Genomic DNA, 113,487 nt, shown 5'->3' on the forward strand with positions numbered 1-113,487 from the left:
TCTTGCGCAGCTCCGCGGCTTTACCGAGCGCGGCATCGGCATAGGCGTTCTCCGCATCGAGATGGGCGCGGATGTCCGGCGCCAGGGCCGCGGGGCTCTTCAGGACCTCGCGCCAATTCCCGGCCTTGAGCCAGGCGAAGGGATCCTCGATGCGCCGGCCGTGGCGTTCGAAGGCGTGCGGGCGCGCCTCGGCCGCGGGGGCCTCGGGCGGCGGGGCGAAGGGGGGTGGCTCGAAGGTCATCGCCGGGCTCCGGTGCGAACGCATGGACGGGCAGGCGGTGTGCCGCGCCGCGGCGCGGGCCGCAAGACGGCCGCGTGACCGGACAGGGCGATCGCTTGAAGCGTTCGCCCTGATTTTTTGCCGGCCTCAATCGCCGGCGCCCGCCTCCGCGGGCTCAGGCTCTCGCTCCGCGCGGCGCTCTTCGCGCCGCGAAGCCACTGACGCGGCTTCGAGCGATGGCCCTGGTGACCGGACCGCCCGGCTGCCCGGGAAAGCCTGCACGGGCGACTCGCGCAGACCCGTCGAGGACGGATGTCGAGCATTCACGAGAAAATGAGCACATCCCCAACGGGCTCGATCCGTTCAGTTGTGCATACCCGCCCCGTCTTGCGGGTCTAATCTCGATGTTCTAGGCGGTTCCCGTGACTGTGGGGGCGTCACGCCAAACCGAAAACAAGTGGGTCGATTGCACAAGCCGGTCCGTTCCCGGCCGCTTCCGTCGTCGCGTCGGGAGATCGCCTGGGCAGATCGTGCGCAACGCACCGCGAAGGGACATCATTCCATCATGAACGAAACCGAGACGCCGGTCGATTACGTCGCTCTCACGGCCGACATCGTCGCCGCCTACGTGAGCAACAACCCGGTGCCGGCTGCCGAGCTCGCGGGTCTGATCGGCAGCATCCACGGTGCCCTGATCCGGGTCGGCACCGGCCAAGCGGCACCTCAGGCCGCCGCGCCGGAGCCGATCCAGCCGGCCGTGCCGATCAAGAAGTCGATCCAGCCCGACTACCTCGTCTGCCTGGAGGACGGCCGGACCTTCAAGTCGCTCAAGCGGCACCTGCGGGCCAAGTACAACCTCTCCCCCGAGCAGTACCGCGCCAAGTGGGGCCTCGCGGCCGACTACCCGATGGTGGCCCCGAACTACGCCAAGGCCCGGTCCGACCTGGCCAAGGCGATCGGCCTCGGCCAGCCGCGTCCGGGCTACGACGCCGCCGCGTAAGCGGCCCCCGGCCCCGCTCCGCGCCCTCATTCAGCGAAAGCGGGGCCGAATCGGCTTATCAACAGCAAAGATGCGGAACGACGCGCGGTTTCCTGCATTCACCCGTCATGAGCGAAGACAGCCCTTCCGAACGACTGTCCGAGACCAATGAACGGCTTGCGGAATGGGCGGCCCGCTCCGCCTGCGACAGCGACCGCCTGATCGCGCGCTTCGAGGAGATGGGCTACGAGGTGCGCGGCAAGTCCGAGGACGAGATCGCCGCGATCCTCAAGAAGCCGCCGACGAGGCCGGCCCGGGTCTGAATCGACCGGGAGCGCCAGCGTCACGGTGCAACCTGCGGCGGCACCTCGCTCTGTCAAGACTTGTATTAGGACGATTTTCCCTTAGCCTCCGATCGCTGTTCCGGTTCGGGTGGTGTCATGGGAAAAGAACAAAACACGAACATATTCGACGATCTCGGGCGTGAGGCCGAACGCCTGCTCGCCGCTCTGGCGCCTGACGGCGCCTATGCCTTCCCGGACCCGTGCGCGCCGGAAACCCTGATCGTGCGCGGCGGCGGGCGCGGCGTGTCGTTGGGTGCCGGGCGGTTTCCGGCACGGGCCGGCGAGGCGTTGGTGGCGGCCGATCTCGCGGCGCGGGACGACGGGCGGCGCAACCGGCTGGTGATCGGTGCGGCCGGGCGCGCGCGGCTTCGGCGGGCGGAGGCCTGCGGACCCGACAGCTTCCGGATGCAGCACCTCGCCGTGGTGCGGGAGGGGATGGGCGAGGCGGAGCGGCTGCGGGACGCGGCCGAGAGTCCGCTCGCCTGGATGGCGCGGCGGCGCGGACGCGACGGCGAGCCGATGATCGACGCCGCCGCCTTCGCGGCGGGCGAGCGCCTGCGCCACGACCTCGCCGCGGCGCAGATGCTGCCGCAGCTCTCGACCGACTGGACCGCCCCGAGGGTCGATGGCGGCGGACCGCGCGATCCGGCTTCCGCCTCCGACCGGACGATCGCCGCGCGCCAGGGCGTGGAACGCGCCCTCGCGGCGGTCGGCTCCGATCTCTCCGGGCTGCTGATCGACCTGTGCGGCTTCCTCAAGGGGCTGGAGCGGATCGAAGCGGAGCGGCGCTGGCCGGCCCGCTCGGCGAAAGTGGTCGCCCGCATCGCCCTCGGGCGGCTCGCCGAGCATTACGGGATCGAGCGGGCGGCGACTGGGCCGGAGCGGGCGCGCACCCGGTCGTGGCGCTCTCCGCGGATCGGCTGACGGGACCGCCTTGGCCCGTCGGAAGGCGTGCCCTGCCGGAGCGCACCTTCCGACGGGCGATCAGGACACCCTGCCGGCGTCGCGCTGGATCTTCTCGACCATGGCACGGACGCCGTTCGAGCGCTTCGAGGTGACGTGCGCACCGAAATCGAGCTGCTTCAGGAGATCGAGCCCGTCGAGTTTCGCGGCCTGCTCCGGGCTCTTGCCGGAATACAGGGCGACCATCAGGGCGACGAAGCCCTTCACCAGATGCGAGTCGCTGTCGCCCACGATCGTCAGTCGCCCGCCGTCTTCCTCGGCCGAGACGACGAGCCAGACCTGGCTCTCGCAGCCGCGGACGAGGTTCCGATCGGATTTCCACGCCTCCGGCATGGGCGGCAGCAGGCGGCCGAGCTCCATGACGTACACGAGCTGCTCGTGCGGATCGTCGATGAGCTCGAAGTTCTCGATGATGGTGTCGAGGTCGGGCAGCATGGCACTCGAATTCGAAAGGATCGGGAAACCGGCCCCGGATATAGCGAGCGCGGGCCCCGGCCGCGAGGCGCTCTCAGCGCAGGGCGGGCGGAAGCGAGGGCGGGACGTAGGCCCGCGCTTCGGGCAGTTGCAGCAGGAGCGGGTCGGCCGCCGTCGCCATGCCGCTCACCGCGATCTCGGCCTGGGCGGCGTAGGCGGCGATCAGGCGCGGGCCCAGCTTCGGCACGCCCTCCCGCCCCTCGGCGGCGGCTTCACCGGCCTCCGAGACGATCGAGAGCCGCACCGGCGCACCGATGCCGGCATCGATGCGGATGGCGATGCAGCAGATCTCGGTCGTGGTATCGAGGCATTCGGCGACGATCTCGGCCACGATCATGCCCAGCGCGTTGGCGGTGCGGGGCTCGACGAGGCTCGTGCCGTCGCCCTCGACGGAGACCCCGATCCGCCCTGCCCGGCGCAGTTGCCCGAGGCCCGAGGCGAGCCGGCGGAGATAGTCGCGCAGATCGATCGAGGCGATGTGGGGCGCCTCGTGCAGGTGCTGCTGCACCAGGGCGATCGCCCGCACCCGCTGCCCCAGGGCATCGAAGCTGCCGCGGCATGGTTCCGGCGCGGCGCGGCCGTAGAGGCCGATCAGGCTGACCATCACCTGGAGGTTGTTGCGCACCCGGTGATAGATTTCCGCCAGTAGCGTCTCCTTCTCGATCAGGGCGCGCTCGGCATGCTCCTCGGCGTTCTTGCGGTCGGTGATGTCGAAGCAGGAACCGAGATAGCCCTGGAAGACGCCCTTCTCCTCCAGCGGCCGGCCGGTATCGAGCAGCCAGCGATAGGCCCCGTCGTGGCGGCGCAGGCGGTATTCCACGGTGAAGGGCAGGCGCGATTCGAGGGCCCGGGCCACGATCTCGGCGTGGCGCTCGAAATCGTCCGGGTGCAGGCCCCTGCGCCAGCCGTCGCCGATCTCGTCGGCGAGGGGACGGCCGGTGAACTGGAGCCAGCACTCGTTGTGGTAGGTGGAGCAACCGGAATCGTCCGTGCGCCACATCATCAGCGGCACATGGTCGGCGAAGCGGCGAAAACCGTCGCCCAAGTCGAACGGAGCCTCCCCGCCCGTCCTCGAAAAGCCGCCCGCTGGCGTGTCAGCACCCATTCCGCTCGTCTGTTCGCTCGCTGTGCCGCCTGAAAACGATCGTGTCTCGCGGCCGGTCAACGTCCGCGGTGTTGGGCCGTTCCGGGCTGTCCACAAGTCGACAAATCCGTCAGGACGGACAAGCCTCCGCCGCGGCCTGCGGTCAAGCTCCGATTCACGAATGCTCGACCACCTCCCGGATGCGCGTCGCCAGAAGCGCGACCGGGAAGGGTTTCGTGATCATCCCCGGGCCGGGGTCGAGTGGGCCGCCGAACGTTTGACTCGAATTCCTCGTGCCGGCTTTCTCGGGCCGGCGGCTCGAATCACCGCGGGTCTCGACCGGCATTCGCCCGCTCCGGCCTCGGTTGCACACGAAGCGGCGGCCAGCCCACTCAGCCGAAAGGCACAAAACCCGAAAAAGCGGTATTCGCCGCTCCGCCGACCCGGGAAATCGCGTCATGTCGCACGAGATCTGGTCTTGTTTTGCACTGCAATAGGTTCAATCGGCCTCTCGTCACCGGTGCCGCCGGCAAAATGCCATCGAGCTCTTGCCTCGCCGGGCAAGACATGCATTGTACTTGTCGTCCGCCGCAGATCCAGCGGGAGAGCCCAGTTCGGCCATTGCCGCCGTTCATGGCGTCGAGGAGCGACCGCCCCCGGAAGCTTCGAGGCACAATCCCGCAAGGATTGGACGATCTGGAGGGTGGCGCCCCGGCGCCGCGCCGAAGGACCCAGCCCGGCCGAAGCGCCGGAGGGTCCCCAGGAACCCATGACAGAGGGGGGCACGAAATGCTGGGCGCGGGCATTTCGAAGGCCCGCATGTCGTGGGGAGCACGATGGACACGGATGATTTCGCCTACGATTTCGACGCACCGGACTCGGACTGGAATCACGAGCCGTCGCGGGCCGATCTGTTCCGGCAGATCGACGCGCCGCTCTATACCACCGATTCCGACGGCTGGCTGACCTACTACAACGAGGCTGCCGCGGAGCTGTGGGGCTTCCGTCCCGTCCTCGGAAAAGCCCGCTGGTGCGGATCCTGGCGGCTATTCGAGACGGATGGGACGCCTCTGCCGCACGACCGCTCGCCCATGGCGCTGGCGCTCGCGGGCGAGCGCGCCGTGCGTGGCGTCCAGATCGGCCTCGAACGACCCGACGGGACGCGGATGGGCTTCATGCCCTACCCGACCCTGCTGCGCGATCGCACCGGCGCCGTCACCGGCGGCTCCAACATCCTGCTCAAGGTCGAGCGCCCGAGCCTGCGCGTCCCCTTTCGCGGCACGCTCCGCGGCCGGCCGACCCTCCGCGCTGCCCGAGTCGCGGGCATGCACAGATGTTCGGCGTGACGTTGCCGGAGGCGTCCGCGGAACCCACCTCGTTCGGGCGGGGCGGTCCCGAAAGCTTCTTCCCGGGTCGTCCCACGGCTTGAGAGAAGGAGGACATCATGGCGACCGACACCAACTGGAGCCTCGACGCCGTGCAGAGCCTGCGCAGCATGGCCCGTGAGGGCGTGCCGGTCTCCGTCATCAGCCTGCGGCTGAAGCGGCCGGTCGATGCGGTGAGCGCCAAGCTCGCCGAACTCGGCATCACCCCCAAGCTCGAACGTTGACCGGATACGGCCGGGCCCCGCCGTCACGGCGCGGGGTGCCCGGCTGGCCGCCTCACCAGCTTCCGGTATTCTCCATGGAAGCCCAGGGCTCCTGCGGCGGCTTCGAGCCGCCCTTCTGCAGGATCTCGATGGAGATGCCGTCGGGCGAGCGCACGAAGGCCATGTGCCCGTCGCGCGGCGGGCGGTTGATGGTGACGCCCGCATCCCTCAGCCGCTGGCAGAAGGCGTAGATGTCGTCGACCTGATAGGCGAGATGCCCGAAATTGCGCCCGCCGGAATACGCCTCCGGATCCCAGTTGTAGGTCAACTCGATCAGGGGCGACTTGCTCGATTCGGCGCGCGCCGCGTCCCCGGGCGCCGCGAGGAAGACGAGGGTGAAGCGGCCCTTCTCGTTCTCGACCCGCCGGACCTCCTTGAGACCGAAGGTGTCGACGTAGAAGGCGAGCGCGCGGTCGAGATCCGCCACGCGGACCATCGTGTGCAGGTATTCCATGATTAGCGGTTTCCTTCCGACCGCCGCCTATCTGGGCGAGGCGCGGGGCGCGTCAATCGCAGCGTCCTCCCGCCTCAGGGCAATGGCACGTTGCCTCCCGTGTTCACGCGCCGCACAAGGACGCGGGACCGCCGGTCCGAAACACCGCCCGGCCGCACGGGGAACGCTGGCATGCGCACCGAGACGCCTCCGACCGTCCACCTCGAGGATTACCGCCCGAGCGACCACCTGATCGATCGGGTCGAACTCGACGTGCGCCTCGATCCGCACGACACCCGCGTGACCGCGACGCTGGCGCTCCGCCCGAACCCGGCGGGGCGCGCGGGCGCGCCCCTCGTCCTCGACGGCGACGACCTGACGCTGCTGGCGCTCGACCTCGACGGGCAGGCGCCCGCGCCGGACGCCTACCGGGCCGATCCGTCGGGCTTGACGCTGCACGCGCCGCCGCGGCGGCCGTTCACGCTGCGGATCGAGACGCGGCTCGACCCCACGGCCAACACGAAGCTGATGGGCCTCTACCGCTCCGGCGGCGTCTACTGCACCCAGTGCGAGGCCGACGGCTTCCGGCGCATCACCTATTTCCTCGACCGGCCGGACGTGCTCTCGGTCTACACCACCCGGATCGAGGCGGAGCGAGAGGCCGCCCCCGTCCTGCTCGGCAACGGGAATCCGGTCGAGGCGGGCGCGATCGCCGGCACGGGCCGGCACTACGCGGTCTGGCACGATCCGCACGCGAAGCCCGCCTACCTGTTCGCCCTGGTCGGCGGATGCCTCGACCGGGTGGCCAGGCGCTTCACCACGATGGAGGGGCGCGCGGTCGAGATCGCGGTCTATGTCGAGCCGGGCAAGGGCGACCGGGCCGCCTACGCGCTCGACGCGGTCGAGCGCTCCATGGCCTGGGACGAGACCGCCTTCGGCCGCGCCTACGACCTCGACGTGTTCAACGTCGTCGCCGTCTCCGACTTCAACATGGGGGCGATGGAGAACAAGGGCCTCAACATCTTCAACGACAAGTACGTGCTCGCGTCGCCTGAGACCGCGACCGACGCGGACTACGCGGCGATCGAGGCGATCATCGCCCACGAGTACTTCCACAACTGGTCGGGCAACCGCGTCACCTGCCGCGACTGGTTCCAGCTCTGCCTGAAGGAGGGTCTCACCGTCTTCCGCGACCAGGAATTCTCCTCGGACATGCGCTCGCGCGCCGTCCACCGGATCGCCGAGGTACGGACCCTGCGCGCCCGCCAGTTCCCGGAGGATGCGGGCCCGCTCGCCCACCCGGTGCGGCCGAAGCGATATGCCGAGATCAACAACTTCTACACGGCCACCGTCTACGAGAAGGGCGCCGAGATCGTGCGGATGCTGCGCACCCTGATCGGCGAGGCGGCGTTCCGCCAAGGCATGGACCGCTACTTCGCCGACAACGACGGCACCGCCGCCACCGTCGAGGACTTCTTGCGGGCGTTCGAGGCGGTCACCGGCCGCGATCTGGCGCGCTTCGCCGAATGGTACGAGCGGCCGGGCACCCCGCGGGTGGCCGTCGCCGGCCACTACGACGCCCGCGCGCGGACCTATCGCCTGGAATTCCGCCAGACCCGGCCGGGCGCCGGAGCGGACGCACCGCCGCTCGTCATCCCCGTCGGCCTCGGCCTCGTCGGCGCCGACGGCCCGCTCGCGGCGGCGAGCGAGCGGGTCGTGGACGGCGTGTTCGTCCTCGACACGGCCGAGGACACGCTGACCTTCGAGAACGTGGCGGCCGTGCCGGTGCCCTCGCTGTTCCGCGACTTCTCGGCGCCGGTGCGCGTGGAGCGCGCGCTCGACGACGCCGCGCGCCTGACCCTGCTTCGCCACGACCCGGATCCGTTCAACCGCTGGGAGGCGGCCCAGCGGGTCGCCCTGGGCCTGATGACCACGCAGGTGCGCGGCGGCGACGCGAGCGCGGCGACGGACCTCTTCGCCGCCGCGCTCGACGCCTTCCTCGACGCGGAGGCCCTGCGCGACCCGGCTTTCGCCGCCCAGATCCTGGCCCTGCCGAGCGAGGGCGACGTCGCCGACGAGATCGGCACGGAGATCGATCCCGACGCCATCTTCCGCGCCCGCCGCGACCTGCGCCGCCGCCTCGGCGCCGGTCTGCGCCGGCGTCTGACGAGCCTGCGCGAGACCCTGGCGGAGCCGGCCGGAGCGCCGTTCTCGCCGGATGCGGCCTCCGCCGGCCGGCGGGCGCTGCGCAACGCCGCCCTCGACGGGATCGCCGCGGCCGACGCCGAGGTCGGCACCGCCCTGGCGCAGGCGCAGATCGCGCGCGCCACCAACATGACCGACCGTCTCGCGGGGCTCGCCACCCTCGCGCTGCTGCCGGGCGAGGCCCGCGAGGCGGCGTTGGCCGCCTTCGCCGAGCGTGACGCGGGCGAGCCCCTGGTGCTCGACAAGTGGTTCGCGATCCAGGCCACCATCCCCGAAGAAGGAACCGTCGCGCGCATCCGCCGCCTGCAGGGCCACCCGGCCTTCGCCATGACGAATCCGAACCGCGTGCGCTCCCTCGTCGGCAGCTTCAGCCTCGCCAACCCGACACAGTTCAACCGCCCCGACGGGGCCGGCTACGACCTCGTGGCCGAGACCGTGCTGGCCCTCGACGGCACCAATCCGCAGGTCGCCGCGCGCCTGATGACCGCCTTCGGCTCCTGGCGCCGCCTCGAACCGGTGCGTCGGGCGGCAGCCGAGTCGGCCCTGCGTCGCATCGTTGCCACGCCCGGGCTTTCTCGTGACGCGGCCGATATCGGGACACGAAGCTTGGCCGGCTAGCTAACGTTCTGTCGAGGAACGCGTTTCCACGACTCGCGGGCCGCGCCGCGGCCATGAAGAGCCGCGGCGAGTCAATCCAGCGCTCCAAAAACGGCGTGGACAAACGCCCGCCCCCGATGTCCAATGTGAATACGATTCGGAACAGCCGGTGCGGCCCCGGCCGAAGCGCCGTTCTCAGCCAGTGCAGAGGTGTCGATATGCCGGGGGCGGTCTCCGCGTCCCTGTCCGCACGTGCGCGCGCGGACACGATCCTCGGGATCCAGCGTACGACCGGCACCGCTCAGGCCCGTCTCATCCGGGCCGAGACGTGGCTGCGCTACGCGCTCCCCGCCCTGCTGACCGTGTTCATGCTCACGCTGCTCGGCGTGGCGGTGATCCAGTTGCGCGGGCGCCACGAGGAGGCGATGCGCGTCGCCAGCCGCGAGGCCGAAGCCTTCGCCCGCCTCGCCGCCCTGGCACTCTCGACGGCCCCGGCCGCCGGCGAGACCCGTCTCGACCGGGTTCTGCCGGTCCACCTGCTGCCGGCCGGCTGCGAGGTTCTGGCGATCGGGCCGAACGGTCGGATCCGCGCCGCCTTTCCCCATCCCGTCGTCGCCGCCACCTTCACCGACTATCTCGCCGAGGGCGAGCCGATCGCGATCCTGGGCGAGAGCGCCGGTGCCATGATCGTGGGTCTCCAGGGCGGCGGACAGGCCGTCGTCGCGGCCCGCCGCCTGTCCGACGGATCGGGACAGGTCGCCGTCGTCCAGAGGTTCGAGCCGATCACCGCCGAGTGGTGGCGGAGGCTCTGGCACCACGCCGTCACGCTCTCGGCGATCGGCCTCGTGCTGGCGGGGATGGCCGTCGCCTACATTCTCCAGACCCGGCGGGCGCAGGCGGCGGACGAGGTCTGCGAACTCGTCAAGCAGCGCCTCGACACGGCGCTCGGCCGCGGGCGCTGCGGCCTGTGGGACTGGGACATCGCCCGAGGCACCATCTTCTGGTCCGATTCGATGTATGCCCTGCTGGGCTACACCCCGGAGAAGGTTCTCCTGTCCTTCGGCGACGTGAACGCCCTGCTGCACGCGGAGGACGGCGACCTCTACGGCCTCGCCCGCCACCTCGCGGCGAGCCACGCCACGGTCGACCACGAGTTCCGCATCCGCGACGCCGCCGGCGCGTGGATCTGGCTGCGCACCCGCGCCGAGATCGTCGAGGACGCGGTCGACGGCAGCCGCCACCTCGTCGGCATCGCCATGGACGTCACCGAGCAGCGCCGCCTCGCCGAGTTCACCGCCACCGCCGACATGCGCCTGCGCGACGCGGTCGAGGCGATCTCCGAGGCCTTCGTGCTGTGGGACGCCGGCAACCGGCTGGTGCTGTGCAACTCGAAGTTCCGCGCCCTGCACGCGCTCTCGAACGAGGACGCGGTGCCGGGCCGGCGCTACGACGAGATCATGGGCCGCGGCGCCCTCCCCCCCGTGCGCCGGGGCATACCGGGGGCCGAGCGCGGCCATGCCCGCACCTTCGAGGTGGAATTGGCGGACGGCCGCTGGCTCCAGGTCAGCGAGCGGCGCACCAAGGACGGCGGCTACGTCTCGGTCGGCACCGACATCACCAGCCTGAAGCGACATCAGGAGCAGCTCGTCGCCTCGGAGCGCGAGCTGATCGAGACGGTCAAGGATCTCAAGCGCTCCCGCCGCACCCTGGAGCACCAGACGCAGCAGCTCGCCGACCTGGCCGAGCGCCATCTCGACCAGAAGGCCCGGGCCGAGATCGCCAACCAGGCCAAGTCCGAATTCCTGGCCAACATGAGCCACGAATTGCGCACGCCGCTCAACGCCATCATGGGCTTCGCCGAGCTGATGGAGAGCGAGGTCTACGGCGCGCTGGGCTCCCCCCGCTACGCCGACTATTGCCGCGACATCCAGCAGAGCGGCACCTACCTGCTCTCGGTCATCGACGACATCCTGCACATGTCGCGCATCGAGGCGAAGCGGGTGAAGCTGGTTCGCCGCGACCTCGCCCTCGACAACGCGATCTCCGCCGCGGTGCTGCTGGTCGCCAAGGAGGCCGCCACCAAGTCCGTCGCCATCGACATCGAGCTCGCCGGCCAGCTCCAGGTGCTGGCGGACGAGCGGGCGCTGCAGCAGATCCTGCTCAACATCGTCCAGAACGCGGTGAAGTTCACGCCGGAGGGCGGGCGGATCGCCCTGCGCGGGCGGCCCTGCAACGGCTTCGTCCACCTGTTCATCGGCGATACCGGCATCGGCATCCCCAAATCGGCGATCTCCAAGCTCGGGCGGCCGTTCGAGCAGGTCGAGACCAACCTCACCCGCAGCTACAAGGGATCGGGCCTCGGCCTCGCCATCGCCCGCTCCACCGCCGAACTGCACGGCGGCTCCCTGCGCATCCGCTCGGAGGAGGGCGTCGGCACCATGGTGCTGGTGCGCCTGCCGATGCCGACCCCCGCCCGCCTCGCCGAGATCGCCCGCGAGGCCGAGCGGGACACGCTCACCGCCATCGGCGAACTGGCGGGCGCGAGCCGGGCCAGGAGGGCAGCGCTCCCGGCACTGTGAAGGTCGGGCCTCGCGCATCGCCCCGGAAACCGGCTCCAGCCGGACCCGCGTCTGGCCGGCCGATTGCATCTTCGGCGGCGATGCGCCTTCCGGTCTGAAGCCCGGCCGGGCGTGCCATCGGCCGCTTCCGGCTCGCTGCCCTTCGTTCTTGCTGGAAAATTACCTCATGCACCCGTCGCAAGCCATCGAGGTGATCGGCGCACCGATCGAGATCGGGACGAGCGAGCCCGGCGCCGTGATGGGCCCCGCCTCCCTGCGCACCGCCGGACTTGTGCGGGTGCTGCAGGATCTCGGCGTCTCGGTCGCCGACCGGGGCGACCTCGACCCGGATTGCGTGCCGGGTCAGCGCGATCTTCCGGCGATCCGCGCCTGGATGACCGGGATCTCGCGAGCGGTCGAAGCCTCTCTCGGCCGCGGGAGCCTGCCGCTGGTCGCCGGTGGCGATCACAGCCTTTCCCTCGGCTCGATCGACGGCGCCCTTCGTCATTGCAGCCGCAGCGGCCGGCCGCTCTTCGTTCTCTGGCTCGATGCGCACGCGGACTTCAACACCCTCGAAACATCGCTGTCGGGCAACGTGCACGGCATGCCGCTCGCCGCGCTCTGCGGCGAGCCCGGCTTCGAGGCCCTGTTCGAGGAAGGCGAGCGCCCGTCGCTCGATCCGCGCCACGTCCACCTGTTCGGCCTGCGCTCCATCGATGCGGGCGAGCGGGCGCTCGTGGCACAGCGGCAGGTGCACGTCGTCGACATGCGCAGCATCGACGAGTTCGGCGTGGTGGCGCCCCTGCGGCGCATCCTCGACCGGGTGGCGGCGGTCGACGGCCACCTGCACGCGAGCTTCGACGTCGACTTCCTCGATCCCACCGTCGCGCCCGGCGTCGGCACGACGGTGCCGGGCGGGGCGACCTTCCGCGAGGCGCATCTCATCATGGAGATGCTGTGCGACTCGGGACTCGTCGGCTCCCTCGACGTGGTTGAGCTGAACCCTTTCCTGGACGAGCGCGGGCGCAGTGCCCGGGTGCTCGTCGAGCTGGTGGCGAGCCTGTTCGGCCGCCGTATCATCGACCGGCCGACCGAGGGGGCGCCGCCGGAGGCATGACCGGCGTCATCTGATTTCCTCATGCCAAGGAGGCGTCATACCGTTTCCGATCGATCGCTTCGGGTTTGGCCCCCCTCTGTCATCGCGAGAGGCCGAGATCATCAACCGGATGTCGTATCAGCCGATCTCCTCGTGCCACGTGCGGCCGTCGCGCTCGATCAGGGCGATCGAGGCGGTCGGGCCCCAGCTTCCGGCGGCGTAGGGGCGCGGCGGCTCGGGGCGGTCGGCCCAGGCCTTGAGCAGCGTGTCGGCCCAGGCCCACGCCACCTCGACCTCGTCGCGGCGCATGAACAGGGTGGCGTTGCCGCGCACCACGTCCATCAGGAGCCGCTCGTAGGCGTCGGGGTAGCGCTGCTTGAAGGTCTCCTCGAAGGAGATGTCGAGGTTGGTCGGGCGCAGGCGCATGCCGCCGGGGCCCGGATCCTTGGTCATCACCTCGAGCTTCATGCCTTCCTCCGGCTGGAGGCGGATGACGAGGCGGTTCGGCTCCCGCCCGAACGCGTCCGCCGGGAAGATCGAGAACGGCGAGGCGCGGAACTGCACCACGATCTCGGACAGCTTCTTCGGCAGGCGCTTGCCGGTGCGGATGTAGAACGGCACGCCCGCCCAGCGCCCGCTCTGCACTTCGAGCTTGAGGGCGACGAAGGTCTCGGTCCGGCTCGGGCTGTCGTCGCCGAGATCGGCTTGGTAGCCCTCGACCGGCCGGCCGTTCACTGCGCCCGCCGCATACTGGCCGCGCACCGTCACGCTCTGCACGTCGGCGGCGCCGATGGGCTTGAGCGCGCGCAGCACCTTCAGCTTCTCGTCGCGCACGGAATTGGCGTCGAGGGAGATCGGGCTCTCCATCGCCGTGAGGCAGAGGAGCTGGAGGATGTGGTTCTGCACCATGTCGCGCAGGGCGCCGGAGGTGTCGTAGTAGCCGCCGCGGCCCTCGACGCCGACGGTCTCGCCCACCGTGATCTGCACGTGGTCGATGACGTCGGAATTCCACAGCCGCTCGAAGATCGTGTTGGCGAAGCGCAGCGCGAGCAGGTTCTGCACCGTCTCCTTGCCGAGATAGTGGTCGATCCGGAAGATCTGGTTCTCCGGAAACACCGCGCCGACCGCGTCGTTGATGGCGCGGGCCGATTTCAGATCCTTGCCGATCGGCTTCTCCAGCACGACCCGGCTCTTCTCGCCGATCAGCCCGTAGCGGTCGAGGTTCCGGCAGATCGCGCCGTAGAGGTCCGGCGAGGTGGCGAGATAGTAGGGCCGGATTCTATCGGGCCGCTCGTCGAGCAGGCTCTTCAGGGCGTCCCAGCCGTCGTCCCCGAGCGCATCGACGGCGACGTAGAACAGGTGGTCGAGGAAGCCGTCGAGCTTGGCCTCGTCGATCTCGCCCGCCGGCACGAAGCTTTTCAGGGCGTCGCGGGCGCGCTCGCGGAACTCTTCCGCGGACATGTGACTGCGCGAGGCGCCGATGATGCGGCTCGTCTCCGGGATCTGCGCGTCGCGGTAGCGCTGGTAGAGCGCCGGCAGGAGCTTGCGCTGGGTCAGGTCGCCGGTGGCGCCGAACACGACGTAGTCGAAGGGCGAGACGGGGATGATGGTGGCCAAGGACGGCTCCCATGATTCGCGCGGGGGTCGAGGCGCCGGTTCGCGGTCGAGGGCGCGTCCCGCGGGCAGTCCGCCGAACGCACGCCGCAGCACGGTGGGTTACCGGTTCACGACGAGGCCTTGCAAGGGTGTTGCCGAACAAACGATCGGGAACGAGGGACACGCCGCCCATCGCCTCACCGGGGAAGCGGGCGGCTCCCTTGCCGCATCGTGGACATCCGGCCCCACCCGATGCCGCGCGGCCGGGTCATACGGTTTCCGGTTGATCGGCTCGGTTCTTCACCCGTCATCGCGAGCGAATGCGAAGCGATCCAGGCCGCCGCCCTATCCGGAGGTGTCGCGCCCTGGATTGCCACGGCTTCGCCTCGCAATGACACACGAGAGGCCGAGGTCATCAACCGGATGTCGTATCAGTCCGAGGATCGGCTGCGGCGCGTCCCGATGGAATGGTAATCCGGCACCTGTTCGACGGGTGCCGCCTTCTTCTCCTCCGCGACCGGCAATTTGGCGATGCGCTCGATTCGCACGCCCGCGTAATTGCCGCGCCGCCACGCGAGGTTCACCCGCAGCACGAAGTCCCGGCCGAGGATTCGCAGCATGAAGGTCGCGGGCAGTTCATAGGCGGCCGGAACGCCGAGCTTCGCCCCGGACTTCGAGATATCCTTGACGTTGCACGGGATTTCGGTGCCGTCGAACAGCCGGATCAGCGCGATCCAGTTGGTGGACGCCCGCTCCTCGCGCCGGGCGACGAGAGCCGCCTCGACATGCGTCGCGACGTCGCCCGGTCCCGTTTCGGTCGAGTGATCGGCGGGCGGAAGGGGGAAATCCGGCATCGGGGACTACCGCAATAGGCGACGTCGGCGTCACGATAATGGAAAAGTGTTGATGCAAGATTTGCACTGCCGATGTCCGATCGACCGCGGGCGCGTACCGCCTTGGCTTAAGACTCGGGAAGAACGCTCGATCCTTTGCCGCGACCGTCGATGCCGCACCGCAAAATGCACGTTCGCTTCTTGCACTGCACAGGAAAATCGTTCGTGCGTCCGGTCACGAAACGGCTTGCAAGATGTGAACGGCAGATTAACGTACTCTTCCGTGGTAACGCGTTCGATGTTTGACCCCTGGCAGGGAGTGGTCCCATGTCCGAGCTCATTCGCGTGAAACCGACCCAGGACGGCACCTACACCGTCTATCGCGGGTCATTGGCCCTGGTCTCGGGCCTGACGCGGCTTCAGGCCGAGCGGTACGAGGCCAGCATCGCCCGTCAGCAGCGCGTGATGTCACCCCTCGTGGGTATCTGAGTCTCTCGACCGACGGTTCCAGGGCGCGGGTCCGGCAACGGGTCCGCGCCCTTTTCCATGCCGACCGCACCGGTCCGCCGGGCGGGAGACGGCGCTCAGCCGAGGCCGGTCTCCGTCCGGATCCAGGCGGCGGTGTCCGGATCGGCGCCCGAGACCGGCAGGTGCAGGATGATCGGGGTCTCGTAGGGATGCCGCTCCCTGAGGGCGGCCCCGAGGGCGTCGGCCAGCCCCTCCCGGCTCTTGAGGATCGCCACGACCTCCTCGCCGTGCTCCACCGCGCCTTTCCAGGCGTAGACCGACAGCATCCCCGGAATCACGTTCACGCAGGCCGCGAGGCGTTCGCGCACCAGGGCCTCCCCGACGGCGAGGGCCGTCGGTGCGTCGGGAAAGGTCGTGTAGACGAGGAGCGGGCGCTCCATGCTATGGCTCTCCTCGGCAGGCCGGTGTCACTGCGGGCCTCGACGCTGCCCCGAGTGAGACCGGCTCGGCCTCTTCCCGTCAACAGGGCTGACAGCACGGATGCCGCGGCGCTTTTCTCGGATCGCCTTCGTGGCGAGCCCCACGGCGGATGCGCGGGAGGCGGCGGACGCCCTGATGCGCCGCTACGACCACGTCCCGCCGGAGGAAGCCGACGTGGTGGTGGCGCTCGGCGGCGACGGCCTGATGCTGCAGGTGCTGCACCGTTTCATGAATGCGCCCAAGCCGATCTACGGCATGAACCGCGGCACGGTCGGCTTCCTGATGAACGAGTTCCGGGAGGACGGCCTGCTCGACCGCCTCGAGGCGACCAAGCGCTCGACCGTCCACCCGATGACCATGATCGCCACCGATACCGAGGGGCGCAGCCACACCGCGCGGGCGATCAACGAGGTCTACATGCTGCGCCAGACCCACCAGACCGCCAAGCTGCGGGTCTCGGTGGACGACCACGTGCGCCTGCCCGAACTGATCGCCGACGGCATCCTCGCCGCGACGCCGGCCGGCTCGACCGCCTACAACCTCTCGGTCGGCGGGCCGATCCTGCCGCTCAACGCGCATCTCCTGGCGCTCACGCCGATCTCGGCCTTCCGGCCCCGGCGCTGGCGCGGCGCGCTGCTGCCGAACTACGGGCGCATCCGCATCGACGTGATCGACGCCGAGCACCGGCCCGTCGCGGCGGTGGCCGACCACACCGAATTCCGGCGGGTCTGCACCGTGGAGACGTGGCTGGACCACGCCACCAACCTCGTCCTGCTGCACGATCCCGGCCACAGCCTGGAAGAACGCATCCTGCGCGAACAGTTCGGCTGATTCTTTCGTGGTTTTGCCGAGGGACGAACGATCGCGCGCGTCCGGCCAACGGCACGGTTCCGGATGGCTTCGGCTTCACCTCGCCACGACGGAGAAAGAGCGCTCCCCGTCAGACGAAGCCATACAGGAACGCGGTTCGCCCAAGAATCTCGCTGAACGCCCCTACGGGTTGCGCAGCACCGGCACCGTCTTCGGCGAGCCGAGATCGTAGGTTCTGTTGCGCAGGGGATCGAGCTTCGTGCCCTCGGAGGCATCGAAGGCCTTCGGGCGCTGGCCGCCGGGCGTGCCGTCGGTGGCGGCGCCATCGAGGGCGAAGGCCGCGTTCGAGCCCGGTGCGTAGGCGGAAGCGCGGCCGGGGGCCTGCGGGGCGTTGGGCTCGGCGGCGTTGGGGTCGACCTTGTCGACGGCGCCCGAATCGGGCTGCTGCGACTGCTGGCGGGCGCGCTCGACCTGTCGCCAGCGGGTGACGTTGCGCTGATGGCCCTCCAGCGAATCGGCGAAGGCATGTCCGCCGGTGCCGTCGGCCACGAAGTAGAGATCCTTCGTGCGGGACGGGTTGGCGACCGCTTCCAGGGCGGCGCGGCCCGGATTGGCGATCGGGCCCGGCGGCAGGCCCTCGATCACGTAGGTGTTGTAGGGGGTCGCGCGCTCGATCTCCGAGCGCAGGATGCCGCGCCCGAGGGTGCCCCGGCCGCCGACGAGACCGTAGACGATGGTCGGATCGGATTGCAGCTTCATCCGCTTCTGGAGCCGGTTGACGAACACGCCCGCCACCCGCGGCCGCTCGTCGGCCCGGCCGGTCTCCTTCTCGACGATGGAGGCCAGCGTCACCATCTCGGCCGGCGTCTTCACCGGCACCTCGGCGCTGCGCCGCTGCCAGATCTGGTTCAGAACCTCGCGCTGCTTGGCCCGCATCAGGTTGAGGATCTGCTGGCGGGTGGCGCCGCGCTCGAACTTGTAGGTGTCGGGCAGGAGCGAGCCCTCGGGCGGGGTCTCGGCGATCTCGCCGGACAGGATGTCGTTGTCGCCGAGCCTCGCCACGATCTGCTCGGAGGTCAGGCCCTCGGGGAAGGTGATGGCGTGCTGGACCTGCCGGCCGTTGCTCAGGGTCTCGATCGAGTCCTTCACGCTGGCATGGGCCTTGAACATGTACTCGCCGTGCTTCAGCGGCCCCTTGCCGCCGAAGCGGGCGGTCATCTCGAACAGGGTCGGATGATCGATCACGCCCTCGCGGGCGAGGATCGCGGCGATCTCGGAGGTTCCGCTGCGGTTCGGGATCACCACGACCTTGTCGGCGGGGAGCGGGCCCGGCTCGGAGGCTTGGCGATTGACGAGGGTGAGCCCGACGAGGGCGCCCAGTGCCAGTACCACGGCGAGGGTGAGGAAGCCGCTGATGGTGGCGAGCAGGCCGCCGCGGCGGCGCTCCGGCTGTTCGGGCGGCGGCGGGGCGACGGTCGGCTTGATGGCCTCGCCCGGGCTGCGCGGCGACGGCCGGTTCGGCAGCGACGGTTCCTCGGAAGCGGGCGGCGGAGACGGCAGCTCTTGGCGTCTGCGGAACATCGGGATCCTGCTGTGGCCTCGCGGGGCCTTCGAAAGGCCCGCCCGGGGGGCGTGCTCGCCGCACGGCTTCACGCCGAGCGCTCGACGCCGCGGCGCATCGATCCTTGAGCAGTTTTGTGGCGAAATGGCGTTGGGTCGCGGCGAAGCCGCCGCGCCCGGCGTCAGGCCGGCGCGCGGATCATGCCACGCGGCGCATCAGCAGCGAGGCGTTGGTGCCGCCGAAGCCGAAGGAGTTCGACAGCACGGTGTCGATCCGCTTGCGCTTGGCCTCGTGCGGGATCAGGTCGATCGGCGTCTCGACGGACGGGTTGTCGAGGTTGAGCGTCGGCGGCATCACGCCGTCGCGAATCGCGAGCACGGAGAAGATCGCTTCCACCGCGCCGGCCGCGCCGAGCAGGTGACCGATGGCCGACTTGGTCGACGACATCGAGGCCTTGGCCGCCGACGCCCCGAGCAGCCGCTCCACCGCCTTCAGCTCCAGTTCGTCGCCGAGCGGCGTCGAGGTGCCGTGGGCGTTGATGTAGTCGATCTCGGACGGGTCGATCCCGGCCCGCTTCACCGCGGCTTTCATGCAGCGGAAGCCGCCGTCGCCGTCGGGCGCCGGCGAGGTGATGTGGTAGGCATCGCCCGACAGGCCGTAGCCGATCACCTCGGCGTAGATCCGGGCGCCGCGCGACTTGGCGTGCTCGTACGCCTCCAGCACGACGATGCCGGCGCCCTCGCCCATGACGAAGCCGTCGCGGTCGCGGTCGTAGGGGCGCGAAGCCTTGGTCGGCCGGTCGTTGAAGCCGGTGGAGAGCGCGCGGCAGGCGGCGAAGCCCGCGAGCGAAAGACGGTTGACCGGGGCCTCCGTGCCGCCGGCCACCATCACGTCGGCGTCACCCAGCGCGATCAGCCGGGAGGCGTCGCCGATGGCGTGCGCGCCGGTCGAGCAGGCGGTGACGACCGCGTGGTTCGGACCTTTCAGCCCGTGCTGGATCGAGACCTGCCCCGAGGCGAGGTTGATGATGCGGCCGGGGATGAAGAACGGCGAGATGCGCCGCGGTCCCTTCTCGTGAAGCGTCACCGAGGCATCGTAGATGGTGCCGATGCCGCCGATGCCGGAGCCGATCAGGACGCCGGTCGCCTCCTGGTCCGCGTCGGTCTTCGGGTGCCAGTCGGCGTCGTCGAGCGCCTGGCCGGCGGCGGCCATGGCATAGACGATGAAGGGATCGACCTTGCGCTGCTCCTTCACCTCCATCCACGCATCGGGATTGAAGGTGCCCTCGGAACCGTCGCCGAAGGGGAGCGTGCAGGCGATCCGGCAAGCGAGGTCGTCGGTCTGGAAGGCGGTGACGGCGGAGGCCCCGCTGTCGCCGGCGACGAGACGGCTCCAGGTGTGCTCGACGCTGCCACCCAGCGGCGTGACCATCCCCAGACCCGTGATCACCACCCGACGCATTGTTCGATCCCAACCGATCCGTTCGGCCCCGCAGGGCCCTGTCCGAGACATGTAAGCGGCGCGCGGGGCCTGTCGACCCCGCCCGCACGGGACACCGCCTCAGGCGGAGTTCTTCTCCAGGAACTTGATCGCGTCGCCGACCGTCTGGATGGTCTCGGCCGCGTCGTCCGGGATCTCGACGTTGAACTCCTCCTCGAACGCCATCACCAGCTCGACGGTGTCGAGGCTGTCGGCGCCGAGATCGTCGATGAAGTTGGAGGCCTCGGTGACCTTCTCAGGCTCGACGCCCAGGTGCTCGACGACGATCTTCTTCACGCGCTCGGCGATATCGCTCATCGTTGTTGGTCCTCGTCTTCTCGATCGTGGTGGTGTGTGCTTCTGACGAAAGCGCCGTGGCCGCCTGCCCGCTTCGGGGGTTTCTTGGACGGCCGGTGTTCGATCGCGCGTGGTTTGGAAAAGCCGCAACCCGCTGAACCGTCAACTCCCCTGCACGGCTGAGCCGGGTGTTAACACAGGGTTTCCGCTCTGGCGAGGGGCGGTTCAGAAAGCGTTCATCGGCGTGGTTTTCCGGTCGGAACGTCCCTTTGTGGACATTCTCAGTACATCGCCATGCCGCCATTGACGTGCAGCGTCTGCCCCGTCACGTAACCCGCTTCCTCCGAGGCCAGATAGACCGCCGCCGCGCCGATCTCGGCGCCGGTGCCGAGCCGCCCCGCGGGCACGCGGGTCAGGATCGTCTCGCGCTGCTTCTCGTTCAGGGCGTCGGTCATGGCCGAGGCGATGAAGCCCGGCGCGATGCAGTTGACGGTGATCCCGCGGGTGGCGACTTCCGCCGCCAGCGCCTTGGTCATGCCGACGAGCCCCGCCTTGGCGGCGGCGTAGTTGCCCTGACCCGGGTTGCCGGTGGCGCCGACCACCGAACCGATGCCGATGATGCGGCCGTAGCGGCGCTTCATCATGCCCCGGAGCGCGGCGCGCGAGAGCCGGAAGGCGGCGGTGAGGTTGACGTCGAGCACCGCCTCCCACTCGTCGTCCTTCATCCGCATGAAGAGGTTGTCGCGGGTGATGCCGGCGTTGTTCACGAGGATGTCGAGGCCGCCCAGCGCCGATTCGGCCGCCGGCAGCAGCGCCTCGACCGCGCCCTTGTCGGCGAGGTTGGCCTCGACCACGGCGACGCGGCCGCCGCCGAGTTCCGCCGCCCGTTCGTCCAGCACGGCGCGGCGGGTGCCGGAAAGGGCGACGTGCGCCCCTCGCGCGTGCAGCGCCCGGGCGATCGCCCCGCCGAGGCCGCCGGTCGCGCCGGTGACGAGGGCCTTGCGGCCGGTGAGGTCGAACATGGTCTCGGCTCTTCCGATCGAAACGGGAATCAGTCGTAGGCGGCGACGTCGTCGGGCGTGCCGACCGCGCCCGCGGAAGCATTCGGCGCGATCCGCTTGACGAGGCCGGTCAGCACCTTGCCGGCGCCGAGTTCGTGGAAGCGGTCGACGCCGGCCCCGGCCATCGCGGCGACGCTCTCGGCCCAGCGCACGGTGCCGGTGACCTGGGCCACCAGCGCCGCGCGGATCGCATCGGGGTCGGCGAGCGGGCCGGCGGTGACGTTGGCGTAGACCGGCACCACCGGCGCCGTCATCGTCACCTCGGCCAGCGCCCGGCGCATCGCCTCGGCGGCGGGCGCCATCAGGGCGCAGTGGAAGGGCGCGGAGACGTTGAGCAGCACCGCCCGGCGCACGCCGCGGCTCTGCGCCAGCGCCATCGCCCGCTCGACCGCCTCCTTATGCCCGGACAGGACGACCTGCCCCGCGCCGTTGTCGTTGGCGACGCCGCAGACCATGCCCTGCGCCGCCTCCCCGGCGATGTCCCGGGCGGTGGCGAGGTCGGGCCCGAGCAGGGCGGCCATGGCGCCGATGCCCGGTGCGACCGCCCGCTGCATCGCCTCGCCGCGGATGCGCAGAAGGCGGGCGGCGTCGGAGATCGAGACGGTGCCGGCGGCGGCGAGCGCCGAGTATTCGCCCAGCGAATGGCCGGCGACGAAGGCGGCGTCGCGCTTCAGATCGAGGCCGCGCTCGGCCTCCAGCGTGCGCAGCACGGCCAGGCTCGCCGCCATCAGCGCCGGCTGGGCGTTGGCGGTCAGGGTCAATTCCTCGGACGGACCCTCGAACATCAGGCGCGAGAGGTTCTGGCCGAGCGCCGCGTCGACCTCCTCGAAGACCTGCCGGGCGGCCGGGGACGCCTCGCTCAGCGCCTTGCCCATGCCAACCGCTTGGCTGCCCTGCCCCGGAAAGATGAAGGCTCGCGTCATGACGTCCCGTCGCCGTCGCCCCGCTCGTCAGCCCCGCCGCACGCCGCACGGACGGCGGGCCGACGATCGGGTCTGTCGCGCGGCGTTGTCTCAAGGAGCGGCGCACTCGCATCACGTGCCGCGGGTGTCAACAATGCGCTGCACAAGTTCAGGCGGCGCGAAAAGCCACGCTCGACACGGCCGAGCTCGCTTCGAACCCGTCGGGACCTGCTGCTCGTCGAACGCGAAACCGGGCGCGCGCCGGCGCATTGTCCCAGAAGACGCCAGCGAGATTCCTGCCATGTTCCGAACGAGGTTCCCCCAGGAAGCCGTCGGGCGCGCGCATGCCCTGATCGGCGCTTACGAGACCGCCCATGCCGGGCTCGCGCGGATCTCGCACGAGTTCCGCCGCGATCTGCGCGTCACCCTCGACCGGCTCGGGCCCGGTGCGGCCCCCTATCTTCGCGCCGTGCGCAGCGATCTCGAAGATCGCACCGTGGAGGCGCGTGCGACGTGGCCGCTCTGGATCGACCGGCTCACCGATCCGATGATCGACCGGCGCCTGATCGCCTCGCGCGCGCTGCTCGAAACCGTGGATCGCGAGGCCGACGCGCGCGGCATGGTCCTGTAGCGCGGACTAGCGAGTGCCTCACGAAACTCCCGGTCACCGACCGCCCTCGCTCTGGCGGCGACGGCGCGGCGGGAGTTTTTGTGAGAGACGCTACGCCGCGGCCCGCAACTTCGGTCCGCGCGGCGCGGCGGCGATGTCGCTGCGCGCCCGTTCCAGCGCTTCGGCGATGCAGGCGGCGGCGCGGGCGATTTCCGCATCGGAATGTCCGGCGGTCACGTGCAGCCGCAGGCGGCCGGCCTCCGAAGTCGCGGCGAGATCGGCGAGCAGGCCGCATTCGGCCAGGCGGCGGCCGACGAGGCGGGCGAGATCGGCCGAGCCGGTCTGTACCGAGACGGTCGCGCAGGGCTCTCCGCTGACCTCAACCCCCTGCTCGCGCAGGGCCGCGCGCAGGTTCAGGACGCTGCGCATCAGCCGGGCGCGGCGCTCCTGCCCCTCGGCGTCGTCGATGACCGCGAAGGCGCTGAGGATCACCGCCGTCTGGATCGGCGAGAGCGCGCTCGCGGCGGCACCGTCGTTCGCGCGCAGGCAGGCGGTGATCGAACGGGTGCGGGCGGCGACGAAGCCGCCGTTCGAGGCGAAGCTCTTCGAGAAGCTGCCCGTCACCAGATCGACCTTGCCGAGCATGTCCTGTAGGCCGAGATGGCCGCGCCCGTCCTCGCCGAGGCAACCCAGATCCTCGGCGACGTCCACGAGCAGCGTCGCGCCGTACTCGTCGCAGAGCGCCCGCAGGGCGGCGAGGTCGGGCGTGCCGGAATCGGCCGGGGACAGGCTCTCGGTCACGACGAGGATGCCGTTCTCCACGTCGCGGGCGCGAATCGCCCGGAGACGGGCGCGGCAATGCCCGGCATCGAGATGGCGGAACGGGAAGAGGTTGCGTGTCGCGGCCTCGGCCGCCTCGCGCAGGCCGCCCCGGACCGAGGCGTCGATCACCACGTGGTCGGCCGGGCGCACGAGTCCGCGGATCACGGTGAGCGCGGCGGCGCGGCCGGTCGGGCAGAGCATCGCCTCCTCCATCTGGAGGAAGTCGGCGATCCGGCGCTCCAGCGCCAGCGACAGGCCGGGATCGCCGGCCTCGGCCGCGGCGCAGACGCTGCGGACGCCGAACCGGCGCAGGGTCTCGGCGGCCGCCTCCACGATCTCGGGGTGGGTCGAGAGACCGAGGCAATCCTGCGAGGCGAAGTCGAGGCCGCGGATGAAGGGCGCCTCGCCAGGCGCCTGCGACAGGAGGCGGACGCCGTCCGCCCGGACCCGGGCCGTCGCGTCGGTCCGTTCACGATGTCTCATGCCATCCCGTCCGATGCCGCGTTGTTCTCGGCTCGACTGTCGGCGGCGGCGGCTTGCCATCGTGTTAAGCGGGCTCGAGCGAGCGAAAATGCATCGGCGCGTATTTAACGAAACGCTATTGCCGAACCGTCGGACCCATTCGCTCATTCTTTACCAGACGATACCATGGTCCGAATGCGTTCCTGTTGAATGAACCGGAAAGGATATCCTCTTCTGAGGACATCTTTCGCAGATGCCCCTCTCGACGATCGAAAACGCCCTCGACGAAGCGCGTCGGGGGCGCTCCCCCGCCGGAGGCGCCCCCGAAACCTGCCCCCCTCGGACCGACCGGATCAGATCGCCGGAACCCCGCCGATCGCCGCGCCGACCCCGTACAGCCTCCCGTAGAGCACGCCGTGGGCGAGATAGTAGACGCCCAGGAACATCATCAGGGCACTGGCATAGTAGACCGGAGCGAGCACCACGTCCCGACGGGTGGCGGCGACGCGGGCGTCGTCGGCGGCGACGGCGATCAGCACCGCGACGATGCTCGAGTGACCGACGGCGTCGATCTTGCCGAACTCGAAGATGGCGGAGATGAAGATCGCGGCCAGGATGATCGCCGAGGCACGGCGCACCAGGGGGGTCCAGATCAGGGCGAAGGCGAGGGTGAACTCGATCACGCCGGCGGCCTGCATGAACAGCTCGGGCGTGGCGCCCATGGTCATGCCGGGCTTGGCGGCGATCAGCGGATCGGTCCATTGCGGGTAGGCCCACTTCTCGACCGAGGCCCACATCAGGGTGATCGCGGCGGCGATGCGCACGATGTCGATGGGACGCCGGCCGAACAGGGTCCGGTCGAAGGCGATCAGGGCGAGGAAGGCGGCCACGCCCAGGAACACCGGATAGTCGGCGAGATGGAAGGCGCCGTAGTTCCACACGGCGAAGGCGAACAGGAACGCGATGCCGGCGGCGGTCAGCGGCAGGGTGCGCTTCCACAGGAGCCCGGCGGCCATGGCGAGCTGAAGCCAGGAAATCCAGGCCGCGTCGGTCTTCAGTTCCGGCGTCAGGATGATCCCGCCGAGATTCCACAGAGAGACGAGGAAGAAGCCGACCACGGCCCGCACGATCAGGGCGCTGTTGTCGCGGATCCGCACCGTCACGCGGTCGAGGGCGTTGAGGAGCGCGGTGCCGAGCGGCGTCCCCTCGGCGAGGCAACCGAACATCAGGCAGACGAGAGCGAGCCCGGTCAGCCATTCGAAATCGGCGCACAGCACCTGTTCGAGCCCGCGCGGCCGACCGGCCACGTCGAAGGCGCAGAACCATTTGACGTGGGCGCTGGCCGCCCCGGTCCCGACCAGGAGAAGGCTTGTTGCGCCTGCAAGCACGACGGGAGAGCGCACCCAGAAGCTGGACACGTGAGGCATGGGGCTGCCGAAACGGGAGGGACGTTCGTGGTTCGATAAAAACTTAACCGAAGTCGACCGGACCCGCTAAGGGTTTGTTTACGCAATTTAGCGATTGGTTAACGGGCTTTTTGCAGGAAATGACAAGCAGATGCCCGGAGATGCGGCAGCTCGGTGACGGAGAGACTTCGCACCGAGCTTCGTGGCGGGCCTGTGGGCAGCGGTGGCCATGGGGATGCCCGTCTGCGCGACGCGCGCGTTAACGCCTTCGAAGCCCTTGTGGGGAAGGTTTGGACGGCGCTCGGACGCGGCGCCTTGATCGGGAGGATGGATGATCGCCCTCGTCAGTCTCGTCACACTGTCCGGCGGCGTCGTTCTCGCGGGACAAGCCCCGCGCTATCCGGCCTGGACCGCGCGAATGGAGACGGCCGGCGGCCTCGCCCTGGTCACGGGCCTCGCCATGGTCGGTGCCGGCCTGAAGGCCTATTGCTGCTGAGGGCGTGGCCCGCGACGCGGGAAACCGGGATCACAGGATCACGCGCCGACACGGGCGCGTTCAGTCACGCCGCCGCAGGACACTCGCGAAGAAGCCGTCGAGACCGCCTGCCCGGCCGATGCCGCCGCCGAGATGGCTCGGCAGGGTACGCAGATCGCCCGAGGCATCGATCAGCTCCGCGTGGCCGGCGAGCGGGTCCGGCGTGATCGCAATCCGTTCGAAGCCGGGATGGCGGGACAGGAAGGCCGCGATCTGCGTAGGCCCCTCCTCCGGCTCCAGGGAGCAGGTGCAGTAGACCAGCCGTCCGCCGGGACGGGTCAGCCGGGCCGCCTTGTCGAGCAGGCGGCTCTGGAGCCCGGCCAAGCGGATCAGGTCCGCCTCGCTCTTGGTCCATGCGGCGTCGGGATGGCGGCGGATCGTGCCGGTCGCCGAGCAGGGTGCGTCGAGCAGCACCGCGTCGAAGGGCGCGTCCTCCGGCAGGTCGAGGGCGTCGGCGGTCACCACCTCGGCGGACAGGCCGAGGCGCGCGAGATTGCGCCCGAGGCGCTCCAGCCTCGCCGCGGACCGGTCGACCGCCGTCACCGATGCGCCCGCGGCGGCGATCTGTGCGGTCTTGCCGCCCGGCGCCGCGCAGAGATCGGCGACGCGCTCGCCAGCCACCGGCGCGAGCAGCCGCACCGGCAGGGCGGCGGCGGCGTCCTGCACCCACCACGCGCCTTCGGCGTAGCCGGGCAGGTCGGCCACCGCCTCGCGCACGTCGGCGAGCCGGACCGAGCCGAGATCGAGCCGGGTGCCGCCGAGGCGCTCGGCCCAGGATTCGACATCGCGGGGGATCGTGAGATCGACCGCCGCGCCTTCGAGATGGGCGGCGGCGATCGTCCGGGCCGCCGCCTCCCCGTAAGCGGCACGCCAGCGGCGGGCGAGCCAATCCGGCGTGTTGCGATCGAGCGGATCGCCCGCTTCCGCCCGGATCGCCTCGCGTTCGCGGGCGATCCGGCGCAGCACGGCGTTGACCAGGGGCGCGAGGTGCTGCGTCTGCGGGTCCGCCTTGGCGAGGCGCACGGAGAGATCGACGGCGGCGTGATCGGCCACCGCGAGGTCGAGAATCTGCGCCGCTCCGGTCACCAGCAGGGCGAGAAGATGCGGCCGGTCCTCGGGAAGGCCGTCCCGCAGGCGGGCGGCGAGCGCCGCCCGGATGAAGCCCAGGCGGCGGAAACTCGCCGTGGCGATGGCCCGGGCGAGCGCCGCGTCGCCTGCCTCGAATCCCGCGCCGCGGCCGGCCTCAGCCAGCGCGTCTTCGAGCACGAGCCCGCGGACGGGACCGAGCAGGGTCGCGACCGCCTCCCGCGCGACGTGGCGCGCGGCAAGCCCCGGCACGGACGGGTCGAAGAGGGGCGGCGTGCGGCGGTTGGGTTTCGATGCCACGCTTGACGTGCCGTTCTCAGCGAAAAGGAATGAAAGGGGGCTCGCCCCGGAGCCGAGGCAGTCACATCTGTCGGCCAGGGATGCAAGGGCAAGGGCTTTAAGCGGATGGAGACCGGCATGACGGAGGCGGATGCCAAGACACCGGTCGAGACGCCCCGCGCGCTCGCCCCGGCGGCGCAGCGGGCGCTGGCGGAAGCGGCCGAGCGGCGCGCGGCGATCGATGCCCGCGCCGCCAGGATCGCCGAGCGGCCCGAGCGGCTGGGCCGGGGCGGCCTCGAACCCGTGCGCTACGAGGATTGGGAGGTGAAGGGCCTCGCCAGCGATTTCTGAGCGGGCCTCGCTCCCATGTCTCCCGCGGTGGTCGGCGGCATCGCATCGTCAGGCGGCCCGCCAAAGGAACGCATGGGCCGCCCGGATCAGGACCGGCGGAGGCGCGATGCGGGTCAGGGCCGCGCCTGGCCTTGCTGGCGAACAGGTATCGGATGACGCGCGTGCCTCATCCGGCCTGCGTCGCGGTGCTGGATTGCTACGGAGGGGGAAACTCACACCACCATTGCGAACCGTCAGGCGAAGCAATCCAGTACCGCGGCGGCGCTGGACGAGGCATCCCGGCGGTCCGGCACCACTCGCCGGCAGGATCGCGAAGGCGGCACCCCACGATGGCCGCATCGCGAAAGCGCGTATCCCGATGGACACAAACCACAAAATTTTCCATAAAATTTCTTTTATATTAGTATGTTAGCGGGCGCATAGCGCGCTCTCGGCCGGCTCCTGCTCCTCGATCCGGCTGGGAACGACTCGGCCGAGTGGCGCCATCCTCCTCGCGCCTGCCTGCGGCTGTGGGCGTCTCGATGCGCTTCACCATAACTCTCGTCGTAGGCCGGGATCGACGCTCGGAACTCGGCCTTCGTCTGCCGGGGTTGCCCACCCGTCTGCAGGAACTTCGAAGCCGGCGGCCCACCGCTCCAGCACCGCCCGATGTGCTCTGTCTGCGCCTCTACACCTCGCACCCTCCCGCGCCGTCACGGATGGCGCGCACCATGCGGGGCGACCACGACCAGAGCAAGACGACCTGATGGCTACAGGCGCTCGGTCAGGTCGGCTATTCCCTCGGCGATCTTGTCCAAGGCGTCGATCTTCGTCCCGTCGTCGCCGGCCGCCTCAGCCTGAGCGCGCAGGGTCGCGAGCGCGCGTTCGATCTTGGCGCTCGGGATGCCTTCCGCGAAGATCTTGAGGAAGCTCTGCCAGTAGCGCGCCGGGATGCCCGACAGCGCCTCCTGCATCAGCGCCACGATGAACTCGTCCATGATGCGCGACCGTGCGACCCGGCCGAAGTTGCCACCGCTATCGCTGACCGCCACGTCGTTGAAGCTGTCGCTCTTCACCGGGTAGGGGGCCTGATGCGTAGCTGGCGTCACCTTGGCGTCCGGGCCCGTGGTCGGGCGCAGGTTCTCCCAGTAGTAGTTCCGCTGCTCGGCAGCATGGCGGGCTTCCTCCACGAACGGGCGAAGGAGCTTTGGCGCCCCGGACAGGATCTCGTCCAAGGTCCAGGGATAAACCACCAGGAGGTCCTGCGGGGCGCACGCCATTGGCGACGCTGTGTACCGGAAGGACGGCTCGCCTTCTTTGGCAAGGATGAACCAGCCCTTGAGCTCGATGCCCATCAGCACCCGGTCGGCTTCCGGAACGCCGGGGGCGCCGGTTTGTAGCCGAACGTCGGGGAATACCTGAGCCTGCCTGACGAACGAGTATTGCTGGTACTGCCGTTGGGGGTCCCAAAGCTCACGCATGTCGTTGAGGGATTCGACAACGCTTTGCTCGATGGCGGCGCCCAGCGGGGTGTTCAGGGTGAACAAGTCGGTCGCAGATATGCCCGCGATGCGTAGGCTGGTTCGGAACCGAGACGGCAGGGCATAGAGGGTATTGCGTACCCGGTCGTACAGGTCGCGATGCGGCCACGTTTTCGGATCGGGACCACCCATGCGAACTGGGCCGGCCGGCAAGGCAGGCGCTGCCGACGGGACCCCCGGAGGTTTGCGCGCTGGGGGGCTCATGCCGATCTCGTGAGGGGCAGGGTCTCGATCTCGCGGCGGACGCGCAGCGTGGCCGCCTCGAAGAACTCGGGGTTGAGCTCGGCCGCGTGCGCCCGGCGACCGTGCCTGACGGCTGCTACGGTCGCAGAGCAAAGGCCCCCGAAGGGCTCCCAAACCACGTCGCCCGGGTCGGTTGCAGCGAGGACCTGCCGCTCCATCAAGGCGAGCGGCTTCTGGTTGGCGTGCAGGTAGCCGGTCCCGTGGAGGGCCTTCACGCGCTCGCTCCCGTGTACGGGAGACTCACGCCAAACGTTCGTCAGGGCGTGGACATGGGTCCACTTGGCTCGCATCCGGTCCCACGCCGCGGCGGTCGGAGCCGTCTTGCCGTCCAGCGAGAAGTAGGGACGCGTTGTCGGACGGCCGCGTTTCGTGCACCACTGCGCCATCGCGACGAGGGCGGAGCCGGGCGGGAAATACCAGACGTGATCTTGGGTCAGGTACTTCCGCGTGGCCGCGTTCGCGACGTCGCAGGCTTGGTTCGACTGGTTCATGGGCAGGCCGGACCGGAGCCATTCGGCACGGACCCATTCCTTGAGTGAAAGCTCCTGGCCGCCCTCGGTTTGGAGCGTCGCCTTGCGCGTGTAGCGGACGGCAAGCTCGGTCACGACCGGCAGGCCGCGAATCGTCCGGGAGTTCACATTGCCGGCGATGTGGGCAATGCCTTTGTCCCAGATGACGGTTTCCTCGTACTGCCAGCCATGAAGCTCTAGCGCCGAGTGGCTCTTGGCCCAACCGATCTCGCTGTTCCAGAACCACAGCGTGGTGAACGGCTCGGCGTGCCGGGCCCAAGCCGCGGCGTGCGGTGCGTAGAACTCGGCGAGACCATCCGGCGTGTACGGCTCACCGGGATACTTCCCTAAGCCGTACGGGCCATCGCTGATGATGCAGGCGGGAGGCAGCCACTCGTTGCAGGCCTTCAGGCTGTCACCATGCGTGATGGAAGCCGATCCCAGCCTCATGGTGGCATCGCCACCCTTAACCAAATCCAGACGTCCCTTGCCGCGCATCACGCCACTCTGCCCCGGTCCAGAACGACGCTGCCACCCAAAACTTGACAATTAGGTCAATGCCTCACCGGACCCAAAGCCTCCGTCGTCCACGGGACGTTGGCCATCGTCATACCCCGCTGGCGGTCGCGCGTAACCAAAAAGCCGGGGCGCACGCTACTACGCCCGAATCGAGGCTTCAGGTGGCTCCGGAGGGGTTCGGTGGTATCAACGTCTCGGCGCCCCCGGGCCGTGGTATCAAGGGGGCACCCAAGTGGCTGTCTGCGAAGGGGAAATGAGTGGAGCGGGTGAAGGGAATCGAACCCTCGTATTCAGCTTGGAAGGCTGCTGCTCTACCATTGAGCTACACCCGCCGACGGCTTCCCACGCCGGCCTCCGGTCTTCCGGAAACCCCTCCATAAGGAGCAGGGCGTGTCGAACGGCACGTGTTGGGGGATAGCACGCCTTGGCGGCTTTGAGAAGGTCAGGCGGTGCTTTCTGCCGACGCGGATGGCGTGCTGGCAGCGACCGCTGCGGCTCATCTCCGAACTGGCCGCCTCGGCACCGTCTGCCTCTGCGGGGTCTCGCCCGGAGGCTGCCCTCGCCCGACGGCGAAACGGCCTGCGGCACCGGTTGGGACGGTGCCGCGGGCCGCGCTTTCGATCATGAAGACTGGCCCGAGGCCCGTCACGCTCTCGAAGTCGCTCGAACGGAGGGCGGTTCCACGATCAGCCTGCGCGGACGGGAAAGCCGCCCTTACATACCGCCCAGCAGCACGTTCATCGAGCCGACGACGGTCATCACGAGACCGCAGGCGAAGACGGCGATCATGGCGTAGGAAATGGGTTTAAGCTGCATGGTCAGTCGGCTCCTTGATCGATGGCTCCTGTCCGCCGCGCCGGCCCCGCATCGTCGCGAGGCGATCGAGCGTCCGGCCCGTCGAAAGACAGGCAGAAACCGGGCCAGTCGGGCCCGGTCGTTTCGTTGAAGAGATAGGAGAAGTGCGTCGAGACAATGAAGTTCGTCTCGGATCGCGAGAGTTTGAGACCGCGAAACTCAGTTTTACCGTTAAATTTCAGATCAGAATCGAAATCTGCACGATATTACCGAGACGATCCGTCCGACCCTTCTCGACGCCGGGTCAGCAGCGCGGACCACCCGAGGTCTGGCCGTACTGCTTCACCGGAAAGTTCTGCTGGTTGGCGTTGCCCTCGCTCGCGGAGCTGGCCGGGCAGGTCGTGTAGAGGGGGCCGTCGTGAACACCGAGCGAACCCGTGACCGCCACGTCGGACGGTGCGGCGCGACGGGTTTCGAGGTCGAACGCCATCGCGGACGAGACCGGAGCGGCAACGCCCAGGATCAAGGCGGCAACGGCAGCGGCGACGCACGTCTTCATCTGGTGTTCACCCTCCAATTTAATCCCTCGCTCCGAGAGATAATTTTCAATTCGCTTGGCGCTTATTGGTATAGGCGATCGAGCTCAGGCGTGGCGTGCCGGTACGCACCTGCCACCAGGGATTAATTTAGAGCGTTCGATTGAGCGGTCCCGGCTTCGAAGCCGGCGCGGCGGTCCAAGACCGGCGTGAAAGCGTTCGATCCGCATCGGACGTCGCCGGAGCCGAATCCTGGTCACGGCTACGGCGCAGGTCAGGCCGAGGGCGTTCGACGCCGCAGGGTCAGCGACGCGCATCCGTCCCAAAAGCGACGGTGCGATCGCGCCGTCGCCGCCCTTCCCGGCGTGCCGGGCGAGCGTAGAGGCGAAGTATTCGGGCCCCGGCTCGGGCCGCGAGCGGCCGAGCGATGGCGTTCCGCCGAAGAGCGCGGAAATGCCCCCGTCAGGGCCGGTGCGGCAGCCGGGCCTGCGGTCCGGCCGGGCCGGCGAGCGCCTTCCGTTCGAGGCCCTTGTGCAGATGGACCATCAGCGCCACGCCGAACAGCGGGGTGATGAGATTGACGACCGGCACGATCGTCAGCCCGGCGAGCACGCAGCCGGCGGCGATCACCGTGAACCCATAATGCTCGCGCATCGCCCGTGCCTCCGGCAACGGCCGGAACCGGCCGGCAGCCAGCTCGAAATATTCGCGCCCGAGCAGGTAGGCGTTGGCCCCGAAGAAGGCGAAGAGGTTCACCCCCGGCACGAAGACGAGGATCAGCGCCACGAGGTTGACCAGCAGCGCCAGTCCCGCGAAGCGGACCGCCGAGCCGAGCGCCTGCCCCCACGGCAGGGCGCGCCCCGGCGGGTCGGCCGGAAAGTCGCTGCGCTCGACCACCTCGGCCACGTCGTCGAGGAAGAAGCCCGCCACGAGGATCGACACCGCGGGCATGATGTAGGCGAGCGCCACGAACAGCCCGGCACCGGCCAGGAAGAAGGCGAGCGTGTCGAGGAAGGGGTAGTCGGCCGAGATGTGATGGCTCGCCTGGAACGCCTGGATCAGCCGCGTCAGCGCGAACCACAAGACCACCAGCAGCCCGACCGTGAGCGCCAGCGACTTGAACAGGATGCCGCGCAGGGCGGGCGAGAAAACCTGCCGCAGGGCTGCGGCGGCGGCCTTGATGAGCATCGCGCTCCCGATTCTCCGATGATCCGCGCCCGCCCGGGGCCGGGTTGTCGCCGCTCCGCCGGGACGGCGCAAGCCCCACGTCCGGGCAACGCCTGACGAAACCGGGCTCGTGCGGGCGATTGACGCGTTGCCTCGGCAAGCCGTCGCCGGAGACCCGCGCATGACCCGCTTCGCCCCCGCTTCCCTCGTCCTGCTCGGCCCGCTTCTGGCCGCCGCGCCCGCATTCGCTCACGAGGTCGGCGCAGGCGCCGGTACAGGTGCCGGTACTTGGGCGGGTGCCGGTTCCGCTCCGGCCGAGCGCTCCGAGGTGGCGGTCGCAGCCCTCGACGGCAAGGCCTACGTCGTCGGCGACTACAACGGCGCGACCGAGCTGCTGATCTACGATCTCGCCGCCGATACCTGGAGCGAGGGCGCGCCGTTCCCCTATCCGGTCCACCACACCATGGCCGCCGAGCGAGGCGGGCGGATCTACGTGTTCGGCGGCTACGTCGACGGCTGGGAGGCCACCGACAAGGTCTGGGCCTACGATCCGGGCAGGGACGCCTGGGAGCCGCGCGCCGCCATGCCGACGCCCCGCGCGGCGGGCGGAGCCGCCGTGCTCGGCGAGAAGATCCACCTCGTCGGCGGCAGCGGCTCGGGGCGCGGCAACCTGTGCTCGCACGAGGTCTACGATCCCGCCCGCGACGCCTGGACCGGGGCCGCCGACCTGCCCACCTCCCGCGACCACCTCGCCGTGCAGACGGTCGAGGGCCGCATCGTCGCCAGCGGCGGCCGGATCGACGGCGATTCGGGCAGGAACCTGTCGGCCAATCAGGTCTACGATCCGGCGCGCGACGCCTGGAGCGAGGCGGCCCCGCTGCCGACCGCGCGCAGCGGCGCCGCCTCCGCCGTGCTCGGGCGCGAGGTCTTCGTCATCGGCGGCGAGTCGAGCCGCAAGACCTACGACGCGGTCGAGGCCTTCGACCTGCCGGCCAATCTCTGGCGCGCGCTGGCCCGGCTGCCCACCGCCCGCCACGGGTTCGGCGCGGTCACCCACAAGGGCCGCATCTACACGCTCACCGGCAGCCCGCGGCCGGGCGGTGACAAATCGGGCACCGTCGAGGTGCTCGACCCGGACGGGGCCGCGCCGGCGCGCTGATCGACACGGGTGCTCGATCGGGCGCTTGCCGCGGCGGGCCTCGCGGCCGACATGAGGCGTCCCGGATCCAGAGACGCCCCGCCTCCATGCGCCCCACCCCCGAGCACGCCCGCTTCCGCCCGACCGTCGCACCGCGCGTCTCGCCCCTGCCCACCGCCCCCGACGTGGTGGTGATCGGCGCCGGCGCGGCCGGCATCGCGGCGGCGCGACGGCTGATCGAGTGCGGCCTCTCGGTCGCGGTGGTGGAGGCGCGGGAACGCGTCGGCGGCCGCGCCGTGACGACGAGCCTGCGCGGCCACGCCATCGATCTCGGCGCGCACTGGCTGCATGCCGGGCCGATCAATCCGCTCGTCGCCCTGGGGCAGACCCGCGGCGAGCCGCTGCGGCGGGCGGCGCAGGATCAGCATCTCCGGATCGGGCGCCGCCCGGGACGAGCGGCCGAGGAGGCCGCCTTCTCCCGTGCCTTCGACATCGCCGACCGGGCGATCACCCGCGCCGCCTCCCGCACCCAGGACGGGCCGGCCTCCCGCGCCCTGCCCCGCCATCTCGGGCCCTGGGGCGAGCGCATCGCCATCGTCCATGCCCTGGTCTCGGGCCGGCCCCTCGACGAGGTGTCGCTGCACGACTGGCCCAGCATGGAATACGGCGACAACTTCTTCATCCGTGGCGGCTACGGCGCCTATCTCGCGCGGCTGGCGCTCGGGCTGCCGATCCGGCTCTCCTGCCCCGTGATCGCCCTCGACTGGTCGGGCCCGGGCGTGCGGGTGCATCTCGCCGACGGCGGACGGATCGCGGCGCGCGCGGCGATCGTCACCGTGCCGGTGCCCGTGCTCCGGACGGCCTTTCGCTTCGATCCGCCCCTGCCCGAGCGCAGCCGCGCGGCGATCGACGGCTTCCTCGCGGGCATCTACGAGCACGTCGTGCTGCACTGGCCCTCGGCACCGTTCCATGGTCGCGACCGGCTCGCCAGCGTGGTCGGCGGACGCCACAAGCCGCCGGGCATGCTGACCCGGATCGACGGCACGCCGTTCCACTACTTCGAACTCGACGCCGCCTCCACCCGCGCGCTCGACGCGGCGCAGGCCGGCCCGGACGGGGCACGCCGCCTCGCCCGCGCGGTGCTGGCCGAGCATTTCGGCCGCGGCGCTCTCTCCGACCTCGCGATTCCCGCGGTCACCGCGTGGCGGCACGATCCCTGGTCGCGCGGCTCCTGGGCGGTCGTGCCGCCCGGGCACGCGCCCGCGCGGGAGGCGCTTCGGGAGCCGGTGGGCGAGCGGATCTGGTTCGCGGGCGAGGCCAATTCCCGCGCGCAGTGGGGCACGGCGGGCGGTGCCTTCGAGGAGGGCGTTCGGGCGGCGGATGCGGCCGCCGACCGTCTCGCACCGTCGGATCTGCGCGCGAGCGCCTGAGCGCTGCCGCACCCGCATCCCCCTTGCATCCCCCGCCCGGATGGGCGAACCGCCGCCCCGGCAAGGGCGCACGGGCGCCCGACGGAGCGAAGGCCGGCGAGAAGCGGGGGGTTGGCGATGAACTGGGTCGAGGCGATCGGCTATCTCGGGACGGCGCTCACCGTCGCCTCCTCGGCGATGGGCACGATGATCCCGCTGCGCGTCGTCGCCCTGTGCGCGAGTTGCGCCGTCATCACCTACGGCTTCCTGATCGGCAGCGTGCCGGTGATGCTGACCGAGGCGATCCAGATCCCGTTCAATGCGTGGCGGCTCTACGAGATGGTGCGCCTCGTGCGCGAGACCGAACGGGCGGCCTCCGGCGATCTTTCCCTCGACGGGCTGAAGGCCTTCGGCACGTCCCGGCGCTTCCGGGCCGGCGAAGTGCTGTTCCTGAAGGACGATCCCGCCCGGGAGATGTACCTGATCGAGAGCGGGCGCTTCCGCATCGCCGAGCACGGCCTCGACGTGCGACCGGGCCAGATCGTCGGCGAACTCGGCATGCTCTCGCCGGAAAACCGCCGCACCGGCTCGCTCGCCTGCGTCGAGGCGGGCAGCGCACGCTGCCTGTCCTATTCCGAGGTCAGGCAGCTCTACTACCAGAACCCGGAATTCGGCTTCTACTTCCTGAAGCTGACGAGCGAGCGCCTGTTCCAGGGCGCCGCCGACACGGTGCGGATGCAGGCCGCCGCGCCGGCCCGAAGCGAGGTGCCGTGAGCCTCAATCCGTCTGCCGCATGAAGGTCTCGGGCGTGCCCGTGCCGGCCTCCACGAACTGGATGTCGCGCGGTCCGCGCCGCGGCGTGTCGATGGAGAGAAACACCATCGGCTCTTCCAGGATCTCCGGCACGGAATGCACCACGCCGCGCTTGAAAACCACGAGCCGGCCCGGCCCGACCTCGACCGGCGGCTCGTCGCCGAACCGCATCAGGCAGCGGCCCGACAGCGCGTAGAGGTACTCGTCGCAGGTGGTGTGAGAGTGGGGCGGCGTCGGCTTGTAGACCCGGAAGACGCGGGCGCTCGCCGTCTCGTCCTCGGTGAAGCGGTGGTCCGCCACCAGGGTCGCCGACGTCTCGGGCAGGGCACGTACGCTCTCGGCCACGTCGAACACCGCGTGGCCGGCCGAAAGCTGCTCGCTCATGCTCCGATGCTCCCGCGACGCTCGGGCAAGACTGTGCCCGCCCGGCGAGGCGATGCACAGGGGCCGATCGCGTCGCGTTTCATCAACGGGCCGGGAATGTTAGTAGGATAAGGGGGTGCCGCACGGTCCGCGGCCCGGACAGCGATGACCCGGACATGATGCGGGGATATGAGGGAAACGCGCAGGTCATGGCGGATGTCGCCGCCGTGATCGAGCAGGCACGGCGCGAGGGCCGCGATCTCGCCACGGCCCTGCGCATCGCCCGGGTGACGCTCGCCTATGTCAGCGGTCCCGAGCCCGAGCCGGCTCAGACCCGCGCCCTGGAGGCGATCGACCGGCAGCTTCGCGAACTGTCGGAATGAACGGCAGTCGCCTCGGCCCGGTTCAACCGCCCTGCGTGATCAGCGTCACCGCCCCGAACGCCAGCACGGCGAGCACCGCCACGGCCATCAGGATCAGGGCCGCCCGCGACTCGCGTAGGTCATGGTCGTCCATGGCCCGACCTTAAGGGACGGTGCGGCGGAACGGGAGGTGCGAGTCACGCTTTCCCGGACGATGCGGGGCGGATGTCTCAGAGCCTGTCTGACTGCAGTGATCCCATCTCGCCCCTCATCCTGAGGTGCCGGAGCGCAGCGGAGGCCTCGAAGGATACTCCAGGGATCGCGCGGGATCTGGAACACCCTTCGAGGCCGCTTCGCGGCGCCTCAGGATGAGGGTGGGGATGGGAGTAGGACCTTCCTCTCGCCTTGCCGTTGCCTGACGAAGACATGGCGGCCGGTCGAACAGGCTCTCAGCATCCCCGCGACGGACGTTGCCGCACAACGACGACGATGTCGTCCGGGCAGACGCCGCCGCTCTCGCCTGGGCGTTGCGCCAGGACGCCGTGCAGGGGCTGCACCGCCCAGCGCCCGTACCAGTCGCCGGCCGGAGAGAAACGGGGCCGACCCGGCAGGCCGCGGGACGGTGGCGCCTCCGCCCCGCCGACGAGGGCGAAGCGCGCATCGCCGGAGCCGTCGGCAAACAGTCCGAACAGGATCGGCCGGGCATCGCCGCTCGATGCGGCGTCGGCGAGGTCGGGCAGCGACATTTCGAAATGCTTTCCTGAGTGCGAAACCGAACCGTCCGATTTCGGGACGGACGGCCCCATCTCTGCAAATCCGAAGCCCTCCCTTCCCGTCCCTCGGCGAAACGAACCGCTGGAGCGACGACCCGGCTGCAACCCTGGTTCGGGGATTGCTCCGGTCAGGCCGACGCCACCCGACGGCCGGCCGAACGTTCCGCGACGGGACGCAATTCGAACCGACGCGGCACCGGGAGGCGTCCTTTTCGAGACCGATCCACCCGCGAGAAGAGAAGACGTCCCTCGATGAAGATCGCGCTCGACACGCTTCAGACCCAAGTCCGGCGCCGCTTTGCCGCCCTCGGCCTCGTCGGCGCCCTCGCCGTCACGGTGACGTGGTGGTTCGTCGTCGCCCGCGGCGTCTGGCTCGCCATCGAATGGGCCTCGATCTGAAGCCTTGATCCCCCGCCTCTGCAAAAACGTTCTTTCTATAGAACGCAAGACATAGAGATTAGCCTTCCAAATCCTGGTTATCCGAGAGAACATCGTTCTTCCGGCCTTTGCATGGCCTCTTCCGATCGCTTCCACCCCTTGCCGCACCCCTCTCTCGCGGCTTGCCACGCTTGCGGCTTGGCTTGACATCGTTCGTTAAAACGAACACTCCCTGCGTCATGGGCCGGCATCGGCCCCCGTTGTGGAGGCGAGACGACGTGTTCGACGGCAATCCGATCAAGCTTGGTGCGGCAACGAACCGGCGTGCGGCTTTCCTGGGCCTCGCCATGGCGGCTTGCCTTGCGGCTGCCGGGAGTGCGCGGGCCCAGACCGAAATCCTCAACGTCTCCTACGACCCGACCCGCGAACTCTACCGGGACGTCAACGCCGCGTTTGCCGAGGAGTGGAAGGCCAAGACAGGCGAGACCGTCACCGTGCGCGCCGCCCACGGCGGATCGGGTGCGCAGGCCCGCACGGTCATCGACGGCATTCCCGCCGACGTGGTGACGCTCGGCATCCCGTCCGACATCGACGCCATCGTCAAGCTGTCGAGGAAAATCGCGCCGGACTGGCGCACCAAGCTCCCCAACGAGGGCCTGCCCTACACCTCGACCGTCGTGTTCCTCGTCCGCAAGGGCAATCCGAAGGGTGTGAAGGACTGGTCGGACCTCGCCAATCCGGACGTGAAGGTCATCACCCCGAACCCCAAGACTTCGGCGGGCGGGCGCTGGAACTTCCTCGCCGCCTGGGGCTACGCCTACGAGAAGGAGGGCAAGGACAAGGAGAAGGCCAACGCCTTCGTCGGCTCGCTCTACAAGAACGTGCCGGTGCTCGATACCGGCGCCCGCGGCTCGACCGTGACCTTCGCCCAGCGGGGGCTCGGCGACGTCCTCCCGACCTGGGAGAACGAGGCGTTCCTGGTCCTGGAGGAGTTCGGCAAGGACAGGTTCGACATCGTGGTGCCGCCGACCTCGATCTACGCCGAGCCGCCGGTGGCGATCGTCGACGCCAACGTCGACAGACGAGGCACGCGCAGGCAGGCCGAGGCCTACCTGCAGTTCCTCTACGGCGACAAGGCGCAGGCGATCTTCGCCAAGCACCACTATCGTCCGATCAGGCGCGAGGCGGCCAAGCCCGAGGATCTGGCGCTGCTGCCGGAGATCAGGCTGTTCAAGATCGAGGACCTTCAGGGCTCCTGGGACGACATCCAGAAGACCAATTTCGACAATGGCGGCGTGTTCGACCAGTTGAGCAGGGCCGGACGCTGATCGTATGGGCGAGCCTGCGAAACCCCGGCGGCGCTTCCGCCAGAAGAGCGTGATCCCCGGTTTCGGGATCACGCTCGGCTACACGCTGACCTGCCTCGGGCTGATCGTGCTGCTGCCGCTCGCCACCCTCGTGGTGCAGGCCTCGGGGCTCGGCCTGTCCGGCATCTGGGCGGTGGCCTCCGACCCGCGGGTCTTCAGTGCGCTGCGGGTCAGCTTCGGCGTGTCGCTGCTCGCGGCGCTCACGGCCTCGGTGTTCGGCGGCATCGTCGCCTGGGTGCTGACCCGCTACGACTTCCCCGGACGCAAGCTCGCCGACGCGGTGGTCGACCTCCCCTTCGCCCTGCCGACGGCGGTGGCGGGCATTGCGCTCGCCTCGCTCTACGCGCCGAACGGCCTGGTCGGCGCGCAACTCGCCAAGGTCGGCATCGAGGCGGCCTACACGCCGCTCGGCATCTTCATCGCCATGGTCTTCATCGGCCTGCCCTTCGCGGTCCGCACGGTGCAGCCGCTGATCGCCGAGATCGACAAGGAAGTCGAGGAAGCCTCCGCCATCCTCGGCGCGTCGCGGATCGCGACCCTGACCAAGGTGGTGCTGCCGCCGCTGATCCCGGCGGTGCTGACCGGCTTCGCCCTCGCCTTCGCCCGGGGCGTCGGCGAGTACGGCTCGATCATCTTCATCGCCGGAAACCTGCCCTACGTCTCCGAGATCGCGCCGCTGCTCATCGTCATCAAGCTCTCGGAATTCGACTACGCGGGCGCGAGCGCCATCGCCGTGATCATGCTGGCGATTTCCTTTCTGACCCTGCTCGCGATCAACCTGATCCAGGCGTGGAGCCGGAGGAGGTTCGGCTATGTCTGAGGCGCTGGCTCCAAGCCCCCTCGCCCCGCCGCAGGACGAGGCCCTGCGACCGCCCGGCAGCGTCGTCACCGAGCGACCGCTCGTGCGCCGGCTGCTGATCGCGATCGCGCTGATCTTCCTCGGCCTGTTCCTCGTCCTGCCGCTTCTGACGGTGTTCGCCCAGGCACTCGCCAAGGGCTGGGGCGCCTACCTCGCCGCCTTCTCCGAGCCCGATGCCCAAGCGGCGATCCGGCTCACCCTCACGGTCGCGGCGATCGCCGTGCCGTTCAACCTCGTCTTCGGCGTCGCCGCGGCCTGGGCCATCGCCAAGTTCGAGTTCCGGGCCAAGAACCTGCTGGTCACGCTGATCGATCTGCCGTTCTCGGTCTCGCCGGTGGTCTCGGGCCTGATCTACGTGCTCGTGTTCGGTTCGCGCGGCCTGTTCGGGCCGTTCCTCATGGAGCACGACATCCAGATCATCTTCGCGATTCCCGGCATCGTGCTCGCCACGGTCTTCGTGACCTTCCCCTTCGTCGCCCGTCAGTTGATCCCGCTGATGCAGGAACAGGGGACGGCCGAGGAAGAGGCGGCGCTGACGCTCGGCGCCTCCGGCTGGCACGCCTTCCGGACGGTGACGTTGCCCAACATCCGCTGGGGCCTGCTCTACAGCGTCCTGCTCTGCAATGCCCGCGCGATGGGCGAGTTCGGTGCGGTCTCCGTGGTCTCCGGCCACATCCGGGGCCTCACCAACACGCTGCCGCTGCACGTGGAGATCCTCTACAATGAGTACAACTTCGTTGCCTCGTTCGCCGTCGCCTCCCTCCTTGCCGGCCTCGCTCTTGTCACCCTCGCCATCAAATCCCTCCTCGAATGGCGCTACGCCGACGACATCGCGGCGGGCGCACGGCGTCACTGATCCGCTCGGCAGGGCGGCCGCGATCCGCATCGAGGATCTGTCGAAGACCTTCGACACGGCCGCCGTGCTGCACGACTTCACCCTCGACGTGCGGGCCGGCGAATTGCTGGCGCTGCTCGGCCCCTCGGGCTCGGGCAAGACGACGCTCTTGCGCATCGTCGCCGGGCTCGACTTTCCCGACCGCGGCCGGATCATCTTCGGCGGCGACGACGCCACGCGGGTGCCGGTGCAGCGGCGCGCCGTCGGCTTCGTGTTCCAGCATTACGCCCTGTTCAAGCACATGACGGTGGCGGACAACATCGCCTACGGCCTGAACGCGCGGAAGCGCTCGGAGCGGCCGGAAAAGGCGGAGATCAGGCGCCGCGTCGGCAACCTGCTCGACCTCATCAAGCTGTCGGGCTTCGCCGACCGCTATCCGAGCCAGCTCTCCGGCGGCCAGCGCCAGCGCATCGCGCTCGCCCGGGCCCTCGCCGTCGAGCCGCGCGTGCTGTTGCTCGACGAGCCCTTCGGCGCTCTCGACGCCCAGGTCCGGAAGGATCTGCGCCGCTGGCTGCGCGAGATCCACGACCGCACCGGCCAGACCACGATCTTCGTCACCCACGATCAGGACGAGGCGCTCGAACTCTCCGACCGGGTCGCGGTGCTCGATCGCGGCCGCCTGGAACAGGTCGGCACGCCGGACGAGGTGCAGGAACGCCCGGTCTCGCCGACGGTCCTGAAGTTTTTGGGCGACACGATCGAGGTCGAGGCGATCGCGCGGAACGGGCAGGTGCTGGTCAACGGCCGGCCGACGCCGCTGAGCGCGCCGGAGGGCGTGGTCGGCCCGGTCAAGCTCTACGCCCGGCCCTGGCAGATTCAGTTCGCCGAAGCCGACGCGGCCCATCTCACGGGGACGGTGCGCTCCTCGTACCGGACCCAAGGGCGCCAGCGCATCGAAGTCGATCGCCCGGACGCGAAGGTCGTGGTGGTGGAAGCGTCCGACACCACCCGTCTTGCCGCCGGCCGCGAGGTAGGGCTTCGGATCGTGGGCGGTTACGTGTTCGCGTGAACCCGCCTCCGGGACGTTCCTCGTCCCGGGTGATTCGAACTCCGGCTTCTGCACCACGCCGCGGGACACGCCCAGGGCCATCGCTTGAAGCGATGGCCCTGGGTTTTTTGCAAGCCTCAGACGCCGGCGCCCGCGTCCGCGGGCTCAGGCTTTCGCTCCGCGCCGCGAAGCCGCTCATGCGGCTTCGAGCGATGGCCCTGGGGACACGCCCCCCCCGCTCGATTGCGATCGTTACCGGAACGGCGGCTCGTCGAAGCTCCTGAGCTTGCGCGAGTGCAGGCCCGCCCGGTCGGTGCGCAGCGCGTCGAGGGTGGCGAGCCCGATCCGGAGATGCTCGGCCACCGCCCGCTCGTAAAAGGCGTTGGCCGCGCCCGGCAGCTTGATCTCGCCGTGCAGCGGCTTGTCGGAGACGCAGAGCAGCGTGCCGTAGGGCACCCGCAGGCGAAACCCCTGCGCGGCGATGGTGCCGCTCTCCATGTCGACGGCGATCGCCCGCGAGAGGTTGATGCGCCGCCGCTCCTGGCTGAAGCGAAGCTCCCAGTTGCGATCGTCGTAGGTCACCACGGTGCCGGTGCGCAGGCGGCGCTTGAGCGCGTCCGCCCGCTCGCCGGTGACTGCGGCGGCGGCCGATTGCAGGGCGATCTGCACCTCGGCGAGCGCCGGCACCGGGATCTCCGGCGGCACGAGGTCGTCGAGGATGCGGTCGCGGCGGAGATATCCGTGGGCGAGCACGTAATCGCCGATGGTCTGCGACTGGCGCAGGCCGCCGCAATGGCCGACCATCAGCCAGCAATGCGGACGCAGCACCGCGAGATGGTCGGTGACCGTCTTGGCGTTCGAGGGGCCGACGCCGATGTTGACCAGCGTCGTACCCTGGGGCGCCCCGTCGGGCCCGTGGCCGACGAGGTGGTAGGCCGGCATCTGGTACTTGTGCCAGGGCGAGGCGGCGATCAGCGCCGCCGGGTCGGCCGAGGCCGCATCGGCCCGCGCGACGACGAGGCCGCCGGGCAGGACCAGCCGCTCCCCCTCCCCCGCCGCGAGCCGCTCCAACCCGTGGCGGACGAAGCCGTCGACGTAGCGGTGGTAGTTGGTGAGCAGGATCCAGGGCTGGATCTCGCGCCAGTCCGAGCCGGTGTAATGCACCAGCCGCCGCAGGGAGTAGTCGGTGCGCACGCCGTCGAACAGGGCGAGCGGGCGCGGCTCGCCCGGCGCCTCCAGCCACAGCCCGTCGGCCACCTCGTCGCCGACCACCGAGAGGAGCGGGGTGGGAAACAGCGTGGCGAGGTCGCTGGTGCTGACCCCGCTGCCGCCGAGATCGGTGCCGGGCTCGACGACGTAGGGGTAGGGGATTTCCTGCCCCGAGAGCCCGACCTCGATGCTCGCGCCGTAATCGCCGACGAGCGGCCGCAACTGCTCCAGCAGGTAGGCGCGGAAATAGCCGGGCTGGGTCACCGTGGTGGCGTAGAGCCCCGGCGCCTGGAACTTGGCGGTCGCCCGGTTGAGACGCGGCAGCGGCCCCGTCGGCCGGTAGGTCAGGCGCAGTTCGGGATAGCGGAACTGGAGCCGCTCGGCCGCGTCCGGCGGGATACGGCGTTCGAGGTAGCGGTTCAACGCCGTCCGGAGTGCCCGGATCGCACCCGCGTGCAGGGCCTCCAGCCGGTCGACCGCGCTCTCCGCGTCGGCGACGGCCTCCATCGGCCGCAACTCGTCGATGACCATGCGCTCTCCCCGATCCCTCGCGCCGGTCTATACCGACCTGGACCACAAGACGAGCAAGTCGCCCGCCGGACCGCCTTGCGGCGGGCGTGGCCCGCGGCGACAAGACGGTGGGCTTTGCGATGCGACGGAGTGCGGCGGATGAATGAGGATGTCGAGCGGCGCCCCGGCGAGGAGACGGTTTCCCTGCCCGCCGCATACGACGCCGGCCTCTACTTCATCGGCCGGGTACGCACGCCCTGGAAGAACCGGTCGGAATGCCCGAAGAACGGCACGCAGACCGACGCGGTCTGCACCCTGGAGGTCGAGGCCCGCTACCGCCCCGCGCTCCGGAACGTGGAGGGCGCCACCCACCTGATCGTGCTCTACTGGATGGACCGGGCCGCCCGCGACCTCGTGCGCCAGCGCCCGCGCCACGCCGAGGGCAGCCGCGGCACCTTTTCGCTGCGCTCGCCGGCCCGGCCGAACCCGGTGGCGCTGGCGGTGGTGGAGCGGCTCGCGATCGAGGACGGCACGGTGAGCGTGCGCGGGCTCGACTGCATCGACGGCACGCCGCTGATCGACATCAAGCCCTACCACGCCTCGACCGACAGCCGCCCGGAGGCCCGGGTCGACCGGGCCGGAACCGCGTCGCGAGCCTGAGGCGGCCCTGTCGGCGATCGGTCCAAATACAAATTCGCTATCTGAGCGAGCATAGCGTCATGTGTGTGCCTGCCCTGGTTTCATTCGCCAGGGTTCCGCGCAGCCGGCGGCAACTCATACCGTTTCCGATCGATCGCTTCGGGTTTCGCCCCACGCCGTCCTCGCGAGCGGCCGCGAAGCGATCCAGGGCGCGACCTGTCCGGAAAGGGCGCGCCCTGGATGGCCACGGCTTCGCCTCGCAAGGACGCAGGACAGGCCGAAGTCATCATCCGGCCCACGGCGCCCGGAATGTTGCGCCCGAGCCCAGCCTCGCCGGCCTCGCTCCCTTCGACCACGACAGCGGGCAGCATGAAGGCGAACGCCACATCGGCGGCGGACGCGCCTGATCGACCGCGGCAAGACCCACAAGAAGGCGCTGATCGCCTTCGCCCGCAAGCTCCTCACCTACGCCAACGCCGCCCTCGCCAGAGGCACCCCATGGCAAGCCCACACGCCGGCCGCATAACGGTTGCTCAGGATGAGGATCGGGGTGGGATTTTCCCGGTCAACGGGCTCTCAGTTCCGGATCACCCGCGCTCCAGCGCCTCCAGGGTCATCGGATCGGGCCGGCCCTCGAAGAACGTGTTCAGCGCCCGCACGAAATCCGGCTCGTCGGGATCGGCCCGCCCGAACAGCGTCATGCAAGAGCGGAACTTCATGTCGTCGGGCGTGCCGAACAGGGCGCGGGCCGAGCGGTCCTTCCAGGCATTCGCGGCCCCTGTGCAGGCGCGCAGGCGCTCGCCGAGCAACGGGTGGGCGAGATAGGCCCGCGCCTCCGCGAGCGAGCGGATTGCGTAGCGGCGGGCCATGGCGCTGGAGCCGAGCCCGGCGATCTGCGGAAGCACGAACCACATCCAATGGCTCGCCTTGCGCCCGGCCCGAAGCTCGGCAAGCGCCTGCCCGTAGACATCGGCCTGAGCCTCCACGAAGCGGTTGAGGTCGAAGGGATCGTCCACGATAGACTCCTTGACGGCGGATTGCAGGCTCTCGGCGACCGGCCGGTATCGTCTCTCCCCATGAGGTCTCGCGCGAGAGGCAGGGCAAACCGGCACGGCGCGCAACCGTTCCTCAGAACCCGTTTGAGCGGCTGTTCTGGCGTCCCGGACGGTCCACATGCTGAAGTGCTGCGCCAGTCGACCCGAAATACGCCGCGACGCCTTCCCCGGAAGACCGCTGCCCTGGGATCGATCGTCCGGGATGCTTCGAGGCCGAGCTTTCGCTCGGCACCTCGGCATGAGGAACGATGGGCTTGCCAGAACAACTGATACGAACAGGTTCTCAGAGCCTGTTTGACCGGCTGCCGTGTCTTCGTCAGGCAACGGCAAGGCGAGAGGAAGATCCTACTCCCATCCCCACCCTCATCCTGAGGTGCCGGAGCGGAGGCCTCGAAGGGTGCTCCAGGAATCACGCGGGATCTGGAGCACCCTTCGAGGCCGCTCACGCGGCACCTCAGGATGAGGGTCGAGATGGGATCACTACAGTCAAACAGGTTCTCAGGCGAGTGCCGCCATCGCCGCGAATACGAGGGCGTGACGCGCGGCGAGCGCCTCGACGTCGCCGCCGTAGCCGCCGCCGATCACCGCGCAGAGCGGGATGTTGTCCGCCCGCGCGAGGCCGACGACGTAGCGGTCGCGGGCGGACAGGCCGTCGTCGGTGAGGCAGAGGCGGCCGAGCCGGTCGTCGCGATGGGGATCGACGCCGGCATTGTAGAAGATCAGGTCGGGCGAAAAATCCCGCACGAGCGCGGGCAGGCGCGCCTCCAGCACCGCACGATACGCCGCGTCGCCGAGCCCGTCGGGCAGGCCGATATCGAGATCGCCCGGCACCTTGTCGTAGGGGTAGTTGCGCTCGCAATGGATCGAGAGCGTGAACAGGTCGGGCTCGCGGGCGAGGCAGTCGGCGGTGCCATCGCCCTGATGCACGTCGAGGTCGATGATCAGCGCCCGGGTGATCGCGCCCTCCCGCCGCAGTGCCAGGGCGGCGACCGCCACGTCGTTGAACACGCAGAAGCCCGCGCCGCCCGCCCGCCGCGCATGGTGGCTGCCGCCCGCCGTGCTGCCGGCAAGCCCGTGGGCCAGTGCGAGCCGCGCCGCGCAGAGGGTGCCGCCGGCGGATGCCCGGGCGCGGGCGGCGACCCCCTCCGTCACCGGCAGGCCGATCGCCCGCTCGACGGCGCGCGGCACCCGCGCGGCGAGCACCACCTCGACATAGGCCGGATCGTGCGCGCCCGCGAGCAGGGCCGCGTCGGCGGGCTCCGGGGTGACGAAACCGTGGGGCGCGAGGCCGCTGGCGCGCAGGATCTCGGCCAGCCGGCCGTACTTGCGCATCGGGAAGCGGTGGCCCTCCGGCAGGGCGGCCTCGTAGGCCGGATGGAACACGATCGGCGGCAAAGGGGCGGCCTCGCGGGGCATCGAGTGTCACACGCCTGATACGGCGGCGCTGCTAGGCCCGTGATGGGGCGCGCCGTCGCGCCCGGTGACAAGCACCGACGGGAGACGCCGCGCATGATCGCCACGCCGGAGAGCGGCGCGTCCGCCGCCCTCGCGCTCTGCGCGGTGCTCGTCCTCGTCAACCTCGCGAGCCTCGCGGTGGCGGCCCTGCGCATCGGCCGCCGGGGCAAGCCCTCGGCCTTCCTCGCCGGCCCGCCGGTCTCGGTGGTGCGCCCCTTGCGCGGCCTGGAAGCGTTCAGCGAGGAGACGCTGCTGGCGAGCTTCCGGCTCGACTATCCTGCCTACGAGCTGATCTTCTGCGTGGCGGATGCGGGCGATCCGATCCTGCCGCTGCTGGAACGGATGCGGGCGGCCCACCCGCACATCCCCTCGCGGCTGATCCTCGGCGACGAGCGCATCGGCGGCAACCCGAAGCTCAACAACTGCGTGCGCGGCTGGGACGGCGCCCGGCACGACTGGGTGATCCTGGCCGATTCGAACGTGCTGATGCCCGCCGACTACATCCAGCAGATGCAGGCGGCGTGGCGCGCCGATACCGGCCTCGTCTGCTCGACGCCGATCGGCGCACGACCCGAAAACTTCTTCGCCGAGGTGGAGTGCGCCTTCCTCAACACCCTGCAGGCGCGCTGGCAATATGCCGGCGAGGCGCTCGGCCTCGGTTTCGCGCAGGGCAAGAGCATGCTCTGGCACAAGCCCTTCCTGGACGCGCAGGGCGGCATCCGCGCGCTCAACGCCGAGATCGCCGAGGACGCCGCCGCGACCAAGCTCGTGCGCGCGGCGGGCCGACGGGTGCATCTCGTCGCCGCGCCCTTCCGCCAGCCGCTCGGGCGGCGCGACTTCTCCGAGGTGTGGTCGCGGCAGGTGCGCTGGGCGCGGCTGCGGCGGGTCACCTTCCCGCTGTTCTTCGCCCCCGAGATCGGCATCGGCGCGTTCCTGCCGCTGGCGCTGGCCGGCCTCGTCGCCGGCACGACGGAGGCGGCCCTCTGGCTCGTCGCGACCGGCGCTCTCTGGTACGGGGCGGAGTTCGCGCTGGCCTTCCGTGCCGGCTGGCACCGCGCGCCGCGCCTGCTGCTGGCCTTCCTCGTGCGCGACGCCCTGCTGCCGGCGATCTGGGCGAGCGCCTGGGCGCGCACCGCCATCGTCTGGCGCGGCAACCCGATGGACATCCGCACCCGCGACGCCGCCCCGCTGGAGACGGGGCCGAGCGCGGCTTGACCGAAGACACGGCAACGCTCTTGCTTGGCCGGTCACGCTGTGGCCCCCTGACGGGCCGGGATGCGGGGACGCCACGATGCCGACGCCTTCGACCGCGCTCGACAGGAGCCTGAACGCCTTCCATCTCTGGGGCATCGCCGTCGGGCTCGTGATCTCGGGCGAGTATTTCGGGTGGAGCTACGGCTGGGCGCAAGCCGGCACCCTCGGCTTCCTCGTCACCACGCTGTGCGTGGCGGCGATGTACGTGGCCTTCATCTTCAGCTTCACCGAACTCACCACCGCGATCCCGCAGGCGGGCGGCCCCTTCGCCTACTCGCTGCGGGCCTTCGGGCCGACGGGGGCGGCGGTCGCCGGTTACGCGACGCTGATCGAGTTCGTGTTCGCACCGCCCGCGATCTCGCTCGCCATCGGCGCCTATCTCAACGTCCAGTTCCCCGGCCTCGATCCGAAGCACGCGGCGCTCGGCGCCTACCTGCTGTTCATGGGGCTCAACATCGTCGGCGTGCGCATCGCCGCCACCTTCGAGCTGTTCGTCACCGTGCTGGCGGTCGCCGAGCTTCTGGTCTTCATGGGGGTCGTCGCCCCGGCCTTCAGCCTCGCGAACTTCACCGCCGGCGGCTGGGCCGGGCAGGACGGCTTCGGCCCGGCGGCGGTCGGCGGCATCTTCGCGGCGATCCCCTTCGCGATCTGGTTCTTCCTCGCCATCGAGGGCGTCGCCATGGCGGCCGAAGAGGCCAAGGACCCGAAACGCACCATTCCCATCGCCTACATCACCGGGGTGCTGACGCTGACCGCGCTGGCCTTCGGGGTGATGCTGTTCGCGGGTGCGGCCGGTGACTGGCAATCGCTCTCCGACCTCAACGATCCGCTGCCCCAGGCGATGAAGCGGGTCGTCGGCGAGTCGAGCGGCTGGCTGCACATGCTGGTCTGGCTCGGCCTGTTCGGGCTCGTCGCCTCCTTCCACGGCATCATCATGGGCTATGCCCGCCAGATCTTCGCGCTGGCCCGCGCCGGCTTCCTGCCCGCCGTGTTCGCGCGGGTGCATCCGCGCTTCCAGACGCCGCACGTGGCGACCCTGGCCGGCGGCCTCGTCGGCATCGCCGCGATCTACAGCGACAACCTCGTCAGCGTGGCGGGCCAATCGCTCACCGCCAGCATCGTGACCATGGCGGTGTTCGGCGCGCTCACCATGTACGTGATGAGCATGGCCGCGCTGTTCCGCCTGCGTCGCAGCGAGCCGGATCTCGCCCGGCCCTACCGGGCGCCGCTGTATCCCCTCGCGCCGGCCTTCGCGCTGGCATTTGCCGTGATCTGCCTGATCGCGCTCATCGTCTACAATCCGCTGATCTTCGCGATCTTCTTCGCCGTGATGGCGGCTGCGGTGCTGCTCGTGCGGCTCGTGGCGAAGCCGACGGCACCGGCGACGGCTTCCGCTTTCGACCCGGCGATCTAGATCGAGCCCCATGAGAATCGCCATCCTCGAGACCGGCCATCCGCCCGAGCGGCTCGGCGGGCGCTTTGCCTCCTACGGCGCGATGGTCGCGGCGCTGATCGGCCAAGACGCTCTTTCGGGCCACACCTTCGAGCGCTTCGACGTGACCGCGGGCCACTGGCCCGGAGCGCCGGAGACCTTCGACGCCTTCGTCGTCACCGGCTCGCCGGCCTCGGTCTACGATCCGATCCCGTGGGTCGCGGATCTTCTCGCCTTCCTGCGCGACCTCGATCCCTCGAAGAAGCTCGTCGGTCTCTGCTTCGGGCATCAGGCCCTGGCGCAGGCCTTCGGCGGGCGGGTGGAGCGCTCCGAACGCGGCTGGGGCCTGGGGCTGCACGTCTACGGCGTGGTCGAGCGTGCGCCGTTCATGGACGAGGCGGACAAAATCGCCATCCCCGTGAGCCATCAGGATCAGGTCGTCGCCCTGCCGCCCGGCGCACGGGTGCTGGCGGGCAGCGCCTTCACGCCCTACGGCGTGCTGGCCTGGACCGACCGCCCCGCCCTCTCCTTCCAGTGCCATCCGGAATTCGCGCCCGATTACGCCCGGGCGCTCACCGACGGCCACCGCGCCGGCGCGACGCAGCCCGACCTCGTCGCCGCGGCGCTGGCCTCGCTGGATGCGCCGCACGACAGCGCCCGGGTGGCGGGCTGGATCCGCCGCTTCCTGAACGCGTAGGTCATCCGGTTCATCGCTTCGGGTTCTGCCACACGCCGTCATTGCGAGGCTCGGCGCAAGCAATCCAGGGCGCTCCCATGTCCGGAAAGGTCGCGCCGCCGGATCGCTTCGCTGACGCTCGCGATGACGGCGCGCGGCAGAGATCCGAAGCCATCAAGCGGATGTCCCCCGGTAGGCGCCCTGCCGCTCCAGCATCCAGCCGGGATATTCCGGCGGCAGCCGCGTGGCCGCATCGAGCGCGGCGAGGTCGTCGGCGTCGAGCCGCACCCGCGTGGCGGCGATGTTGTGCTGAAGCTGCTCGATGCGCTTGGCGCCGACGATCACGCTGGTGACCGCCTCCCGTTGCAGGAGCCACGCCAGCGCCACCTGCGCCACGCTGCAGCCCTGCGCCCCGGCGACCGCGCGCATCGCGTCGAGCGTCGCGGCCCCGCGGGTGCGGTCGACCGGCGGGAAATCGAAGGTGGTGCGCCGCCCGTCCGCGGCCTTCCCTTCACCGTCGTACTTGCCGGAGAGGTAGCCGCCGGCGAGCGGGCTCCAGACCATCAGGCCGATCCGCTCGGCCGTCAGCATCGGCGCGATCTCGCGCTCCAAGTCGCGCCCGACCAGGGTGTAGTAGGCCTGGAGCGAGACGATCGGACCGAGGTGGCGCATCTCGGTGAGGCCGACCGCCTTCATCACCTGCCACGCCGCCCAGTTCGACAGGCCGAGATACCGGACATGGCCGTGACGCACGAGGGTGTCGAGCGCCTCCAGCGTCTCGACGATCGGCGTCGCCGGGTCGAAGCCGTGGATCTGGTAGAGGTCGATATGATCGAGGCCGAGCCGGGCGAGGCTCGCCTTGCACTGGCTGAGGATATGCCCGCGCGAGGCGCCGCGGGCGTTCGGCCCCTCGCCCATCGGGCCCAGCACCTTGGTGGCGACCACCACGTCGTCGCGGGCGATGCCGAGATTCCTGAGCGACTGGCCGAGGATGCGCTCGCTCATCCCGCCCGCATAGACGTTGGCGGTGTCGATGAAGTTGATGCCGGCATCGAGCGCGGTCTTCACGAGGGCGTCGGCCTCGTCCTGGCCGAGGCGGCCGATCTGGCCCCACAGCCCCTCGCTGCCGCCGAAGGTCATGGTGCCGAGGCAGAGTTCGGAGACGAACAGGCCGCTCTGGCCGAGGGAGCGCATGCGCATGGACGGGTTTCTCCGGTACGATGAGAGGCCGGACTGTTACGCCTGCCGGGGCCGGCGGCGCGCCGCCGATCCTCTCAGGCTCTTGCCCGATCCTCTCAAAGCCCCGCGCCGCGGATGCGCGGACGACGTATCGGCGCTAGGCTGAGCCCATGACGACGGATCGTGCGACGACGGATCCGGCCGGCCTCGCGGGGCTGGTCGAGCGGCAATGGCACCGGTTCGGCCGGGAAACGCCGCTGGACGGGCTGCTCCTCAACCGCGCCGAGGGGCCGAGCGGTCCGATCCGCTCGGTCTACCGGCCCTCCTTCTGCGTCGTGGTGCAGGGCGCCAAGACGACTCTGCTCGGCGACACCGCGTTTCGCTACGCCGCCGGACAGGCGCTGCTCGCCTCCCTCGACCTCGCGGTCACCGCCCGGATCACCGAGGCGAGCCCGGCGCGGCCCTATCTCGCCTTCAGCCTCGCCATCGACGGGCGGACCCTGGCCGAACTGCTCGGCGGGCAGGCCGAGGCGCTCGCCGAGCCGCAGCCGCACGCGTCCGTCTTCGCGCCGCTGCGCACCGTCGCGCTCGACCCCGCCCTGTGCGATCCTCTCACGCGTCTGCTCGCCCTGCTCGACCAGCCCCGCGACCGGCCGGTGCTGGCGCCGCTGATCGGCCGGGAAATCCTGTGGCGGCTGCTCAACGGGCCGCTCGGGTCGGCGCTGCGGCAGATCGGCCTGCCGGACGGCCACGCTGCGCGGATCGGCCGGGCGACCGCACGGATCCGCGCACACTACGCCGAGCCCTTGCGCGTCGCGGATCTGGCGGCGCTCGCCGGCATGAGCCCGGCGAGCTTCCAGGGGAGCCGACATAGAACGGGCACCAAACCACGTTAAGCGGACAGATCAAGAACATCTGGGTTCAGGGCTGTCAGGGTCCGATTGAGCGCCCGGAACCCGTCGGCTTCGATCCGCGGCTCGTCGGACCAGATATAGTCGCCGGTGAGGTTGATGTGCTGCCAGCCGAGGGGCGCCAGATGCGGCAGCCATTCGGCCGGAACGTCCTCGCCGCGGTCGTCGCGCAGGTGGCGTAGGACGCGGTTCATGTAGACGGTGTTCCAGAGGATGATGACGGCGACCACGAGGTTGAGGCCGCTGGCGCGATGTTGCCGGCTCTCGGCGGTGCGGTCGCGTAGTCGTCCGAGGCGGTGGAAGCAGATGGCCCGGGCGAGGGCATTGCGGGACTCGCCCTTGTTCAGCTCGGCGCTGGCCTGCCGGCGAAGCGAGGGATCGTCCAGCCAGTCCAGCGTGAAGAGAGTGCGTTCGATGCGTCCCACCTCGCGAAGGGCCAGGGCCAGCGCGTTCTGGCGCGGATAGGATCCGAGCCTTCGCAGGAGGAGCGAGGCGGGCACGACGCCCATGCGCACCGACGTCCCCGCGCGCAGCATGTCGTCCCAATGCCTCGTGATCAGCGGCTCGTCGATCCGGTTCCCGAGGAAGGGTTCGAGCGTCGGCCACCGGCTGGACGGGCCGAAGGCGTGCAGCTTTCGGTGGGAGAGGTTCGGAATGCGCGGGGCGAAGCGGAACCCGAGCAGATGGCAGAGCGCGAACACATGGTCGGAGACGCCGCCGCCGTCGGTGTGGTGGACGGCGATCTCGACCTCGCCCCCCAGAAGGCCGTCGAGGACGTGGGCGGCTTCACACTCGGTCGCCGAGATGACCTTGGTGTGGAAGGGCGCGTAGCGTCCGGAGACGAAGGTGTAGAAGGAGACGGCGGGGTTCGATCCCTTGTGCGGGTTGACCGTACCGGCGACCTCGCCCCGCCCGCCGAGCGGGAAGTTCTGGCCGTCCGAACTCGACACGGCGGCGGACCCGAAGGCGGCCGACAGCGGCTGGTCGTGCTGGGCGGCGACGATCCTGGCGAGGGCTCGACCGTAGTTCTCCTCGCTCAGGTGCCAGCCTGCGGTCCAGGCGAGCTGACGGTAGCTGGTGTGGGCGCAGGCCTCGGCCATGCGTGTCAGCCCGAGATTGGTGGCGTCCGCCAGCACCGCGGTCAGCACGACGCGGGGATCGGCTGCCGGCAGCGCCGTGCGCGCGTGGGTGAAGTCGTCGCACAGGTTCGTCCAGCGCGCGACTTCGGTCATCAGGTTCGTGATGCGCACGCGGGGCATCAGGGTCTGGATCCGCTCGGCGAGCCGTTCGGCCGCCGCGGGTGTGACCGCCTGCGGCGGCGTGATCCGCAAGGCGGTGCCGGTCACGCGGACAGCGGCCAGAAGATCGCGACCGGCGCGTCGTTCGATCTCGTCCAGCCGCTCAGTGAGAAGCGCCCTGCGCTCCTCGAGCCAGAGCCGGGGATCGTCCGGAACGGCGAGCGGCAAGGGACCGGCCTGCCTCATCGCCCTGAACAGGGGCGTGGGGATCATCTGGTCCTCGACGGCGCGGTACTGTCGGCTGCCGACGACCCAGACATCGCCCGCGCGCAGCCTGTCGCGCAGTTCGGCGAACAGGCAGAGTTCGAAGGCTGCGCTGTTGATCCTTCCCTCGCGATGGACGGCGTTGCGCCAGCTCTTGCGCACGAAGCCGGTCGGGAGATCGGCGGGGAAACTGCGGCGCGATCCCTGGTAGAAGGTCCGCATGGTCTCGACGCCGCGCAGGAGGCTGGCGCAGCTTGCGATCCCCGCGAACGCGAACCCGTTAAGGAACGCGGGGCCGATCCGTCGCAGGAGCGCGTGGCTGGCGCTCGCCAGCGCGGCATAGTTGTTTGATCCCAGGGTTTGATGGTGCACTCTTCACGTTGGAGTGGAGGGACGCGCTATGGGCCAAGTTCTTCACGGCAGCGCCACCACGACGGAGGCAGTCCGTCGAGCGATCCAGCATAGTCAAGCGAGCCTGAGGGCGCTCTCGAAGCGCTACGGGATCAACCGGAAGACGGTCGCCAAGTGGCGGCAGCGGACCTCGGTCGCCGATCAGCGCACGGGTCCGAAGGATCCCCGCTCGACGGTGCTGTCACAGGAGGACGAGGCGGTCGGCCACGATCCACGGCCAGACGGTCGACCTCCCCTGGCGCGACATTCTCCAGATACTGTCGGCGAATCAGGCGGCCTGTGCCAAGGCTGCGAAGCGTGTCGTGCGCGTCCTGGCTCGCGGCACTGCCGCCAACCAGTGTACGACCCGCGCGGCGTTCATCGCTGCGGCCACGCACACCTGCTGCAGTCCGGTCCTGGCTTGGCCGATGTATCGGCTCCTGCGTAGTCCGAAGGCCCGCACGCCCTGCGAGAGCGTGCCTTCGATCCCGGCGCGGATGCGATACCGCTGCTTCCAGGCTGGATCCTGCATCCGGTCTCGAGCGGCGTTCAGCGCCTCGTATTCCGGGCGCGGCAGGAAGTAGACGGAGCGGCGCGCCTCCTTCGACGCGGTGCAAAGCGCTCGCGTCGCGCAGGCGCCGCAATCGGTCCGGCTGAACACCGCCTGGAAGCGCGGGGCACCGACCTCGTCGCGGGTAGCGCGCCACGTCACTGACGTCTTGCCCTGGGGACAGGTGACCCGCTCGCCTTCCCAGTCGATTGCGAAGTGGCGCTGTTCATAGGTCTGCTCAGCCTGCGTCGCCCGCCTCGGCATGGCGCGGACCGGCCCTTCCAACGCGACGTCATGGTCGCGTCGGCTACCGACCAGCAGTCCCGCATCGACGTAGCCGGCATCCACGAAGTGCTCGGCCGGCAGAAGGTTCTTTGCCGCCAGCTGCTCGTGGATCGCGGCCGTGCTCGCCATGTCCGGCTGCATCGCCGGACAGGTCATCACGTTTGTGATCAGATGGGCCGCGTCCGCATCGCAGACTTCGGTGACGTGTACCTTGTAACCCGACCATTCCATCTGCCGCTTGGTGCTGTAGTGGACCTCCGGGTCGTAGGGAGACTGCAGTCGCTCGCCGACCGGCGGCAACTCGGCGCCGCTGCGCCACCGTGGCGGCCCGCTTCCCTCGCGGGCATAATGCACTCGCCATACATCGCGCAGCGTTCCCACCATCGGCACGGCCCGCACCTCAGGCGGTGCCGCCGGCGCGTCCAGCGCTTCGAGTAGGGCAAACCCGTCCGTACCGATCGCAAGAGCGAGTGCCTCGCGTTCCGTCCGAGCCCTGGGCAGGCGATAGTCCTCCACCCGGCGTCCATAGCGCTCGAACCAGACCGGTCGAGCGATGCCGCGCAGCCAGTCCGGAGCGACGGCAGCGAGATCGTCGAGCGCAGCGCGCAGGGTCTCGGCGACCAGTTCAAGGAGGTGCAGATCGTGAACGGCAGCCAGCACGTGCGTGCTGTCGGTGCGCTGCTTGCCGCGCGCTTTGACCAGCCCCCGAGCCTTGAAGCGGGCGAGCATCCGGTCCAGCAGCAACTGCTCGCCGCCGCCGGCAATGAGACGGGCACGGAACTCGGTCAGCACGCTGAAGTGGAAGCCCGGATCGGTCAATTCGAGACCGAGCGCGTACTTCCAGTCGATGCGTGCACGTACGGCGTCGGCCGCTTGACGGTCGCTCAGGTGCTCGGAGAACTGGAGGACCGTGACCAGGGCCAGCCGCCAGGGCGCAAGACCGGGCTGGCCGCGGGTCGGATAGAGATCGCGGAAGTCCTCGTCCTGGTAGAGGGCGCTGAACTCATCGCGCAACCGCGTCGCGACCGTCCCTTTGGGGAAAGCCGCGCGCGCCACGCGCGCCGTCTCGACGGGGATCGCGCCGATCGGTTCCGGTCGCAGGCTCATCGCGCACCTCCGTGCCAACACCCCCGACCATCTGATTCGCCGACAGTATCTTCTCCATGTTCACGCCCCGAGCATCGATGGCGTGACCGGCGCCTCCCCGATCCATCTCGGCCGTGAGGCCATCGGCCTCGCCATCACCCTCGAAAGCCACGCGGCGCTCCTGTTCGGCAACGGCGCTCGCCCCGGTGGCATCATCAGTGTCCCCGGCGACCTTGGCGACACGGGCGCTCCGAAGCTCGCGCGATCCTGGCAGATGGCTTTTGGCGGCGGCGGCGCAGGCAAAACGGCCGTGCTTGAGGGTGGCGCCACGTTCAATCAGGTCGCGCTCACGTCGGTCGACGCCGAGTTCATGGCGCAGCGCCAGCATCAGGTGCGCGAGATCGCCAACCTGTTCGGCGTGCCGGCCATCATGCTCGGCGACCTGTCGAGCGCCACGTTCTCCAACGCCGAGGCCCTCGGCCAGGCGTTCCGCGACGAGGCCATTCTCCCGCTCGTCATGTCCTGGGAGGCCGCTCTCGAGCGGTGCCTCCTCGAGGAGGACGAGCTCCCGGCCTATCGCATCGCCATCGATACCGACGCGCTCGACCGCGCCGACCTGGCCGCGAAGTCCGACGCTCTGGCGAAGCGCCGCGCCGCAGGCGTGGTGACAGCCAACGAGGAGCGCCGCGCCCTCAACCTCCCGTCTCACCCGCAGGGCAACGAGCTCGGCAGTCCCTACACCACGCCCGGCACCGCCAAGCCGGAAGCCAAGCCCGCCGCCGAGGAGGGCGCGGACGCATGAGCAAGACCTCTCACGCCGCGTTCTTCGGCGACGCCGAGCACGTGTTCGACCTGGCCCCGTCGCACATCGTGCGCGAGCTTGAGGCTGCAACCGGCGCCGGGATCGGCGCCCTTGTCCGTCGCGTGATCGAGGAGCGCACGTTCCATCACGCGGACGTGGAGCACACGATCCGCCTCGGCCTCATCGGTGGCGGCATGTCCCCGAAGGAAGCCGCCCGCCTCGTCGCCGCCTACCTCCCGGCCGCGCCGCTCGAGGAGGGAATGCTTCTCGCCATGAGCGTGCTCGGCAGCTTGTTCTTTGGCACCAGCCGCGAGGAGCTCCCGGTCGAGGAGGCACCCGCACCGGTGGAGGAGCTCCCGGCTCCCGAGGCTCCGGCCGTCGACATCTGGAACGCCCCGCCGCGGCGCCGCGCGCCCCTCACCGAGGAGGCCGGCGCGTGACCCGCGAGGAGGAGATCGAACTCGCCTATGCCGAGCGTGACCGCCAGAACCTACAGGCGTTCATGGAGGATCAAGACGATGAAAGGTCGGCCGTCAACGAGGCCGAGAACGACAAGCACTTTGCGCGGCTTGTCGACATATTCGACAATCAAGGCGCCGCGTGGGTGAGCGAGAATTACGATTACGTCAAATCTCGCTTTCCGTCCAAGTTCGTCCACGATCACATTCGCGTCGACAACTACGGGACCAAGTTTCAGCGCGTCCGCCTCCGTTGCGACATTCGGGAAGCCCGGCCGTGACCGACTTCCTCGAGCGCAAGGCCGCGATCACCGCGACCGACGAGGGCGAGATCACCGCCCTCGCGTGGTCCTTCGCCTCGGCCGACCGATACGGCGACATCATCACCAAGGGCGCCTTCACCCCGCTCCCGGCCTCGCTTCCCATGCTGTTCGCGCACGATCCCGGCCAGGTGGTCGGCGTGTGGGATCGGTTCACCGAGACGGCCGAGGGCCTCGAGGTGAAGGGCCGCCTGTTCGTCGGCCAGGCCCGCGCCGACGAGGTGCGGACCATGATCCAGGCCGGCGCGATCACCGGCATCAGCATCGGCTTCGACAAGAAGTCCTGGGCGCCCCGTGCGGATCACCGCACCGGCCGCACCATCCGCTCGCTCGAGCTCGCCGAGGTGAGCCTCGTGAGCGTCCCCGCCCATCCCCGTGCGCGCATCCGCACGGCGAAGAACGGCGCCGCGGCCGTCGCAATCGCCGCCTCCCTCAACCGCTTCCTCGCGAAGCTCTGACTCAAGGAAACACAGCACACATGTTCATGCATCACGCCAACCTCGAGGGCTCGCTCCTCGAGCTCAAGGACGCGGACGGCGACACCGATCTGGCCGCGGACATCACCAAGACCCTCGAGGCCATCGAGGCCAAGCTCGGCGAGCGCCTCGGCGCGATCGAGACCAAGTCGGCCGCCCTCGGCAACGCCATCGCCGAGACCATCGTCAACGCGATGAATGCCGTCGTCGCGACCGTCCAGGCCGCGGTCAACCGCGTGGTCGGCGCCGTCAATTCGATCACCTCGGCCGTCAACTCGGCGGGCGGCAAGGTTGGGATCGACGTGGGTCTCGGCAAGATCCCTGATGTGAACCTCGGCCAGGTGGCGAACCGCTACGCGGGCGCCGGCAAGGTGGCGGGCGACGCCTACGGCAAGGCGTTCGAGGCCCTGTCGGTCGACTATGTGGGATCGGCCCTCGATGCCGGCGCCAAGGGCCTCGAGGCCCTCCGCAACAAGGCGAACCTCGCCGCCGCGAACCGCATCATGAATTCGCCGACGAACGGTGGCCTGGATAACGGCTCGCTCGACGCCAAGATCAAGCCGCCCAAGAAGGACGCGGACAAGAAGGGCGGCGGCGCCGACAAGGAGGACGCTTTCCAAAAGGAGGTGGCCGCTATCGAGAAGCGCACCCGCGCCTTCGACAACGAGCGCGCCGCGGTCGGCCGGAGCGCGCAGGAGGTAGCCAAGGCCGAGGCCGCGTTCCGGCTCCTCGAGGCGGCCAAGAAGGCGAATTTGCCGATCACGGATCAGCTCAAAGCCAAGGTCGACACGCTCGCGACCGCCTACGCCAGCGCCAAGGTCAAGCTCGACGAGGCCGAGGCCGCGCAGCGCCGCATGCAGGAGACGCAACGGTATCTCGGCGATGCCATGACCGACGCCCTCGGCGATCTCCTCGTCGAAGGACGCAGTGTGGCCGACGTGTTCGACAGCCTCGCCAAGAGCATCGCCAAGGCCGCCCTTCAAGCCGCCCTGATGGGCTCCGGCCCCCTCGCCGGCTTGTTCGGCGGCGCCGCGCCGGCCGGTGGTGGTGTCGGCGGCATCCTCGGCAAGCTGATGGGTTTCAGCGAGGGCGGTTGGACGGGACCAGGCGGGAAGCACAAGCCGGCCGGCATCGTTCATGCCGGCGAGGTGGTTTGGAGCCAGGCCGATATTCGGCGCGCGGGTGGCGTCGGCGTGGTCGAGGCCATGCGCCTCGGCCGGCGCGGCTACGCGGATGGCGGGATCGTCGCCGGCCGCGCTCCTGCGATCCCGAAGGCGAACCTCGCAGCGACCGGCGCCCGCGGCTCCGTCATCACCGTGGCGCCATCGATCACCGTGCAGGCGACGGGCGGAACGCCGGAGCAGAACGCGAACCTCGCCGGCCAGGTCGGGCAACAGGTCGGCCAGCAAATCGACGCCATGGTGCGTGGGATCATGGCGCAGGAGATGCGCGCCTATTCCCGGCCCGGCGGCCTGTTCGATCACATGCGGCGCTAGGTCGAGATGATGCGAACGGGTTAATGCGTCGGACACGTCCGCGCGATACACTAGGCGCGTAGGAGGGTGCCGCCGCGAGTTTGGACCCCGCGGCGGTCTTTGGTCCACTCCTGCCAGGCCGAGGACGGGCGGTCGCTCCTGCCACAGATAGGCCGCCCGCCTCGAGCCACACTCACCCTACCATCACACCGTTACCCATTCGGCTAACACCGAGACGATCACGGTTAATGACCGGGCGAGCTCCTGAGAGAGTGTTACCAAAGGGCGAAGGCTTTCTTAGCCGCGCTTGCAAAATGCCTGCGACAGGCTGTCGCATGCAGCACCTCATGCACCGCGCTACAACGAGGCTAGGAGCGTTCGCGGCTAGGCGTTCGATCCTGGCTTAGCCCGTTAGGGGATTACCCGAGCGGGATCAGCCACAGCCAAGACCAGGGACCAACGGCGAGCGTGACCTTGTACGTCACCTCGCCGTTTTCCGTTCCGGCGCGGCTGCATCTCTGGAAAGAGCGCTTGTCGCTCCCCGGCCGATCCCGTAGAATTCACATACCGAAACCAACGTGAATTCGACCAACCTATGCCGCCCGCCCCCAGAACGACCGTTTCCCTTCCTCGCGCTCGCTTCGAGCAGATCGAGGCGATTGCCCGTCATCGCGGCCTGCCGAACGCCGCCGCTGTCATCGGGGCGTGGATCAGCCGTGCAATCCAAGAGGGCGAGATCCCTCCCGAGTTTCCCGGCATCACCTGCCAGCCCGTGGGCGGCGGCTTCCTCGTGTCGGTTCACGACAAGGTGCTCCCGACGATCCCGCCGGAGAAGGCGCGCGTGCTCGCCGCCGTGCTGTCCGCCGCCGTGCTGTCCGCCGCCGGAGGCAAGAGCGACCCGGAGCTGTCGTTCGCGATGACGCCCGGCAAGGCCACCGTGATGGATCTCGGCGACCATCTTCTCGTCATTGCCCGCGCCGGCCGGGGCGTGCGGATCGTCGCGAAGCCGAAGGACGGCACGGAAAGCACGCTCGCCTCCGTCTCTCCGTCTTTCGCGGTGGAGATGGCGCGCCAGATCCGCGAGGCGTTCACCGGCCACTGAACAAAAGAAAGCCGCCACGGGAAAACCCGGGCGGCTGAAAGGTTTAGATATGCACGACCGTGATACCGACAACTCTGCCGGGGCGCAACCTGAAAGTGGCGTAGAGCCTACTCCGGCGATCCGCTACGTCTATTGCCCGCGCACCGGAGCCCCGATCCCCATCGCGCTCGCGGAGAAGCGCGTTGCCCGCCAACGCGAGTTGAATGCGCCTATCCAGCGTGCGATCCGCGCGAAGAAGCGTGCTGCCGAGGCGGCAGCCGTTGAGGCCGTGAGCGACGTCGATATGGCCGACGTTGCCGCCACGCTTGCCGATCTCGACATGCCGGACGATCCGCTCACGCCCGAGAACGCTCAGGCACAGCGCTTCCTCTTGAAGAAGTGGCTTGAGATCGATGGGCCACGTCAACGCCAGCACCGGAAACAGGCGCAGAGCTACATGACGGCTCGCCTCGTCCTGTTGCGAATGCGTTGGGAGAGCGGCTGCGATCCCGAGCCGGCAGAGTTCGCGCCGCGCCTCGCAACGGCACTTCGTGAGCCCGTAGACCGGGATCGCGCCCGGAACACGCTCAACGCGTTGGCGAAGCTGGAGGGCGAGGGCGGCCCATGGGAGGGCACTCCGTCGTGACAGCCTCCGCGTGACCCTCTCAGATCGTCAACGTCGTGACAAAATACGCGTGACCCTCGCCGGTAAGTCTAACCCTTTGTTTCGAAACGCGAAAACGACGATCCGGGAGTTGCAGCAGCAAGAGGGTCACGCGGAGGCTGTCACGACCGCGGGGTATATTAATAGGCATCCAGAGAAAGAGACGAAGATCATAAAACGGCGCCGTCGTGACAGCCTCCGCGTGACCCTCTCCGGCACGTAGCTTGGCGCCTCCCATTCTCGAACTCCCGGCTTTGGGTTGCGGCCCTCATCTTTCAGAACCCAACTCCCGGCCGATGCCTCCGGCTTCTCCAGTCAAGCTAGATAGCCTCCAGAATCGCCACAGAGGCCCACACAGACTCACGGAGCATATTCGAGCTACCGGACACCCAAAATCTCGCGGCGAGTCTGTGTGGGCCTCTAATGCGAAATTTCGGCGCCACAGGCCTCGCAAAGCAACGCTTCCAGTGTATCGAAGTAAATCAAAATTGATGTGCTGCTAAAATTGCTATCTGTGCGTTAAAAACCCCTTGCCGGCGAATCCCAAATCAGCCAAATCGAAGAAGGCGGCAAATCAAAATCAATGACCGCCTACGGGGTTAGATATGCACGGACGCACGATCACCATGGAAGCTTGGGCGGAAGTCTACGCCGAGCTTGAACTGCCGAGCTTCGGCACGGTAGGCACCGCCGCGATTACGAGCGGCGAGCACCCACATCTCGGCGCCGTCATCGCCGTTCAGACGCTCGACGGCATCCACATCATCAGCGATCTGCCTTTCGCCGACGAGATCGACCGGCAGCTCGCGCAGCAGGAAGACGAGTTCCGGGCGATCGTCTCGGCGGCCACTTCGCGGAGGCGACGGCCGACGCCTGCCCTGGCTCAGCCGTCCATCGCAGATGTGCTGCGGGCGAACGGCATCACGCCACGCTCGCCGCGCATTGTCGATGGGATCGACGTGGACGATCTCGCTGCCACGCTTGCAGAGCTGGACGAGGCCTGAAGGCCGCCAAATCACATCTCCTACGGTCAAGCTAAACGTTCAGCTTGCGTGTCCCACGGACTTTAGCGAGCAACATTCCGCTCAATCGGACGCGTACCCGTCCGCTCGGCGCTTAAACCAACCCGTCACCACCAATCATGAAGGCGAATGATATGCAGAGCGTTACCGGCCGAGACGGCTACATTATCGCGAAGGCGCTCATCTGGGCGCTTGAGTACGCAAAAACGCTTCCTGACCATGACCGCGAGTGGGGCGATGAGGAAGATATGCGGGCGATCTTGGATGCCAGCTTGTCCACCGCCAAGGACATGATCGAGAAGGAGCGCGCCATTGCGGTCGAGCTCTCGAAGCTCCAGGCGCGCGGCGCGACAAATGACGAAATCACCGCTCACCTCAATGCGTGGGATCCGTCCGCGACTGTCGCGACCGAAGATGCGGCTCTCGCGCGGACTGCCGCGAATCTCACGTCGGGGCGCATCAGCGGCGCCATCGATCCCAAGTAGCTTGACGCTCCCACACGAACCTCATGAGAAGGCCCCGGCGTACCCCGCCGGGGCCTTCTTCGTTCGGGTCGCCATTCTGAGCGCCGGAATCGCTACACCACTTCTACCACAACGCCGCTACAAAGCGTTGCACAATCCGAAGGTTAAGTGGTTGATTTTGAACGATAAAATCGAGTGGCGGAGAGGGGGGGATTCGAACCCCCGATGGGCTTGCACCCATGCCGCATTTCGAGTGCGGTGCATTCAACCACTCTGCCACCTCTCCGCAGAGGTGCCGTATCGGCAGGATGCGCCCTAGCACGCGGACAGCGGTCCCACAAGCCGGCATTAAGGGGACGGCTTGCCGAATACGGCATCCCATCGCACGACACCGTCAATGATGTCCTGAACGCGCTGGACTCGGACCTGTTCTCGGACTGCTTCATGACCTCGGTCGAGGCCCTTCGCGCGGCGGAGCCGGACAGCGTCGCGGTGAACGGCAAGAGTTCGCGTCGTGGCCGTGCCAAGGGCGGCCATCTGCTCCACGCGTCTCGGCCTCGGCCAGGAAGCGGTGTGCGAGAAGGCCAACGAGATCGTCGCCATCCCGCTTCTGCTGCAACGGCTTCATCTGACCGGCGCTCTGGTGACGATCGACGCCATGGGCACCCAGACCGCCATCGCACAAACCATCCTCGACAAGGGCGCCGACGACCGCCTCGCCCTCAAGGACAACTGGCCCCGGCTTGCCGAGGACGGGCGCCTGTTCTCCGATAATCCCGGCAACGCCTCCCTCGACACCCAGGACACCGACACGCTCGACCATAGTCGCAGTGAGACCCGCCGAAAAGCCGCCGCCTGGAATCACGGCTATCTCCGGGCCATCGTCACCCAGACTGCCTGAAATCCTTCAAGCGATCGCCCTGGCCTGCGATCGGCATGGCTTGTGGAAGAGCCCTTGCGGACAGACCCGGGCGCGGTGTTGATGCCCTGCATGTCCGACCTGTTCGTCTCCGCCGGCCTCGATACGGGTGCGCCCCGCCCGCTCGCGGACCGCCTGCGCCCACGCCGCCTGCCCGAAGTGGTCGGGCAGGAGCATCTGACCGGGCCCGACGGGGCGCTGACGCGGCTGCTCGCCTCGCGCTCCCTCGGCTCGCTGGTGTTCTGGGGGCCGCCCGGCACCGGCAAGACCACCGTGGCGCGGTTGCTCGCCCACGAGACCGACCTGTACTTCGAGCAGATCTCGGCGATTTTCTCCGGTATTGCCGATCTGCGCAAGGTGTTCGAGGCGGCGCGCAAGCGGCGGGCGATCGGACAGGGGACGCTGCTGTTCGTCGACGAGATCCATCGCTTCAACCGGGCGCAGCTCGACGCCTTCCTGCCGGTGATGGAGGATGGCACCGTCACGCTCGTCGGGGCGACGACCGAAAACCCCTCCTTCGAGCTGAATGCGGCGTTGCTCTCGCGCGCCCGGGTGCTGCTGTTCCGCGCCCTCGATCCAGCCGCGCTCGCCCGGCTGCTCGCCCGCGCCGAGGACTTGGAAGGCTATCCCCTTCCCCTCGACGAGGAGGCGCGCGCGGCGCTGATCCGGATGGCCGACGGGGATGGACGCGCCGCGCTGACGTTGGCCGAAGAGGTCTGGCGCTCGGCCCGCCCCGACGAGATCCTCGACGCCGAAAAGCTCCAGACGCTCGTGCAGCGCCGCGCGCCGATCTACGACAAGGCGCAGGAGGGCCACTACAACCTGATCTCGGCACTGCACAAGACCGTGCGCGGCTCCGATCCTGATGCGGCGCTGTACTATCTCTGCCGGATGCTGGACGCGGGTGAGGACCGGCTGTTCATCGCCCGCCGGCTCGTGCGGATGGCGGTGGAGGATATCGGGCTCGCCGACCCGCAGGCCCTCGTCGTCGCGAATGCCGCCAAGGACGCGTTCGATTTCCTGGGCTCCCCGGAGGGTGAGCTCGCGCTGGCGCAGGTCACGGTCTATCTCGCCTGCGCCCCGAAATCGAACGCGGTCTACACCGCCTACAAGGCGGCCACGCGCGTGGCCAAGACCGCCGGCTCGCTGGCACCACCGCGCACCATCCTCAACGCGCCGACCGGGCTGATGAAGCGGATCGGCTACGGCGAAGGCTACCGCTACGACCACGACGAGCCCGACGCCTTCTCGGGCCAGGATTACTGGCCCGAAGGTCTCGGCCGGCAGCACTTCTACGAGCCGACCGACCGGGGCATGGAGACGCGCTACCGCGAGCGGCTGGCCTATTGGGAGCGGCTGCGGCAGGAGCGGCGGGGCGAGGACTGAGCACCCAGGCGAGACACCGCAAGCGCGACAAAGGATTCCGATCGATCATGCAGGCCTACACGACGCTGACCGCCACCTTCGCCCGCCTCGGTGCGCTTGAGGACGCGGGCGGCATTCTGGGCTGGGACACGCAGACCCAGATGCCGGACGGTGCCTCCGAGACCCGCGGCGAGCAGCTCGCGGTCCTGAGCGTCCTCGCCCACGAAATCCTGACCGATCCGCGCAACCGCGAGCGGCTGGATGCGGCCGAGGCCGAGGACGGTCTCGGCGCGTGGGAGGCGGCGAACCTGCGCGAGATGCGCCGCGCCTACGCGCATGCCGCGGCGGTGCCGGGCGACCTCGTGGCGGCGGCCTCGAAGGCGGCGACCCGCTGCGAGATGGTCTGGCGCGAGGCGCGCCGCGACTCCGACTTCGCCCGGCTGCGCCCGCATCTGGAGGAGGTGCTGCGGCTGCAACGCCTCATCGGCGAGGCCAAGGGTGCGGCCCTCGGGCTCGGCGCCTACGACGCGCTGCTCGACGGCTACGATCCCGGCATGCGGCGCGCGCGCATCGATCCGCTGTTCGCGGAGTTGCGCGCGGTCCTGCCCGATCTCGTCGTCGCGGTGCGCGGGCGGCAAGCGGCGCAGGCCCCGCCCCTGCCGCTGCCGGGCCCGTTCCCGGTGGCGACGCAGCGCGCGGTCGGGCTGCGGCTGATGCGGGCGATCGGGTTCGATTTCGAGCGCGGGCGGCTCGATGTCAGCCTGCACCCGTTCTGCGGCGGCGCCACCGACGACGTGCGCATCACCACCCGCTACGACGAGGCCAGCGCCACCGGCGCGCTGATGGGCGTGCTGCACGAGACCGGCCACGCGCTCTACGAGCAGGGCCGCCCGGCGGCGTGGCGCCATCAACCCGTGGGGCAGGCCCGCGGCATGAGCCTGCACGAGAGCCAGTCGCTTCTGGTCGAGATGCAGGCCTGCCGTTCGGCCGCGTTCTGCGCCTTCCTGGCGCCGGCCCTGCGCGAGGCCTTCGGCGGCCAGGGGCCGGCCTGGGAGGCGGACAACCTCCACCGGCTCTACACCCGCGTCGAGCCCGGCTTCATCCGGGTGGACGCCGACGAGCTGACCTACCCCGCCCACATCCTGCTGCGCTACCGCCTGGAAACGGCAATGATCGGGGGCAATCTCGCGGTGGCCGATCTGCCGGCCGCGTTCAACGACGGGATGAAGGAACTGCTCGGGCTGACCGTCCCGGACGACCGGAACGGCTGCCTGCAGGACATCCACTGGCCGGGCGGCAGCTTCGGCTATTTCCCGACCTATACGCTCGGTGCGATCGCCGCCGCGCAGCTCTTCACGGCGGCGAACGTCCGGCATCCCGGCATCCGCCCGGCGCTGGCCGAGGGTGATTTTTCGCAGTTGCGCGGCTGGCTGCGGGAGCATGTCCACGCCAAGGGAAGTCTGCTGTCGACGGACGATCTGCTGATCGCCGCGACCGGCCGGCCCCTCGGTGCGGCCGACTTCCTCGCACATCTGCGGCGTCGCTATCTCGGCGAGGGCTGAAGCCGAGGATTCGGAGACACGGGGATTGCGCCGGCCGCCCGGGCACCGTAACGGGGCCGCCCTCCCCCGGCACATCCGAGCGATCCGATCCCCATGGCGGCCTGCGGCCTCGACTTCGGCACGTCCAACACCACCCTCGGCATCGGCGCAGGCGACCGCCCGCTCCTCGTGCCGTTGGAGGGCCCGCATCGCACCCTGCCGAGCGCGATCTTCTTCGCGCCGGGCCGGGACGCGCAGGTCGGCCGCGCGGCGATCGAGGCCTATGTCGAGGGCACGCCCGGCCGGCTGATGCGGGCGCTGAAATCCGTGCTCGGCTCGCCGTTGATCGAGGAGACCACGCCGGTCGGGCGCGAGCGCATCCGCTTCCGCGACGTGATCGCCCGCTACCTGACGATGGTGAAGGCGCGGGCCGAGGCCGGGGCCGGCGTGACGCTCGACACGGTGGTGCACGGCCGCCCCGTCCACTTCGTCGACAACGATCCGGCGGCCGACCGCAGGGCGGAGGACACGCTCCGGCAGATCGCCGGGAGCATCGGCTTTCGCCACGTCCGCTTCCAGTACGAGCCGATCGCCGCCGCGCTCGACTACGAGCGCACGGTGCGTGCGGAGGAGATCGCGCTGATCGCCGATATCGGCGGCGGCACCTCGGACTTTTCCGTCGTCCGGCTCTCTCCGGAGCGGCACGGACGCGACGAGCGGGCCGACGACATCCTGGCCAATGACGGCGTGCGCATCGGCGGCACCGATTTCGATCGGAATCTCAGCCTCGGCGCGGTGATGCCGCTGCTGGGGTTGGGAAGCCCGATGAAGCGGGCGGACCTCGCGGTGCCGAACGCCTATTTCCACGACCTCGCGACGTGGTCGAGCATCAACCGGCTCTACAACGCGAAGACCCTGCGCGAGATCGACGAGGTGATACGCGACGCCGCCCGGCCGGAGCTGGTCGCGCGGCTGCGCAGAGTAGTCGAGGCCGAGCGCGGCCATTCGCTCGCCATGGCGGTGGAGGGCGCCAAGATCTCCGCGTCCGACGAGGGCACCGGCACCGTCGATCTCGGCTGGGTCGAACCGGGTCTCTCGGCCGGCGTGGACCGGACGCGGCTCGCCGGACATACCGACGATCTGGCGCGGCGCATGGCGCAGCGGATCGGCCGCTGCCTCGATCAGGCGGGGCTGTCGGCGGAGCGGATCGACGCGCTGTTCCTCACCGGCGGCTCGACCGGCCTGCCGCATGTCCGCACGGCGCTGACCGCCTGCGTGCCGGCCGCGCGGGTGGTCGACGGCGACACCTTCGGATCGGTCGGGCTCGGGCTGACCCTGGAGGCGGCGCGACTCGCGGGTTGAGCCTGCCTGTCGGAACCGTTCGTGGCGACGGTGGCATTCCCTCGCACTGTTCCGGGTGGCTCGAACGGGACGGGGCAGGCCGGAACCGGCATGGGCGCGGCCCGATCGGGAGTGAGATGTCTCGCAGCGGCACCGGGCGTCGAGCGCCCCCGCGGTTTGTGCGGACATGCGGCAGGGCCATCGCTCGAAGCCGCTTGAGCGGCTTCGCGGCGTGAAGAGCGCCGCGCGGAGCGGGTTTTTCAGGACATTCGTCCTGAAAAACATCGAGCGGAGCGAAAGCCTGAGCCCGCGGAGGCGGGCGCCGGCGACTGAGGCGGGCCAAGAAAACCAGTGCCATCGCTTGAAGCGATGGCCCTGGAACATGCGGTCGCGGCGCTTTGCGCCGTCACCTCAGGATGATAGCAGCGGCGCATGAAGGGACGTCCTCCACATCGCGGCTCCGGGGCCAGGCGCGGGTCCAAAGCCGGCGGCTTCACGCCGCGCCCCGGCACCGGACCGCGCAACTCCGCCCGCGATGCGGCACAGCGCGCCGCCCGCAACCGCGGCGATGATGCCGCCGACCGCTCGCCCTGGGACGACGGCGAGACCGTTGCCAGCGCGCCGCGTCCGAAGCGCCCCGCGAAACCCGCTGCGCCGAAGTCCGGAGCCGAGGCCCCGCGGTCTCGCGCGAAGGCGCCGCGCGCCGAACCCCCGGCCCCGCCCGCCGCTCCGACCCGCCGCGAGCAGCGCGCCGCCGCTTCGGCGACGCTGGCGAGCGGCGTGCAGACGCTGACCGTCGCCCCCGACGAGGCGGGGATGCGCATCGACCGATTCCTGAGCGCGCGCTTCCCCCAGCTTCCCTTCACCCGGGTGCAGAGCATCGTCCGCAAGGGCGAGTTGCGGGTCGACGGCAAGCGCGCCAAGCCGAGCGACCGCCTGGAGCCGGGATCGAGCGTGCGGGTGCCGCCGCTCAAGCTCGACCCGCCGGCGGACCGCCCGCGCAGCGCCGCCAGGGCCGCCGACGACGCCGAGTTCCTGCGTTCGCTGATCCTCTACGAGGATGCGGACATGATGATCCTCAACAAGCCGTTCGGGCTCGCCGTCCAGGGCGGCTCCGGCACCGTGCGTCACGTCGACGGCCTGCTGGAGGCGCTGACCGGGCCGGACGGGCAGCGCCCGCGCCTCGTCCACCGCCTCGACAAGGACACCGCCGGCTGCCTGATCGTCGCCAAGACGCGGCTCGCCGCCGCGACGCTGGCCAAGAGCTTCCGCTCCCGTGCGGCGCGCAAGATCTATTGGGCGCTGGTGGCGGGCGTCCCGCGCACCCGTCAGGGCCGGGTCTCGACCTATCTCGTCAAGGACGAGCCGACGGATGCCGATGCGCGGATGCGGGTCGCCAGGCACGGCGACGAGGGCGCGAGCCACGCGCTCACCTACTACGCCACCGTCGATCAGGCGGCGCAGAAGCTGGCCTGGCTCTCGCTGAAACCCGTGACCGGCCGGACGCACCAGCTCCGCGCCCACGCCGCGCATATCGGCCACCCGATCGTCGGCGACCCGAAATATTTCGACGTGGAGAACTGGGAGTTGCCCGGCGGCATCCAGAACCGCCTGCACCTCCTCGCCCGCCGCATCGTGATCCCGCACCCGCGTACCGGCCGGCCGGTCGATGTCAGCGCGCCGCTGCCGCCGCATATGGGGCAGAGCTGGAACCTGCTCGGCTTCGACGCCGCCCGCTACGACCCGATCGTCGAAGCCCCGGAGGCATGATCCGGCACGAGCCGTGCTTCACGAAGACGAGGCCCGCCTTGGAAAGCGGTTCTCCCGCCATAGCTCTCCCGGCATGAGATGCCGCGTGGACGGGGGCAGGACGAGGTGGTCTCAATCCTCCCGGCGAGAGGCCTTTTCGCCGGGCTTGACCGAGCGTTCCGGCTTTCCCTCCCCGCAAAGATGCCGCCGCAACGAGGTCAGATCCCATGAGGCTCGTCACGCTGTCGTCCGTCGCGCTCGCCGGCCTGCTCTGCGCCGTTGTGCCGGCCGGCGCGGCGCCGCCTGCCGACGGTTCGCCGGGCAAGCAGGGCCAGCCCGCGCCGGCCGCCACGGTCGCGCCCCAGGCGCCGCCCGCCGCCCGGCCTCCGGCGCCGGGAGCGCGCGCGTCGGAGCGGCGGCGGCGGACCTCCTACGCCTCCTGCAACCGCGAATCGCATCGCCGCAAGCTGTCCGGCGGGGCACGGCGGCGCTTCCTCGTCCGCTGCCGCCTCGGCTACGAGCGTCGTCCGGCCTCCCAGCCGGCGCCCGTTCGCCGGCCGTGAGCCTTCGGGGCTCCACCACCGTGCTCAAGCTCGTCGTCTTCGATGTCGATGGCACCCTCGTCGACAGCCAGCACCTGATCGTCGAGGCGCAGCGGCGCGCTTTCTCCGAACACGGCTTGGCCGTGCCGCCGCGCAAGGAGGCGCTCTCGGTCGTCGGCCTGTCGCTGCCCGACGCGTTCCGCCGCCTCGTCGGCGAGGCGGGGCCGATCGATTCGCTCTCGCACAGTTACCGCAAGGCGTTCCAGGCGCTGCGCGTCGATCCGGATTACGAGGAGCCGCTGTTCCCCGGAATGGCCGAGTTGGTCGAGCGGCTGCACCGCCGCGACGACATCCGGCTCGGCATCGCCACGGGCAAGTCGCGCCGCGGCGTCGATCACCTCGTGGACAAGCACGGCTGGGAGGGATGGTTCGCCACGATCCAGACCGCCGACGATGCGCCGTCGAAGCCCGATCCGGCGATGCTGCACCAAGCCATGAGCGAGGCCTGTGCCGAGCCTTCCATGACGGTGATGATCGGCGACACGACCTACGACATGATGATGGCCCGGAGTGCGGGCGTGGCGGCCGTCGGCGTCGGCTGGGGCTACCATTCGCCCGGCGTCCTGTTCGGCGCGGGTGCGGTGACGGTGGTCGAATCCGCCGTCGCCCTGAGCGACCTGTTCTCCGGCTCCCTGGATGCTTCCCGGCCCGGGCCGGTGACGGAACGCCTCGGAGCCGATCGAGGCTCGCGCCCGCATCCGCGACGTCCTATCTGCGGATCATGAGCACTTCAGGCGACGACGTGACCTCCGACTGGCTGGGCGAGCCCGGCGACGATCCGAAGCCCGACCCGATCCGGGCCGCCCGCGCGAGCACGGCGCCGACGCTGCCCAAGCGCTTCTACGAAGAGGCCGGCATCGCCGAGGCCGAGGGCGGCTTCCGGCTCGTCCTCGACGGGCGCGGCGCCAACACCCCCGGCCGCCGGCCGCTGAGCGTGCCGAACGCCGGGCTCGGCGAGGCGCTCGCCGCGGAATGGGCGGCGCAGGAGGCCGTGATCGACCCGCGCACCATGCCGCTCACCCGCCTCGTCAACACGACGATCGACGGCGTGGTCGAGCGCCGGGCGGCGGTCGCCGCGGATCTCGGCGCCTATGCCGGCACCGACCTGATCGCCTATCGCACCGGAACGCCGGAACGCTTGGTCGCCGAGCAGGCGGCGGCCTGGGATCCGCTCGTGACCTGGGCCGCGGAAACGTTCGGTGCGCGCCTGTTCCTCGCCGAGGGCGTGATGCATGTCGAGCAACCGGAGGAGTCGGTCTCGGCGCTCCGCGCGGCGGTGGAGGCGGTGGACGATCCGTTCCGGCTCGCGGCGCTGCACGCGCTGACGACCCTCACCGGCTCGCTGATCATCGCCCTCGCCGTCCTGCATGCGCGCCTGACCGCGGACGAGGCCTGGGCCGTGGCCCACGTGGACGAAAGCCACCAAGCGAGCGTCTGGGGCCGCGACGCCGAGGCCGAGGCGCGTCTGGTGCACCGCCGGGCCGAGTTCGAGGCCGCCGCCGCGGTGGCGGCCCTGGCCTGACCGCCCGCCCCCCGAGAGACCCGTTCCCGGCGGCAAAGGCGCGTGCTAAGGGCGATCGAACCGTGCAAGGTCAAGCTCTTACAGTCCGACTTGCAGTCTGATTTGCATTCAAAAAACGATCTCGATCGCCAGGGAGTCGCGCCAGGACCATGAAGGACATTCTCGAGAAGCTTGAGGAGCGTCGTGCCCAGGCCCGTCTCGGCGGCGGGGAGAAGCGGCTCGAGGCGCAGCACAAGCGCGGCAAGCTGACGGCGCGCGAGCGCATCGAGCTCCTGCTCGACCACGGGTCGTTCGAGGAGTTCGACATGTTCGTGCAGCATCGCTCCACCGATTTCGGCATGGAGAAACAGAAGATCTCCGGCGACGGCGTCGTGACCGGTTGGGGCACCGTGAACGGGCGCACCGTCTTCCTGTTCTCGAAGGACTTCACGGTGTTCGGCGGCTCGCTCTCCGAGGCGCATGCGGCCAAGATCGTCAAGGTCCAGGACATGGCGCTCAAGATGCGCGCCCCGATCATCGGCATCTTCGACGCCGGCGGCGCCCGCATCCAGGAGGGCGTGGCCGCGCTCGGCGGCTACGGCGAGGTGTTCCGCCGCAACGTCGCCGCCTCCGGCGTGATCCCGCAGATCTCCGTCATCATGGGGCCGTGCGCGGGCGGCGACGTCTACTCGCCGGCCATGACCGACTTCATCTTCATGGTGCGCGACACGAGCTACATGTTCGTGACCGGCCCGGACGTGGTGAAGACCGTCACCAACGAGGTCGTCACGGCGGAGGAACTCGGCGGCGCCAAGGTCCATACCAGCAAGTCCTCGATCGCCGACGGCTCGTTCGAGAACGACGTCGAGGCGATCCTCCAGATCCGCCGCCTGCTCGACTTCCTGCCGGCCAACAACGTCGAGGGCGTGCCGGAGATCGAGAGCTTCGACGACGTCGAGCGCCTCGACAAGTCGCTCGACACGCTGATCCCGGACAACCCGAACAAGCCCTACGACATGGGCGAGCTGATCCGCCGGGTCGTGGACGAGGGCGATTTCTTCGAAATCCAGGCGGCGTACGCCAGGAACATCATCACGGGCTTCGGCCGCGTCGAGGGCCGCACCGTCGGGTTCGTGGCCAACCAGCCGCTGGTGCTGGCCGGCGTGCTCGATTCGGATGCCTCCCGCAAGGCGGCGCGCTTCGTGCGCTTCTGCGACGCCTTCTCGATCCCGATCGTCACCTTCGTGGACGTCCCGGGCTTCCTGCCCGGAACGGCGCAGGAATACGGCGGCCTGATCAAGCACGGCGCCAAGCTGCTGTTCGCCTACAGCCAAGCGACGGTGCCGCTCGTGACCATCATCACCCGCAAAGCCTTCGGCGGCGCCTACGACGTCATGGCCTCGAAGCATGTCGGCGCCGACCTCAACTACGCGTGGCCGACGGCGCAGATCGCGGTGATGGGCGCCAAGGGCGCGGTCGAGATCATTTTTCGGAGTGAGATCGGCGACGACGAGAAAATCGCCGGGCGCACCAAGGAGTACGAGGACCGCTTCCTCTCGCCCTTCGTGGCGGCCGAGCGCGGCTACATCGACGAGGTGATCATGCCCCACTCCACCCGCAAGCGCATCGCGCGGGCGCTGGGCATGCTGCGCACCAAGGAGATGGAGCAGCCCTGGAAGAAGCACGACAACATCCCGCTCTGAACGCGACGCGGCTGCGATCGGCGCCCAAACGCGCGCTTCGAGCGAAGGATTTGTGATCGAGACGAACATGCCGCCCGACGCCTGATACGCCATCCGGTTGATGACTTCGGCCTCTCCTGCGTCATCGCGAGGCGAAGCCGTGGCCATCCAGGGCGCGCCCTTTCCGGACCTGTCGCGCCCTGGATCGCTTCGCGGCCGCTCGCGATGACGGAGGGGGGCCAAACCCGAAGCGATCAAGCGGAAACGGTATCAGGCGTCGGGCGGCATCGGTGTTTCGTAGACGAGGAAAGCACAGCCGTCCACGAGGGCGCTTTCGGCTGCCCCGCGCACGATCTGGTCCGCGATCGAGTCGGTCTCGTCGGAAATCGCCTTGCTGCGCAGCAGATCGACGTGCAGCCAGCTCCGGTGGGAGCACGGGGCGGCCTCGTATCGATTTAGCCGAAATTGCCGGCGCGGTTCGTCGCGAGGGCCGGCTTTCCGCCGATGAGACGCCGCTTCAACCGCACCAGTGCCTCGCGCTGCAACTCGCTCGGTGCGGAATGGGCGGAGGCGACCTTGGTCAGCATGTCGACGAGCTGCATCCGCTCCTCGCCGGTCAGCTTCTCGCGAAACAGCGGCAGCAGCGGGTCGGCGACGAGGGAGAAGGGGCGACGCTCCTGCGTGTAGCGCCACGCCCGCTCGAAGGTCGCGGAAATCGTCTGGATCTCCAGCGGGTTCTCCATCAGTTCGAGGATGCGGGTCTTCTCCGAGGCCGTGATCGGGCTGCCGGTGCGCACGATCTGGATCATCAGGATCACCGCGGCGAGCCGCACGTCGTTCACTCGCTGCAGCGGCGTGCCGACGAGATTCTCGAAGGCCGACTTCGCCCGACGCTGGAGCCCCTTGGTGTCCTGGTCGATCTCCTTGAGCTGCTTGACGGTGTAGTGAGCCCGGAGCAGCCAGAACAATACGCTGGCGACGATGGCGGCAAAGATGATGAGGATCGGCAAGACGCGGTCTCCGCAAACCCGCACATGAAGCGAATCATCGACTAACCGACCATGCAGGCGCCCGAGGGTCAAATGCCCTGCGCTCGCAAGAGTTCGGTCGTGGTTGGGATAAGTCGTGAGGGGCGGTGGTGGGCGCGACAGGGATCGAACCTGTGACCCTTCGCGTGTGAAGCGAATGCTCTCCCGCTGAGCTACGCACCCGAGCCCCACGGTGCCGCTTGCGGAGGGCGGCACGGGTGTCGCCGCAGCGACGGAGGGCCGTATACGCCGTGGCCGGGCGCTCGTAAAGCGGCTTCCGCGCGGCGGCGGCGGAATCGTGACGCCGTTCGATTCACTCGCCTCGACCGCTCGCCCCACGCTTGTCTCGCAGGCTCGAACGCGCTACGGGAGCGTACCGTACCGTACCGTACGGTACGCATTCGACGGCCGCATCATGCAGACGAGCGCCCTTGCGACGGACGCGTCCGCGCCCGAGACGCCCTCTCCGCGTCAGCAGGCGGTGCTGGACGCGGCCCTGGCCCTGATGGTCGATGGCGGCGATCCGCTCACCATGGACGCGGTGGCGCGCCGGGCGAGTTGCTCGAAGGAAACGCTCTACAAGTGGTTCGGCGACCGCGACGGGCTGCTGACCGCGACCGTCCGCTGGCAGGCCTCGCGGGTCCATGCCGGCCGCTACGAGGTGGCCGATCTCGACGCCGCCGCCTTGCGCGAAAACCTCCTCGATTTCGCCGGGAGCTGGCTCGCGGTGATCGCCAGCCGCACCTCGGTGGCCCTCAACCGCATCGCCATCGCCGATGCGGGCTCCCGCAAAGGCGCCTCACAGAAGGGTAATCTCGGCGGCATCGTGCTGGCGAACGGCCGTTTCGCCATCGGCGAGCGGGTCAAGCCCGTGCTGGAGGCCGGCCGCGCGGCGGGTCTCCTCGCCTTCGAAGACAGCGAGACGGCCTTCCGGACCTTCTTCGGTCTGGTCGGCCGCGATATCCAGATCCGACTTCTGCTCGGCGACGCGCTCGACCTCGACGCCGCCGGCATCCGAAGCGAGGCGGCCCGCGCCGTCGAGCAGTTCCTGACCCTCTACGGCCAGGCGAAACCCTGAACCGAAACCCGTTCAACCAGAGAGGACACCACCATGCGCGTCTATTACGATCGCGACGCCGACCTGAACCTGATCAAGGGCAAGAAGGTCGTCATCGTCGGCTACGGCTCCCAGGGCCATGCCCACGCGCTCAACCTGCGCGATTCGGGCGTGAAGGACATCGCCATCGCGCTCCGCGAGGGCTCCGCCACGGCCAAGAAGGCTGAAGCCGAGGGCTTCAAGGTGATGAACGTCGCCGAGGCCGCCAAGTGGGGCGACGTGGTGATGATGCTGACCCCCGACGAGTTGCAGGGCGACATCTACAAGGAGTCGCTTGAGAAGAACATGAAGGAGGGCGCCGCGCTCCTGTTCGCCCACGGCCTCAACGTGCACTTCAACCTGATCGAGCCGCGCAAGGACCTCGACGTGCTGATGGTCGCCCCGAAGGGCCCCGGCCATACCGTGCGCGGCGAGTACCTCAAGGGCGGCGGCGTGCCGACCCTGATCGCGATCGCCCAGGACGCGTCGGGCAACGCCCACGACCTCGGCCTCTCCTACGCCTCGGCCAATGGCGGCGGCCGCGCCGGCATCATCGAGACGACCTTCAAGGAGGAGTGCGAGACCGACCTGTTCGGTGAGCAGGCCGTGCTCTGCGGCGGCCTCGTCGAGCTGATCAAGGCCGGCTTCGAGACCCTGGTCGAGGCGGGCTACGCCCCCGAGATGGCCTATTTCGAGTGCCTGCACGAGGTGAAGCTGATCGTCGATCTCATCTACGAGGGCGGCATCGCCAACATGAACTACTCGATCTCGAACACCGCCGAGTACGGCGAGTACGTCACCGGCCCGCGCATCGTGACGCCGGAGACCAAGGCCGAGATGAAGCGCGTCCTCAACGACATCCAGTCGGGCATCTTCACCCGCAACTGGATGCTGGAGAACAAGGTCGGCCAGACCTCGTTCAAGGCCACCCGCGCCAAGCTCGCCGCCCACCCGATCGAGGAGGTCGGCGCTAAGCTGCGCGGCATGATGCCGTGGATCTCCGAGAAGGCCCTGGTCGACAAGACGAAGAATTGATTTGGCATGGGGAGGCCGGGCTTCGCTCGGCCTCCACCGTTGCGCGGGAAGGCCGGTTCGCGCGAGCGTGACCGGCCTTTTCATAGCCCCGCTTGCGCCCTTGCGCCTTAAACGCTCCTTGAGGCCCGAGGCAACGGACCCCGGCTTTACGAACCGCACCGGGTCGTGCTTCGTGCACGCGACCTCGAACAGCGCGGCGGCCCGCCTCTCGACATGACTTTCTTGAGACAGACTCTGAGAAACCACCCACGGATCAAGCAGAAACTCAAATCCGTCGCAAAGGCCGCGGGATTACTCCGCGACAGCCCGGCAAACGACTTCTACCGCGATCTGGCCGAGGTGAAGGCCCGGGGCGACGACGCCTTCTCGAAACTATTCTACGGCTACGACGGCAGTCACCTGATCAACAAGTGGAACCACTTCCTGCCGATCTACAGCCGGCTGTTCGCACCTTATCGAACCGGCATGCCGGACGGGCGGCCGCTGCGTTTCCTCGAAATCGGCGTCTACCAAGGCGGCTCGCTCGACCTGTGGCGCCGCTTCTTCGGCGAGTCCGCCATCCTCTACGGCATCGACGTCGATCCGCGCTGCGCGGTGTTCGACGGCCGCGCGGCACAGGTGCGGATCGGCTCGCAGGCCGATCCCGCCTTCCTGCGCTCCGTGGTCGAGGAGATGGGCGGCGTCGACGTCGTCCTCGACGATGGCAGCCACGTCGCGCGCCACCAGCGGGTCAGCTTCGAGACCCTGTTTCCGCTGATGGCGGAGGACGGGCTCTACGTCGCCGAGGATCTGCACACCTCGTACTGGCGCGACTACGAGGGCGGCTATCGCCGCAAGGGCACGTTCCTGGAGATGACGAAGGCGCTCATCGACGACATGCACGCTTGGTATCACGACCGCGGCGCGCGAGAGATCGGACGCGGCATCGGCGCGATCCACGTCTTCGACAGCATCGTCGCCTTCGAGAAGGGCGCAGGCGAGCGGCCGTTCCACACCACCATCGGCACGCCGCAGCGGGCGATCGACCGGGTGCGTTGAGGTTCCGGAAGCAGAAGCACCCGCGCATCTTGCAGGATGCACAGGCGCTTTTTTGTACGGCTGGCGAATGGTTTCGGATGACACGCGCGGCTCATCCGGCCTACGTCGCGCTCTGGATTGCTTCGCTTCGCTCGCAATGACGGAAGAGGGAGGCTCACACCGTCATTGCGAGCCGTCAGGCGAAGCAATCCAGGAGCGCGGCGGCGCCGGACAAGTCGCGACGCTGGATCGCTTCGCCGACGCTCGCGATGACGGCGGAGCAGGGCTTACATCGCCTTCAGCGGACCGGCCTCGATCACGTCCTCGACCGTGCGCAGGCCCGCGCGGGTCGCGTTGACGAGCACCGCCATGTTGCCCGGCGGGTGCTGGTTCTTCCACATCTTGGTGTGGGCGGCCGGGATCTTGTCCCAGGGGAACACCTCGCTCATGCAGGGATCGACCCGCCGGTCCATGACGAACTGGTTGGCGGCCGAGGCCTGCTTGAGGTGGGCGAAGTGCGAGCCCTGGATGCGCTTCTGGCGCATCCAGACGTAGCGGGCGTCGAAGGTGATGTTGAAGCCGGTGGTGCCGGCGCAGAACACCACCATGCCGCCGCGCTTCACCACCAGCGACGAGACCGGGAAGGTCGCCTCGCCCGGATGCTCGAACACGATGTCGACGTCGTTGCCCTTGCCGGTGATGTCCCAGATCGCCTTGCCGAACTTCCGGGCTTCCTTGAGCCAGGTGTTGTACTCGGGGCTGTTGACCTTCGGGAGCTGGCCCCAGCAGTCGAAGTCCTTGCGGTTGATGACGCCCTTGGCGCCCAAGCTCATCACGTAGTCGCGCTTCGACTCGTCCGAGATCACGGCGATGGCGTTGGCGCCGGATGCCGCGCAGAGCTGCACGCCGAACACGCCGAGACCGCCGGAGGCACCCCAGATCAGCACGTTCTGGCCCGGGCGCACGGTGTGCGGCGCGTGGCCGAACAGCATGCGGTAGGCGGTGGCGAGCGTGAGCGTGTAGCAGGCGGCCTCTTCCCAGGTCAGGTGCCTGGGCCGCGACATGAGCTGGCGCGACTGCACCCGGCAGAACTGCGCGAAGGAGCCGTCGCCGGTCTCGTAGCCCCAGATGCGCTGGGTCGGCGAGAACATCGGGTCGCCGCCGTTGCACTCCTCGTCGTCGCCGTCGTCCTGATTGCAGTGGACGATGACCTCGTCGCCGACCTTCCAGCGCTTCACCTTGGCGCCGACCTTCCAGACGATACCGGAGGCGTCCGAGCCGGCGATGTGGTACTCGCCCTTGTGCACGTCGAAGGGCGAGATCGGCTCGCCGAGCCCGGCCCAGACGCCGTTGTAGTTCACGCCCGCGGCCATGACGTAGACCAGCACCTCGTCGTCGCCGATGTCCCAGACCGGCAGGACTTCGAGCTGGTGGGATTGCTCCGGAGGCCCGTGGCGCTCGCGGCGGATCGCCCAAGCATACATCCTGGCAGGCACGTGGCCGAGCGGAGGGATCTCGCCGAGCTCGTAAAGATCCTTGGCTTCCGCCGTCTGCCCGGTCCAGGCCGGCGCTGCGCTTGCAGCCATCGTGGCACTCCCTGTTGTTCTGGCCCGCGCGTGACGAACCGCGCGACCTTGGCCGACGCTATAAGCACGATGTTTCCGGCCTTCCAAGTGGCCCAAAAGGCGAGGGCTTGTCCTCTCCGCACAAAAAAGAGGCACCGACCGAGATCGGCGCCCCTGAATTCAAAATATCGTTGAAGTGACTACTCGGCGGCCGCCCGACGGATGTCGATGCCGAGGCCCTGGGCGACGCCGCGCCCGAAATCCTCGTGCACCTTGAACCAGTGGGCGATCATTCGCTCCTGGATGTTGCGCGGGCTGTCGCCCATCGAGGTGACGACGTTGTCGACGAGCCGCTTGCGGCCGCCCTCGTCGAGCACCTTGGTCCAGAACAGCCGCGGCTGGCCGTAGAGATCCTCGTCGTCGCCCGGCCAGCCGTAGCGGCCGGCATCGCCGCGGATGCGCAAGGGCGGCTCGGCGAAGGACGGATCCTGCTTCGGCCCGCCGAAGGAGTTGGGCTCGTAATCCACCTGCGCACCGTGGTTGCCGTCGGTGCGCATGGCGCCGTCGCGGTGATAGGTCTGCACGGCCGCGTTCTTGGGCTGGTTCACCGGGATCTGCTGGTAGTTCACGCCGAGCCGGTAGCGGTGGGCGTCGGCGTAGGACAGCACGCGGTTCTGCAGCATCTTGTCCGGCGAGAAACCGATGCCGGGCACGACGTTCGACGGCTCGAAGGCGGACTGCTCGATCTCGGCGAAGTAGTTGTCGGGGTTTCGGTTCAGCTCCATCTCGCCGATCTCGATCAGCGGGTAATCGCCGTGCGGCCAGACCTTGGTGAGGTCGAACGGGTTGATGCGGTAGGTGTCGGCTTCCAGTTCCGGCATGATCTGCACCGCGACCTTCCACTTCGGGAAGTCGCCCTTCTCGATGGCGTTCGAGAGGTCGGCGGCGGAGTGGTCCGGATCCTTGCCCGCCACCGCGTCGGCCTCGTCGGCAGAGAAGTTTTGGATGCCCTGCTTGGTGAGGAAGTGGAACTTCACCCAGTAGCGCTCGCCCCGGTCGTTCCAGAGCGAGAAGGTGTGCGAGCCGTAGCCGTTCATGAACCGGGCCGATTTCGGCGTGCCGCGATCCGAGTACAGGAACATCACCTGATGGATCGCTTCCGGCGAGAGGCTCCAGAAGTCCCAGCGGCGCCAGTGGGGCTTGAGGTGGGTGCGCGGATCGCGCTTCTGCGTGCGGATGAAGTCGGAGAACTTGATCGCGTCGCGCACGAAGAAGATCGGCGTGTTGTTGCCGACGAGATCCCAGTTGCCCTCGCTCGTATAGAACTTGAGGGCGAAGCCGCGCGGATCGCGGGCGGTGTCGGCCGAGCCGGACTCGCCGCCGACGGTGGAGAAGCGAGCCACCATCGGCACCGCGTTGCCGACCTCGGTCAGCACCTTGGCGCGGGTGAACTCGGCGAGCGACTTGGTGAGCCGGAAGGTGCCGTAGGCGCCGTAGCCCTTGGCGTGGACCACGCGTTCCGGAATCCGCTCCCGGTTGAAGTGGGCCATCTTCTCGATGAGGTGGTAGTCCTGCATCAGCACCGGCCCGCGGGGGCCGGCGGTGAGCGAGTTCTGGTTGTCGGAAACCGGATTTCCGAAGGCGGTGGTGAGCCGTGGGCCCTGATCTGCCATCGTGTCTCTCCTCTCGAACGCCTCTGCGGGCGGACGTCGCAACCGTCGGCGTGCTCGTGCGAGCGTTGCCACCCCAACGCGTGAGGCCGAGGTTGGAGCCATTCGAATCTGCGACGCAGCGATGCATTCGCCGGCCCTGCCCCGGGGCCGGTGCGGGGAATCGAAGGATCTCGACCGGCCCGAAGTCTGCGCGGACGACAAATCCGCTTCACCGCGGCATCAAGTTTTTCCAGTGCGACGGCAGTCCGACCTCGACCCTTAGAGCCTGTTTGACTGCGGTGCTCCCATCTCGACCCTCATCCTGAGGTGCCGCGTGAGCGGCCTCGAAGGATGCTCCAGGGATCGCGCGGGATCTGGAGCACCCTTCGAGGCCTCCGCTGCGCTCCGGCACCTCAGGATGAGGGTGGGGAGGGGAGCAGGGCTTTCCTCTCGCCTTGCCGTGGCCTGACGAAGACACGGCGGCCGGTCAAACAGGCTCTTATCCCAGATGACGCGACGCGGCGGTTTCGCTACGGTGCCGGCCAACAGCCGTGCCGCAGGCGCGAAGCTGGATCGGACAGGGAGTTAGAGTGGGATGAGCGCGCGAGCGGGCATCGCCGAGGTCAAGCGCGACAAGCCGTGGATCATCCGCACCTATGCGGGCCACTCCACGGCGGCTGAATCGAACACGCTCTATCGCGGCAATCTCGCCAAGGGGCAGACCGGCCTGTCGGTCGCCTTCGACCTGCCGACCCAGACCGGCTACGACCCCGACCACGAACTCGCCCGCGGCGAGGTCGGCAAGGTCGGCGTCTCGATCGCGCATCTGGGCGATATGCGGACCCTGTTCGACCAGATCCCGCTGGCGCAGATGAACACGTCGATGACGATCAACGCCACGGCGCCGTGGCTGCTGTCGCTCTACCTCGCGGTGGCCGAGGAGCAGGGTGCGCCGATCGCGGCGCTCCAGGGCACCACGCAGAACGACATCATCAAGGAATACCTCTCGCGCGGCACCTACGTGTTCCCGCCCGCGCCCTCGCTGCGGCTGACCAAGGACGTGATCCTGTTCACGACCGGGAACGTGCCGAAGTGGAACCCGATGAACGTCTGCTCCTACCACCTGCAGGAGGCGGGAGCGACGCCGGTCCAGGAACTCTCCTACGCGCTCGCCATCGCCATCGCCGTGCTCGATACGGTGCGCGACGATCCCGATTTCGACGAGGCCGGCTTCTCCGACGTGTTCAGCCGGATCTCGTTCTTCGTGAACGCCGGCATGCGGTTCGTCACCGAGATCTGCAAGATGCGGGCGTTCGCCGAGCTGTGGGACGAGATCGCCCAGGAGCGCTACGGCATCGCCGACGCCAAGAAGCGGATTTTTCGCTACGGCGTGCAGGTCAACAGTCTCGGACTCACGGAACAGCAACCCGAAAACAACGTCCACCGCATCCTGATCGAGATGCTGGCGGTGACGCTTTCGAAGCGCGCCCGCGCCCGCGCGGTGCAGTTGCCGGCCTGGAACGAGGCGCTCGGCCTGCCGCGTCCCTGGGACCAGCAATGGTCGATGCGGATGCAGCAGATCCTGGCCTTCGAGACCGACCTGCTCGAATACGACGACATCTTCGACGGCTCGACGGTGATCGAGTCCCGCGTCGAGGCCCTGAAGGAGCAGACCCGGGCCGAGTTGAAGCGCATCGCCGAGTTCGGCGGCGCGGTCACGGCGGTCGAGGCCGGCGAGTTGAAGCGGGCGCTGGTGGAATCGAACGCCAAGCGCATCGCGGCGATCGAGAAGGGCGACCAGATCGTCGTCGGCGTCAACAAGTGGCAGCAGGGCGAACCCTCGCCGCTGACCGCCGGGGACGGCGCGATCTTCACCGTCTCCGAGACGGTCGAGATGGAGGCCGAGGCTCGCATCCGCGACTGGCGCGCCAAGCGCGACGACCGGGCCGTCGGCAAGGCTCTGGACGATCTCGAACAGGCGGCGCGCTCGGGCGCCAACATCATGCCGGTCTCGATCGCCGCCGCGAAGGCGGGGGTGACGACCGGCGAGTGGGGCCAGCGTCTGCGCGAGGTGTTCGGCGAGTATCGCGCTCCCACCGGCGTGACGCTTCAGACGGTGACCTCGGGGGCGGCGGAAGACGCGCGCCTGCTCATCGCCGACCTCGGCGAGCGGCTCGGCGAGACGCCGCGCCTCGTCGTCGGCAAGCCCGGACTCGACGGCCATTCCAACGGCGCCGAGCAGATCGCGCTGCGCGCCCGCGACGTCGGCTTCGACGTGACCTACGACGGCATCCGCCAGACGCCGACGGAGATCGTCGCCAAGGCGCGCGAGCGCGGCGCCCACGTCATCGGCCTGTCGGTTCTTTCGGGAAGCCACGTGCCGCTGGTGCGCGAGGTGAAGGCCAAGCTGCGCGAGGCTGGCCTCGACCACGTGCCGGTGGTCGTCGGCGGCATCATTTCGACCGAGGACGAACTGGTGCTCAAGAACATGGGCGTCACCGCCGTCTACACGCCGAAGGATTACGAGCTCGACAAGATCATGGTCGGTCTCGCCAAGGTGGTGGAGCGGGCGCTCGACAAGCGCGCCGCCGACCGGGCCGATGCGGAGGCCGGCGTGCCGGGGGCGGCGAAGCGGAACGGGAATGCCGCGCAGGTGTTCTGACGGCCGCCCCAACGGCTCGGGAGCGATTTCGGGGTGAACGTCACCTCCTCCCCTCGCGGAATGAGGTGACGTTCGAGAATCATTCTCACGAATCGACGTCCGCGATCTTCGCCGAACCGCGGTTGATCGCGGCGCGCAGCCCCTCTCAGAGCCTGTTTGACTGCAGTGATCCCATCTCGCCCCTCATCCTGAGGTGCCGCGTGAGCGGCCGCGAAGGGGGCTCCAGATCCCGCGCGATCCCTGGAGCACCCTTCGAGGCCTCCGCTGCGCTCCGGCACCTCAGGATGAGGGTTCAGGATGGGAGTAGAATCTTCCTCTCGCCTTGCCGTTGCCTGACGAAGACACGGCGGCCGGTCAAACAGGCTCTGAGAGCCATGCCTTTTAAGGTGTTTTCTTAGCCATTAGCTTGGCCTTTTCGAGGACCCTGGCGGTGGCGACGTGTTTTCGGGCCGTAGCCGCCGCTACATAGGGCTTGTCGACCTTGCGCTTGGGACCACGCGGGCTGGTTGCAATCCGCCCTGGGTCGACCCGCTCCGCCAAGGCGAGCAAGCGGGCCGCGACGCTCGCCGCATCCTCCTGGCCCGTCAACACAGAGCCGTGTCCGAGCGCCACCATCAGCCCCTCGTAGCCGGCACCGATCTGACGGCTCAGGTGGAACACCGAGACCCGCGGCTCGGGCCCGTGCACCTGCTCGATGCACGCGCTCAGCAGGCTCAGCACGTTGTGGGCCAGAACGGCAGCGGCAAACCCCAGCAGGGCCGCCCGCGGACGACCCAGGCGACCGGCCTCGCTGTGCAGCACCCGTTCCATCTGCAGGAACAGACCCTCGATCCGCCAGCGTCGCCGATACACCTGCGCGATCTGCGCCGCACTGACGCTCGCCGGCAGGTTGCTCCACAGCCAGATCGTCCGGTCTCCCTCCGTCGTTGGCGCCGTCAAGCTCAGCGCGATGCGCCGCCACGCATCGCCGCTCCCCTCCAGCGTAATGCTCTGCTCACACAGTGTGCCGGTCTCGCAGGAGCCGCACGCCTGCCAATCCCCCTGCGCGCCCAGGCGGGGATGGTTGCCGTGCCGACGCACCACGAAGTGGCTGCCTGCCTCAACCAGACCCTGCAGCCAGGTCCGGACACAGAAGTGCCGATCGGCGACCCAGACCTGACCGGGCGCGGCAGCGTCCAGGAGGGCCCGGGCCAGCGCCCGTTCGTCGGCATAAGCATCTTCGGCCGCCACCAGATCGACGGCCAGGCCGGTATCGGGATCGTAGACGACCAGGGTCTGCCCCGGCAGGGCGGCGCCGCGATGCGCGCGCAGAGGCTTCAGGCGCTTGTCGCTGCCGGGCAGATGGTTGCCGTCCAGCACGCGCAGTGCGTAGCCCGGCAGGCTCGGATGGCCGGTGCCCGCCGCGGTCATCACCGGGGCCAGTCGGGTCGCGCTGCCGCGCACGAGGGCGCGCAGCAGGTCGGGCTCGGTGCGGTTGACCTTGTCGTAGAGGGCGGGCAGCGAGACGGTCAGGTCTTCGGCTTCGCGCGCAGCGGCGTGCAACGACGAGCGCAGGCCGAGAGCGACGAGCATCGTCAGCCTGACGACAGTGGAGAACAGCAACTCCCGCGTGTATTGCCGCTGGCGATGCTGCTCGAACACCTCGTCGATCCAGCCGGCCGGCAGCGCGTGTTCCAAGGCCGTGCGGGCCATCAGGCTCGTCGGCGCATAGTTCTCGAACCGTTCAATGACGGCAGACCAGACTGGATCGGATCCTTGCAATGCTTCGCTCATTGCAAGGATATAGTTAATATAAACGAACCTTAAAAGGCATAGCTCTCAGAGCCTGTTTGACTGCAGTGATCCCCTCTCGCCCCTCATCCTGAGGTGCCGCGTGAGCGGCCTCGAAGGATCCTCCAGATCCCGCGCGATTCCTGGAGCACCCTTCGAGGCCTCCGCTCCGCTCCGGCACCTCAGGATGAGGGTGGGGATGGGAGTAGGATCTTCCTCTCGCCTTGCCGTGGCCTGACGAAGACACATTGGCCGGTCAAACAGGCTCTCAGTACCGGACGAAGAGGTTCAGCGACAGGATATGATCCAGCTCGACGCCGCTGGCCGGCGTCCTGGCCGTCTGGTTCATGTAGCCGATCTCGACCGTGGACTTTCCGCCGATCGGAAGCTCCAGTCCGACGAAGGTGCGGATGCGATCGAAGCCGGCGCGGGCACCCCAGGCCGTGTCGTTCAGCGCCACGAAGATCTCCGTCCAGCCGACGGCCGAGACGCTGCCCTTCTCCTGTGTCAGCGGCATCGCGAAGCGTAGGCTCTCGCGTAAGCGGAAGCCGACGTTCCGTCCCGTGGATTGCCGCCGCTGCTCGAAACGCGTGCGAGACGAGACCTTGACGCCGGAGATCTCCCCGATTTTCCAGTCGATCTCTTGAAAGCTGCGATCCTCGACGCCGACACGGCCCGACGTGCCGTGATCTTCGACGGAGGCGTAGCCCTGATAGAGCTTGAGATCCTCGTTGACCTTCCAGCCCACGGCCGGGCGAAGGATCGACTGGTCGAGCTGCGATATGCCGTTGCCGAAGCGGGGCTGAACCTCGGCGAAGAAGGCCGCATCGCCGATGGATCCGAACAGGGTCGTATTGATCCAGAGCTGGCCGTCATGGACGGGCTCGGCGGCAGCCCGCCCTCCTGACACCGCGAGACACAGGATCGTCAGGAGGAGGTGTGTACGTGCGATCACGATCCACTCTCCGCCCGCGGCACCGCCCGCCGTGGCTTGCGGTGCCCTCGGTCGGAGACGGATTGTCCGCTCTCGGATTGTGCCGTCAAGCTCCCGGACCGCTGCGAACAGGGCCATCGCCTGAGCGGCTTCGCGGCGCGAAGAGCGCCGCGTGGAGCGGGTTTTTCCAAGACATTCGTCCTGACAGACATCGAGCGGAGCGAGAGCCTGAGCTCACGGAGGCGGGCGCCGGCGACTGAGGCCTGCAAAAAAATCAGGGGGAACGCTTCAAGCGATCGTCCTGGAGGAGATGCCCATCCTGCTTGACCCGCCGCCGTCGCCGGTGCCAGAACCCGCCGCTTCGAACCGGATCACGAGATCGCCTCGGCCCGGCCCTTCTCTCCAAGGACTCGCGCCGATGGCCGCGTTCACCGAACTCGTGTTCTCCGGCGTCCAGCCGACCGGGAACCTGCATCTCGGCAACTATCTCGGCGCCATCAAGCGCTTCGTCGAGATGCAGGAGCGGGACGCGCACTGCCTCTACTGCGTGGTCGATCTCCACGCGATCACGCTGTGGCAGGATCCGCAGGCGCTGCGCGGCCAGATCCGCGAAGTCACCGCCGCCTTCCTCGCCGCCGGGATCGATCCGAAGCGCTCCATCGTCTTCAACCAGTCCCAGGTGCCGCAGCACGCGGAACTGGCCTGGATCTTCAACTGCGTCGCCCGCCTCGGCTGGCTCAACCGCATGACGCAGTTCAAGGACAAGGCCGGCAAGGACCGGGAGAACGCCTCGATCGGCCTCTACGACTATCCCGTGCTGATGGCCGCCGACATCCTGGCTTACCGCGCGACCCACGTCCCCGTGGGCGAGGACCAGAAGCAGCATCTCGAACTGACCCGCGACATCGCCCAGAAGTTCAACAACGACTTCTCGCGCTCGATCCTGGCGCACGGCCACGGCGAGCAATTCTTCCCGCTCACCGAACCGCTGATCGGCGGTCCGGCGGCGCGCGTGATGTCCTTGCGTGACGGCACCAAGAAGATGTCGAAGTCGGACCCGTCCGAGTATTCGCGCATCGCGCTGACCGACGACGCCGACGCCATCGCCCAGAAGGTGCGCAAGGCCAAGACCGACCCGGAGCCTCTCCCCGCCGAGGTCGCGGGCCTCGCCGGGCGGCCCGAGGCCGACAACCTCGTCGGCATCTTCGCGGCGCTCCGCGGCATCACCCGCGACGAGGTGCTGAAGGATTTCGGCGGTGCGCAGTTCTCCAGCTTCAAGCCGGCGCTGGTCGATCTCGCCATCGAGACGCTGGCGCCGATCGGTGCCGAGATGAAGCGGCTCGTCGCCGATCCCGCCCACATCGATTCCGTCCTCGCCGACGGCGCCGAACGGGCCGGAGCGATCGCCGCGCCGACGCTGGACGCGGTCAAGGACATCGTCGGATTCGTCCGGCGCGGGCCGGTGCTTCACGCGGTCTGAGGCGAGCCCGTCTCAGCGGCGCGGCTCGTCCTGGCGCAGGTGGCGGCCGTAGGCCTGCTCCTTTTCCTCGCGCTGCCTGATCAGGTCGGCATAGGCCTGCCGCATCTCGGGCGAGACGGCCACGCTCTTGCCCTTGGAGGGCTTGCGCTTGGGCGCCTTCTTGAAGGTGTCGGATGTCTCGGCCATCTGAGATCAAGTCCTCTCATACCAAGCTGCAGGGAAGCCGACCGATGGTCGGCTTCCCTGCGTCCGGCGGACGCCCGCCGCCGCGCCTTCGCGCGGGCAACCGGCGATGAGTCGGGATCATCGACGGTTGGTATCATTCGCGCGGGCCGATCCATATCGCAAACCCGGTGCCGATCGGAACAGGTCGGGCCGCTCGACTACCGAACGGGCGATCCGGCTGCTAGATGAGGACGAACCGGCGCCGAGCCGAGCGGGCCCGGCGCAGGACGACGATTTCGAGAAGGCCGATGGAAAAGTTCACGACCCTGGAGGGCGTCGCCGCGCCCATGCGGATCATCAACATCGACACCGACCGCATCATCCCGAAGCAATATCTCAAGACGATCAAGCGCACCGGGCTCGGCGAGGGCCTTTTCTCGGAGATGCGCTACAACGACGACGGCTCGGAGAATCCCGACTTCGTTCTCAACCAGCCGGCCTACCGCAACGCCAAGACCCTCGTGGTGGGCGACAATTTCGGCTGCGGCTCCTCGCGTGAGCACGCGCCCTGGGCGCTCGCGGATTTCGGCATCCGCTGCGTGATCTCCACGAGCTTCGCCGACATCTTCTTCAACAACTGCGCCAAGAACGGCATCCTGGCGATCGTCGTCTCGCCGGAGGATCTGGAGAAGCTGTTCCAGGACGCGGAGCGCGGCGCCAACGCGACGCTGACGATCGATCTGGCCGCGCAGACCATCAAGGGGCCGGACGGCGGCACCCTGCATTTCGACATCGACGAGGGCCGCAAGCACAACCTGCTCAACGGGCTCGACGAGATCGGCCTGACCCTGGACCGGAAGGCTGCGGCGATCGAGGCGTTCGAGGCCAAGCTCGCCCAACGCGAATGGGCCTGAGCCCGGTTGATGACTTCGGCCTCTCCTGTGTCATTGCGAGGCGAAGCCGTGGCCATCCAGGGCGCGACCTTTCCGGACCTGTCGCGCCCTGGATCGCTTCGCTGACCGCTCGCGATGACGGAGGGTGGCCAAACCCGAGGCGATCGATCGGAAACGGTATCATACCAAGCTGCCTGGAAGCCGACCGATGCGTATCCCTTGCGTCCGGCGGACGCCCGCCTTCGCGCGGGCGACCGGCGATGAGCCGGGATCATCGCCGGTCGGTATGACGGGCCGCCCTGCCCCGCAGGGCGAGCGCCCGCGCCGCCTCGGCGAAGGCCTCGGCCCACAGGTCGAGGGCCGGCCGGCGCCGCCCTCCCCCCGCCCGCGGGCGCTTCGTGCGCGGCGGCATCGGGATGTGGAGGAAGACGGCCGGGCAGCCTCGCTCCAGCACCCGGAAGTACGACGCGTTGCACAGGTAGCGCCCGGCATCCCGAGAGGCCGCGGCATCGAGCCCGGCCCGCTTCAGCGCGATGCGCACCTGCCCGGCGGCGGGGCTCCACCGCCGTGCTGGTCCGTCCGGTTCGAAGGTGAGCGTCCGGCCCACCGCGCCGCCCGCGTCGGGGAACAGCCGGCTGACCCGGTTCACGGCGCGGATCTCGACGCAGACGCGGCGGCGGCGCGCCGCCACACCGATCATCAGCACCGCGTCGGGCTTCTTTGCCAGGGCCGGCGCGAGCTGCGTGTCGAGGGCGCCGTAGCGAGTGTCGAGCACGAGGCAGTCCGGCGCCTGCCCGAGGATGCGGCGCAGGTGCGGCGACGCCGCGAGCCGCCGTGCGAGGCGTCCGCTCGGATTGTCGGGCACGGTCGGGAACGGACCGAAGCCCGTGACGAGAAGGCGGCTCACAGCCCGATCAGCGTCGCGATCGCGTCCGCCCCCGCGGCGGGCGAGTGCTCGCCGCCGGCCACGGCCTTCTCGGCTTCGGCCGTGGCCCTGCGCACCTCGGCGCTGTCGACGAGGCGCTGGTGCAGCCGCTCGTGGACGAGCGCCCACATCCACTTGACGTCCTGCTCGCGCCGCTTCCTCGCGATCTCGCCGGTGGCGGTGAGCTTGCCGCGGTGATCCTCGATGCGGGACCACAGATCATCCAGCCCCTTGCCGTGCAGGCCGGAGATGGTGACCACCGGCGGCGTCCACGTCGCCGAGGGCGGCGTCAGGATGTGGAGCGCCGCGCGGTACTCGGAGGCGGCGGCATTGGCCCGGCGCTCGCCCTCGCCGTCGTCGGCCTTGTTGACCGCGATCATGTCGGCGAGTTCGAGGATACCCTTCTTGATGCCCTGGAGTTCGTCGCCGGCGCCGGGCAGCATCAGCACGAGGAAGAAGTCGGTGAGGTCGGCCACCGCGGTCTCGGACTGGCCCACGCCGACCGTTTCGACGAGGATCACGTCGAAGCCGGCCGCCTCGCACAGCAGCATGGTCTCGCGGGTCTTGGCCGCCACGCCGCCGAGCGTGCCCGAGGAGGGCGAGGGACGGATGTAGGCGTTGCGGTCGATGGCGAGCCGGGCCATCCGCGTCTTGTCGCCGAGGATCGAGCCGCCGGTGCGGGTCGAGGACGGATCGACCGCGAGCACCGCCACCTTGTGCCCGGCTCCCGTCAGCAGCGAGCCGAGCGCGTCGATGGTGGTCGACTTGCCCACCCCCGGCACGCCGGTGATGCCGACCCGGATCGCCCGCCCCGTCTGCGGCAGCACCGCGTCGATCAGGGCCCGCACCGCCGCCCGGTGATCGACCCGGCGCGACTCGGCCAGGGTGATGGCGCGGGCGAGCGCCGCGCGGTCGCCGGCCAGCAGTCGCTTGCGGATCTGGTCCATGTCGGGGAGGGGCGCGCTCATGGTCTCTTCATGCCGGTGCCGCGGGCGGGCGTCGAGTGCTCAAAGCCCCATTCGTGCCCCGCCACGGCCAAGATCGTGGGTGAAGGAAAGGCGCCCAGCGCCGGCCTGCCACCGGGGCGGGCCATTTCGGGGATCGAACACCGGCCATGCAGCCCTCCGACGCGACCCGCCGCTCCCTCCTGCGCCTGATGGGCCTGGCCGGCGCGGCCGGCCTCTCCCCCGCCCTGTCGGGCTGCGTCATGGACGGCCTCGCCACCGGGGCCGTGGCCGAGACGCAATCGGCCCTCGACGTCAGTCCGGTCCTCCTCGTCGCCACGACCCGCCGCCCGGCGTCCGGCAACCCGCCCACGGCGCCGTATTTCGGCTCCGAGCGCGGCCGGGGCTTGAGCTTTGCCGAAGTGCACATGTCCGCGCCCGACCGCTCCCTGATCGGCAAGGTCTCGGCGGTGGTCGGCGGCGATTGGGGAATCCGCTCCGTCGGCGAGGTGACGACGGGACCGGGCGCGGCGGCCGCCTTCGCCCAGGCCGCCTTCGGCCGCGACGTGCTGATCTACGTCCACGGCTATCGCGAGAGCTTCGAATCGGCCGCGCTCAGCGCCGCGATGCTCTCCGACGGTATCCGCTTCGCCGGCGCCTCGGCCCTGTTCACCTGGCCGTCCGCCGCGGCGACCTTCGATTACGGCTACGACCGCGAGAGCGCCCTGTGGTCCCGCGACGCCTTCGAGGATCTGTTGAAGACGCTGGCGACCACGCCGAGCGGCGGGCGTATCCACATCGTCGCCCACTCCATGGGCACGCTGCTGACGCTGGAGACGCTGCGCATGCTGCGTTACGAGGCCGGCGAGGCGGCGGTCGCCCGGATCGGCGCGGTGGTGCTGGCCGCGCCCGACATCGACATCGACCTGTTCGCCAACGGTGTCGAGCGCCTGGGGCCGGACGCCAAGCGCATCACCGTGATCTCGGCGACCAACGACCGGGCGCTCGAAATCTCCGGCGCCATCGCGGGCGGCATCGTCCGCGCGGGCGCCGCCGACCGGAAGCGCCTGGAGGCGCTCGGCGTGCGCGTGGCCGACGCGTCCGACTACGGCGGCGGCCTGTTCAACCACGACCTGTTCCTGTCGAACCGCGAGGTACAGGGCGTGGTGAGGCGGGCGATCGCGCGGGGAAGCAGCGGAGCCTGACGCCGCGCCCATCGACGAATCCGGTGCGGGCACCTACAAGCGCCGCCGAACCCGGCCAGTCCGGCCCGGGTTTTCCGCGAGAGCCGCAGGCCGGCCCGTGGCTCCTTCCCCTCCTCCGAGGATGTTCCCGATGTTCACGCTCGAGATCGACGGCACGGCGATCGCGGTCATCAACGGCGACGAGGCGACCGCCCGCGACCTGTTCACCTGCGACGGCTTCAAGGACGACATCCGCACGATGACGACCGCCGGCCGTCCGATCTGGAACGGCACTTCGGCGCTCACCGTGCGCAAGGCCCGCGAGGACGAGATCGAGGAGTTCGAGGACGCCCTCGCCGCCGATGACGGCGAGGGCGATTTCGAGACCGACGCGCATCACGCAGGCGAAACCGACAGCGGCGCCGACGACGAGGAGGAGGCCGACATCGTCTTCCTCGTGGACATCGACGACGAGGATCAGCCGCTCGACGCGTGAGACGGCGGCTCCCTGTCGGCGCCGAGGCCGACGGGTGACGTTCGATCCTGCCGAAGCGCGCGGTGCTGGATGGCTTCGCCTGACGGCTCGCAAGGACGGTGTGGGCCTTATACCGTTTCCGCTTGATCGCTTCGGGTTTGCCCGCCCTCCGTCATCGCGAGCGGCCGCGAAGCGATCCAGGGCGCGACAGGTCCGGAAAGGGCGCGCCCTGGATTGCCACGGCTTCGCCTCGCAAGGACGCAGGACAGGCCGAAGTCATCAACCGGATATCGTATTACTCCTCCGTCATTGCGAGGCTCGGCGCAAGCAATCCAGGGCGCGACGGCGATTACCCCTCCCACACCACCTGCATCGACGGGCCCGCCGATTCGGCCTCCCGGATCGGCTCGCAGCGTCCGCCGAGATGGCGGGCCGGAAACGTCTCCGCGCGGGCGAAGAACGCCAGCCGGTTGGCCGGGCGCACGAGGCCGTGGCCCTCGTCCGGGAACAGCAGGTAGGTGACCGGGATGCCGCCCCGCCCCATCGCGGCGACCATCCGAGCGGATTCCGCCTGCTTCACCCGGGGATCCACCCTGCACGCCCTCGTGGGGCGCCACCCAGCCGAGGCGGCGCCCGTCCGGGCTGATCCGATGGCCGTAGCGCGTCGGGTTGCCGAACGGTTGCTCTCGCGGGATCAGCCGAGCACCACGACCCGCGCGCCGACCTCGACGCGGTTGAACAGGTCGATGGCGTCCTGATTGATCATGCGGATGCAGCCCGAGGACACGCTCTTGCCGATGGAGTGCGGCTCCAGGGTGCCATGGATGCGGAACAGCGTGTCCTTGTTGTTCTGCCACAGGTACATCGCGCGGGCGCCGAGCGGGTTGCGGGTGCCGCCCGGCACGCCGAGGCCGCTCTGGAGCTTGTCGACCTCGCGGGCGAGATCGGGCCGGCGGGCGATCATCTCCTTGGGCGGATACCAGTCCGGCCAAGCCTGCTTCGCGTTGACGGTCGCGGTGCCCGACCACGAGAAGCCCTGCTTGCCCACGCCGACGCCGTAGCGCCGCGCCCGGCCGTTCGGCAGGACGAGGTAGAGGAAGTGCGCCTTCGGATCGACCACGATGGTGCCCGGCGGCTCGGTGGTGCGGAAATCGACTTCCTGGCGCAGGTAGGTCTGGTTGAACTTCTTGTAGGGGATCGCCTCGACCGGGAACGGCTCGTTGCCCACCGCCGCGTAGGCGCGGGCGTAATCGATCGGGCCGTTGTCGGGCTGCTGCGGCGGCACCGGGTAGCCGGCCTGCTGCTGACGCGGCGTCTGGTTCGGCGCCTCCGCGGCGGCCGGCGGCTCGCCGTAGCGTTCCGCCCGGCGGCGGGCATAGGCCTCGGCATCGAGATCCGCGTCGGCATCCGGCACCGGCCGGCCGTTGCTGACGCGGCCGTTATAGGGAACGTACTGCCCGCCGCGACGGCGATAGAGCGCACCGTTGCCGTCCTGATAGAGCCGGTCGTCGTCGAACCCGTCGAGGGCTTGGGCGAGGACATGGCCCGGCAAGACGGCGAGCCCGAGGCTCGTCGCGGCCCCGAGCAGAAGCGTACGGCGGTTCTGACTGGACATGGATCGCTCGATCGAATGGGCCGGACTCGGAAAACGTCCCCGGAATTCCGGTTGAAGACGGTCACGATCGTCCGGGCCGGCTGAACTGCCCCGCTCGCTCCCTAGCAAGGAAGTGGACCGGCGTCAGTGCCGTACCGAACGGTCGCGCTCCCTGCACCGACAACTGTGCGAACATTGTGTCCGAAAGGTTACATGCAGCCCCGCCATGCGGCCGGCGGGCGGCTTTAACGGTTTCGCAAAAAATGTGCGGATGGCGAGGCGAATCGCGGCGGGCGGCGATTGCATCGGCGGGGGCGATCCCTAGATCAAGCGTGACCGTTCGGCCCCGACCACGGACCCCTCCCCTTGTGCGCCTCGTTCCTCCGCCTCCCCCTCGGATTGCTTTGCCTCGGCCTGACGCTGCCGGGTGAGGCCCTCGCCGCACGAAAAGCCGCGCCCGTTCGGCCGAAGGCGGCACCCGCGGTGCAGGCCCCGGTCGCGACCGCACCGCAGACGGCCTGGACCGCGGCCGAGCCCGCCAACTGCACCCGCGTGCGGCGCAAGCTCTGGCAGGTGGAAGAGGGCTGGCTGGTGAAGACGGTCACCGTCTGCCATTGAGCGAAAGCATCGGCTCGATCCGGTGATGTCGGACCCGGCTCCGAAACGCCGAAAGCCGCGGGCGATCGGAGCTTCGATCGCCGCCCCCTCTCGAAGCCGGCTGCGCAACCGGCTACAACCCGCCCTGGGCGGCGACGGTCGTCGCCCCGGTATCGGCGAGTGGCGTCCCCAGTGATCCGCGTCCTCCATACGGGCGACTGGCATATCGGCCAGACCCTGCGCGGCTTCTCCCGCGAGCGCGAGCACGACGCCGTGTTCGGGAGTTTGGAGCGCATCGTGGTCGAGCGCGAGGTCGATGCCCTCGTCGTGGCCGGCGACGTGTTCGACAGCCAGAACCCGTCGGGCGAGTCGCAGGCCCGCTTCTACGCGCTGATGGCGCGGCTGCACGCGGCGCGGCCGGCGATGACCATCGTCATCACCGCCGGCAACCACGACGCCGCCGGCCGGCTGGAGGCGCCGCGCCCGCTGCTCGAAGCGATCGGCGTCCACGTGGTCGGCAATGTCCGCCGCCGCGACGGGGCGATCGACCTCGACCGGCATCTCGTGCCGGTGCGCGGCGCCGACGGCGAGGTGGCGGCGCAGGTGCTCGCCGTCTCCTACCCCACCGCCGCCTGCCTGCCGCCGCTCTCCTCGCTCGGCCAGGGCACCCGCGTCGGCGAGACCTCGCCGATCGTGCGCGCGGTGCGCGACCTGTACGGCCAACTCTTCGAGGCGGCCCGGCCGCAACTGGCCGGCCTGCCGCTCCTCGTCACCGGCCATCTCCACGTCGCGGGCGGGCTCGAATCGGAAGGGGCGGAGCGGCGCATCCTCGTCGGCGGCGAGCACGCGGTGCCGGCCGACGTGTTTCCGCAGGAGGCACGCTACGTCGCCCTCGGCCATCTCCACCGGGCACAGGCGCTCGGCGCCGGGCAGGTGCGCTATTGCGGCTCGCTGATTCCGCTCTCGGCGGCCGAGCAGCCCTACCGCCATGGCGTCACCCTGGTGACTCTCGGCACCGGTGCGGCGGAGATCGAGCCTATCGCGATCGCCCGCCCCGTCCCCTTTCTGCGCCTGCCGGCCTCCGGCGACATGAAGCTCGCCGATCTCGGCGACCATCTCGCCGCCCTGGCGCTCGACCCCGGCCTGCCGATGGAGGCGCGGCCCTACATCCAGGTCCGGCTCGCCCGCGACGGTCTCTTGCCCGGCTACCGGGCGGAGGTGGACCGCATCGCCGAGAGCTTCCCGGTGCGCGTGGTCGACGTGCGGGTGACGGTGCCGCCGCGCGCCGCGGTCGAGATCGTCGAGGCGGAGGCGCCGCCGCCGCCGCGCCTGTCGGAACGCGACCCGGAGGACCTGTTCCGCCTCGCCTACCGGGCGAAGTGGGAGGAGGAGCCCGAGCCCGCCCATCTCGACGTGTTCCACCGCGCGCGGGCGGACGCCTGAGGTCGGAGCCACCGACCCGCGGAGAGCGCGGTCTTGCCCGGCGGCATCCGCGGATGTATATACGATGACGATACGCGCAGCGTGGTACTCACGCTGCAACCAACAGACCGGATTGGGGCTGGAGGGCGTGTTGCTCAGTTGGACTTGAATCCATGATCGTTCAGTTTTCGAAATGGGGCAACAGCCTCGCTCTACGTATTCCATCTCATGCAATGCGTGATATTGGAGCAATTGATGGAACAGAAGCCAATCTGATTGTTGAAGAAGGTCGTTTAATTATTACTCCTATTGTCAAAAAGCGCCGATATAATTTGGACGAGCTTGTGGCGCGCATAACCGAGGAAAATTTTCATGAAGAAATATTCGATGGCCCGGAAGTCGGGTCCGAGGAATGGTGAAGAAGCGGCGTCGGGAGATTACGTCCCGGAGGCCGGAGACCTGATCAGGGTCGATTTCAGCCCGACGAGGGGAACGGAGAAATCCGGTTTTCGGCGAGGATTGGTGATCTCTCCGCGCTCGTACAATGCCCGTGTCGGACGGTGCCATGTCTGCCCGGTCACGAGCCAAGCGAAAGGCTACCCATTCGAAATTCCGCTGCCTGCCGGGCTGAGCGTGACCGGAGTCGTCGTTCCCGATCAGGGAAAGCCGCTGGATTTTCGTGTGTGCCGGCTCGTCTTCGTGGAGGCGGCACCGCTCGAAGTGCTCGTTGATGCGCGCGAAATGATACGCGCTTTCCTTGACATCGCGTGAGCGATGACGCTTCACCGCACAGGGTGAGGATCGGGGCGCCGCAGCGTGCCGCGGCAGAAACGTTGCGGTAGAAGCCATGCGCATCCTCGCGATCCGCGGCGAGAATCTCGCGAGCCTCGCCGCGCCGTTCGCGGTCGATCTCGCCGCCGAGCCGCTCGGCGCCACCGGCCTGTTCGCCATCACCGGCGAGACCGGGGCGGGCAAGTCGACCATTCTCGACGCGCTCTGCCTCGCCCTCTACGGCCGCTACCCCCGGGTGACCGGAACCCACAAGGAAAACGTGCCCGATCCCAGCGGCGAAGCGCTGAGTGCCGGTGATGGCCGGGCGATCCTGCGTCGGGGTGCCGCCGCGGGATACGCCGAAGTGGATTTCGTCGGCCGAGACGGCGTGGCTTATCGCGTCGGTTGGGAAACGTACCGTGCCCGCAACAGGGCGACGGGCAAGCTCCAGGCCGAGAGACGGCGCCTGCATCGGCTCGACGATGGCCGTGCCGTCGCGTCCGGCAAGATGGCCGTGCTCGGCAGGGTGATCGAACTCACCGATCTGACCTTCGACCAGTTCCGCCGCACGGTGCTGCTGGCGCAGGGCGAGTTCGACGCCTTCCTCCTCGCCGCGGAGAGCGAGCGCGCGGAACTTCTGGAGAAGATCACCGGCACGGCGATCTATTCCGAGATCTCGAAGCGGGTTCACGTCGGCTACGAGGAGCATCGCCGCGCGGTCGATGCGCTGGAGATGCGCCGCCGCGAGATCGGCCTGCTCGACGAGGACGGGTTGAAGGCCCGCAACGGGGAGCGCGAGGGCCTGCTCGCCCAAGTCACGGCGTGGCGCACGGAGCAGGAAGCGGTCGGCCGCACTCTCGAGACCGCCCGCCGGATCGAGGCCGCGCGCGCGGCGCTGGCGCAGGCCGGGCGGCACGCCGCATCGACCCGGGAGGCGTCGGCAGCCGCCGCACCGGACCGGGCGCGGCTTTCCGAACTCGATACGGTCGAACCGCTGCGCGGGCGGGCGGAAGCCCTGGACGAGGCCGGCCGCGAGCGCGCCGCGGCACAGGCCCAGGTCGAAGCGGTCGGGGCTCGCGTCACGGCGGCGCACATCTCCGCCGAGGCGAGCGAGGCGAAGCGGGCCGAGGCGAGCGCCGCGGACGAGGCGGCGGAGGCCGTGTTCAAGCGCTTCGGTCCGTTGTGGGACCGGGCGGCCGCACGCGACGCCGCCATCGCCCACGCGGAGCAGGAGGCGGCGGAAGCCGGGCAGTCCGCGATCCGCGCGGCCGAGACGGCGGAGACGGCAATGGCCGCGCTCGCCGCGCTCGACCTGCGCCTCGGCGAGGCGCAGGAGGCGCGCGAGGCCGCGGCCCGGCGCCTCGATGCCGACCGTGCCCAGGCCCCCCTCGCCGAACGCGGCGGCGAGTTCGCCCGGCGGATTCGCGAGCGGGCGCGGCTTCGTGGTCAGGCGGAGGCGGCCGCGACGGAAGGGGCCGCGCGCCGGAGCGAGATGGCCGGTTGCGACGACGAGGCGAAAGCCGGCAATGCCCGCCTCGCCGCGCTTCGCACCCAGCGCGAGGCGCTGGCCGCCGCCCGCGCCGAACGCGAGGCGGCGCTCGACGCCCTGGCCGAGCCCGCGGCGCAGGGCCGCGCCGCGGCCCTCGAAGGCCTGCTGGATCTTCTACGCGAGGCCTGCGCTCTGGCCGGGCGTCACGGTACGGCGCTCGCCGACCGCGCCGCCGCCGCCGAAGCGGAGACGGAGGCCGCCGCGGCGTTCGCCGAGGCCGCGGCGCGCCATGCGGCGGCGGAGGCCGCGCTGCACGAAGCCGGAATCCGCCGCGCCGAGATCGCGCCGCTGGCCGAACTCGCCGAAGAGAGCGCCTCGCACGAGGCCGCGCGCCTGCGCAGCCTGCTCGTATCCGGCGGCCCGTGCCCCGTCTGCGGCAGCCCCGACCATCCCCACGCCCACGAATCCGAAGGCGCCCTCGGCCGGCTCGCCGAGGAGATGCGCGCCCGGCGCGCCGAACTCGATCGGCGGATCGGCGAACGCCAAGCCGCCCGTGACCGCGCCCGCGGCGACGCGGCGGCCGCGGAGGGCCGGCTCGACGACGCCCAGGAGCGAGGCGCCGCGGCGGCCGAAGCGGCGGCGGCGACCAGCGCCCGCTACCGCGCCGGGCTGCCCCCACTCGCCGCTTCGCTCGAAGCCGCCGGACTCGCGGCCGTGTTGCCGCAGGAGCCCGATGCACCGGTGCTGGCCGCGAAGGGCACGGCGGCACGGGCCGAGCGCGAGGCCACCCTCCGATCGCTGGCGGCGGCGCGGACGCTGCGCGGCGAGATCGACGGTCTGATCCGCGACCGCGACGCGGCCGAAGCACGGGCCGAGGCGGAGACCCGCGCCCTCGACGCGCTCACCCGGCGCCGGAGCGAGGCCGGCCTCGCCGCCGAGCGGGCCGAGAGCACGCACGCCGCGCTCCTTCAGCGCATCGCCGACCTGTCGGCCGAGATCACGCCGGCCCTGACGGCCGCCGATCTCGGCCTGCCCGCACTCGACCGCGACCCGGAGGCCTGCGCCGACCGGGTCGCCGCGTTCGGGCAGGCCTACGCGGCGCTGCGCGCGCGGCATGCCGGACTCGAAGCGCAGATCGCGGCCCTGGCTCCGGAACGGGCCGCCGCGGCTTCCCTCTGCGAGACCGAGGCGCGCGCGGCGGCGAAGGCCCGCGCGGCGGCGACCGAGCGGCAGGCCCGGCTCGCGCGGGCGCGAGAGGAACGGGCCGGCCTCCTCGGCGGCGAGGCGACCGGCCCCCACCGCACCCGGCTCAACAACGAGCGCCACGCCGCCCGCGACGCGTTGAAGGCCGCGCAGGCCGCCTGCGCCGAGACCGCCCGCGCCCTGACGGGCACCGTCACCGAGGCCGCCGGGGCAGACGCCGCTTCGGAGCGGGCCGCCGCCCGTCACGACGCCGCCGAAGCGGCCTTCACGCAGGCGTGCGGCGCGCGCGGGCGCGAGGCGGTCGCCGCCCTTCTCGCGGTGCCGGCCGAGGCGCGGACCGCGCTGCGTGCGCGCCTCGACCGACTCGCGCGGGAGGAGGCCGAGGCCGGGACCGCGCTCGCCACCCGCCGCGCCGATCTCGACGCGCTCGGCTCCGTGTCCGGGATCGACGTCGCCGCGGCGCAGGCCGAAGCCACGCGCCTCTCCGAGGCGATGGCGGAGGCACAGCAGCGGCTGGGCGCCCTCGATGCGGATCTGCGCCGGGACGAGGCGGCCCGTATCAAGGCCGCGGACCTCGCGACCGAGATCGAGGCGGCCCGCGCCGAACTCGCGACCTGGCATCGGGTCGAGGAGGCCGTCGGCTCGGCCGGCGGCGACCGCTTCCGCCGCTTCGCGCAGGGTGTCACCCTCGACCACCTCGTGCATCTCGCCAACGACCAGCTTCGCGCCTTGAGCCCGCGCTACCGCCTCGCCCGCAGCGCGGGCGCCGATCTCGCCCTCCACGTCGTGGATCGCGACATGGGCGACGAGCGCCGGGCCACCCGCAGCCTGTCGGGAGGCGAGCGCTTCCTCGTCTCGCTGGCGCTGGCGCTGGCGCTGTCCGGCCTGGAGGGGCGGCAATCCTTCGTCGACACGCTGTTCATCGACGAGGGCTTCGGCTCGCTCGATGCCGAGACCCTGGATCTCGCGGTCGATGCCCTGGAGACGCTCCAGGGGCGTGGCCGCAAGGTCGGCGTCATCACCCACGTCGCCGGCATGATGGAGCGCATCGCCGTGCAGATCCGCGTGGAGAAGCGCGGCTCCGGCCGCAGCGTGGTGCGGGTGGTCGATCGCGGCGCTGCCGTCTTCTGAGGCAGGCCGACCGCTGCATCGATCCACCAGCCGGCAACCGCCGATGACCACCCCTCAGCTACACCACATCCCGGGACACGACCGACCCGGAACCTTCGGCAGTGCCAAATTTTTGCTCTGCCAAAACGCCCCACGCTGCATCCAGACTCGCAAGACGATGAGGCTTTTCCCACGTCCACGGATGGGCAGAGGTTCAGCCTACCTCTCAACTGGCATACTTGTCAGGCTGTCGACAATTTCTTGAGAGCGCATCGAAAGCACGGATATGAGCGTGTCGCTCAGACCGTGCGAGATCTCCGAATAGCCTTGCATATATATGCGCGGCGCAAATTTAGGCTGCGCCTCCAGGCAATAGTCCCGACGGATCGTGCTGCTCTTTATGTGTTTGTTGAGCGGCTCAAGTAAATCTCGGTGAGCATTGCGCTCGTAGCCGGTTGCAAGGATGACGCAATTGTAACCGGTCGTCCCGTTCGTCGAAGCGAAGTGGTCGGTCGTGCGCAGACTGATTCGATCGGGGCTGCGGGCAACCTGTTCGATGTGGCGGCGCGGAAGCAAGCGCAGCCGCTCGGTGCCTGAAACTTTCTGGCGATAAACGATCGCGTAGAGAGCGTGCAGCAGATCGGGATCGATGACAGCATAATTCGTGTTGCGAAAATTCCGCACGATCACGTCACGCCGCTCGTCGGATTGTCCGTAGATGAAGTCCGTGTATTCCGGATTGAAGATCTCGTTGACGAATGGCGAGGAATCCGACGGCTTCAGCGCGTGCCCGCGAAAGATCAGGTCGATCTTCAGATGCTTGAAGCGCTCGTGCAGGTCATAACTGATCTCGACCGCGCTCTGGCCACCGCCGATCACGGCGACATGCGCACTTTCCTCATCGAGACGAAGGGTGGCGAGGCGGCTCCGGTCACCGAGGCGGTCGAGGTAGTGGCTCGAATGGAAGACGCGAGGTTCGCGGATCGCCTCGGCGAACACCGCCGGGATGTGCGGCGTACCCCCGATTGCAACGACGAGATTGTAGGTCCGGCGCGTGCGTTCGCGTCCGTCGGCGTCGCGCGTGCGCACCAGCAGCACCTCGATCCTTCCGGCCTCGCCGGTCTCCTCGGGCTCCACCGCGATCACGGTCTCGCCGTAGCAGCACCTGTCCGCAAAGCGCTCGGCGACCCAGCGCAGATAGTCGTTGAACTCGATCCGACTCGGATAGAACGTGCCGAGATTGATGAAATCTTCGAGCCGTCCTTGGCTGTGGAGGTAGTTGACGAAGGTGAGCGGACTCGTCGGATCGCGCTGCATCACGAGATCCTTGAGAAAGGAGATCTGCATGTCGCTTCCCGGCAGGAGCATGCCGCCGTGCCAGGTGAAGCGCGGCTGCCGCTCGATGAAGCGATAGCGGAGAGGCTCGTCGCGGCGCGCGCTCGCCCCGCGGCCGTGCTCGTCGAGCGCGATCGCGAGGGCGAGGTTCGATGGACCGAAGCCGATCCCGATCAGGTCGTCGGGGGGCGCGTCTCGGATGGTCATAGGGCCTGGGCCTCATCATGTCCGGAAACGTCCGCCGCCCGCGCCGGACGCCAGAGATGCTCGTCGAAGAAGCGCTCGCGCAGGAGCATGACCAGCGCGGCCCGCTTGTGCGGAAAATCGAAGGTCTTGATCCGGGCAAAGCCCGAGGTCTCGAGGTTGCGGATCTGCCGGGCGTGGCGAGCGGCCGGCTCGCCGACGATGCGCTGCGTGCGCGCATCGTCGAGGAACAGGAAGTGCATCAGCGAGGGCAGCCAGGCTCCGATGTAGTCGCGCCCGCGAAAATCCGCCTCGCCCACGAGCACGTGCCAGCCCCGGTCGTAGTCCTGCGCGTCGTAGAAGGGGCCGAGCCGGTTCTCCTTGGCCCAGTAGACCTCGAAATATGCGAACGGCTCTCCGTCGAAGCTGCCGATCAGCGGCAGCATGTGCGGATCCTCGATCAGTGCCGCGAGGTAGCGCCGGTGCGCCTCGCGCTCGCCCGCCTCGTTCCAGAAGGCCGCGACGTGCGGGTCGTTCATCCAGCGGTGGAAGCGGTCGAGATCCTCGTCGGGACGCACCGTGCGCAGGCCGAAGGTCCGGCCGAGGCTCGGGATGAACCGCTCGTAGACCGTGCCGCTGGGTTTGGGGGGACGGCGCGGGTGGCGTCGCCCGTCGCTCATCACGTGGATCTGCGGGTAGGCCGCGCGCCGCGCGCCGAGCCAGGGATCGGGGCGCTGCATCGCGAGCGCCGGCAGCACGGCCAGGCCGTCCCTGTCCGCGACCGCGAGGCCCTCGTCCAAGAGGGCGGCGACCAGACGCTCCGGCGCCCGTCCGGCGAGGTCGAGGCGAAGGTTCGCCCGCCCGGGATACCAGCCGAGCGTCGCCTCGATGCCGGCCGCGAACGCCGCAAGCGTCGGATCCTCGCCATCGCCGGCCGACGCGGCCAGGCCGGCGAGCTCAAGCCGACCGGCCTCCGGTGCGACGCGCAACGCCAGGATCGTCCGCCCCTCGGCACGCACGCTCAGATCGGAGCCGTCCCGCACCGTCGCGAAGGATCGGCGACGGCCGGCCTGATGGGAGAGGAAGGGCAGGTTGGCGCACATCGACGATGGGATTCCCGTAGGCCTTCGCGTGCGGAACGGACGGACCGAACCCTTCGGGCCGGCCACGCGCTCGCCGAAGCGCGAGCCACGCCCGAAGGTCGCCGGACCGACGTCTCACGGTCGAGAGCAGAATCGGTGCGAGCATCGATGCACCGTGCTTCAGTTAGCGCAGACCTTATGATGTTTTCAAGCCGTTATGAGTCTATGTGTTTTATAGATAATACAATTACAGTCTAGATTGGTTCTAAATATCCAAATTTCGTGATTTTTGCGGTTGATCAACCTGTGCGGTCGCCCTAACCTTCCTTGCATGAACGCTTCCGGCCTCGCGAAAGCTGAGGCGGAGATCGATCGTTTTTTTGCCGATCCATGGATGCACGATCATGGCCTTCGACCGCGAGGACACGCGCTTCTACGTCGTGGTGAACCACGAGGAGCAGTATTCCATCTGGCCGAGCTACCGCGACGTCCCCGCCGGCTGGACCCCGATCGGCGAGCCGCGCCCGAAGGCGGAGTGCCTCGCCTATATCGACGAGGTCTGGACCGACATGCGTCCCCTCAGCCTGCGCAGGCACATGGAGGAGCAGGCACGGAACGCCCCGGCGCGGAGCTGAGCCCGATGCCGGCCGTGCGGGTGTTCTGCCTGCCGTATTCCGGGGCGAGCGCCGCGATCTATGCACGCTGGCGACGCCTGTTGCCGGCAGCGATCGAGACCTGCCCGGTCGAGCTGCCCGGACGGGGGCGGCGCATGGACGAACCGTTCTGCTGCGATCCGCACGCGCTGGCTGCGGCGCTGGCCGCCGAGATCGCGCCGCTGGTCTCGGGCGCGGAGGCACCGCCCTACGCCCTGTTCGGACACAGCCTCGGGGCGATCCTCGCCTTCGAACTGGCCCACGCTCTCGCCGCGCACGGGGCGGGTGTGCCGCTCGCGCTGTTCGCGTCCGGCACGGAAGCGCCGGCCGTGCGCGACGATTCGGACTTCCGCCGCCCTCGCAGCGATGCGGAACTGATCGCGGCGTTGCGCGCCTACGCGGGGACGCCCGACGAGGCGCTGGCCGATCCCGAACTGATGGCGCTCACGCTGCCCGTGCTCCGAGCCGACTTCCTGACGTGCGGCGCCTACGTCTATCGCCGCCGGCCGCCGCTGCCCTGTCCCATCGTCGCCCTCGGCGGTCTGCACGACGACGTCTCGCGGCACGATCTCGAAGCCTGGGGTCGGGAGACATGCGCCGGATTCGACCTCGCGATGTTCGCGGGCGGCCACTTCTTCATCCACGGGCAGCAGGCCCAGGTGCTCGCGACGATCGCCGAGCGCATCGCCACGCTGATCCGGTCCGAGCCGGCCCCGGGTCCGACGGCCCGCCCGACGGCCGGGCCGCCTCGAACGACGCACCGTCACGGGACGGATGCCCGCCGCACCACGACACCTGGGAGAGACGGGATGACCGACCTCGCGATCCGGCCCCTGCGCGAAAGCGGCCCGCTGCCGCTCCTAGTCAGTCCGGCCCGCGAGGGCGCCGGCCTCGACATCGCCGCGGCGCTGCCGGCCATCCGCGACGCGGCGCAGGCCCATCTCCACGAGGCCGGCGGCCTGCTGCTGCGCGGCTTCGCGCTGCAAGGCACGGACGCCTTCCGCGCCTTCGCGGCCGGGTTCGGCCACGAACTGCTCGACTACGAGTTCGGCTCGACGCCGCGCAGCCCGGTCACCCAGGGCGTCTACACCTCGACCGAGTACCCGCCCCACCAGCACATCCCGCTGCACAACGAGCAGGCCTACACCCGCGACTGGCCGATGAAGATCTGGTTCTACTGCCAGCAGGCTGCGTCCGAGGGCGGGGAGACGCCGATCGCGGACAGCCGGGCGATCTACCGGGCCGTGCCGCAGAGCATCCGCGACCGCTTCGCCGCCGACGGCCTGATGTACGTGCGCAATTACGGCAACGGCCTCGACGTCGCCTGGAGCCAGGTCTTCGGAACCGAGGATCGCCGGAGCGTCGAGGCCTATTGCGAGAGCCACGGCATCACCTGCGAGTGGAAGCCGGACGGTGAACTGCGCACGCGGCAGGTCTGCCAGGGCGTCGCGGCCCATCCGGTCACCGGCGAGCCCGTCTGGTTCAACCAAGCCCATCTCTTCCACGTCTCGAACCTCGAACCCGAGGTCCGTTCGACGCTGCTCGACATCGTCGAGGAGGAGGATCTGCCCCGCAACGTCTTCTACGGCGACGGATCGCCGATTCCGGACGAGGATCTCGCCGCGATCCGCGCGGTGCTGGCGGCCCACACCATCGTGTTCCCCTGGCAGACCGGCGACGTCGTGATGCTCGACAACATGCTCACGGCGCATGCGCGCACCCCGTTCAAGGGGCCGCGCAAGGTCGTGGTCGCCATGGCCGAAGCCAACCGCCGACACTAGGGAGCCGCGGCCGATGGCGATGCAGACAGCGACGGCCGGGCCGATGACGGCGCAGCCCCCGTTCTCGCTCTGGACCGGCATGGCCCGGCAGGCGCGGGGAAGGCTCCTGCTCGCCTTCCTCACGAGCTTCGTCGCGGGCGCGGCGAGCACGGCGACGATCGTCCTGATCGACCGCGGGCTGGCGGCATCGCCGGCGACGCGGCCCGACGGTCTCGCCGCGTTCGCCGCGACCGCGCTGACGGCCTGCGCGGCGCTCGTCGTCTCGCGCACCCTGTTCGCGCAGCTCGGTCAGAGCGGCCTCGCCGATCTGCGTCGCGCCATCGCCGAACGCGTGCAGGCGGCCTCGTTCCCGAGCTTCGAGGCGGTCGGGAGCGCGCGCATTCAGTCGCTCGTTTCCGAGGACGCCAACCAGATCGCCAATGTCCTCGTCGCGCTGCCGGTGCTCGCGACGAACGCCGTCGTGGTGCTCGCGACGCTCGGCTACCTCGCCTACCTCTCGCCAGGGCTGTTCCTGGCGGCTCTGGCGGCGATCGCCGTCGGCGCGGCCGGCTATTCGGCCTGCTACGGGCGCGTGGGCGTGGAACTGCGCGAGGCCGGCAAGGCGCAGGACCGGCTGTTCGCGCACTTCCTCGCCCTCGGCGCGGGCGCCAAGGAGCTGCGGCTCAATCGGGACAAGGGCCGCCGCTTCCTCGACACGGCGCTGGGGCCGGCGATCGACGCGGTCGCGCGGCACCGCAGCCGCGGGCTGGCGGTCCTGGCGCTGGCCGGCGGCTGGGGCCGGCTGCTGTTTCTCGCCCTGATCGGCCTGACGCTGTTCCTGCCGGGGGCGGACGAGCGTGCGCCCGCCGTCACCACCGGATACGTCGTCGCCTTCCTCTACCTGATGGGTCCGCTCGAAGCGGTGCTCAACACGGTTCCGCTGGTGAACCTGGCGCGGGTCGGCGCGGATCGGGTCGAGGCGACCTTCGCCCGGCTCGATCCCGAGCCGGAGAGCGCCGTCGGCCGCGCCCCGAACGCGCAGGTCGCCGTGACGCTCGATGACGTGAGCCACCGCATCCACGACGCGCGCACCGGTGACGGCTTCGTGCTCGGTCCGGTCAGCCTGACGCTCCGCCCGGGCGAGATCACCTTCCTCGTCGGCGGGAACGGCAGCGGCAAGACGACCCTCGCCAAGGTGATCGCCGGTCTCTACGCGCCCGAGACCGGCCGGCTGAGCCTCACGGGCCAGGAGGTCCGGGAAGCCCGGCGCCTCGCCCATTGCGGCCACGTCTCGGCGATCTTCTCGGACTTCCACCTGTTCGAAACGCTGCTGGAGCGGCCCGAGCCCACCCTCGACGCGCGGGCTCGGGCGTGGCTCGTGCGGCTCGGGCTCGACCACCGGGTCGGCATCCGCGACGGGGCTTGGTCCACCCGGGATCTCTCGGCCGGGCAGCGGCGGCGCCTCGCCCTCGTGGCGGCCTGCCTCGAAGACCGCCCCGTGCTGATCTTCGACGAATGGGCCGCCGACCAGGATCCGGAGTTTCGGACGGCCTTCTACGAGACGATCCTGCCGGAACTCGCGGCGTCGGGCAAAACGCTCGTCGTCGTCACCCACGACGAGCGGTGGTTCGGGCGCGCGGACCAGTTGCTGAAGCTCGACCGGGGCCGCGTCGTCGAGCATCGCACGAAGCGGACCGCGCCGACCGTCGAGGCCGGCGCATGAACCTGCATCTCGCCGACCCCGGCACGCTCGCGGATCTCCCCGCGCCGGACGTCGCCGCCGCCCTGCGGGAGCGCGCCGCGGGCGCCGGAGACCGCGTCGCGCTGCGCTTCCTCGCGGATGGCCGGACCGTCTCGCAGACGCTCGACTTTCGCGCGCTCGACCGGCGGTCCCGGGCGCTCGCCGCGCGGCTGCAAGCCACGGCCGCGCCGGGCGAGCGCGCGCTGATCGCCCTCCACAGCGGGCCCGATTACGTCGCGGCCTTCTTCGGCTGCCTCTACGCGGGCGTCGTCGCGGTCCCGTCCTACCCGCCCGAACTGCGGCACCCGCACCACGCCGCGCGCCTGTCGCTGATGATCGCGGACATGGAGCCGCGCCACGTCCTGACGGACACCGCGAACCGCGAGGCGGTGGAGGAAACCTGCCGCGCGACCTGCCTCGCCGACGTGCGGGTGCGCATCCTGTGCGTCGACACGGTCGATGCGGCGGAGGCGGAGGGATGGCGGCCGGCGCCTTGCGCGCCCGACGACCTCGCCTTCCTGCAATACACCTCGGGCTCGACCTCCGCGCCGAAGGGCGTCGAGGTCACGCATGCCAACCTCGTGGAGAACCTGCGCTGGCTGCAGGAGGTCTTCGCGGTGCGCGCGGACGACGTCTTCGTGTCCTGGCTGCCGCTGTACCACGACATGGGGCTGATCCTCGGCATGCTGTTGCCGGTCGTCTCCGGCCGGCCGCTCGTGCTGATGAGCCCCCAGCGCTTTCTCGCCCGTCCCGCCGCCTGGCTCGACGCGATCGGTACGCATCGCGGCACCATCAGCGCCGCGCCCGACTTCGCCTTCCGGCTCTGCTGCGACCGGATCGGCCCCTCGATCCTGGAGCGGCTCGACCTGTCGAGTTGGCGGCACGTCTGCAGCGGCGCGGAGCCGATCCGGCACGGCACCCTCATGCGGTTCGCCGAAACCTTCGCACCGGCCGGCCTGACGCCGGACGTGCTGCATCCGGGCTACGGCCTCGCCGAGGCGACGCTGATCGCCACGAGCAAGCCGCGCGCCAGCATGTGGCGGGCGCTGCGCGTCTCGCGGCAGGCGCTGGCCGAGGATCGCGTCGTCGTGGACGAGGACGGCATCCTCCTGGTCAGCAGCGGCCAGCCGGTCCGGCCGGGCACCCTGCGCATCGTCGATCCGCGCACGCTCGAAGATTGCCCGCCCGGCCGGGTCGGCGAGATCCTCCTGTCCGGCCCCTGCATCGCCCGCGGCTACTGGAAGAACGCCGAGGCCACACGAACCACCTTCCTGCGGCAGAGCGGCGAGACGTGGCTTCGCACGGGCGACCTCGGCTTCCTGGACGCGGACGACCTCTACGTCACCGGCCGGCGCAAGGACGTCATCATCCTGCGGGGGCAGAACGTCTATCCGCAGGACGTCGAGCAGGCGCTGGAGGCGGCGGTGCCGGCCCTGCGCAAGGGACGGGTCTCGGCCTTCGCCGTCGAGACCCGGGCGGGAGAGGGCGTCGGCATCGCCGCCGAGATCGGCCGCGGCACGCGCGCCGAGGCCGAGGCGGTCGCAGCCGCGGTCGATGGCGTGCTGGCCGAGGTGCTGCACGAACCGGCGGCGCTGGTGGCGCTGCTCGAACCGGGCGCCCTGCCGAAGACGACCAGCGGAAAGCTTCAGCGCTCCGCCTGCCTTCCCCGGCTCGATTCCGGCGAGCTGGTGCCGCTGCACCTCTACCGCCGCGAATCCGCCGTGGCCGCCGGCGCCGGGGCCGCTGCCGACGAACCGCCGCGCACCGCCACGGAACGGCGGCTCCTCGGGATCGTCGCGGACCTGCTCGGCCTCGACGCCATCGGGCGGCGGGCGAATTTCCTGGAGCTCGGCGGTCATTCGCTGCTCGCCGTGCGCGCCGTCGAGCGCATCCGGGCCGAGTTCGGCGTCGCCGCGAGCCTGCGTGACCTCTTCGCGGCCTGGAGCCTCGCCGATCTCGCCGCACGGATCGAGACGATGCCGCCGGCCTCGACCGCGCTGCCGGCCCTCGACCGCCTGCCCGCGGGCGCGCCGCAGAGGCTCTCGCGGGCGCAGCAACGGCTCTGGCTCGCCGAGCGGCTGGGCGAGGAGGCCGGGCGCGCGGCCTACGTCATGACCGGGCAGATCCGGCTGGAAGGACCGCTCTCGTCCGAGGCCTTCGCCGCCGCGCTGCGCGCGGTCGCCGCCCGCCACGAGATCCTGCGCACCGCCTACCCGGAGGCGGAGGACGGCCTGCCCATGGTCCGCACCGTCCCCGGCATCGTGCTCGACATCCCCGTGATCGATCTGTCCGGGCTCGCCCCGGTCGAGCGCGAGGCGCGCCTCGCCGAGGCCGAGGCGGCGGAAGCGTGCACGCCCTTCGATCTCGCCAGCGCCCCGCTGCTGCGGGCGCGCCTGTTCCGGCTCGCTCCGGAGAGCCACAGCCTCGTCCTGGCGATGCATCACCTGATCGGCGACGGCTGGTCGTTCGGCGTGCTGCTCGCCGATCTCGGCGCGGGCTACCGCGCGGCGACGGACGGCGCATCCTCCCCGCATCCGCCCTTGCCGCTCCAGTACGGCGATTACGCCGTCTGGCAGCACCGTGCCGTGGAGCGGATCGGCGCGGTCGAGACCGCCTTCTGGCGGCGCCATCTCGACGGCACGCCGCATCGGCTGTCGCTGCCGGCCGACTTCCCGCGGCCGCCCGTTCTGCCCGTCTCCGGCGCGAGCCGGCGCCTCGTCCTGCCCGCTCCGCTCGTCGCGCGGCTCTCGGCGCTCGGCCGTGCGCGCGGCGCCACGCTGTTCATGACGCTGCTCGCCGGCTTCCAGGCGCTGCTGCATCGCCTCAGCGGCGCCGAGCGCTTCGTCGTCGGCACCGACCATGCCGGGCGCCCGCTTCCCGAACTGGAAGGGCTGATCGGCTTCTTCGTGAACGTGCTGCCGCTGCGCGCCGCGCTCCACGACGCACCGAGCTTCGGCCGCCTGGTGGAGCGCGTGCGCGAGGATGCGCTCGCGGCCTTCGACCACGCGCTTCTGCCCTTCGACCGGATCGTCGACGCGCTGAAGGTTCCGCGCGACCGCAGCCGGCCCCCGCTGGTCCAGGCCTTGTTCGTGATGCAGAGCGCGCCGCCCGGCGACTTCGCGGTTGCCGGGATTTCGGCCCGCCTGCAGCCCGCATCGGCACAGGCGTCCAAGTTCGAGACCGCCCTGTTCCTCGATGCGCCGTCGCCCGAGGGGACGGTCGCGGTCGAGTGGGTCTACGCCACCGCCCTGTTCCGTCCGGAGCGGGTGGCGCGCTGGGCGGACGCCTTCGTGAACCTGCTCGAACAGGCCTCGCGATCCCCCGACATGCCCGTCCACGCCATCCCGCTGCCCAGCCTGGAGGAACCTGCCATGCCGGATCCCGTCCTGCCCGATCCCGCCTTGCCGCGTGCCGCCGACCGCCTCGGCGCCAAGCTCGACAAGCTCAAGGGATTGAAGTCCGGAGGGGCGGCCGCGTCCGCGCCGCCCCGCGCGCCGGCGCGGCTCTCCGCCCTGACGCCCGGCGGCGCCTTCCCGCTGGTGATCGAGCCGCCTTCCGCCGACATCGATCCGGCCGCCTGGGCCGCGCGCGAGCGCGGCTGGGTCGAGGACAAGCTGCGCCACCATGCCGGCCTGCTGTTTCGCGGCTTCGGCATCGCGACCCCGCAGGAATTCGAAGCCTTCGCCGAGGCGCTGCATCCCGGGCTCTACGGCGGCTACGGCGACCTGCCGAAGAACGAGGGCGGCCGGAACACCTATCGCTCGACGCCCTACCCTGAGCGCGAGATGATCCTCTACCACAACGAGAGCAGCCACCTGCACGCGTGGCCGCGCAAGCAGTGGTTCTTCTGCCAGGAACCGTCGCCGGTCGGCGGCGCGACGCCGATCGTCGATTGCCGGGAGATGTACCGCCGGCTCCCGGCCGAACTCGCCGCGCGCTTCGAGCGCCTCGGGCTGATCTACGTCCGCACGTTCACCGAGCGCTTCGACGTCGACTGGCGCCGGTTCTTCCATACGGAGGATCGGGCGCAGGTCGAGGCGCGCTGCCGCGCGGAGGGCGTGGACTTCGACTGGCTCGACGACAACACGCTCCAGACCCGCACGCGCTGCCCGGCGGTGATCGTGCACCCGCTGACGGGCGAGAAGTCCTTCTTCAATCAGGTGCAACTGCATCACACGCGCTGCCTCGACCCCGATCTGCGGGCCGATCTGCTCGGCCTCGTCGGACCCCGGCGCATGCCGCGCGACGTGCTCTACGGCGACGGCAGCCCGATCGAGGACGCGGTGATGGACGAACTCGGCCGGCTCTACGAAGCCTGCGCCGTGCGCTTCGACTGGCACCGCGGCGACGTGGCGATGCTCGACAACATGCTCGCCGCGCATGCCCGAGACCCGTTCGAGGGCCCGCGCCGGATCGTCGTCGCCATGGGCGACATGACGGCGCGCGCGGCCGTCGCGGGCGTGAACGCGCCGAACGGCGGCCTGCGATGAGCGGGCTCGGGCAAACGGTGTCCGTCGCGGAGCCCGGACGGGAAACCCGGGCGCTGACCCCGGAGCAGCGCGCCTGCCTCGCACCGGACGGCAGCGCCCCCGTCCTGCGCGCCACGATCCCGCTCGCCGGAATCGACCCCGAGCGCCTGCGCGGCAGGCTCGACGCCCTGGCGGCCCGCCACGACATCCTGCGCACGGCCTTCCGCCCCGCGCCGGGCTTCCGCGGCCTGCGCCAGTCCGCGATCCTGCCGCCGACGATCCCGCTGACCGAGGGGGGCGATCCCGCCGGGGCGCTCGCGCCGGAGCGCGGCGTCACGCTGGCGGTCGCGCTCACGCCCGGCACGGACGGCGCTGCGCGGCTCGATCTCGCGGCGAGCGCCCTCGCGCTCGACCGCGGCAGCCTCGGCCGGCTGCTGCGCGAACTCGCCGACGCGCACGGCGTCGCCGCCGCCGCGGAGGATCCGCCGACCTACGCCGCCTACGCGGCATGGCGCGCCGAGGTCGCCGCCGACGATGCGGACGGCGAGGGCCGCGCCCACTGGCAGGCGCAACGCGGCGCTCAGGCACCGCTGCATCTCCCCTGCCGCCGCAGCGAGTCCGAGGCGGCGACGGCCCGCCCGATCCGCCTGGATCGGACGGCCGAGCCGGCTCTGGCGGGCGCCCTCGCGCAGGCCCTCGCCCGGGCGGATCTCGCCGCGTCCGGGGCGGAGGCCGTGCTTCAGGCGGCATGGTGGCTGCTGGTCAGCCGCCTCGCCGCGCGCTCCGAGATCCGCGTCGGCTGGCATCACGATTGCCGCCGCGACTACGACATCTTCGCGGGCACGCTCGGCGTCTTCGAGAAGACGCTGCCGCTCGCCCTGAGCCTGGTGCCGGAGGATAGCGTCGCCTCCTTGAGCGGGAGGCTCGCGAGGACGCTCGACGCGCATCGCGGCTTCCAGGAGCAATGCCCGCCGGACGAGGCCGGCACGGTCGGCTTCGCCCTCGGTCATGCGGACCGGCCGGACGGCGCGGTCCTCCCCGGCCCGGACCGCTTCGAACTCTGCCTCGAACCGAGCCTGGACGCGGACGGGCGGCTCGAGTCGCTGGTGCTGCATGCCGATGCGCGCCGCTACGACGAAGCCGCGCTGGCCTGCCTGCTCGGCCAGTACGCCGCGATCCTCGCACGCCTGACCGAGCACGCGCTCACGCCCTTCCCGGCCTATCCGATCCTCGGGGCCGCGGAGGAGGCGCGGCTCCTCGCCTTCGGCCGGCCGGGAGCGGCGGCGCTTCCCGAGGCGACCCTGCCGGCGCTGATCGCCGCGCACGCGAAGACGGCGCCGGACGCTCCGGCGCTGACGGACAGGGATGCGACGCTGAGCTACGCC

101 protein-coding genes, 3 tRNA genes and 3 pseudogenes (2 of these 107 cut by a window edge) are annotated in these 113,487 nt (G+C 69.7%); 64 read left to right on the plus strand and 43 right to left on the minus strand.

What is annotated here, in order from left to right; translation table 11 throughout:
• A protein-coding gene (locus PGN25_07050) for a S9 family peptidase (protein MEH3117357.1) crosses the window boundary here: on the minus strand, window positions 1-241 show its 5' end (the start). 1,907 nt of this gene lie to the left of the window's left edge; the window shows 241 of its 2,148 coding nt (coding positions 1-241); its start codon is at window positions 239-241; its stop codon lies beyond the left edge, outside the window.
• 544 nt (window positions 242-785) lie between these two features.
• On the opposite strand from PGN25_07050, the gene PGN25_07055 reads away from it, so the two are divergent.
• From PGN25_07055 to PGN25_07065, 3 genes are all read left to right on the plus strand, one after another.
• Window positions 786-1,220 carry a MucR family transcriptional regulator gene (locus PGN25_07055; protein ID MEH3117358.1) on the plus strand — a complete coding sequence of 145 codons (435 nt, stop codon included), beginning with the start codon at window positions 786-788 and terminating at the stop codon, window positions 1,218-1,220.
• A 107-nt stretch (window positions 1,221-1,327) separates the two neighbouring features.
• Window positions 1,328-1,522: a hypothetical protein gene (locus PGN25_07060; GenBank protein ID MEH3117359.1), complete on the plus strand. Its 195-nt coding sequence runs from the start codon at window positions 1,328-1,330 to the stop codon at window positions 1,520-1,522.
• Between the two features lie 117 nt (window positions 1,523-1,639).
• Entirely contained in the window at window positions 1,640-2,467 is an 828-nt protein-coding gene (locus PGN25_07065) for a DUF6456 domain-containing protein (GenBank protein MEH3117360.1), read from the plus strand.
• Between the two features lie 60 nt (window positions 2,468-2,527).
• On the opposite strand, the gene PGN25_07070 is transcribed toward PGN25_07065, so the two are convergent.
• From PGN25_07070 to PGN25_07080, 3 genes are all read right to left on the minus strand, one after another.
• Window positions 2,528-2,941: a SufE family protein gene (locus PGN25_07070; GenBank protein ID MEH3117361.1), complete on the minus strand. Its 414-nt coding sequence runs from the start codon at window positions 2,939-2,941 to the stop codon at window positions 2,528-2,530.
• 73 nt (window positions 2,942-3,014) lie between these two features.
• Window positions 3,015-4,085 (minus strand): PAS domain S-box protein, encoded by a 1,071-nt coding sequence (locus PGN25_07075; GenBank protein ID MEH3117362.1) that lies wholly within the window; start codon window positions 4,083-4,085, stop codon window positions 3,015-3,017.
• 154 nt (window positions 4,086-4,239) lie between these two features.
• Window positions 4,240-4,410, minus strand: a complete 171-nt coding sequence (locus PGN25_07080; GenBank protein ID MEH3117363.1) for a hypothetical protein — start codon at window positions 4,408-4,410, stop codon at window positions 4,240-4,242.
• Between the two features lie 490 nt (window positions 4,411-4,900).
• On the opposite strand from PGN25_07080, the gene PGN25_07085 reads away from it, so the two are divergent.
• Window positions 4,901-5,410 (plus strand): hypothetical protein, encoded by a 510-nt coding sequence (locus tag PGN25_07085; GenBank protein MEH3117364.1) that lies wholly within the window; start codon window positions 4,901-4,903, stop codon window positions 5,408-5,410.
• Window positions 5,411-5,508: 98 nt separating this feature from the next.
• Window positions 5,509-5,673, plus strand: a complete 165-nt coding sequence (locus PGN25_07090; GenBank protein MEH3117365.1) for a hypothetical protein — start codon at window positions 5,509-5,511, stop codon at window positions 5,671-5,673.
• Between the two features lie 52 nt (window positions 5,674-5,725).
• Here the strand turns inward: PGN25_07090 and PGN25_07095 are convergent, their stop codons facing one another.
• Entirely contained in the window at window positions 5,726-6,166 is a 441-nt protein-coding gene (locus PGN25_07095) for a VOC family protein (protein MEH3117366.1), read from the minus strand.
• A gap of 171 nt (window positions 6,167-6,337) precedes the next feature.
• Between PGN25_07095 and pepN the strand changes: the two genes are divergently transcribed.
• The 3 genes from pepN (at window position 6,338) to rocF (ending at window position 12,622) form a co-directional block, all read left to right on the plus strand.
• Entirely contained in the window at window positions 6,338-8,968 is a 2,631-nt protein-coding gene (gene pepN / locus PGN25_07100) for an aminopeptidase N (GenBank protein ID MEH3117367.1), read from the plus strand.
• A 197-nt stretch (window positions 8,969-9,165) separates the two neighbouring features.
• Window positions 9,166-11,526: an ATP-binding protein gene (locus PGN25_07105; protein MEH3117368.1), complete on the plus strand. Its 2,361-nt coding sequence runs from the start codon at window positions 9,166-9,168 to the stop codon at window positions 11,524-11,526.
• 166 nt (window positions 11,527-11,692) lie between these two features.
• Window positions 11,693-12,622: an arginase gene (rocF, locus tag PGN25_07110; GenBank protein ID MEH3117369.1), complete on the plus strand. Its 930-nt coding sequence runs from the start codon at window positions 11,693-11,695 to the stop codon at window positions 12,620-12,622.
• A 117-nt stretch (window positions 12,623-12,739) separates the two neighbouring features.
• Here rocF and zwf read toward each other — a convergent pair whose 3' ends face one another.
• Both zwf and PGN25_07120 read right to left on the minus strand, forming a co-directional pair.
• The gene (zwf, locus tag PGN25_07115) at window positions 12,740-14,218 is read right to left on the minus strand and encodes a glucose-6-phosphate dehydrogenase (protein ID MEH3117370.1); all 1,479 of its coding nucleotides are present in this window, start codon (window positions 14,216-14,218) and stop codon (window positions 12,740-12,742) included.
• A gap of 410 nt (window positions 14,219-14,628) precedes the next feature.
• Window positions 14,629-15,051, minus strand: a complete 423-nt coding sequence (locus PGN25_07120; GenBank protein MEH3117371.1) for a PilZ domain-containing protein — start codon at window positions 15,049-15,051, stop codon at window positions 14,629-14,631.
• A 306-nt stretch (window positions 15,052-15,357) separates the two neighbouring features.
• Here PGN25_07120 and PGN25_07125 point away from each other — a divergent pair, with 306 nt between their 5' ends.
• Window positions 15,358-15,519, plus strand: coding sequence for a hypothetical protein (locus PGN25_07125; protein MEH3117372.1), 162 nt, complete (start codon window positions 15,358-15,360; stop codon window positions 15,517-15,519).
• 95 nt (window positions 15,520-15,614) lie between these two features.
• Here the strand turns inward: PGN25_07125 and PGN25_07130 are convergent, their stop codons facing one another.
• A complete protein-coding gene (locus PGN25_07130; GenBank protein MEH3117373.1) occupies window positions 15,615-15,938 on the minus strand; it encodes a divalent-cation tolerance protein CutA in 324 nt (107 codons plus the stop codon).
• 100 nt (window positions 15,939-16,038) lie between these two features.
• Between PGN25_07130 and PGN25_07135 the strand changes: the two genes are divergently transcribed.
• Complete coding sequence (locus tag PGN25_07135) at window positions 16,039-16,809, plus strand: NAD kinase (protein ID MEH3117374.1); 771 nt, start codon at window positions 16,039-16,041, stop codon at window positions 16,807-16,809.
• Between the two features lie 162 nt (window positions 16,810-16,971).
• On the opposite strand, the gene mltG is transcribed toward PGN25_07135, so the two are convergent.
• The 5 genes from mltG to fabD all read right to left on the minus strand — a co-directional run bounded on the left by mltG (window position 16,972) and on the right by fabD (window position 22,109).
• Complete coding sequence (mltG, locus tag PGN25_07140; protein MEH3117375.1) at window positions 16,972-18,369, minus strand: endolytic transglycosylase MltG; 1,398 nt, start codon at window positions 18,367-18,369, stop codon at window positions 16,972-16,974.
• A gap of 178 nt (window positions 18,370-18,547) precedes the next feature.
• The gene (gene fabF / locus PGN25_07145) at window positions 18,548-19,810 is read right to left on the minus strand and encodes a beta-ketoacyl-ACP synthase II (protein ID MEH3117376.1); all 1,263 of its coding nucleotides are present in this window, start codon (window positions 19,808-19,810) and stop codon (window positions 18,548-18,550) included.
• Window positions 19,811-19,909: 99 nt separating this feature from the next.
• A complete protein-coding gene (locus PGN25_07150; protein ID MEH3117377.1) occupies window positions 19,910-20,146 on the minus strand; it encodes an acyl carrier protein in 237 nt (78 codons plus the stop codon).
• A gap of 260 nt (window positions 20,147-20,406) precedes the next feature.
• Window positions 20,407-21,147 (minus strand): 3-oxoacyl-[acyl-carrier-protein] reductase, encoded by a 741-nt coding sequence (gene fabG, locus PGN25_07155; protein ID MEH3117378.1) that lies wholly within the window; start codon window positions 21,145-21,147, stop codon window positions 20,407-20,409.
• A gap of 29 nt (window positions 21,148-21,176) precedes the next feature.
• Entirely contained in the window at window positions 21,177-22,109 is a 933-nt protein-coding gene (gene fabD, locus PGN25_07160) for an ACP S-malonyltransferase (GenBank protein ID MEH3117379.1), read from the minus strand.
• A 280-nt stretch (window positions 22,110-22,389) separates the two neighbouring features.
• Between fabD and PGN25_07165 the strand changes: the two genes are divergently transcribed.
• Window positions 22,390-22,719: a hypothetical protein gene (locus PGN25_07165; protein MEH3117380.1), complete on the plus strand. Its 330-nt coding sequence runs from the start codon at window positions 22,390-22,392 to the stop codon at window positions 22,717-22,719.
• A gap of 90 nt (window positions 22,720-22,809) precedes the next feature.
• On the opposite strand, the gene PGN25_07170 is transcribed toward PGN25_07165, so the two are convergent.
• Both PGN25_07170 and PGN25_07175 read right to left on the minus strand, forming a co-directional pair.
• Window positions 22,810-24,003 carry a pyridoxal phosphate-dependent aminotransferase family protein gene (locus PGN25_07170; GenBank protein MEH3117381.1) on the minus strand — a complete coding sequence of 398 codons (1,194 nt, stop codon included), beginning with the start codon at window positions 24,001-24,003 and terminating at the stop codon, window positions 22,810-22,812.
• Between the two features lie 332 nt (window positions 24,004-24,335).
• Window positions 24,336-25,409, minus strand: coding sequence for a hypothetical protein (locus PGN25_07175; GenBank protein ID MEH3117382.1), 1,074 nt, complete (start codon window positions 25,407-25,409; stop codon window positions 24,336-24,338).
• A 310-nt stretch (window positions 25,410-25,719) separates the two neighbouring features.
• Between PGN25_07175 and PGN25_07180 the strand changes: the two genes are divergently transcribed.
• Window positions 25,720-25,884, plus strand: coding sequence for a hypothetical protein (locus tag PGN25_07180; GenBank protein MEH3117383.1), 165 nt, complete (start codon window positions 25,720-25,722; stop codon window positions 25,882-25,884).
• 60 nt (window positions 25,885-25,944) lie between these two features.
• On the opposite strand, the gene PGN25_07185 is transcribed toward PGN25_07180, so the two are convergent.
• Entirely contained in the window at window positions 25,945-27,309 is a 1,365-nt protein-coding gene (locus PGN25_07185) for an RsmB/NOP family class I SAM-dependent RNA methyltransferase (GenBank protein ID MEH3117384.1), read from the minus strand.
• Between the two features lie 117 nt (window positions 27,310-27,426).
• On the opposite strand from PGN25_07185, the gene PGN25_07190 reads away from it, so the two are divergent.
• Complete coding sequence (locus tag PGN25_07190) at window positions 27,427-27,639, plus strand: DUF1674 domain-containing protein (GenBank protein ID MEH3117385.1); 213 nt, start codon at window positions 27,427-27,429, stop codon at window positions 27,637-27,639.
• 749 nt (window positions 27,640-28,388) lie between these two features.
• On the opposite strand, the gene PGN25_07195 is transcribed toward PGN25_07190, so the two are convergent.
• From PGN25_07195 to PGN25_07215, 5 genes are all read right to left on the minus strand, one after another.
• Window positions 28,389-29,291, minus strand: coding sequence for a hypothetical protein (locus PGN25_07195; GenBank protein ID MEH3117386.1), 903 nt, complete (start codon window positions 29,289-29,291; stop codon window positions 28,389-28,391).
• A 68-nt stretch (window positions 29,292-29,359) separates the two neighbouring features.
• A complete protein-coding gene (locus PGN25_07200; GenBank protein MEH3117387.1) occupies window positions 29,360-30,409 on the minus strand; it encodes a DNA methyltransferase in 1,050 nt (349 codons plus the stop codon).
• A 279-nt stretch (window positions 30,410-30,688) separates the two neighbouring features.
• Window positions 30,689-30,762: transfer RNA gene (locus PGN25_07205), tRNA-Gly, on the minus strand.
• Between the two features lie 767 nt (window positions 30,763-31,529).
• Complete coding sequence (locus PGN25_07210) at window positions 31,530-31,784, minus strand: hypothetical protein (GenBank protein MEH3117388.1); 255 nt, start codon at window positions 31,782-31,784, stop codon at window positions 31,530-31,532.
• Between the two features lie 439 nt (window positions 31,785-32,223).
• Window positions 32,224-32,949, minus strand: coding sequence for a sulfate transporter family protein (locus PGN25_07215; GenBank protein ID MEH3117389.1), 726 nt, complete (start codon window positions 32,947-32,949; stop codon window positions 32,224-32,226).
• Window positions 32,950-33,109: 160 nt separating this feature from the next.
• Between PGN25_07215 and PGN25_07220 the strand changes: the two genes are divergently transcribed.
• The 3 genes from PGN25_07220 to PGN25_07230 all read left to right on the plus strand — a co-directional run bounded on the left by PGN25_07220 (window position 33,110) and on the right by PGN25_07230 (window position 36,249).
• Entirely contained in the window at window positions 33,110-34,087 is a 978-nt protein-coding gene (locus PGN25_07220) for a hypothetical protein (protein ID MEH3117390.1), read from the plus strand.
• Between the two features lie 86 nt (window positions 34,088-34,173).
• Window positions 34,174-35,496, plus strand: a complete 1,323-nt coding sequence (locus PGN25_07225; GenBank protein MEH3117391.1) for an NAD(P)/FAD-dependent oxidoreductase — start codon at window positions 34,174-34,176, stop codon at window positions 35,494-35,496.
• 117 nt (window positions 35,497-35,613) lie between these two features.
• Window positions 35,614-36,249 (plus strand): cyclic nucleotide-binding domain-containing protein, encoded by a 636-nt coding sequence (locus tag PGN25_07230; GenBank protein MEH3117392.1) that lies wholly within the window; start codon window positions 35,614-35,616, stop codon window positions 36,247-36,249.
• Window positions 36,250-36,252: 3 nt separating this feature from the next.
• Here PGN25_07230 and PGN25_07235 read toward each other — a convergent pair whose 3' ends face one another.
• Window positions 36,253-36,672, minus strand: a complete 420-nt coding sequence (locus PGN25_07235; GenBank protein ID MEH3117393.1) for a cupin domain-containing protein — start codon at window positions 36,670-36,672, stop codon at window positions 36,253-36,255.
• Between the two features lie 188 nt (window positions 36,673-36,860).
• Between PGN25_07235 and PGN25_07240 the strand changes: the two genes are divergently transcribed.
• Window positions 36,861-37,034 (plus strand): hypothetical protein, encoded by a 174-nt coding sequence (locus PGN25_07240; GenBank protein MEH3117394.1) that lies wholly within the window; start codon window positions 36,861-36,863, stop codon window positions 37,032-37,034.
• 428 nt (window positions 37,035-37,462) lie between these two features.
• Here PGN25_07240 and PGN25_07245 read toward each other — a convergent pair whose 3' ends face one another.
• A complete protein-coding gene (locus tag PGN25_07245) occupies window positions 37,463-37,759 on the minus strand; it encodes a hypothetical protein (GenBank protein ID MEH3117395.1) in 297 nt (98 codons plus the stop codon).
• Between the two features lie 279 nt (window positions 37,760-38,038).
• Here PGN25_07245 and PGN25_07250 point away from each other — a divergent pair, with 279 nt between their 5' ends.
• The 5 genes from PGN25_07250 to PGN25_07270 all read left to right on the plus strand — a co-directional run bounded on the left by PGN25_07250 (window position 38,039) and on the right by PGN25_07270 (window position 42,294).
• Window positions 38,039-38,185: a hypothetical protein gene (locus tag PGN25_07250; protein ID MEH3117396.1), complete on the plus strand. Its 147-nt coding sequence runs from the start codon at window positions 38,039-38,041 to the stop codon at window positions 38,183-38,185.
• 218 nt (window positions 38,186-38,403) lie between these two features.
• Window positions 38,404-39,492 carry a sulfate ABC transporter substrate-binding protein gene (locus PGN25_07255; GenBank protein MEH3117397.1) on the plus strand — a complete coding sequence of 363 codons (1,089 nt, stop codon included), beginning with the start codon at window positions 38,404-38,406 and terminating at the stop codon, window positions 39,490-39,492.
• A 4-nt stretch (window positions 39,493-39,496) separates the two neighbouring features.
• Window positions 39,497-40,351, plus strand: a complete 855-nt coding sequence (cysT, locus tag PGN25_07260; protein ID MEH3117398.1) for a sulfate ABC transporter permease subunit CysT — start codon at window positions 39,497-39,499, stop codon at window positions 40,349-40,351.
• Window positions 40,344-41,246 carry a sulfate ABC transporter permease subunit CysW gene (gene cysW, locus PGN25_07265; protein ID MEH3117399.1) on the plus strand — a complete coding sequence of 301 codons (903 nt, stop codon included), beginning with the start codon at window positions 40,344-40,346 and terminating at the stop codon, window positions 41,244-41,246. Before cysT ends, cysW begins: the two co-directional genes overlap by 8 nt.
• Before the next feature lie 22 nt (window positions 41,247-41,268).
• On the plus strand, window positions 41,269-42,294 hold the full coding sequence (locus tag PGN25_07270) for a sulfate/molybdate ABC transporter ATP-binding protein (GenBank protein ID MEH3117400.1): 1,026 nt from the start codon (window positions 41,269-41,271) through the stop codon (window positions 42,292-42,294).
• 231 nt (window positions 42,295-42,525) lie between these two features.
• Here PGN25_07270 and PGN25_07275 read toward each other — a convergent pair whose 3' ends face one another.
• Window positions 42,526-44,013 carry an AMP nucleosidase gene (locus tag PGN25_07275; GenBank protein ID MEH3117401.1) on the minus strand — a complete coding sequence of 496 codons (1,488 nt, stop codon included), beginning with the start codon at window positions 44,011-44,013 and terminating at the stop codon, window positions 42,526-42,528.
• A gap of 138 nt (window positions 44,014-44,151) precedes the next feature.
• Between PGN25_07275 and tsaA the strand changes: the two genes are divergently transcribed.
• Window positions 44,152-44,652 (plus strand): tRNA (N6-threonylcarbamoyladenosine(37)-N6)-methyltransferase TrmO, encoded by a 501-nt coding sequence (tsaA, locus tag PGN25_07280; protein ID MEH3117402.1) that lies wholly within the window; start codon window positions 44,152-44,154, stop codon window positions 44,650-44,652.
• Window positions 44,653-45,218: 566 nt separating this feature from the next.
• On the opposite strand, the gene PGN25_07285 is transcribed toward tsaA, so the two are convergent.
• The gene (locus PGN25_07285; protein MEH3117403.1) at window positions 45,219-45,650 is read right to left on the minus strand and encodes a DUF1810 domain-containing protein; all 432 of its coding nucleotides are present in this window, start codon (window positions 45,648-45,650) and stop codon (window positions 45,219-45,221) included.
• A gap of 534 nt (window positions 45,651-46,184) precedes the next feature.
• On the minus strand, window positions 46,185-47,081 hold the full coding sequence (locus PGN25_07290; protein ID MEH3117404.1) for a histone deacetylase: 897 nt from the start codon (window positions 47,079-47,081) through the stop codon (window positions 46,185-46,187).
• Between the two features lie 114 nt (window positions 47,082-47,195).
• Here PGN25_07290 and PGN25_07295 point away from each other — a divergent pair, with 114 nt between their 5' ends.
• From PGN25_07295 to PGN25_07305, 3 genes are all read left to right on the plus strand, one after another.
• Entirely contained in the window at window positions 47,196-48,356 is a 1,161-nt protein-coding gene (locus PGN25_07295) for a ceramide glucosyltransferase (protein ID MEH3117405.1), read from the plus strand.
• Between the two features lie 76 nt (window positions 48,357-48,432).
• On the plus strand, window positions 48,433-49,809 hold the full coding sequence (eat, locus tag PGN25_07300) for an ethanolamine permease (GenBank protein ID MEH3117406.1): 1,377 nt from the start codon (window positions 48,433-48,435) through the stop codon (window positions 49,807-49,809).
• Window positions 49,810-49,819: 10 nt separating this feature from the next.
• Window positions 49,820-50,524 carry a type 1 glutamine amidotransferase gene (locus tag PGN25_07305; GenBank protein MEH3117407.1) on the plus strand — a complete coding sequence of 235 codons (705 nt, stop codon included), beginning with the start codon at window positions 49,820-49,822 and terminating at the stop codon, window positions 50,522-50,524.
• Between the two features lie 153 nt (window positions 50,525-50,677).
• Here PGN25_07305 and PGN25_07310 read toward each other — a convergent pair whose 3' ends face one another.
• A complete protein-coding gene (locus PGN25_07310; GenBank protein MEH3117408.1) occupies window positions 50,678-51,703 on the minus strand; it encodes an aldo/keto reductase in 1,026 nt (341 codons plus the stop codon).
• Between the two features lie 149 nt (window positions 51,704-51,852).
• On the opposite strand from PGN25_07310, the gene PGN25_07315 reads away from it, so the two are divergent.
• On the plus strand, window positions 51,853-52,578 hold the full coding sequence (locus PGN25_07315; GenBank protein MEH3117409.1) for an AraC family transcriptional regulator N-terminal domain-containing protein: 726 nt from the start codon (window positions 51,853-51,855) through the stop codon (window positions 52,576-52,578).
• Here PGN25_07315 and PGN25_07320 read toward each other — a convergent pair.
• Window positions 52,575-54,440, minus strand: a pseudogene (locus PGN25_07320) (Tn3 family transposase). The gene PGN25_07315 and the pseudogene PGN25_07320 overlap by 4 nt on opposite strands.
• 55 nt (window positions 54,441-54,495) lie before the next feature.
• Between PGN25_07320 and PGN25_07325 the strand changes: the two are divergent.
• Window positions 54,496-54,708, plus strand: a pseudogene (locus PGN25_07325) (IS481 family transposase).
• 66 nt (window positions 54,709-54,774) lie between these two features.
• Here the strand turns inward: PGN25_07325 and PGN25_07330 are convergent.
• The gene (locus PGN25_07330) at window positions 54,775-56,427 is read right to left on the minus strand and encodes an IS1182 family transposase (GenBank protein MEH3117410.1); all 1,653 of its coding nucleotides are present in this window, start codon (window positions 56,425-56,427) and stop codon (window positions 54,775-54,777) included.
• On the opposite strand from PGN25_07330, the gene PGN25_07335 reads away from it, so the two are divergent.
• The 9 genes from PGN25_07335 (at window position 56,354) to PGN25_07375 (ending at window position 63,189) form a co-directional block, all read left to right on the plus strand.
• On the plus strand, window positions 56,354-57,208 hold the full coding sequence (locus tag PGN25_07335) for a phage portal protein (protein ID MEH3117411.1): 855 nt from the start codon (window positions 56,354-56,356) through the stop codon (window positions 57,206-57,208). The genes PGN25_07330 and PGN25_07335 overlap by 74 nt on opposite strands.
• Complete coding sequence (locus PGN25_07340; protein MEH3117412.1) at window positions 57,205-57,648, plus strand: gene transfer agent family protein; 444 nt, start codon at window positions 57,205-57,207, stop codon at window positions 57,646-57,648. The genes PGN25_07335 and PGN25_07340 overlap by 4 nt, the downstream gene beginning before the upstream one ends.
• Window positions 57,645-57,947, plus strand: coding sequence for a hypothetical protein (locus PGN25_07345; GenBank protein ID MEH3117413.1), 303 nt, complete (start codon window positions 57,645-57,647; stop codon window positions 57,945-57,947). Before PGN25_07340 ends, PGN25_07345 begins: the two co-directional genes overlap by 4 nt.
• Window positions 57,944-58,444, plus strand: coding sequence for an HK97 family phage prohead protease (locus PGN25_07350; GenBank protein ID MEH3117414.1), 501 nt, complete (start codon window positions 57,944-57,946; stop codon window positions 58,442-58,444). The genes PGN25_07345 and PGN25_07350 overlap by 4 nt, the downstream gene beginning before the upstream one ends.
• 212 nt (window positions 58,445-58,656) lie before the next feature.
• Window positions 58,657-59,958, plus strand: coding sequence for a hypothetical protein (locus PGN25_07355; GenBank protein MEH3117415.1), 1,302 nt, complete (start codon window positions 58,657-58,659; stop codon window positions 59,956-59,958).
• Between the two features lie 574 nt (window positions 59,959-60,532).
• Window positions 60,533-61,039: a hypothetical protein gene (locus tag PGN25_07360; GenBank protein MEH3117416.1), complete on the plus strand. Its 507-nt coding sequence runs from the start codon at window positions 60,533-60,535 to the stop codon at window positions 61,037-61,039.
• Between the two features lie 49 nt (window positions 61,040-61,088).
• The gene (locus PGN25_07365) at window positions 61,089-61,664 is read left to right on the plus strand and encodes a hypothetical protein (protein MEH3117417.1); all 576 of its coding nucleotides are present in this window, start codon (window positions 61,089-61,091) and stop codon (window positions 61,662-61,664) included.
• Window positions 61,665-62,287: 623 nt separating this feature from the next.
• Window positions 62,288-62,686: a hypothetical protein gene (locus tag PGN25_07370; GenBank protein ID MEH3117418.1), complete on the plus strand. Its 399-nt coding sequence runs from the start codon at window positions 62,288-62,290 to the stop codon at window positions 62,684-62,686.
• Between the two features lie 152 nt (window positions 62,687-62,838).
• Window positions 62,839-63,189 carry a hypothetical protein gene (locus PGN25_07375; protein MEH3117419.1) on the plus strand — a complete coding sequence of 117 codons (351 nt, stop codon included), beginning with the start codon at window positions 62,839-62,841 and terminating at the stop codon, window positions 63,187-63,189.
• A 175-nt stretch (window positions 63,190-63,364) separates the two neighbouring features.
• Here PGN25_07375 and PGN25_07380 read toward each other — a convergent pair.
• Window positions 63,365-63,454 (minus strand) — tRNA-Ser (locus tag PGN25_07380).
• Window positions 63,455-63,540: 86 nt separating this feature from the next.
• Between PGN25_07380 and PGN25_07385 the strand changes: the two are divergent.
• The 9 genes and pseudogenes from PGN25_07385 to PGN25_07425 all read left to right on the plus strand — a co-directional run bounded on the left by PGN25_07385 (window position 63,541) and on the right by PGN25_07425 (window position 73,889).
• Window positions 63,541-64,069: pseudogene (locus PGN25_07385) on the plus strand (ISAs1 family transposase).
• A gap of 90 nt (window positions 64,070-64,159) precedes the next feature.
• Entirely contained in the window at window positions 64,160-65,473 is a 1,314-nt protein-coding gene (locus PGN25_07390) for a replication-associated recombination protein A (protein MEH3117420.1), read from the plus strand.
• Window positions 65,474-65,520: 47 nt separating this feature from the next.
• The gene (locus tag PGN25_07395; GenBank protein ID MEH3117421.1) at window positions 65,521-67,014 is read left to right on the plus strand and encodes a carboxypeptidase M32; all 1,494 of its coding nucleotides are present in this window, start codon (window positions 65,521-65,523) and stop codon (window positions 67,012-67,014) included.
• Between the two features lie 93 nt (window positions 67,015-67,107).
• Window positions 67,108-68,355, plus strand: a complete 1,248-nt coding sequence (locus PGN25_07400) for an Hsp70 family protein (GenBank protein ID MEH3117422.1) — start codon at window positions 67,108-67,110, stop codon at window positions 68,353-68,355.
• A 411-nt stretch (window positions 68,356-68,766) separates the two neighbouring features.
• On the plus strand, window positions 68,767-70,104 hold the full coding sequence (locus tag PGN25_07405) for an RluA family pseudouridine synthase (GenBank protein MEH3117423.1): 1,338 nt from the start codon (window positions 68,767-68,769) through the stop codon (window positions 70,102-70,104).
• Between the two features lie 206 nt (window positions 70,105-70,310).
• Window positions 70,311-70,646, plus strand: a complete 336-nt coding sequence (locus tag PGN25_07410) for a serine/threonine protein kinase (protein ID MEH3117424.1) — start codon at window positions 70,311-70,313, stop codon at window positions 70,644-70,646.
• Window positions 70,647-70,666: 20 nt separating this feature from the next.
• Window positions 70,667-71,410 (plus strand): HAD-IA family hydrolase, encoded by a 744-nt coding sequence (locus PGN25_07415; GenBank protein ID MEH3117425.1) that lies wholly within the window; start codon window positions 70,667-70,669, stop codon window positions 71,408-71,410.
• Window positions 71,407-72,207: an ATPase gene (locus PGN25_07420; GenBank protein ID MEH3117426.1), complete on the plus strand. Its 801-nt coding sequence runs from the start codon at window positions 71,407-71,409 to the stop codon at window positions 72,205-72,207. Before PGN25_07415 ends, PGN25_07420 begins: the two co-directional genes overlap by 4 nt.
• A gap of 149 nt (window positions 72,208-72,356) precedes the next feature.
• The gene (locus tag PGN25_07425; protein ID MEH3117427.1) at window positions 72,357-73,889 is read left to right on the plus strand and encodes an acyl-CoA carboxylase subunit beta; all 1,533 of its coding nucleotides are present in this window, start codon (window positions 72,357-72,359) and stop codon (window positions 73,887-73,889) included.
• Between the two features lie 434 nt (window positions 73,890-74,323).
• On the opposite strand, the gene PGN25_07430 is transcribed toward PGN25_07425, so the two are convergent.
• Entirely contained in the window at window positions 74,324-74,878 is a 555-nt protein-coding gene (locus PGN25_07430) for a TerB family tellurite resistance protein (GenBank protein ID MEH3117428.1), read from the minus strand.
• Between the two features lie 126 nt (window positions 74,879-75,004).
• Window positions 75,005-75,079: transfer RNA gene (locus tag PGN25_07435), tRNA-Val, on the minus strand.
• A gap of 232 nt (window positions 75,080-75,311) precedes the next feature.
• On the opposite strand from PGN25_07435, the gene PGN25_07440 reads away from it, so the two are divergent.
• The 3 genes from PGN25_07440 (at window position 75,312) to PGN25_07450 (ending at window position 78,065) form a co-directional block, all read left to right on the plus strand.
• Window positions 75,312-75,974, plus strand: a complete 663-nt coding sequence (locus tag PGN25_07440; GenBank protein ID MEH3117429.1) for a TetR/AcrR family transcriptional regulator — start codon at window positions 75,312-75,314, stop codon at window positions 75,972-75,974.
• A 33-nt stretch (window positions 75,975-76,007) separates the two neighbouring features.
• Window positions 76,008-77,027, plus strand: a complete 1,020-nt coding sequence (gene ilvC, locus PGN25_07445; GenBank protein MEH3117430.1) for a ketol-acid reductoisomerase — start codon at window positions 76,008-76,010, stop codon at window positions 77,025-77,027.
• Window positions 77,028-77,240: 213 nt separating this feature from the next.
• Window positions 77,241-78,065 (plus strand): class I SAM-dependent methyltransferase, encoded by an 825-nt coding sequence (locus PGN25_07450; GenBank protein MEH3117431.1) that lies wholly within the window; start codon window positions 77,241-77,243, stop codon window positions 78,063-78,065.
• A gap of 266 nt (window positions 78,066-78,331) precedes the next feature.
• Here the strand turns inward: PGN25_07450 and ccrA are convergent, their stop codons facing one another.
• Both ccrA and PGN25_07460 read right to left on the minus strand, forming a co-directional pair.
• Window positions 78,332-79,630, minus strand: coding sequence for a crotonyl-CoA carboxylase/reductase (ccrA, locus tag PGN25_07455; GenBank protein MEH3117432.1), 1,299 nt, complete (start codon window positions 79,628-79,630; stop codon window positions 78,332-78,334).
• Window positions 79,631-79,809: 179 nt separating this feature from the next.
• On the minus strand, window positions 79,810-81,282 hold the full coding sequence (locus tag PGN25_07460; protein ID MEH3117433.1) for a catalase: 1,473 nt from the start codon (window positions 81,280-81,282) through the stop codon (window positions 79,810-79,812).
• A 574-nt stretch (window positions 81,283-81,856) separates the two neighbouring features.
• Here PGN25_07460 and PGN25_07465 point away from each other — a divergent pair.
• Window positions 81,857-83,923 (plus strand): protein meaA, encoded by a 2,067-nt coding sequence (locus PGN25_07465; protein MEH3117434.1) that lies wholly within the window; start codon window positions 81,857-81,859, stop codon window positions 83,921-83,923.
• A 381-nt stretch (window positions 83,924-84,304) separates the two neighbouring features.
• Here the strand turns inward: PGN25_07465 and PGN25_07470 are convergent, their stop codons facing one another.
• Entirely contained in the window at window positions 84,305-85,615 is a 1,311-nt protein-coding gene (locus tag PGN25_07470) for an IS4 family transposase (protein ID MEH3117435.1), read from the minus strand.
• Window positions 85,616-85,961: 346 nt separating this feature from the next.
• Window positions 85,962-86,765: a DUF2490 domain-containing protein gene (locus PGN25_07475; GenBank protein MEH3117436.1), complete on the minus strand. Its 804-nt coding sequence runs from the start codon at window positions 86,763-86,765 to the stop codon at window positions 85,962-85,964.
• Window positions 86,766-87,045: 280 nt separating this feature from the next.
• Here PGN25_07475 and trpS point away from each other — a divergent pair, with 280 nt between their 5' ends.
• A complete protein-coding gene (gene trpS / locus PGN25_07480; protein MEH3117437.1) occupies window positions 87,046-88,107 on the plus strand; it encodes a tryptophan--tRNA ligase in 1,062 nt (353 codons plus the stop codon).
• A gap of 12 nt (window positions 88,108-88,119) precedes the next feature.
• On the opposite strand, the gene PGN25_07485 is transcribed toward trpS, so the two are convergent.
• Complete coding sequence (locus PGN25_07485; GenBank protein MEH3117438.1) at window positions 88,120-88,293, minus strand: hypothetical protein; 174 nt, start codon at window positions 88,291-88,293, stop codon at window positions 88,120-88,122.
• 287 nt (window positions 88,294-88,580) lie between these two features.
• Between PGN25_07485 and leuD the strand changes: the two genes are divergently transcribed.
• Window positions 88,581-89,186, plus strand: a complete 606-nt coding sequence (gene leuD, locus PGN25_07490) for a 3-isopropylmalate dehydratase small subunit (protein MEH3117439.1) — start codon at window positions 88,581-88,583, stop codon at window positions 89,184-89,186.
• A gap of 250 nt (window positions 89,187-89,436) precedes the next feature.
• On the opposite strand, the gene PGN25_07495 is transcribed toward leuD, so the two are convergent.
• Window positions 89,437-90,072 (minus strand): peptidase C15, encoded by a 636-nt coding sequence (locus PGN25_07495; protein ID MEH3117440.1) that lies wholly within the window; start codon window positions 90,070-90,072, stop codon window positions 89,437-89,439.
• Window positions 90,069-91,058, minus strand: coding sequence for a methylmalonyl Co-A mutase-associated GTPase MeaB (gene meaB, locus PGN25_07500; protein ID MEH3117441.1), 990 nt, complete (start codon window positions 91,056-91,058; stop codon window positions 90,069-90,071). Before meaB ends, PGN25_07495 begins: the two co-directional genes overlap by 4 nt.
• A 146-nt stretch (window positions 91,059-91,204) precedes the next feature.
• Here meaB and PGN25_07505 point away from each other — a divergent pair, with 146 nt between their 5' ends.
• Together PGN25_07505 and PGN25_07510 are read left to right on the plus strand one after the other, a co-directional pair.
• Window positions 91,205-92,239, plus strand: a complete 1,035-nt coding sequence (locus tag PGN25_07505) for an alpha/beta hydrolase (GenBank protein ID MEH3117442.1) — start codon at window positions 91,205-91,207, stop codon at window positions 92,237-92,239.
• Between the two features lie 130 nt (window positions 92,240-92,369).
• Window positions 92,370-92,714 carry a hypothetical protein gene (locus PGN25_07510; GenBank protein ID MEH3117443.1) on the plus strand — a complete coding sequence of 115 codons (345 nt, stop codon included), beginning with the start codon at window positions 92,370-92,372 and terminating at the stop codon, window positions 92,712-92,714.
• A gap of 328 nt (window positions 92,715-93,042) precedes the next feature.
• Here the strand turns inward: PGN25_07510 and PGN25_07515 are convergent, their stop codons facing one another.
• Together PGN25_07515 and PGN25_07520 are read right to left on the minus strand one after the other, a co-directional pair.
• A complete protein-coding gene (locus PGN25_07515; GenBank protein MEH3117444.1) occupies window positions 93,043-93,285 on the minus strand; it encodes a prolyl oligopeptidase family serine peptidase in 243 nt (80 codons plus the stop codon).
• 102 nt (window positions 93,286-93,387) lie between these two features.
• On the minus strand, window positions 93,388-94,308 hold the full coding sequence (locus PGN25_07520; GenBank protein ID MEH3117445.1) for a L,D-transpeptidase: 921 nt from the start codon (window positions 94,306-94,308) through the stop codon (window positions 93,388-93,390).
• A 462-nt stretch (window positions 94,309-94,770) separates the two neighbouring features.
• Here PGN25_07520 and PGN25_07525 point away from each other — a divergent pair, with 462 nt between their 5' ends.
• The 5 genes from PGN25_07525 to PGN25_07545 all read left to right on the plus strand — a co-directional run bounded on the left by PGN25_07525 (window position 94,771) and on the right by PGN25_07545 (window position 100,900).
• Window positions 94,771-94,905: a hypothetical protein gene (locus tag PGN25_07525; protein MEH3117446.1), complete on the plus strand. Its 135-nt coding sequence runs from the start codon at window positions 94,771-94,773 to the stop codon at window positions 94,903-94,905.
• Window positions 94,906-95,076: 171 nt separating this feature from the next.
• Window positions 95,077-96,327, plus strand: coding sequence for an exonuclease SbcCD subunit D (locus tag PGN25_07530; protein MEH3117447.1), 1,251 nt, complete (start codon window positions 95,077-95,079; stop codon window positions 96,325-96,327).
• 152 nt (window positions 96,328-96,479) lie between these two features.
• Complete coding sequence (locus tag PGN25_07535; protein ID MEH3117448.1) at window positions 96,480-96,725, plus strand: PbsX family transcriptional regulator; 246 nt, start codon at window positions 96,480-96,482, stop codon at window positions 96,723-96,725.
• Entirely contained in the window at window positions 96,679-97,077 is a 399-nt protein-coding gene (locus PGN25_07540; protein MEH3117449.1) for a type II toxin-antitoxin system PemK/MazF family toxin, read from the plus strand. Before PGN25_07535 ends, PGN25_07540 begins: the two co-directional genes overlap by 47 nt.
• 76 nt (window positions 97,078-97,153) lie before the next feature.
• The gene (locus tag PGN25_07545) at window positions 97,154-100,900 is read left to right on the plus strand and encodes an AAA family ATPase (GenBank protein ID MEH3117450.1); all 3,747 of its coding nucleotides are present in this window, start codon (window positions 97,154-97,156) and stop codon (window positions 100,898-100,900) included.
• A 198-nt stretch (window positions 100,901-101,098) separates the two neighbouring features.
• Here PGN25_07545 and PGN25_07550 read toward each other — a convergent pair whose 3' ends face one another.
• Window positions 101,099-102,421 (minus strand): lysine N(6)-hydroxylase/L-ornithine N(5)-oxygenase family protein, encoded by a 1,323-nt coding sequence (locus PGN25_07550; GenBank protein ID MEH3117451.1) that lies wholly within the window; start codon window positions 102,419-102,421, stop codon window positions 101,099-101,101.
• Window positions 102,418-103,500 carry a GNAT family N-acetyltransferase gene (locus PGN25_07555; GenBank protein MEH3117452.1) on the minus strand — a complete coding sequence of 361 codons (1,083 nt, stop codon included), beginning with the start codon at window positions 103,498-103,500 and terminating at the stop codon, window positions 102,418-102,420. The genes PGN25_07550 and PGN25_07555 overlap by 4 nt, the downstream gene beginning before the upstream one ends.
• 383 nt (window positions 103,501-103,883) lie before the next feature.
• Between PGN25_07555 and PGN25_07560 the strand changes: the two genes are divergently transcribed.
• The 5 genes in view from PGN25_07560 to PGN25_07580 are tightly spaced (at most 17 nt apart) and all read left to right on the plus strand, a layout consistent with a single transcriptional unit that may run on beyond the window.
• Complete coding sequence (locus PGN25_07560; protein MEH3117453.1) at window positions 103,884-104,114, plus strand: MbtH family protein; 231 nt, start codon at window positions 103,884-103,886, stop codon at window positions 104,112-104,114.
• A gap of 5 nt (window positions 104,115-104,119) precedes the next feature.
• Window positions 104,120-105,913, plus strand: coding sequence for an alpha/beta fold hydrolase (locus tag PGN25_07565; GenBank protein MEH3117454.1), 1,794 nt, complete (start codon window positions 104,120-104,122; stop codon window positions 105,911-105,913).
• 13 nt (window positions 105,914-105,926) lie between these two features.
• The gene (locus tag PGN25_07570; GenBank protein ID MEH3117455.1) at window positions 105,927-107,615 is read left to right on the plus strand and encodes a cyclic peptide export ABC transporter; all 1,689 of its coding nucleotides are present in this window, start codon (window positions 105,927-105,929) and stop codon (window positions 107,613-107,615) included.
• On the plus strand, window positions 107,612-112,123 hold the full coding sequence (locus PGN25_07575) for an AMP-binding protein (protein MEH3117456.1): 4,512 nt from the start codon (window positions 107,612-107,614) through the stop codon (window positions 112,121-112,123). Before PGN25_07570 ends, PGN25_07575 begins: the two co-directional genes overlap by 4 nt.
• A gap of 17 nt (window positions 112,124-112,140) precedes the next feature.
• Window positions 112,141-113,487 carry the beginning of an amino acid adenylation domain-containing protein gene (locus tag PGN25_07580; GenBank protein ID MEH3117457.1) on the plus strand. 1,689 nt of this gene lie beyond the right edge of the window, so 1,347 of the gene's 3,036 nt are visible here — the first part of the coding sequence; its start codon is at window positions 112,141-112,143; the stop codon falls past the right edge of the window.

Source organism: Methylorubrum populi (assembly GCA_036946625.1).
GTDB classification, from domain to species: domain Bacteria; phylum Pseudomonadota; class Alphaproteobacteria; order Rhizobiales; family Beijerinckiaceae; genus Methylobacterium; species Methylobacterium populi_C.

Bases quoted from the DNA above. Each gene is read 5' to 3' on its own strand.
- PGN25_07055 (MEH3117358.1), top strand. From the start codon at position 786: ATGAACGAAACCGAGACGCCGGTCGATTACGTCGCTCTCACGGCCGAC.
- PGN25_07060 (MEH3117359.1), top strand. From the start codon at position 1,328: ATGAGCGAAGACAGCCCTTCCGAACGACTGTCCGAGACCAATGAACGG.
- PGN25_07065 (MEH3117360.1), top strand. From the start codon at position 1,640: ATGGGAAAAGAACAAAACACGAACATATTCGACGATCTCGGGCGTGAG.
- PGN25_07070 (MEH3117361.1), bottom strand. From the start codon at position 2,941: ATGCTGCCCGACCTCGACACCATCATCGAGAACTTCGAGCTCATCGAC.
- PGN25_07075 (MEH3117362.1), bottom strand. From the start codon at position 4,085: ATGGGTGCTGACACGCCAGCGGGCGGCTTTTCGAGGACGGGCGGGGAG.
- PGN25_07080 (MEH3117363.1), bottom strand. From the start codon at position 4,410: ATGCCGGTCGAGACCCGCGGTGATTCGAGCCGCCGGCCCGAGAAAGCC.
- PGN25_07085 (MEH3117364.1), top strand. From the start codon at position 4,901: ATGGACACGGATGATTTCGCCTACGATTTCGACGCACCGGACTCGGAC.
- PGN25_07090 (MEH3117365.1), top strand. From the start codon at position 5,509: ATGGCGACCGACACCAACTGGAGCCTCGACGCCGTGCAGAGCCTGCGC.
- PGN25_07095 (MEH3117366.1), bottom strand. From the start codon at position 6,166: ATGGAATACCTGCACACGATGGTCCGCGTGGCGGATCTCGACCGCGCG.
- pepN (MEH3117367.1), top strand. From the start codon at position 6,338: ATGCGCACCGAGACGCCTCCGACCGTCCACCTCGAGGATTACCGCCCG.
- PGN25_07105 (MEH3117368.1), top strand. From the start codon at position 9,166: ATGCCGGGGGCGGTCTCCGCGTCCCTGTCCGCACGTGCGCGCGCGGAC.
- rocF (MEH3117369.1), top strand. From the start codon at position 11,693: ATGCACCCGTCGCAAGCCATCGAGGTGATCGGCGCACCGATCGAGATC.
- PGN25_07120 (MEH3117371.1), bottom strand. From the start codon at position 15,051: ATGCCGGATTTCCCCCTTCCGCCCGCCGATCACTCGACCGAAACGGGA.
- PGN25_07125 (MEH3117372.1), top strand. From the start codon at position 15,358: ATGTCCGAGCTCATTCGCGTGAAACCGACCCAGGACGGCACCTACACC.
- PGN25_07130 (MEH3117373.1), bottom strand. From the start codon at position 15,938: ATGGAGCGCCCGCTCCTCGTCTACACGACCTTTCCCGACGCACCGACG.
- PGN25_07135 (MEH3117374.1), top strand. From the start codon at position 16,039: ATGCCGCGGCGCTTTTCTCGGATCGCCTTCGTGGCGAGCCCCACGGCG.
- mltG (MEH3117375.1), bottom strand. From the start codon at position 18,369: ATGTTCCGCAGACGCCAAGAGCTGCCGTCTCCGCCGCCCGCTTCCGAG.
- fabF (MEH3117376.1), bottom strand. From the start codon at position 19,810: ATGCGTCGGGTGGTGATCACGGGTCTGGGGATGGTCACGCCGCTGGGT.
- PGN25_07150 (MEH3117377.1), bottom strand. From the start codon at position 20,146: ATGAGCGATATCGCCGAGCGCGTGAAGAAGATCGTCGTCGAGCACCTG.
- fabG (MEH3117378.1), bottom strand. From the start codon at position 21,147: ATGTTCGACCTCACCGGCCGCAAGGCCCTCGTCACCGGCGCGACCGGC.
- fabD (MEH3117379.1), bottom strand. From the start codon at position 22,109: ATGACGCGAGCCTTCATCTTTCCGGGGCAGGGCAGCCAAGCGGTTGGC.
- PGN25_07165 (MEH3117380.1), top strand. From the start codon at position 22,390: ATGTTCCGAACGAGGTTCCCCCAGGAAGCCGTCGGGCGCGCGCATGCC.
- PGN25_07170 (MEH3117381.1), bottom strand. From the start codon at position 24,003: ATGAGACATCGTGAACGGACCGACGCGACGGCCCGGGTCCGGGCGGAC.
- PGN25_07175 (MEH3117382.1), bottom strand. From the start codon at position 25,409: ATGCCTCACGTGTCCAGCTTCTGGGTGCGCTCTCCCGTCGTGCTTGCA.
- PGN25_07180 (MEH3117383.1), top strand. From the start codon at position 25,720: ATGATCGCCCTCGTCAGTCTCGTCACACTGTCCGGCGGCGTCGTTCTC.
- PGN25_07190 (MEH3117385.1), top strand. From the start codon at position 27,427: ATGACGGAGGCGGATGCCAAGACACCGGTCGAGACGCCCCGCGCGCTC.
- PGN25_07195 (MEH3117386.1), bottom strand. From the start codon at position 29,291: ATGGGTGGTCCCGATCCGAAAACGTGGCCGCATCGCGACCTGTACGAC.
- PGN25_07200 (MEH3117387.1), bottom strand. From the start codon at position 30,409: ATGCGCGGCAAGGGACGTCTGGATTTGGTTAAGGGTGGCGATGCCACC.
- PGN25_07210 (MEH3117388.1), bottom strand. From the start codon at position 31,784: ATGAAGACGTGCGTCGCCGCTGCCGTTGCCGCCTTGATCCTGGGCGTT.
- PGN25_07215 (MEH3117389.1), bottom strand. From the start codon at position 32,949: ATGCTCATCAAGGCCGCCGCCGCAGCCCTGCGGCAGGTTTTCTCGCCC.
- PGN25_07220 (MEH3117390.1), top strand. From the start codon at position 33,110: ATGACCCGCTTCGCCCCCGCTTCCCTCGTCCTGCTCGGCCCGCTTCTG.
- PGN25_07225 (MEH3117391.1), top strand. From the start codon at position 34,174: ATGCGCCCCACCCCCGAGCACGCCCGCTTCCGCCCGACCGTCGCACCG.
- PGN25_07230 (MEH3117392.1), top strand. From the start codon at position 35,614: ATGAACTGGGTCGAGGCGATCGGCTATCTCGGGACGGCGCTCACCGTC.
- PGN25_07235 (MEH3117393.1), bottom strand. From the start codon at position 36,672: ATGAGCGAGCAGCTTTCGGCCGGCCACGCGGTGTTCGACGTGGCCGAG.
- PGN25_07240 (MEH3117394.1), top strand. From the start codon at position 36,861: ATGGCGGATGTCGCCGCCGTGATCGAGCAGGCACGGCGCGAGGGCCGC.
- PGN25_07245 (MEH3117395.1), bottom strand. From the start codon at position 37,759: ATGTCGCTGCCCGACCTCGCCGACGCCGCATCGAGCGGCGATGCCCGG.
- PGN25_07250 (MEH3117396.1), top strand. From the start codon at position 38,039: ATGAAGATCGCGCTCGACACGCTTCAGACCCAAGTCCGGCGCCGCTTT.
- PGN25_07255 (MEH3117397.1), top strand. From the start codon at position 38,404: ATGGGCCGGCATCGGCCCCCGTTGTGGAGGCGAGACGACGTGTTCGAC.
- cysT (MEH3117398.1), top strand. From the start codon at position 39,497: ATGGGCGAGCCTGCGAAACCCCGGCGGCGCTTCCGCCAGAAGAGCGTG.
- cysW (MEH3117399.1), top strand. From the start codon at position 40,344: ATGTCTGAGGCGCTGGCTCCAAGCCCCCTCGCCCCGCCGCAGGACGAG.
- PGN25_07275 (MEH3117401.1), bottom strand. From the start codon at position 44,013: ATGGTCATCGACGAGTTGCGGCCGATGGAGGCCGTCGCCGACGCGGAG.
- tsaA (MEH3117402.1), top strand. From the start codon at position 44,152: ATGAATGAGGATGTCGAGCGGCGCCCCGGCGAGGAGACGGTTTCCCTG.
- PGN25_07295 (MEH3117405.1), top strand. From the start codon at position 47,196: ATGATCGCCACGCCGGAGAGCGGCGCGTCCGCCGCCCTCGCGCTCTGC.
- eat (MEH3117406.1), top strand. From the start codon at position 48,433: ATGCCGACGCCTTCGACCGCGCTCGACAGGAGCCTGAACGCCTTCCAT.
- PGN25_07305 (MEH3117407.1), top strand. From the start codon at position 49,820: ATGAGAATCGCCATCCTCGAGACCGGCCATCCGCCCGAGCGGCTCGGC.
- PGN25_07310 (MEH3117408.1), bottom strand. From the start codon at position 51,703: ATGCGCATGCGCTCCCTCGGCCAGAGCGGCCTGTTCGTCTCCGAACTC.
- PGN25_07315 (MEH3117409.1), top strand. From the start codon at position 51,853: ATGACGACGGATCGTGCGACGACGGATCCGGCCGGCCTCGCGGGGCTG.
- PGN25_07330 (MEH3117410.1), bottom strand. From the start codon at position 56,427: ATGAGCCTGCGACCGGAACCGATCGGCGCGATCCCCGTCGAGACGGCG.
- PGN25_07340 (MEH3117412.1), top strand. From the start codon at position 57,205: ATGAGCAAGACCTCTCACGCCGCGTTCTTCGGCGACGCCGAGCACGTG.
- PGN25_07355 (MEH3117415.1), top strand. From the start codon at position 58,657: ATGAATGCCGTCGTCGCGACCGTCCAGGCCGCGGTCAACCGCGTGGTC.
- PGN25_07360 (MEH3117416.1), top strand. From the start codon at position 60,533: ATGCCGCCCGCCCCCAGAACGACCGTTTCCCTTCCTCGCGCTCGCTTC.
- PGN25_07365 (MEH3117417.1), top strand. From the start codon at position 61,089: ATGCACGACCGTGATACCGACAACTCTGCCGGGGCGCAACCTGAAAGT.
- PGN25_07370 (MEH3117418.1), top strand. From the start codon at position 62,288: ATGCACGGACGCACGATCACCATGGAAGCTTGGGCGGAAGTCTACGCC.
- PGN25_07375 (MEH3117419.1), top strand. From the start codon at position 62,839: ATGCAGAGCGTTACCGGCCGAGACGGCTACATTATCGCGAAGGCGCTC.
- PGN25_07390 (MEH3117420.1), top strand. From the start codon at position 64,160: ATGTCCGACCTGTTCGTCTCCGCCGGCCTCGATACGGGTGCGCCCCGC.
- PGN25_07395 (MEH3117421.1), top strand. From the start codon at position 65,521: ATGCAGGCCTACACGACGCTGACCGCCACCTTCGCCCGCCTCGGTGCG.
- PGN25_07400 (MEH3117422.1), top strand. From the start codon at position 67,108: ATGGCGGCCTGCGGCCTCGACTTCGGCACGTCCAACACCACCCTCGGC.
- PGN25_07405 (MEH3117423.1), top strand. From the start codon at position 68,767: ATGAAGGGACGTCCTCCACATCGCGGCTCCGGGGCCAGGCGCGGGTCC.
- PGN25_07410 (MEH3117424.1), top strand. From the start codon at position 70,311: ATGAGGCTCGTCACGCTGTCGTCCGTCGCGCTCGCCGGCCTGCTCTGC.
- PGN25_07420 (MEH3117426.1), top strand. From the start codon at position 71,407: ATGAGCACTTCAGGCGACGACGTGACCTCCGACTGGCTGGGCGAGCCC.
- PGN25_07425 (MEH3117427.1), top strand. From the start codon at position 72,357: ATGAAGGACATTCTCGAGAAGCTTGAGGAGCGTCGTGCCCAGGCCCGT.
- PGN25_07440 (MEH3117429.1), top strand. From the start codon at position 75,312: ATGCAGACGAGCGCCCTTGCGACGGACGCGTCCGCGCCCGAGACGCCC.
- ilvC (MEH3117430.1), top strand. From the start codon at position 76,008: ATGCGCGTCTATTACGATCGCGACGCCGACCTGAACCTGATCAAGGGC.
- PGN25_07450 (MEH3117431.1), top strand. From the start codon at position 77,241: ATGACTTTCTTGAGACAGACTCTGAGAAACCACCCACGGATCAAGCAG.
- ccrA (MEH3117432.1), bottom strand. From the start codon at position 79,630: ATGGCTGCAAGCGCAGCGCCGGCCTGGACCGGGCAGACGGCGGAAGCC.
- PGN25_07460 (MEH3117433.1), bottom strand. From the start codon at position 81,282: ATGGCAGATCAGGGCCCACGGCTCACCACCGCCTTCGGAAATCCGGTT.
- PGN25_07465 (MEH3117434.1), top strand. From the start codon at position 81,857: ATGAGCGCGCGAGCGGGCATCGCCGAGGTCAAGCGCGACAAGCCGTGG.
- PGN25_07470 (MEH3117435.1), bottom strand. From the start codon at position 85,615: ATGGCCCGCACGGCCTTGGAACACGCGCTGCCGGCCGGCTGGATCGAC.
- PGN25_07475 (MEH3117436.1), bottom strand. From the start codon at position 86,765: ATGGCCCTGTTCGCAGCGGTCCGGGAGCTTGACGGCACAATCCGAGAG.
- trpS (MEH3117437.1), top strand. From the start codon at position 87,046: ATGGCCGCGTTCACCGAACTCGTGTTCTCCGGCGTCCAGCCGACCGGG.
- PGN25_07485 (MEH3117438.1), bottom strand. From the start codon at position 88,293: ATGGCCGAGACATCCGACACCTTCAAGAAGGCGCCCAAGCGCAAGCCC.
- leuD (MEH3117439.1), top strand. From the start codon at position 88,581: ATGGAAAAGTTCACGACCCTGGAGGGCGTCGCCGCGCCCATGCGGATC.
- meaB (MEH3117441.1), bottom strand. From the start codon at position 91,058: ATGAGCGCGCCCCTCCCCGACATGGACCAGATCCGCAAGCGACTGCTG.
- PGN25_07505 (MEH3117442.1), top strand. From the start codon at position 91,205: ATGCAGCCCTCCGACGCGACCCGCCGCTCCCTCCTGCGCCTGATGGGC.
- PGN25_07510 (MEH3117443.1), top strand. From the start codon at position 92,370: ATGTTCACGCTCGAGATCGACGGCACGGCGATCGCGGTCATCAACGGC.
- PGN25_07520 (MEH3117445.1), bottom strand. From the start codon at position 94,308: ATGTCCAGTCAGAACCGCCGTACGCTTCTGCTCGGGGCCGCGACGAGC.
- PGN25_07535 (MEH3117448.1), top strand. From the start codon at position 96,480: ATGATCGTTCAGTTTTCGAAATGGGGCAACAGCCTCGCTCTACGTATT.
- PGN25_07540 (MEH3117449.1), top strand. From the start codon at position 96,679: ATGAAGAAATATTCGATGGCCCGGAAGTCGGGTCCGAGGAATGGTGAA.
- PGN25_07545 (MEH3117450.1), top strand. From the start codon at position 97,154: ATGCGCATCCTCGCGATCCGCGGCGAGAATCTCGCGAGCCTCGCCGCG.
- PGN25_07550 (MEH3117451.1), bottom strand. From the start codon at position 102,421: ATGACCATCCGAGACGCGCCCCCCGACGACCTGATCGGGATCGGCTTC.
- PGN25_07555 (MEH3117452.1), bottom strand. From the start codon at position 103,500: ATGTGCGCCAACCTGCCCTTCCTCTCCCATCAGGCCGGCCGTCGCCGA.
- PGN25_07560 (MEH3117453.1), top strand. From the start codon at position 103,884: ATGGCCTTCGACCGCGAGGACACGCGCTTCTACGTCGTGGTGAACCAC.
- PGN25_07565 (MEH3117454.1), top strand. From the start codon at position 104,120: ATGCCGGCCGTGCGGGTGTTCTGCCTGCCGTATTCCGGGGCGAGCGCC.
- PGN25_07570 (MEH3117455.1), top strand. From the start codon at position 105,927: ATGGCGATGCAGACAGCGACGGCCGGGCCGATGACGGCGCAGCCCCCG.
- PGN25_07575 (MEH3117456.1), top strand. From the start codon at position 107,612: ATGAACCTGCATCTCGCCGACCCCGGCACGCTCGCGGATCTCCCCGCG.